110 protein-coding genes, 1 other RNA gene, 3 pseudogenes and 1 riboswitch (2 of these 115 only partly in view) are annotated in these 110,912 nt (G+C 63.1%); of the genes and pseudogenes, 64 read left to right on the forward strand and 50 right to left on the reverse strand.

Translation table 11 applies throughout. The features are described 5' to 3' along the window. Window positions 1-444, forward strand: the end of a protein-coding gene (locus NKI15_RS18100; protein WP_352886482.1) for a D-amino acid dehydrogenase. Its footprint begins 813 nt before the window's first position; only the last 444 of its 1,257 coding nucleotides appear in the window; its start codon lies off the left edge, out of view; it ends in the stop codon at window positions 442-444. 103 nt (window positions 445-547) lie between these two features. Here the strand turns inward: NKI15_RS18100 and NKI15_RS18105 are convergent, their stop codons facing one another. The 3 genes from NKI15_RS18105 to NKI15_RS18115 form a co-directional block, all read right to left on the reverse strand. Continuing rightward, on the reverse strand, window positions 548-2,698 hold the full coding sequence (locus NKI15_RS18105; protein WP_352886485.1) for a phospholipase D-like domain-containing protein: 2,151 nt from the start codon (window positions 2,696-2,698) through the stop codon (window positions 548-550). Next, window positions 2,695-3,135 carry a phospholipase A2 family protein gene (locus NKI15_RS18110; protein WP_352886520.1) on the reverse strand — a complete coding sequence of 147 codons (441 nt, stop codon included), beginning with the start codon at window positions 3,133-3,135 and terminating at the stop codon, window positions 2,695-2,697. The genes NKI15_RS18105 and NKI15_RS18110 overlap by 4 nt, the downstream gene beginning before the upstream one ends. 123 nt (window positions 3,136-3,258) lie before the next feature. Beyond that, a complete protein-coding gene (locus tag NKI15_RS18115) occupies window positions 3,259-4,140 on the reverse strand; it encodes a LysR family transcriptional regulator (protein WP_352839689.1) in 882 nt (293 codons plus the stop codon). Between the two features lie 365 nt (window positions 4,141-4,505). On the opposite strand from NKI15_RS18115, the gene NKI15_RS18120 reads away from it, so the two are divergent. Together NKI15_RS18120 and NKI15_RS18125 are read left to right on the forward strand one after the other, a co-directional pair. Continuing rightward, complete coding sequence (locus tag NKI15_RS18120) at window positions 4,506-6,002, forward strand: CoA-acylating methylmalonate-semialdehyde dehydrogenase (RefSeq protein ID WP_023684131.1); 1,497 nt, start codon at window positions 4,506-4,508, stop codon at window positions 6,000-6,002. A gap of 203 nt (window positions 6,003-6,205) precedes the next feature. Then, entirely contained in the window at window positions 6,206-6,505 is a 300-nt protein-coding gene (locus tag NKI15_RS18125; RefSeq protein WP_023693151.1) for a hypothetical protein, read from the forward strand. Between the two features lie 37 nt (window positions 6,506-6,542). On the opposite strand, the gene NKI15_RS18130 is transcribed toward NKI15_RS18125, so the two are convergent. Next, window positions 6,543-7,232, reverse strand: a complete 690-nt coding sequence (locus tag NKI15_RS18130) for a GntR family transcriptional regulator (RefSeq protein ID WP_373420159.1) — start codon at window positions 7,230-7,232, stop codon at window positions 6,543-6,545. 69 nt (window positions 7,233-7,301) lie between these two features. On the opposite strand from NKI15_RS18130, the gene NKI15_RS18135 reads away from it, so the two are divergent. From NKI15_RS18135 to NKI15_RS18195, 13 genes and pseudogenes are all read left to right on the forward strand, one after another. Continuing rightward, window positions 7,302-8,195: a dihydrodipicolinate synthase family protein gene (locus NKI15_RS18135; RefSeq protein WP_352886490.1), complete on the forward strand. Its 894-nt coding sequence runs from the start codon at window positions 7,302-7,304 to the stop codon at window positions 8,193-8,195. A gap of 51 nt (window positions 8,196-8,246) precedes the next feature. Continuing rightward, the gene (locus tag NKI15_RS18140; protein ID WP_280800232.1) at window positions 8,247-9,665 is read left to right on the forward strand and encodes an NAD(P)/FAD-dependent oxidoreductase; all 1,419 of its coding nucleotides are present in this window, start codon (window positions 8,247-8,249) and stop codon (window positions 9,663-9,665) included. Between the two features lie 13 nt (window positions 9,666-9,678). Further along, window positions 9,679-10,680 carry a 4-hydroxyproline epimerase gene (locus tag NKI15_RS18145; RefSeq protein ID WP_352886492.1) on the forward strand — a complete coding sequence of 334 codons (1,002 nt, stop codon included), beginning with the start codon at window positions 9,679-9,681 and terminating at the stop codon, window positions 10,678-10,680. A gap of 459 nt (window positions 10,681-11,139) precedes the next feature. Next, on the forward strand, window positions 11,140-12,042 hold the full coding sequence (locus NKI15_RS18150) for a branched-chain amino acid ABC transporter permease (RefSeq protein ID WP_023668715.1): 903 nt from the start codon (window positions 11,140-11,142) through the stop codon (window positions 12,040-12,042). 4 nt (window positions 12,043-12,046) lie between these two features. Beyond that, entirely contained in the window at window positions 12,047-13,642 is a 1,596-nt protein-coding gene (gene livM, locus NKI15_RS18155; RefSeq protein WP_023668716.1) for a high-affinity branched-chain amino acid ABC transporter permease LivM, read from the forward strand. Then, window positions 13,642-14,751: pseudogene (locus NKI15_RS18160) on the forward strand (ABC transporter ATP-binding protein); the annotation flags it as partial. The gene livM and the pseudogene NKI15_RS18160, both read left to right, overlap by 1 nt. Before the next feature lie 17 nt (window positions 14,752-14,768). Beyond that, window positions 14,769-15,497, forward strand: a complete 729-nt coding sequence (locus NKI15_RS18165) for an ABC transporter ATP-binding protein (protein ID WP_023668718.1) — start codon at window positions 14,769-14,771, stop codon at window positions 15,495-15,497. 112 nt (window positions 15,498-15,609) lie between these two features. Further along, the gene (locus NKI15_RS18170) at window positions 15,610-15,957 is read left to right on the forward strand and encodes a DUF6867 family protein (protein ID WP_023806580.1); all 348 of its coding nucleotides are present in this window, start codon (window positions 15,610-15,612) and stop codon (window positions 15,955-15,957) included. A 137-nt stretch (window positions 15,958-16,094) separates the two neighbouring features. Beyond that, a complete protein-coding gene (locus tag NKI15_RS18175; RefSeq protein WP_023668720.1) occupies window positions 16,095-17,216 on the forward strand; it encodes a branched-chain amino acid ABC transporter substrate-binding protein in 1,122 nt (373 codons plus the stop codon). Between the two features lie 276 nt (window positions 17,217-17,492). Continuing rightward, on the forward strand, window positions 17,493-20,951 hold the full coding sequence (gene pyc / locus NKI15_RS18180) for a pyruvate carboxylase (RefSeq protein ID WP_352886494.1): 3,459 nt from the start codon (window positions 17,493-17,495) through the stop codon (window positions 20,949-20,951). Window positions 20,952-21,101: 150 nt separating this feature from the next. Next, entirely contained in the window at window positions 21,102-21,362 is a 261-nt protein-coding gene (locus NKI15_RS18185) for a DUF2312 domain-containing protein (protein ID WP_023668722.1), read from the forward strand. Between the two features lie 93 nt (window positions 21,363-21,455). Beyond that, complete coding sequence (locus NKI15_RS18190) at window positions 21,456-21,896, forward strand: hypothetical protein (RefSeq protein WP_023694568.1); 441 nt, start codon at window positions 21,456-21,458, stop codon at window positions 21,894-21,896. Window positions 21,897-21,903: 7 nt separating this feature from the next. Further along, window positions 21,904-22,215, forward strand: coding sequence for a hypothetical protein (locus NKI15_RS18195; RefSeq protein WP_031196451.1), 312 nt, complete (start codon window positions 21,904-21,906; stop codon window positions 22,213-22,215). A gap of 62 nt (window positions 22,216-22,277) precedes the next feature. Here the strand turns inward: NKI15_RS18195 and msrB are convergent, their stop codons facing one another. The 6 genes from msrB to NKI15_RS18225 all read right to left on the reverse strand — a co-directional run bounded on the left by msrB (window position 22,278) and on the right by NKI15_RS18225 (window position 26,460). Further along, entirely contained in the window at window positions 22,278-22,682 is a 405-nt protein-coding gene (msrB, locus tag NKI15_RS18200) for a peptide-methionine (R)-S-oxide reductase MsrB (protein ID WP_013529102.1), read from the reverse strand. A 100-nt stretch (window positions 22,683-22,782) separates the two neighbouring features. Next, window positions 22,783-23,580, reverse strand: a complete 798-nt coding sequence (locus tag NKI15_RS18205) for an MBL fold metallo-hydrolase (protein ID WP_023704917.1) — start codon at window positions 23,578-23,580, stop codon at window positions 22,783-22,785. A gap of 16 nt (window positions 23,581-23,596) precedes the next feature. Then, on the reverse strand, window positions 23,597-24,787 hold the full coding sequence (locus NKI15_RS18210) for a vWA domain-containing protein (RefSeq protein ID WP_023704916.1): 1,191 nt from the start codon (window positions 24,785-24,787) through the stop codon (window positions 23,597-23,599). A gap of 9 nt (window positions 24,788-24,796) precedes the next feature. Next, window positions 24,797-25,057: a type II toxin-antitoxin system HicB family antitoxin gene (locus NKI15_RS18215; RefSeq protein WP_050485875.1), complete on the reverse strand. Its 261-nt coding sequence runs from the start codon at window positions 25,055-25,057 to the stop codon at window positions 24,797-24,799. 35 nt (window positions 25,058-25,092) lie between these two features. After that, entirely contained in the window at window positions 25,093-25,539 is a 447-nt protein-coding gene (locus tag NKI15_RS18220; RefSeq protein ID WP_023668728.1) for a GNAT family N-acetyltransferase, read from the reverse strand. A 57-nt stretch (window positions 25,540-25,596) separates the two neighbouring features. After that, window positions 25,597-26,460: a LysR family transcriptional regulator gene (locus NKI15_RS18225; RefSeq protein WP_023704914.1), complete on the reverse strand. Its 864-nt coding sequence runs from the start codon at window positions 26,458-26,460 to the stop codon at window positions 25,597-25,599. A gap of 142 nt (window positions 26,461-26,602) precedes the next feature. On the opposite strand from NKI15_RS18225, the gene NKI15_RS18230 reads away from it, so the two are divergent. Next, complete coding sequence (locus NKI15_RS18230) at window positions 26,603-28,141, forward strand: MFS transporter (protein ID WP_023704913.1); 1,539 nt, start codon at window positions 26,603-26,605, stop codon at window positions 28,139-28,141. 42 nt (window positions 28,142-28,183) lie between these two features. Here the strand turns inward: NKI15_RS18230 and NKI15_RS18235 are convergent, their stop codons facing one another. Then, window positions 28,184-29,023 carry an AAA family ATPase gene (locus tag NKI15_RS18235; RefSeq protein WP_023704912.1) on the reverse strand — a complete coding sequence of 280 codons (840 nt, stop codon included), beginning with the start codon at window positions 29,021-29,023 and terminating at the stop codon, window positions 28,184-28,186. Between the two features lie 149 nt (window positions 29,024-29,172). On the opposite strand from NKI15_RS18235, the gene ssrS reads away from it, so the two are divergent. The 5 genes from ssrS to NKI15_RS18260 all read left to right on the forward strand — a co-directional run bounded on the left by ssrS (window position 29,173) and on the right by NKI15_RS18260 (window position 32,328). After that, window positions 29,173-29,328: non-coding RNA, 6S RNA (gene ssrS / locus NKI15_RS18240), on the forward strand. 92 nt (window positions 29,329-29,420) lie between these two features. Further along, complete coding sequence (locus tag NKI15_RS18245; RefSeq protein WP_023704911.1) at window positions 29,421-30,005, forward strand: 5-formyltetrahydrofolate cyclo-ligase; 585 nt, start codon at window positions 29,421-29,423, stop codon at window positions 30,003-30,005. An 82-nt stretch (window positions 30,006-30,087) separates the two neighbouring features. Beyond that, window positions 30,088-30,615, forward strand: a complete 528-nt coding sequence (locus NKI15_RS18250; RefSeq protein WP_198020355.1) for a DUF3592 domain-containing protein — start codon at window positions 30,088-30,090, stop codon at window positions 30,613-30,615. A 56-nt stretch (window positions 30,616-30,671) separates the two neighbouring features. Beyond that, complete coding sequence (locus NKI15_RS18255; RefSeq protein ID WP_023704909.1) at window positions 30,672-31,496, forward strand: TIGR00282 family metallophosphoesterase; 825 nt, start codon at window positions 30,672-30,674, stop codon at window positions 31,494-31,496. 70 nt (window positions 31,497-31,566) lie between these two features. After that, the gene (locus NKI15_RS18260; protein WP_023704908.1) at window positions 31,567-32,328 is read left to right on the forward strand and encodes a TerC family protein; all 762 of its coding nucleotides are present in this window, start codon (window positions 31,567-31,569) and stop codon (window positions 32,326-32,328) included. A 21-nt stretch (window positions 32,329-32,349) separates the two neighbouring features. Here NKI15_RS18260 and NKI15_RS18265 read toward each other — a convergent pair whose 3' ends face one another. The 3 genes from NKI15_RS18265 to NKI15_RS18275 are packed head-to-tail and all read right to left on the reverse strand — an operon-like array spanning window position 32,350 to window position 33,727. Further along, window positions 32,350-32,832, reverse strand: coding sequence for an SRPBCC family protein (locus NKI15_RS18265; protein WP_023704907.1), 483 nt, complete (start codon window positions 32,830-32,832; stop codon window positions 32,350-32,352). Between the two features lie 29 nt (window positions 32,833-32,861). After that, window positions 32,862-33,224, reverse strand: coding sequence for a VOC family protein (locus NKI15_RS18270; protein WP_023704906.1), 363 nt, complete (start codon window positions 33,222-33,224; stop codon window positions 32,862-32,864). Between the two features lie 20 nt (window positions 33,225-33,244). Then, window positions 33,245-33,727 carry an SRPBCC domain-containing protein gene (locus NKI15_RS18275; protein WP_023704905.1) on the reverse strand — a complete coding sequence of 161 codons (483 nt, stop codon included), beginning with the start codon at window positions 33,725-33,727 and terminating at the stop codon, window positions 33,245-33,247. Between the two features lie 51 nt (window positions 33,728-33,778). Between NKI15_RS18275 and NKI15_RS18280 the strand changes: the two genes are divergently transcribed. The 3 genes from NKI15_RS18280 (at window position 33,779) to NKI15_RS18290 (ending at window position 35,369) form a co-directional block, all read left to right on the forward strand. Continuing rightward, window positions 33,779-34,102, forward strand: coding sequence for an ArsR/SmtB family transcription factor (locus tag NKI15_RS18280; RefSeq protein ID WP_023668739.1), 324 nt, complete (start codon window positions 33,779-33,781; stop codon window positions 34,100-34,102). Between the two features lie 179 nt (window positions 34,103-34,281). After that, window positions 34,282-35,031: a YebC/PmpR family DNA-binding transcriptional regulator gene (locus NKI15_RS18285; RefSeq protein WP_023668740.1), complete on the forward strand. Its 750-nt coding sequence runs from the start codon at window positions 34,282-34,284 to the stop codon at window positions 35,029-35,031. Window positions 35,032-35,063: 32 nt separating this feature from the next. Further along, entirely contained in the window at window positions 35,064-35,369 is a 306-nt protein-coding gene (locus tag NKI15_RS18290; protein ID WP_031196453.1) for an Rdx family protein, read from the forward strand. 33 nt (window positions 35,370-35,402) lie between these two features. Here NKI15_RS18290 and NKI15_RS18295 read toward each other — a convergent pair whose 3' ends face one another. Together NKI15_RS18295 and NKI15_RS18300 are read right to left on the reverse strand one after the other, a co-directional pair. Continuing rightward, a complete protein-coding gene (locus NKI15_RS18295; protein ID WP_023747300.1) occupies window positions 35,403-35,879 on the reverse strand; it encodes an anthrone oxygenase family protein in 477 nt (158 codons plus the stop codon). Between the two features lies 1 nt (window position 35,880). Then, window positions 35,881-36,708 carry an NAD(P)H-binding protein gene (locus tag NKI15_RS18300; protein WP_352886498.1) on the reverse strand — a complete coding sequence of 276 codons (828 nt, stop codon included), beginning with the start codon at window positions 36,706-36,708 and terminating at the stop codon, window positions 35,881-35,883. 118 nt (window positions 36,709-36,826) lie between these two features. Between NKI15_RS18300 and NKI15_RS18305 the strand changes: the two genes are divergently transcribed. Next, window positions 36,827-37,468, forward strand: a complete 642-nt coding sequence (locus NKI15_RS18305) for a TetR/AcrR family transcriptional regulator (protein WP_023704901.1) — start codon at window positions 36,827-36,829, stop codon at window positions 37,466-37,468. Here the strand turns inward: NKI15_RS18305 and NKI15_RS18310 are convergent. Together NKI15_RS18310 and rpmE are read right to left on the reverse strand one after the other, a co-directional pair. Continuing rightward, entirely contained in the window at window positions 37,429-37,965 is a 537-nt protein-coding gene (locus NKI15_RS18310) for a helix-turn-helix domain-containing protein (protein ID WP_023704900.1), read from the reverse strand. The two genes, NKI15_RS18305 and NKI15_RS18310, sit on opposite strands and share 40 nt — an antisense overlap. Before the next feature lie 85 nt (window positions 37,966-38,050). Further along, window positions 38,051-38,272, reverse strand: a complete 222-nt coding sequence (rpmE, locus tag NKI15_RS18315; protein ID WP_023668748.1) for a 50S ribosomal protein L31 — start codon at window positions 38,270-38,272, stop codon at window positions 38,051-38,053. A gap of 204 nt (window positions 38,273-38,476) precedes the next feature. Between rpmE and NKI15_RS18320 the strand changes: the two genes are divergently transcribed. Next, the gene (locus NKI15_RS18320) at window positions 38,477-40,279 is read left to right on the forward strand and encodes an ABC transporter transmembrane domain-containing protein (protein ID WP_023747298.1); all 1,803 of its coding nucleotides are present in this window, start codon (window positions 38,477-38,479) and stop codon (window positions 40,277-40,279) included. Window positions 40,280-40,289: 10 nt separating this feature from the next. Here the strand turns inward: NKI15_RS18320 and NKI15_RS18325 are convergent. After that, window positions 40,290-41,776 (reverse strand): annotated as a pseudogene (locus tag NKI15_RS18325) (carboxypeptidase M32). 146 nt (window positions 41,777-41,922) lie between these two features. On the opposite strand from NKI15_RS18325, the gene NKI15_RS18330 reads away from it, so the two are divergent. Beyond that, complete coding sequence (locus tag NKI15_RS18330) at window positions 41,923-42,276, forward strand: DUF1304 domain-containing protein (RefSeq protein ID WP_023728634.1); 354 nt, start codon at window positions 41,923-41,925, stop codon at window positions 42,274-42,276. A gap of 78 nt (window positions 42,277-42,354) precedes the next feature. On the opposite strand, the gene NKI15_RS18335 is transcribed toward NKI15_RS18330, so the two are convergent. The 7 genes from NKI15_RS18335 to NKI15_RS18365 form a co-directional block, all read right to left on the reverse strand. Continuing rightward, window positions 42,355-42,780: a hypothetical protein gene (locus tag NKI15_RS18335; RefSeq protein ID WP_023747296.1), complete on the reverse strand. Its 426-nt coding sequence runs from the start codon at window positions 42,778-42,780 to the stop codon at window positions 42,355-42,357. A gap of 239 nt (window positions 42,781-43,019) precedes the next feature. After that, complete coding sequence (locus NKI15_RS18340; protein WP_352514823.1) at window positions 43,020-44,051, reverse strand: peptidoglycan -binding protein; 1,032 nt, start codon at window positions 44,049-44,051, stop codon at window positions 43,020-43,022. Between the two features lies 1 nt (window position 44,052). Then, window positions 44,053-45,078, reverse strand: coding sequence for a MotA/TolQ/ExbB proton channel family protein (locus tag NKI15_RS18345; protein WP_023668754.1), 1,026 nt, complete (start codon window positions 45,076-45,078; stop codon window positions 44,053-44,055). Window positions 45,079-45,257: 179 nt separating this feature from the next. Continuing rightward, window positions 45,258-45,878, reverse strand: a complete 621-nt coding sequence (trhA, locus tag NKI15_RS18350; protein ID WP_023694587.1) for a PAQR family membrane homeostasis protein TrhA — start codon at window positions 45,876-45,878, stop codon at window positions 45,258-45,260. A gap of 206 nt (window positions 45,879-46,084) precedes the next feature. After that, window positions 46,085-46,885, reverse strand: a complete 801-nt coding sequence (locus tag NKI15_RS18355) for an inositol monophosphatase family protein (RefSeq protein WP_352514822.1) — start codon at window positions 46,883-46,885, stop codon at window positions 46,085-46,087. A 22-nt stretch (window positions 46,886-46,907) separates the two neighbouring features. Then, entirely contained in the window at window positions 46,908-47,474 is a 567-nt protein-coding gene (gene efp, locus NKI15_RS18360) for an elongation factor P (RefSeq protein ID WP_023668757.1), read from the reverse strand. A gap of 141 nt (window positions 47,475-47,615) precedes the next feature. Beyond that, window positions 47,616-48,500, reverse strand: a complete 885-nt coding sequence (locus tag NKI15_RS18365) for a LysR family transcriptional regulator (protein ID WP_023747294.1) — start codon at window positions 48,498-48,500, stop codon at window positions 47,616-47,618. Window positions 48,501-48,580: 80 nt separating this feature from the next. Here NKI15_RS18365 and NKI15_RS18370 point away from each other — a divergent pair, with 80 nt between their 5' ends. Beyond that, complete coding sequence (locus NKI15_RS18370; protein WP_023742241.1) at window positions 48,581-49,597, forward strand: zinc-dependent alcohol dehydrogenase family protein; 1,017 nt, start codon at window positions 48,581-48,583, stop codon at window positions 49,595-49,597. Window positions 49,598-49,606: 9 nt separating this feature from the next. On the opposite strand, the gene NKI15_RS18375 is transcribed toward NKI15_RS18370, so the two are convergent. From NKI15_RS18375 to NKI15_RS18385, 3 genes are all read right to left on the reverse strand, one after another. Continuing rightward, window positions 49,607-50,671, reverse strand: coding sequence for a tetratricopeptide repeat protein (locus tag NKI15_RS18375; protein WP_352886504.1), 1,065 nt, complete (start codon window positions 50,669-50,671; stop codon window positions 49,607-49,609). Window positions 50,672-50,717: 46 nt separating this feature from the next. Further along, window positions 50,718-51,365 carry a thiamine phosphate synthase gene (locus NKI15_RS18380; RefSeq protein ID WP_023747292.1) on the reverse strand — a complete coding sequence of 216 codons (648 nt, stop codon included), beginning with the start codon at window positions 51,363-51,365 and terminating at the stop codon, window positions 50,718-50,720. A 142-nt stretch (window positions 51,366-51,507) separates the two neighbouring features. Next, entirely contained in the window at window positions 51,508-52,425 is a 918-nt protein-coding gene (locus tag NKI15_RS18385; RefSeq protein ID WP_023684172.1) for a DMT family transporter, read from the reverse strand. Window positions 52,426-52,554: 129 nt separating this feature from the next. On the opposite strand from NKI15_RS18385, the gene NKI15_RS18390 reads away from it, so the two are divergent. Continuing rightward, window positions 52,555-52,992 (forward strand): Lrp/AsnC family transcriptional regulator, encoded by a 438-nt coding sequence (locus NKI15_RS18390; RefSeq protein WP_023747291.1) that lies wholly within the window; start codon window positions 52,555-52,557, stop codon window positions 52,990-52,992. Here NKI15_RS18390 and NKI15_RS18395 read toward each other — a convergent pair. Next, complete coding sequence (locus NKI15_RS18395) at window positions 52,989-53,447, reverse strand: GNAT family N-acetyltransferase (RefSeq protein WP_352514820.1); 459 nt, start codon at window positions 53,445-53,447, stop codon at window positions 52,989-52,991. The genes NKI15_RS18390 and NKI15_RS18395 overlap by 4 nt on opposite strands. Window positions 53,448-53,690: 243 nt before the next feature. Between NKI15_RS18395 and NKI15_RS18400 the strand changes: the two genes are divergently transcribed. Next, entirely contained in the window at window positions 53,691-54,461 is a 771-nt protein-coding gene (locus NKI15_RS18400) for a sulfite exporter TauE/SafE family protein (RefSeq protein ID WP_023668765.1), read from the forward strand. A gap of 7 nt (window positions 54,462-54,468) precedes the next feature. Here NKI15_RS18400 and NKI15_RS18405 read toward each other — a convergent pair whose 3' ends face one another. After that, a complete protein-coding gene (locus NKI15_RS18405; protein WP_352514819.1) occupies window positions 54,469-55,020 on the reverse strand; it encodes a DUF2269 family protein in 552 nt (183 codons plus the stop codon). 310 nt (window positions 55,021-55,330) lie between these two features. Here NKI15_RS18405 and NKI15_RS18410 point away from each other — a divergent pair. The 6 genes and pseudogenes from NKI15_RS18410 to NKI15_RS18435 all read left to right on the forward strand — a co-directional run bounded on the left by NKI15_RS18410 (window position 55,331) and on the right by NKI15_RS18435 (window position 59,952). Continuing rightward, a pseudogene (locus NKI15_RS18410) lies at window positions 55,331-55,712 on the forward strand (hypothetical protein). A gap of 386 nt (window positions 55,713-56,098) precedes the next feature. Next, entirely contained in the window at window positions 56,099-56,629 is a 531-nt protein-coding gene (rcdA, locus tag NKI15_RS18415; RefSeq protein WP_023688956.1) for a protease adaptor protein RcdA, read from the forward strand. Window positions 56,630-56,696: 67 nt separating this feature from the next. Then, on the forward strand, window positions 56,697-57,203 hold the full coding sequence (gene ruvC, locus NKI15_RS18420; protein ID WP_023668769.1) for a crossover junction endodeoxyribonuclease RuvC: 507 nt from the start codon (window positions 56,697-56,699) through the stop codon (window positions 57,201-57,203). A gap of 10 nt (window positions 57,204-57,213) precedes the next feature. Continuing rightward, window positions 57,214-57,834 (forward strand): Holliday junction branch migration protein RuvA, encoded by a 621-nt coding sequence (gene ruvA, locus NKI15_RS18425; RefSeq protein WP_352514818.1) that lies wholly within the window; start codon window positions 57,214-57,216, stop codon window positions 57,832-57,834. 43 nt (window positions 57,835-57,877) lie between these two features. Beyond that, window positions 57,878-58,915, forward strand: coding sequence for a Holliday junction branch migration DNA helicase RuvB (gene ruvB, locus NKI15_RS18430; RefSeq protein WP_023688958.1), 1,038 nt, complete (start codon window positions 57,878-57,880; stop codon window positions 58,913-58,915). A 134-nt stretch (window positions 58,916-59,049) separates the two neighbouring features. Further along, window positions 59,050-59,952 (forward strand): metallophosphoesterase, encoded by a 903-nt coding sequence (locus NKI15_RS18435; protein ID WP_352514817.1) that lies wholly within the window; start codon window positions 59,050-59,052, stop codon window positions 59,950-59,952. A gap of 144 nt (window positions 59,953-60,096) precedes the next feature. On the opposite strand, the gene NKI15_RS18440 is transcribed toward NKI15_RS18435, so the two are convergent. Then, window positions 60,097-61,347, reverse strand: coding sequence for a glycoside hydrolase family 5 protein (locus tag NKI15_RS18440; protein ID WP_352514816.1), 1,251 nt, complete (start codon window positions 61,345-61,347; stop codon window positions 60,097-60,099). Between the two features lie 65 nt (window positions 61,348-61,412). Between NKI15_RS18440 and ybgC the strand changes: the two genes are divergently transcribed. The 9 genes from ybgC (at window position 61,413) to ftsH (ending at window position 71,437) form a co-directional block, all read left to right on the forward strand. Next, complete coding sequence (gene ybgC / locus NKI15_RS18445; RefSeq protein ID WP_023673845.1) at window positions 61,413-61,883, forward strand: tol-pal system-associated acyl-CoA thioesterase; 471 nt, start codon at window positions 61,413-61,415, stop codon at window positions 61,881-61,883. Window positions 61,884-62,195: 312 nt separating this feature from the next. Beyond that, the gene (gene tolQ / locus NKI15_RS18450) at window positions 62,196-62,906 is read left to right on the forward strand and encodes a protein TolQ (RefSeq protein ID WP_023673844.1); all 711 of its coding nucleotides are present in this window, start codon (window positions 62,196-62,198) and stop codon (window positions 62,904-62,906) included. Between the two features lie 9 nt (window positions 62,907-62,915). Then, entirely contained in the window at window positions 62,916-63,368 is a 453-nt protein-coding gene (gene tolR / locus NKI15_RS18455) for a protein TolR (RefSeq protein ID WP_023673843.1), read from the forward strand. Between the two features lie 7 nt (window positions 63,369-63,375). Then, the gene (gene tolA, locus NKI15_RS18460) at window positions 63,376-64,533 is read left to right on the forward strand and encodes a cell envelope integrity protein TolA (protein ID WP_023700291.1); all 1,158 of its coding nucleotides are present in this window, start codon (window positions 63,376-63,378) and stop codon (window positions 64,531-64,533) included. A 38-nt stretch (window positions 64,534-64,571) separates the two neighbouring features. After that, on the forward strand, window positions 64,572-65,876 hold the full coding sequence (gene tolB, locus NKI15_RS18465) for a Tol-Pal system beta propeller repeat protein TolB (protein WP_023673841.1): 1,305 nt from the start codon (window positions 64,572-64,574) through the stop codon (window positions 65,874-65,876). A gap of 273 nt (window positions 65,877-66,149) precedes the next feature. After that, window positions 66,150-66,656 (forward strand): peptidoglycan-associated lipoprotein Pal, encoded by a 507-nt coding sequence (gene pal, locus NKI15_RS18470; protein WP_023684182.1) that lies wholly within the window; start codon window positions 66,150-66,152, stop codon window positions 66,654-66,656. Window positions 66,657-66,867: 211 nt separating this feature from the next. Further along, entirely contained in the window at window positions 66,868-67,950 is a 1,083-nt protein-coding gene (gene ybgF, locus NKI15_RS18475) for a tol-pal system protein YbgF (protein WP_023726183.1), read from the forward strand. A 51-nt stretch (window positions 67,951-68,001) separates the two neighbouring features. Next, complete coding sequence (gene tilS / locus NKI15_RS18480) at window positions 68,002-69,408, forward strand: tRNA lysidine(34) synthetase TilS (RefSeq protein WP_352514814.1); 1,407 nt, start codon at window positions 68,002-68,004, stop codon at window positions 69,406-69,408. Window positions 69,409-69,511: 103 nt separating this feature from the next. After that, complete coding sequence (gene ftsH, locus NKI15_RS18485; RefSeq protein WP_352514813.1) at window positions 69,512-71,437, forward strand: ATP-dependent zinc metalloprotease FtsH; 1,926 nt, start codon at window positions 69,512-69,514, stop codon at window positions 71,435-71,437. Window positions 71,438-71,503: 66 nt separating this feature from the next. On the opposite strand, the gene NKI15_RS18490 is transcribed toward ftsH, so the two are convergent. Then, window positions 71,504-71,842 (reverse strand): winged helix-turn-helix transcriptional regulator, encoded by a 339-nt coding sequence (locus tag NKI15_RS18490; RefSeq protein ID WP_023673597.1) that lies wholly within the window; start codon window positions 71,840-71,842, stop codon window positions 71,504-71,506. Between the two features lie 215 nt (window positions 71,843-72,057). Between NKI15_RS18490 and NKI15_RS18495 the strand changes: the two genes are divergently transcribed. Both NKI15_RS18495 and NKI15_RS18500 read left to right on the forward strand, forming a co-directional pair. Then, window positions 72,058-72,822, forward strand: coding sequence for an SDR family oxidoreductase (locus NKI15_RS18495; RefSeq protein WP_023747283.1), 765 nt, complete (start codon window positions 72,058-72,060; stop codon window positions 72,820-72,822). Between the two features lie 28 nt (window positions 72,823-72,850). After that, entirely contained in the window at window positions 72,851-73,720 is an 870-nt protein-coding gene (locus NKI15_RS18500; RefSeq protein ID WP_023747282.1) for an NAD(P)-dependent oxidoreductase, read from the forward strand. Between the two features lie 74 nt (window positions 73,721-73,794). Here the strand turns inward: NKI15_RS18500 and NKI15_RS18505 are convergent, their stop codons facing one another. Together NKI15_RS18505 and NKI15_RS18510 are read right to left on the reverse strand one after the other, a co-directional pair. After that, entirely contained in the window at window positions 73,795-74,247 is a 453-nt protein-coding gene (locus tag NKI15_RS18505) for a hypothetical protein (protein WP_023747281.1), read from the reverse strand. Window positions 74,248-74,487: 240 nt separating this feature from the next. Then, the gene (locus tag NKI15_RS18510) at window positions 74,488-75,489 is read right to left on the reverse strand and encodes a hypothetical protein (RefSeq protein WP_023747280.1); all 1,002 of its coding nucleotides are present in this window, start codon (window positions 75,487-75,489) and stop codon (window positions 74,488-74,490) included. A gap of 347 nt (window positions 75,490-75,836) precedes the next feature. Here NKI15_RS18510 and glmM point away from each other — a divergent pair, with 347 nt between their 5' ends. The 5 genes from glmM (at window position 75,837) to serA (ending at window position 82,293) form a co-directional block, all read left to right on the forward strand. Then, window positions 75,837-77,189: a phosphoglucosamine mutase gene (gene glmM / locus NKI15_RS18515; RefSeq protein ID WP_023673591.1), complete on the forward strand. Its 1,353-nt coding sequence runs from the start codon at window positions 75,837-75,839 to the stop codon at window positions 77,187-77,189. A 251-nt stretch (window positions 77,190-77,440) separates the two neighbouring features. Continuing rightward, window positions 77,441-78,256: an outer membrane protein gene (locus NKI15_RS18520; RefSeq protein ID WP_023684191.1), complete on the forward strand. Its 816-nt coding sequence runs from the start codon at window positions 77,441-77,443 to the stop codon at window positions 78,254-78,256. A 229-nt stretch (window positions 78,257-78,485) separates the two neighbouring features. Then, a complete protein-coding gene (locus tag NKI15_RS18525; RefSeq protein ID WP_023684192.1) occupies window positions 78,486-79,256 on the forward strand; it encodes an outer membrane protein in 771 nt (256 codons plus the stop codon). A 201-nt stretch (window positions 79,257-79,457) separates the two neighbouring features. Beyond that, on the forward strand, window positions 79,458-80,633 hold the full coding sequence (locus NKI15_RS18530) for a phosphoserine transaminase (RefSeq protein ID WP_352514812.1): 1,176 nt from the start codon (window positions 79,458-79,460) through the stop codon (window positions 80,631-80,633). Window positions 80,634-80,691: 58 nt separating this feature from the next. Continuing rightward, window positions 80,692-82,293: a phosphoglycerate dehydrogenase gene (gene serA, locus NKI15_RS18535; protein ID WP_023726192.1), complete on the forward strand. Its 1,602-nt coding sequence runs from the start codon at window positions 80,692-80,694 to the stop codon at window positions 82,291-82,293. Between the two features lie 63 nt (window positions 82,294-82,356). On the opposite strand, the gene NKI15_RS18540 is transcribed toward serA, so the two are convergent. Then, window positions 82,357-82,821, reverse strand: coding sequence for a DUF2231 domain-containing protein (locus NKI15_RS18540; RefSeq protein WP_352514829.1), 465 nt, complete (start codon window positions 82,819-82,821; stop codon window positions 82,357-82,359). A 105-nt stretch (window positions 82,822-82,926) separates the two neighbouring features. Next, complete coding sequence (locus NKI15_RS18545; protein WP_352514811.1) at window positions 82,927-83,832, reverse strand: DMT family transporter; 906 nt, start codon at window positions 83,830-83,832, stop codon at window positions 82,927-82,929. Window positions 83,833-84,041: 209 nt separating this feature from the next. Between NKI15_RS18545 and NKI15_RS18550 the strand changes: the two genes are divergently transcribed. Further along, window positions 84,042-85,340: an adenylosuccinate synthase gene (locus tag NKI15_RS18550; RefSeq protein WP_023684197.1), complete on the forward strand. Its 1,299-nt coding sequence runs from the start codon at window positions 84,042-84,044 to the stop codon at window positions 85,338-85,340. A 76-nt stretch (window positions 85,341-85,416) separates the two neighbouring features. Beyond that, on the forward strand, window positions 85,417-87,078 hold the full coding sequence (locus tag NKI15_RS18555) for a hypothetical protein (protein ID WP_352514810.1): 1,662 nt from the start codon (window positions 85,417-85,419) through the stop codon (window positions 87,076-87,078). A 26-nt stretch (window positions 87,079-87,104) separates the two neighbouring features. Here NKI15_RS18555 and NKI15_RS18560 read toward each other — a convergent pair whose 3' ends face one another. Genes NKI15_RS18560 through NKI15_RS18575 form a run of 4 tightly spaced genes read right to left on the reverse strand, consistent with a single transcriptional unit; the run spans window position 87,105 to window position 90,184 of the window. Beyond that, window positions 87,105-87,404 carry a CcdB family protein gene (locus NKI15_RS18560; RefSeq protein ID WP_023673676.1) on the reverse strand — a complete coding sequence of 100 codons (300 nt, stop codon included), beginning with the start codon at window positions 87,402-87,404 and terminating at the stop codon, window positions 87,105-87,107. Next, window positions 87,404-87,646 carry a type II toxin-antitoxin system CcdA family antitoxin gene (locus NKI15_RS18565; RefSeq protein ID WP_023693600.1) on the reverse strand — a complete coding sequence of 81 codons (243 nt, stop codon included), beginning with the start codon at window positions 87,644-87,646 and terminating at the stop codon, window positions 87,404-87,406. Before NKI15_RS18565 ends, NKI15_RS18560 begins: the two co-directional genes overlap by 1 nt. Window positions 87,647-87,701: 55 nt before the next feature. Beyond that, a complete protein-coding gene (locus NKI15_RS18570) occupies window positions 87,702-89,522 on the reverse strand; it encodes an ABC-F family ATP-binding cassette domain-containing protein (protein ID WP_352514809.1) in 1,821 nt (606 codons plus the stop codon). 8 nt (window positions 89,523-89,530) lie between these two features. After that, a complete protein-coding gene (locus NKI15_RS18575) occupies window positions 89,531-90,184 on the reverse strand; it encodes a thiamine diphosphokinase (RefSeq protein ID WP_352514808.1) in 654 nt (217 codons plus the stop codon). A 162-nt stretch (window positions 90,185-90,346) separates the two neighbouring features. Continuing rightward, window positions 90,347-90,461, forward strand: a riboswitch (TPP riboswitch). A gap of 43 nt (window positions 90,462-90,504) precedes the next feature. On the opposite strand from NKI15_RS18575, the gene thiB reads away from it, so the two are divergent. From thiB to NKI15_RS18595, 4 genes are all read left to right on the forward strand, one after another. After that, window positions 90,505-91,512 carry a thiamine ABC transporter substrate binding subunit gene (gene thiB / locus NKI15_RS18580; protein ID WP_352514807.1) on the forward strand — a complete coding sequence of 336 codons (1,008 nt, stop codon included), beginning with the start codon at window positions 90,505-90,507 and terminating at the stop codon, window positions 91,510-91,512. Window positions 91,513-91,732: 220 nt separating this feature from the next. After that, a complete protein-coding gene (gene thiP, locus NKI15_RS18585) occupies window positions 91,733-93,331 on the forward strand; it encodes a thiamine/thiamine pyrophosphate ABC transporter permease (protein ID WP_023737346.1) in 1,599 nt (532 codons plus the stop codon). Then, window positions 93,328-94,092 carry a thiamine ABC transporter ATP-binding protein gene (gene thiQ / locus NKI15_RS18590; RefSeq protein ID WP_023835385.1) on the forward strand — a complete coding sequence of 255 codons (765 nt, stop codon included), beginning with the start codon at window positions 93,328-93,330 and terminating at the stop codon, window positions 94,090-94,092. Before thiP ends, thiQ begins: the two co-directional genes overlap by 4 nt. 331 nt (window positions 94,093-94,423) lie before the next feature. Continuing rightward, window positions 94,424-95,830, forward strand: a complete 1,407-nt coding sequence (locus NKI15_RS18595; RefSeq protein WP_245260366.1) for a M48 family metalloprotease — start codon at window positions 94,424-94,426, stop codon at window positions 95,828-95,830. Between the two features lie 96 nt (window positions 95,831-95,926). Here NKI15_RS18595 and NKI15_RS18600 read toward each other — a convergent pair whose 3' ends face one another. Then, window positions 95,927-96,784 (reverse strand): RNA polymerase factor sigma-32, encoded by an 858-nt coding sequence (locus tag NKI15_RS18600; RefSeq protein WP_023693606.1) that lies wholly within the window; start codon window positions 96,782-96,784, stop codon window positions 95,927-95,929. A gap of 397 nt (window positions 96,785-97,181) precedes the next feature. Here NKI15_RS18600 and NKI15_RS18605 point away from each other — a divergent pair, with 397 nt between their 5' ends. The 3 genes from NKI15_RS18605 to NKI15_RS18615 all read left to right on the forward strand — a co-directional run bounded on the left by NKI15_RS18605 (window position 97,182) and on the right by NKI15_RS18615 (window position 99,537). Next, the gene (locus NKI15_RS18605) at window positions 97,182-97,955 is read left to right on the forward strand and encodes an amino acid ABC transporter substrate-binding protein (protein ID WP_352514806.1); all 774 of its coding nucleotides are present in this window, start codon (window positions 97,182-97,184) and stop codon (window positions 97,953-97,955) included. Between the two features lie 137 nt (window positions 97,956-98,092). Continuing rightward, on the forward strand, window positions 98,093-98,773 hold the full coding sequence (locus NKI15_RS18610) for an amino acid ABC transporter permease (RefSeq protein WP_023693608.1): 681 nt from the start codon (window positions 98,093-98,095) through the stop codon (window positions 98,771-98,773). Continuing rightward, window positions 98,770-99,537, forward strand: coding sequence for an amino acid ABC transporter ATP-binding protein (locus tag NKI15_RS18615; RefSeq protein ID WP_023748300.1), 768 nt, complete (start codon window positions 98,770-98,772; stop codon window positions 99,535-99,537). Before NKI15_RS18610 ends, NKI15_RS18615 begins: the two co-directional genes overlap by 4 nt. Before the next feature lie 199 nt (window positions 99,538-99,736). Here NKI15_RS18615 and NKI15_RS18620 read toward each other — a convergent pair whose 3' ends face one another. The 6 genes from NKI15_RS18620 to NKI15_RS18645 all read right to left on the reverse strand — a co-directional run bounded on the left by NKI15_RS18620 (window position 99,737) and on the right by NKI15_RS18645 (window position 108,038). Then, complete coding sequence (locus NKI15_RS18620) at window positions 99,737-100,318, reverse strand: CarD family transcriptional regulator (protein ID WP_023673664.1); 582 nt, start codon at window positions 100,316-100,318, stop codon at window positions 99,737-99,739. Window positions 100,319-100,744: 426 nt separating this feature from the next. Then, window positions 100,745-101,083, reverse strand: coding sequence for a ferredoxin FdxA (fdxA, locus tag NKI15_RS18625; protein WP_013529180.1), 339 nt, complete (start codon window positions 101,081-101,083; stop codon window positions 100,745-100,747). Between the two features lie 253 nt (window positions 101,084-101,336). Continuing rightward, entirely contained in the window at window positions 101,337-101,723 is a 387-nt protein-coding gene (locus tag NKI15_RS18630; RefSeq protein WP_023673663.1) for an RNA-binding S4 domain-containing protein, read from the reverse strand. Window positions 101,724-101,798: 75 nt separating this feature from the next. Next, entirely contained in the window at window positions 101,799-105,305 is a 3,507-nt protein-coding gene (locus NKI15_RS18635) for a helicase-related protein (RefSeq protein ID WP_352886523.1), read from the reverse strand. 693 nt (window positions 105,306-105,998) lie between these two features. After that, on the reverse strand, window positions 105,999-106,724 hold the full coding sequence (gene phbB, locus NKI15_RS18640) for an acetoacetyl-CoA reductase (RefSeq protein WP_023673831.1): 726 nt from the start codon (window positions 106,722-106,724) through the stop codon (window positions 105,999-106,001). Between the two features lie 129 nt (window positions 106,725-106,853). Next, window positions 106,854-108,038, reverse strand: a complete 1,185-nt coding sequence (locus tag NKI15_RS18645; RefSeq protein WP_023673832.1) for an acetyl-CoA C-acetyltransferase — start codon at window positions 108,036-108,038, stop codon at window positions 106,854-106,856. A gap of 302 nt (window positions 108,039-108,340) precedes the next feature. Here NKI15_RS18645 and phaR point away from each other — a divergent pair, with 302 nt between their 5' ends. Continuing rightward, window positions 108,341-108,955, forward strand: coding sequence for a polyhydroxyalkanoate synthesis repressor PhaR (gene phaR / locus NKI15_RS18650; protein ID WP_023685813.1), 615 nt, complete (start codon window positions 108,341-108,343; stop codon window positions 108,953-108,955). A gap of 45 nt (window positions 108,956-109,000) precedes the next feature. Here phaR and NKI15_RS18655 read toward each other — a convergent pair whose 3' ends face one another. Then, window positions 109,001-109,456, reverse strand: a complete 456-nt coding sequence (locus NKI15_RS18655; protein WP_031194243.1) for a GNAT family N-acetyltransferase — start codon at window positions 109,454-109,456, stop codon at window positions 109,001-109,003. A 50-nt stretch (window positions 109,457-109,506) separates the two neighbouring features. Continuing rightward, window positions 109,507-109,926: a rhodanese-like domain-containing protein gene (locus NKI15_RS18660; RefSeq protein ID WP_352886515.1), complete on the reverse strand. Its 420-nt coding sequence runs from the start codon at window positions 109,924-109,926 to the stop codon at window positions 109,507-109,509. An 89-nt stretch (window positions 109,927-110,015) separates the two neighbouring features. On the opposite strand from NKI15_RS18660, the gene ftrA reads away from it, so the two are divergent. Beyond that, a protein-coding gene (ftrA, locus tag NKI15_RS18665) for a transcriptional regulator FtrA (RefSeq protein WP_023715058.1) crosses the window boundary here: on the forward strand, window positions 110,016-110,912 show its 5' portion. 96 nt of this gene lie beyond the right edge of the window; the window shows 897 of its 993 coding nt (coding positions 1-897); it begins with the start codon at window positions 110,016-110,018; the stop codon falls past the right edge of the window.

The following is a 110,912-nucleotide window of genomic DNA, read 5'->3' on the forward strand; positions in this document are numbered from 1 at the left end:
CCGGTCAAGGGCTATTCGATCACCGTTCCGATCAAGGACGCGGTCGCCGCCCCGGTGTCGACGGTAATGGACGAAACCTACAAGGTGGCGATCACCAGGCTCGGCGACCGCATCCGCGTCGGCGGCACGGCGGAGATTTCCGGCTTCGATCTCAGGCTGCATGAATCGCGCCGGCGCACCCTCGAACATTCGGTCGGCGATCTGTTCCCGGATGGCGGCGACCTCAAGGCGGCGTCCTTCTGGTGCGGGCTGCGGCCGATGACGCCGGACGGGCCGCCGCTGGTCGGCCGCACCGAGTTCTCCAACCTCTATCTCAACACCGGGCACGGCACGCTTGGCTGGACCATGGCCTGCGGCTCGGCCAAGGTGCTGTCCGACATCATCTCCAGCAAGGTGCCTGATATCGATGTGCGGGAGCTGGGGCCGGAGCGGTATTTGAGGTAGGGGTGCTTTTTAAAGCTGGCGGGCCAGCACCCCCTCTGTCCTACCGGACAGAGGGGTGTAAAGGATCGCTACAGAACGGCATTCCTTCAGCCTCGCCAGCCCCTCAAAACGCCTCCTTCACCCAACCCTTCGAGAACAGCCATCGGTAGGCCCACGGTATCGTCACCTTGGTCGATACCGGGTTCGAATGGGCGACATAGTCGTCATAGACCGGCTGCATCCTGGCGTAGAAGGCAGGGTCGAGCACCGTCATGCCGTTCTCCAGATCGTGGAAGAAACTGCGGTTGTTGAGATTGACCGACGAGATCGTCACCAGCCTTTCGTCGATCATCATGATCTTGGAGTGCAGCACGACATCGGGCGCCTTGAATTCGCGGATGTTGATGCGGTCGCCATATTTCTCGACGAACAGCTTGTTGAGCGCGGTCAGCAGCTTGCCGCCAATATCGCCCTTGAGGTCGATGCGGCCGACAATGTCGATCCTGACGCCGCGCGCCAGCGCCCGCTCGATGGCCAGGCTGAGCTTCGGCGTCAGATTAAGGTAGGGATTGACGATCTCGATATGGTGCCGGGCAGTGTCGATCAGCTCGACGAAATAGGTCTCGAGCGCATGGTTGTCCTCGTAGGGCACGGAAATGAAATGGCGCACCGTGCCCGGCGGGCGCCGGCTGTCGGAGCGCACCGGAATGGAGAAGGGTCTTGCGATGTTGGTGTCGGCGTCGCGCAGCCACAATGTCGAGAGATGCGCGGCCAGCGTCTCGACCGTGGCCGGGTCGGCAAACTCGATGTCGAAATCGCTCCAGTTCGAATAGTAGTTGAGCGAGAGGCCGTCGGTCTTGCCGTATTGCTCGAGGTTCGGATAGCGCGACAGGTCGATCGGCTTGTGGAACAGGAAGCCGTCATGAATGTTGCGGCCGCCGATGATGACGCGCGAGCGGGCGGGATCCTCGGCAAGTGTCGCCAGCATCTTGACGTGATGGGTCTTGTGCAGCTGTGACAGTTGCTCGTCGACCGGCGCGCCGTGGTCGGCCCGCCAACGATATTCCTGCAACTCGACATTGGGATAATCGGCCGCCAGCCGGTGCAGCAGGGCATCGTCCTTGTCGCGCTCCAGCACGTCTGTGACCATGATGCGCACTTTGGTGCCGAGGGCTGCGTGATGGCGGATCAGCCGCTCGATGACGCGGCCGGAAAAATCGGCCTTGAACTCCAGCGAGGACAGATAGACCAGCTTGAGTTTCGGTGCGCGCGAGAAATCGAGCGGCAGTTCGGGGTCGGCCTTGTCGAAGGCGCTGTCGGGTAAAGGCGCGCCGAGCAGCGCTTCGACCTTGGCGTTGAAGCCGTCGCGCGACTTGCGCAACAGGCGCGGTAACCCGAGCGGCAGCGAACAGGTCTGCGACAGCCAGCGGCCGGCATAGAAGATGCGGGCGAGTTCATCCAGGCCGGATGGACCGGGCACTGGACAACGCTCGTAGCGGCTGTCGAGCGCGGCTATCGCCGGATAGGCAACCTCTTCGCGCAGGATGGTGAGCGGGGCGCCTGTCGGTGCCAGGCTGGAGCTGAGCTTGAGACTGCAGCGGTTCAGGCCATCGCTGGGGAACAGGCTGGCGGTTTGCCCGGCCGACAGGCGGAGCCGGAAGGCGGCGCCGCTCGTTAAGCCATGCGAGCCACCGCCGGCGCGAAACGCCAGCGCACCGTCGCAGACGCCCGATATCTCAACCGGCTGCTTTCCCGCCCGGCGCATCACGATCTCGACCGAGCGCGCCTGCAGGCCGGAAAAGCTGAACGTCTTTGGCGCGGAGGGCCGCGCGGCGGCGTTGACATAGAGCGTCTGCCGCGACACGCGCCAACGGCCGTTGAAATGGCCTTCGCCGGTGCCCCTACCTGCCGGCATCTGTTCGGCGCTAACCGGCTTCGCCAGCTGTTCCAGCGTCCGGTAGGTGGCCTGGAAATCGCGGTTGGCGATGGCGTGGCGGTCATGGCCGAACGGACCGGTGCCGTTCGCCCTGTCGATGGCGCCGATCTGGTTGTGGGCGAGCAGCGCCAGAAACTGCCTTTCATAGTCGCTGGCACCGGCATCGCCGAAAAACGCTGGTGCTGCAGTCTGCGGTCCGGGCGTGCCGGCCGATACCGACGGCCGGCCGCAATCCTTCGCATCGGGGAAGAAATCGCAGCTGTGCCGGATCGAGGCGGCGCAAGCGGCAAGGGCCGCCAGCCCCAGCCCGGCCAGAGCCAGGCAGATGGCGCGGTTCATCCCATGGCCCCGTTCATCGTCTTCAGCTCAGCCGGGTCGCGCGGCGGCATAAAGCCTTGCGGAAAGACCTTGCAGACGGGAAGTGCGAAAGTGGCGATCAAAAGCTCGGCCTCGCCGCGCTCCTTTTTCGGCGCTGTCTTGTCATCACGGATCGCCTTTGCCGAGGCGACGAGCGCGCCGTCGCAGTCGCAATGATTATGGCGCGCAATGTAGCAGGCGTCATGGATTTGGCAGGCGCTGTCGAGGCGATTGACAGGGCGAGCCGAGAGGTCGCCGGTGCGGGTGCCGGGACCGCAGTAATTGCCGAAGACGAAAGGCGACGGGCGGGCCATTGCGATACGGACCGGCTTGGGCAGTTCGGCTTCCGGAACTACGGTCCATGGATTGGCGCAGGCGGAAAGCGCGACAAGCGGCAAGATGGCGAGCACCGCTCGCATTTTGATCCGCACCAGCTTTGCAAAAAAGTGTCCCACCCGGCGCAGCCAATCCTTAATGATAGGCGACATCGCGCTTGTTGCCACACTGGCCGATTTTGTGGCGAGGGCAAGGCGGCGCGGCCATCAGACAAACAGCCCGCGCTCTCTCTCGACCGCCTTGGTGATGAAGTTGGCGACGATCTGCACGCGGCGCAGCGGTCGGACCGATTCATGATAGACCAGCCAGTAGGCGCGGCGGATCGGCGTCACGATGTCGACGGGGATCAGCTCCGGCATCGAGCGGGCGACAAAGGTGTGCAAGATGCCGATGCCAGCGCCCGAGCGCACCGCTTCGGCCTGGCCCAGCGCTGAGGAGATGGCGAAGCTGGTGCGCCAGTCCGGGCTGAACTCCGCCGCATAGTCGAGCGACGGGCTGACGATCAGGTCTGGGACATAGCCGATCAGCGTATGCTGGCCGAGTTCGGCAGCGGTCTCGGGTAAGCCGTGCGCCTGCGCATAGTCGCGCGAGGCAAACAGGCCGAGGGTGTAGTCGACCAGTTTTCCCGCCACCAGCCTGCCTTCGCTCGGCCGCTCGACGGTGATGGCGATGTCGGCCTCGCGCCGCGACAGCGAGAAGGAACGCGGCACCGGCACCAGCTGGATGGTGAGTTCGCGGTGCAGCGCGGTCAGCGCGCCAAGACGCGTGGCGAGGAATGCAACGCCAAACCCGTCGGGCGCGCCGATGCGCACCGTGCCTGAGATATCGTCGCCTTCGCCCGACACGGCGGAGCGCGCGGCGATCATGTCGGCTTCCATGCGCTCGGCAATGTCGAGAAAGCGCTGGCCGGCCGGCGTCAGCTCGCTGCCGGTGGTAAGCCGGCGAAACAGTTTTGTCCGTAACGCATCCTCAAACGCTGCGATGCGGCGCGAGACGGTGGCGTGATTGAGTTCCAGCCGCTTGGCGGCGCCAAGGATCTGCCCGGCGCGGGCCACGGCGAGGAAGATGCGGACGTCATCCCAGTTCATTGGGGTGGTCCGGGCTAGCGGCGAACGCGGCGTTCCCGCCCACCCCCCTCTGGCCTGCCGGCCATCTCCCCCGCAAGTAGGGAGATTGGCAGCTCCGCCACCTGCGTCTCTTTTGGTGCGTTGAAGATTTGCGAAGGCGGCAGCCACATCTGATCTCCGCCCTTGCGGGGGAGATGTCCGGCAGGACAGAGGGGGGTGTGACGGAGCGCAACCTTCGGGCCTTTCAGCAATCTGTAATTTGCGGCAATTAATGCACACTCGTCCTTGGTTGTCTATTTCTTGCACAACGGTTGCGTTTCCCCTCGCGTTGCCTTCGCGCCTGCAAAGGGGTTGAATGCGCCATCACAAACTCAGGGAGAGAAACCATGATCGAATACGGTCATTTCATCGGCGGCAAGCATGTCGCCGGGACCAGCGGGCGCAAGCAGGACGTCATGCAGCCCATGGACGGCTCGGTGCGCGGCACGGTGGCGCTGGCTTCGCCGGCGGAACTGCGTGCGGCTGTCCTGAATGCCAAGGAAGCACAGATCAAATGGGCTGCGACCAACCCGCAGCGGCGTGTGCGCGTGCTGATGAAGTTTCTTGAACTGGTTGCCCGCGACTATGACGAACTGGCCGATCTCCTGGCGCGCGAGCACGGCAAGACCATCGCCGACGCCAAGGGCGACATCCAGCGCGGCCTCGAAGTGGTCGAAGTCTGCATCGGTGCGCCTCACATGATGAAGGGCGAGTTCACCGACGGCGCCGGCCCCGGCATCGATGTCTATTCGATGCGCCAGCCGCTTGGCGTCGTTGCCGGCATCACCCCGTTCAATTTCCCGGCGATGATCCCGTTGTGGAAGATTGCCCCGGCGCTGGCCTGCGGCAACGCCTTTATCCTGAAGCCTTCCGAGCGTGACCCTGGCGTGCCGATGCGCATCGCCGAACTGTTCCTCGAGGCTGGCCTGCCGGCTGGCGTTCTCAACGTCGTCAATGGCGACAAGGATGTCGTCGACGCCATCCTCGACGATCCTGATATCAAGGCTATCGGCTTTGTCGGCTCGACGCCGATCGCGCATTACATCTACTCGCGCGGCACGGCCGCGGGAAAACGCGTGCAGTGCTTCGGCGGCGCCAAGAACCACATGATCATCATGCCCGATGCCGACATGGACCAGACCGTCGACGCGCTGATCGGCGCGGGCTACGGCTCGGCCGGCGAGCGCTGCATGGCGATCTCGGTTGCCGTTCCCGTCGGCAACGACACCGCCAACCGGCTGATGGAAAAGCTGATCCCGCGTGTCGAAAGCCTCAAGGTCGGCCCGTCGACGGATTCGTCCGCCGATTTCGGCCCGCTGGTGACGGCGCAGGCATTGGAACGCGTCAAGGGTTATGTCGACACCGGCGTCAAGGAAGGCGCCAAGCTGGTCGTCGATGGCCGCGGCTTCTCCATGCAGGGCTACGAGGATGGCTACTATATGGGCGGCTGCCTGTTCGACAATGTGACCGCTGACATGCGCATCTACAAGGAAGAGATTTTTGGCCCGGTGCTGTCGGTGGTGCGTGCGCCGACCTATGAGAGCGCCATCAAGCTCGCCAACGATCATGAGATGGGCAATGGCGTCGCCATCTTCACCCGTGACGGGGATGCTGCTCGTGATTTTGCTTCGCGCGTCCAGGTCGGCATGGTCGGCATCAACGTGCCGATCCCGGTTCCGATCGCTTACTACACGTTCGGCGGCTGGAAGGCGTCGTCCTTCGGCGACCTCAACCAGCACGGCCCGGACGCGTTCCGCTTCTACACCAAGACCAAGACGGTGACCTCGCGCTGGCCCTCCGGCGTCAAGGACGGTGCCGAGTTCGTCATCCCGACGATGAACTGACCGGACGATTTCGAAGATCGGCAAGAAGGCCCGGGTTCAACGTCCCGGGCCTTTCTTTGTACGAAACCGACATTGGCCATCACGTTAAAGCGATGGAACCAAGAGCCTGTCATCTGCCTTAAATTGCATTCCTGCCGTGGTGCAGGCCATCAAAATAGCGCCGGTTGCAGCCGGGGTTCTCGTCTGGCGCAAGGAGGTGTCAGATGACACGACGTCTTGTGGCGGCGATATTCTTTGCGGTGTTCGCGATGTCCGGCATCGCCGAGGCCAAAGCCGATCAATGCGCGGCGCGGACCGACCTGGTCAAGGCGCTCGGCGAGAAGTTCCACGAAAGCCAAGCCGCACGTGGCCTGGTGAACCCAAATGTGGTGCTTGAGATATTCGTCTCCGACCAGGGCACCTGGACCATCCTGGCCACCGACACACACGGCCAAAGCTGCATCATCACGGCTGGCGAAGGCTGGGACGGGGCGGCTATGGCAGCAGTCTTGCCGGGCACCTGATAAAAGACCGGTCGGAAGTCTGGAGCAAAGACGGAGTTCAGCGTGTGGCGGCCACTTCGGCATGGCCGCGCAGCAGTGCCATAAGGCGTTTGGCGTCCTTGGCGGCAGCCTCTTCGTCACCAGCCAGGATCGAGCGGATTAGCGCGACGTGGTGCTCAGCCGATTCGGCCAGTCCTGTGTCGGCCTTGTAGCGGAACCAGAAGCGGCGGCTGTGGGTCTGCAGGGGCGCGGCCAGACGGGCCGCAAACGGGTTGTCGGCGGCCATCGCCAAGGCCTCGTCGAGCGCCTTGTCGGCCTGGATGAAGGCCAGCACATTGCCCGAGATGACGGCCTTCTGCATGGCAAGGGCTGCCTCATGAAACAGGTCGGCGGCCTCGCGGGTGACGAAGCGGGCGGCCGAGCGCGCCAGCACCACCTCGACGCCGCGCCTGGCATCCAGCACGCGCAGCCAGTCGCCGGGATGAAGCGGGGCAATGGCGATGCCGGCGCGTGGCCTGACATCCAGCAGTCCTTCCCAGGCGAGGCGCTGGATCGCTTCGCGCACCGGCGTGCGTCCTAGCGCCAGCTTCTCGATGAGGGCGCCTTCGGTGACAAAGCTCGCCGGCGCCAGTTCCAACGTCACGATCATATGCTCGAGTACATGGTAGGCCTTGGCGGCGGCCGGCTCGGGGTATGCTGTCTCACTGGATATCAAAGGTGGGCTCCTGATATATCTTCCATATATCACAGCGGATTCCGCATTGACAGCCGGTTTTCCGACAGATATACGGCTGATATATCAGATGGAGAGACGATCATGTGGGCCGGAGTTTTCCCCGCCGTCACGACCAAATTCACCGAAGACGACCGCCTCGACCATGCCGAGATGGAGCGCTGCTTTGCGTTGCAGATGGATGCCGGTTGCGACGGCATCATCGTCTGTGGTTCGCTCGGCGAAGGCCCGATGCTGTCGCATGACGAAAAAATCGAGGTGCTGAAGACTGCCCAGAAAGTTGCCGGCAGCAAGCCGGTTCTGCTGACCGTCAACGAGGCAGGCACCCGCGAGGCGGCGAACATCGCAAAGCGCGCGAGCCGGGAAGGCGCCAACGGGCTGATGGTGGTACCGAGCCCGATCTATCACACCAACCCGGAAGAGACGGTCGCCGCCTTGCGCGCCGTCGCTCAGGCCGGCGACCTGCCGGTGATGATCTACTCCAACCGCCTCGCCTACCGCGTCGACGTCACCGTCGACCAGATGGAGGAACTGGCCGCCGACAAGCGCTTCGTCGCCATCAAGGAGTCCTCCGACGACATCCGCCGCTCGACAGAGATCATCAACCGCTTCGGCGACCGCTACGATCTGTTCACCGGCGTCGACAATCTCGCCTTCGAGGCGCTGTCGGTGGGCGCCATCGGCTGGGTGGCGGGTCTGGTCGTCGCCTTCCCGCGCGAGACCGTCGCCATCTACCAGCTGATGAAGCAGGGCCGCCGCGAGGAGGCGCTTTCGATCTACCGCTGGTTCCGGCCGCTGCTCGATCTCGATGTCTCGACCTATCTGGTCCAAAACATCAAGCTTGCCGAAGTGCTCGCGATCGACACAAATGACCGCGTGCGCATGCCGCGCCAGCCGCTGTCGGGCGAGCGCCGCAAAGCGGTCGAGAAGATCGTCAAGGACGCGCTGGCGGTACGGCCGAAGCTGCCGCAGTTCTGAAGGCTTTCTTCTCCCCGTGCACGTGCACGGGGAGAAGATGGCGGCAGCCAGATGAGGGGCAGCGCCGACGTGCAAGGAAATTCCAGGGACACAGAGGAGGGCCGCCGCCCCTCATCCGCCCTTCGGGCCCCGCAGCCCTTCGCTGGCGCTCCGGGCGTTCGTCGTTCGGAAAGCCAAGCAGTCGGCTTTTCCACCGCTTCGCGGACCACTCCTCACCCCCGTGAACGGGGAGAAGGGGTAGATATCGCCATTGTCGGTGGCGGCATTGTCGGCATCTGCGCGGCGGCCATGCTGGCCGAGGCCGGGCGCAGCGTCACGGTCTTCGACCGCACCGGCATCTGCGAGGAGACGAGCTCCGGCAATGCCGCCGCCTTCGCCTTCTCCGACGTGCTGCCGCTGGCGCATAAGGGCATGATGCGGCACTTGCCGAAATGGCTTGCCGATCCGCTCGGGCCACTCAGCATCCCGCCGGCCTACTTGCCGAAGCTGTTGCCTTGGCTGTTGCGCTTCTGGCGCGCTGGCGCACCAGAAAAATATGAGGCGAGCCTTGCTGCTCAGGCAGGCATGATGAAGCTCGCCGAGGCTGAATGGATGGGCCTGCTCGACCGTTCCGGCACGCGGCTGATGCTGCGCGAGGACGGCTCGCTGGAGCTTTATGAAAGCGAGGCCGAATTTCAGGCCGGGCTGCCGGGCTGGGCGGCGCGCGAGCGCTTCGGCATCGGCTTTCGCCATGTCGAAGGCGACGAACTGGCGCGGCTGCAGCCGGGACTGTCGCCGCGCTTCATCAAGGGCACCTTCGTGCCGGGCTGGAAGACCGTCGCCGATCCGAAACTGCTCGGCAAGGGGGTGTGGGCCTATGCCGAAGGGTTGGGCGCGCGTTTCGAAAAGGCGCGCATAGAGCGCGTCGCCGCCAATCCTGATGGCGCGACGCTGGCGCTGACCGACGGCACGACCAGGCAGGCAAGACATCTTGTCGTGGCCGCCGGGGCATGGTCGCATCGGCTGGCGAAGGCGCTTGGCGACACCATCCCGCTCGAAACCGAGCGCGGCTACAACACCACACTGCCGAAGACCGCTTTCGACGTGCAGCGGATGCTGATCTTTTCCGGCCATGGCTTCGTCATCACGCCACTCGACACGGGCTTGCGCGTCGGCGGCGCCGTCGAGTTGGGCGGTCTCGACCGGCCGCCGAATTTTGCGCGCTCGAAGGCCATGCTGGAAAAAGCCAGACAGTTCCTTCCGGGGCTGGACGCGTCAGGTGGCCGCGAATGGATGGGCTATCGCCCGTCGCTGCCGGATTCGCTGCCGGTGATCGGCACGGCGCGAACCGCGCCCAACGTTGTCTACGCCTTCGGCCATGGCCATCTCGGCCTGACCCAGGCGGCGGCCACCGGCCGCTTGATCCGCGATCTTGTTCTCGGGCAGACTTCGCCGATCGATCTTGCTCCCTTCAGCCCGCAACGGTTTTGAGTTCGAGGAAATCATGGCCAAAAAATCCTTCTTTTGCATCGACGGCCATACCTGCGGCAATCCGGTGCGGCTGGTCGCCGGCGGCGGTCCCTTGCTCGAGGGGTCGACGATGATGGAGCGGCGGGCGCATTTCCTGGCGGAGTATGACTGGATCCGCACCGGGCTGATGTTCGAGCCGCGCGGCCACGATGTCATGTCGGGCTCGATCCTCTATCCGCCGACGCGCGAGGATTGCGACATAGCCATCCTGTTCATCGAGACGTCGGGCTGCCTGCCGATGTGCGGCCACGGCACGATCGGCACGGTGACGATGGCCATTGAACATGGGCTGATCAAGCCGAAGACACCCGGCGTGCTCCGGCTCGACACACCGGCCGGGCTGGTTATCGCCGAATACAAGCAAGTCGGCGACTATGTCGAGGAGGTGCGCATCACCAATGTACCGTCCTTCCTTTATGCCGAGGGACTGACGGTCGACTGCCCGCAGCTTGGCGAGATCACCGTCGATGTCGCCTATGGCGGCAATTTCTACGCAATCGTCGAGCCGCAGGCGAATTTTCGCGACATGGCTGATTATTCCGCCGGCGATTTCGTCGCCTGGAGCCCTGTGGTGCGGCAGCGGCTCAACGAGAAGTACTCGTTCGTGCATCCGGAAAACCCCGGCATCAACCGGCTGTCCCACATGCTGTGGACCGGCGAGCCGACAGTGGCGGGCGCGGATACGCGCAACGCGGTCTTCTATGGCGACAAGGCGATCGACCGCTCACCTTGCGGCACCGGCACCTCGGCGCGCATGGCGCAGCTCCATGCCAAGGGCAAGCTCAAGGCCGGCGACAGTTTTGTCCACGAATCGATCATCGGCTCGCTGTTCAAGGGCAAGGTCGAGAGGGACGTCACTGTTGCCGGCAAGCCGGCCATCATTCCCTCGATCGGCGGCTGGGCGCGGATGACCGGCCTGAACACCATCTTCATCGACGACCGCGATCCGTTCGCGCACGGTTTTGTGGTTAAGTGATACGGTAGGCTGCCGATCATCCACCGAGACCAGGACTTGGACCCAGGGCGGGACCTCTTGGCGAAACCAGTCAGCGAAAGGTTAGCGCGTTGGGCGAGGCATCCACCGCCATAGTCGGAAGTAACCCATGTTGCAGCTGGTCAGTACGGAATGTGGCTAAAAAACGAAGCCCGCCAACAACGCAAAGATTCGTCTCATCACCTAATTTTGACCGGGATTTCTTCGAAATGAGGTCGCTGGTCCGGCTGAATCGTCAAAGACATTGCGTTATGCCAATGATAGGGTCCGCGATAGTCCAGGGGTCGGGAGCAAAAAAACGGGCAATCGGAAGGCGTGCCGGCAAAACACGCTCGACGTTTGAAAAATCACGTTGCAATCCGGGCTCGAAACTTTACGACTAGGGGAAATACGAAAAGGAATGCGTCTGCATGGGCGACATTCCAGGGGAGCCATGTACACATGCAGTACTTTGTCCAGCAGCTTATCAATGGGCTGACGCTGGGATCGATCTATGGGCTGATCGCAATCGGCTACACGATGGTCTACGGCATCATCGGCATGATCAACTTCGCCCACGGCGACATTTTCATGGTCGGGGCATTCGCCGCCCTCGTTGTCTTCCTCATCCTCGGCTCCTTGTTCTATTCGGTCCCGGTCGTCCTGGCGCTGCTGATCATGATGATCGTGGCGATGCTGCTCACCAGCCTCTACAACTGGACGATCGAGAAGGTGGCCTACCGGCCGCTGCGCGGTTCGTTCCGGCTGGCGCCGCTGATCACCGCGATCGGCATGTCGATCGCGCTGTCGAACTTCATCCAGGTGACGCAGGGTCCGCGCAACAAGCCGATCCCGCCGATGGTCAGCCAAGTCTACAACATCAACGGCATCAGCGTGTCGCTGAAGCAGATCATCATCGTCGTCGTCACCGCCCTGCTGCTGGCGCTGTTCTGGTACCTGGTCAACAGGACTTCCCTCGGCCGGGCGCAAAGGGCGTGCGAGCAGGACCGCAAGATGGCGGCGCTGCTCGGCGTCGATGTCGACCGTACGATCTCGATCACCTTCATCATGGGTGCAGCGCTTGCGGCCGTCGCGGGCACGTTATTCCTGATGTATTACGGCGTCATCGCCTTTTCCGACGGCTTTGTGCCGGGGGTCAAGGCCTTCACTGCGGCCGTTCTCGGCGGCATCGGGTCTCTGCCGGGCGCGGTGCTTGGCGGGCTTTTGATCGGCTTCATCGAGAGCATGTGGTCGGCGTATTTCTCGATCGACTACAAGGACGTCGCGGCGTTCTCGATCCTGGCGATCGTGCTGATCTTCCTGCCTTCCGGCATTTTGGGCCGGCCAGAAGTCGAAAAGGTCTGAGACAATGGCGGTTTCCGTATCCTCGGAGCGCGACACCGTCGCCTCCCCCGTGCAGCGTGCATTGCGCGAAGCGTTCTATGCCGGCGCCATCTCGCTGGGGTTGTTCATTCTCTTCATCGGCCTGAAGACCGACCAGAACATCAGCAACCAGTTGATCCTGGTGCAGCGCTGGTTGCTGCTCATCACCGTGGTCGTGCTGACCATGCTTGGCCGCTTCTTCTACATTGCATATGGCCAGCCGTTCATGGCCAATCAGAAGATCACCAATGTCGCCACCGGCCTGTTGCCGGCGAGCGTCGCGTCGCGCTTCTTCCTGCTTCCGGCCTTCATCGTCGCCGTCGTGCTGGCGGTTGTCCTGGTTGCGTTCGGCAGCGCCCTGCCGGTGTTGGTGGGACCCGATCTGGCCGGCTACCTTCAGTTCCTGCGCGCATTGGCCGTCATTTACGCGCTCGCTTGCGTGATCTTCTATTTCCGCTCCTTCATCCACGCCAATTTCACCAAGCTCGGGATTGCGGCGCTGGTGCTATACCCGATCCTCGTCGTCGTGGTGCTGTCGATCTACGCGTGGTCGATAACCGGCGGCCTGCAGGGCTCGTTGAAGTGGGTCGACAATTTCGGCATCCAGATCCTGATCTATGTGATGCTGGCCTGGGGGCTGAACATCGTCGTCGGCCTCGCCGGCCTGCTCGATCTCGGCTACGTCGCCTTTTACGCGGTCGGCGCCTATGCCTATGCGTTGCTCGGTTCGCAATACGGCCTGTCGTTCTGGATCCTGCTGCCCGCCGCCGGCGCCATGGCCGCCTTCTGGGGCGTTATGCTCGGCTTTCCGGTGCTCAGGCTTCGTGGCGATTACCTGGCGATCGTGACGCTGGCCTTCGGCGAGATCATCCGCCTGGTGCTGATCAACTGGCGTGAAGTCACCAACGGCTCGGCCGGCATCTCCGGCATCCCGAAGGTCACCTTCTTCGGCCTGATGACGTTTAATTCGACCGACCCGAACTATATCGGCAAGGTGCTGCACATTGCCCAGTCGAGCGCCTACTACAAGATCTTCCTCTACTATCTGATTCTCGGGCTGGCGCTGCTGACCGCCTTCGTCACCATCAGGCTCAGGCGCATGCCTGTCGGCCGCGCCTGGGAGGCGCTGCGCGAGGACGAGATTGCCTGCCGCTCGCTTGGCATCAACACCACCACCACCAAGCTCACCGCCTTTGCCACCGGCGCCATGTTCGGCGGTTTTGCCGGCGCCTTCTTCGCCGCACGGCAAGGCTTCGTCAGCCCTGAATCCTTCGTCTTCCTGGAATCGGCGATCATCCTGGCCATAGTGGTGCTCGGCGGCATGGGCTCGCTGGTCGGCATCGCGGTCGCCGCGCTGGTGATGATCGGCGGCACCGAGGCACTGCGCGAACTCGATTTCCTGAAAAGTGTCTTCGGAAAAGATTTCACCCCGGAGCTTTACCGCATGCTTTTGTTCGGCATGGCGATGGTCATCGTCATGCTGTGGAAGCCGCGCGGCTTTGTCGGCAGCCGTGAACCGACGGCCTTCCTCAGTGAACGAAAAGCGGTCTCCTCCTCCTTCACCAAGGAAGGGCACGGCTGATGAGCGCGACCTCCATTCAGAAGACCAATCCGGGTATGAAAGACGCCATCCTCCAGGTCGAGCATCTTTCGATGAAGTTCGGCGGCCTGATCGCCATCGGCGACCTGTCGTTCCAGGCCAAGCGCGGCGAGATCACCGCTCTGATCGGACCCAATGGCGCCGGCAAGACCACCGTCTTCAATTGCATCACCGGCTTCTACAAGCCGTCGGAAGGCATGATTACGCTCAACCGGGCCGACGGCTCGAGCTTCCTGCTCGAACGGCTGCCCAATCATGAGATCCCTGCGCGCGCCAAGGTGGCGCGCACCTTCCAGAACATCCGCCTGTTCTCGGGCATGACGCTGCTGGAGAATCTGCTGGTTGCCCAGCACAACAAGCTGATGAAGGCATCCGGCTACACGATCCTGGGCCTGTTCGGGATCGGCGGCTACCGCAGAGCCTCGGCTGAATCGGTGGAGCTTGCCAAGCACTGGCTGGAGAAGGCCGACCTTGTCGATCGCGCCGACGATCCGGCCGGCGACCTGCCCTATGGCGCGCAGCGGCGCCTCGAGATTGCGCGCGCCATGTGCACAGGGCCCGAACTTCTGTGCCTCGACGAGCCTGCGGCCGGTCTCAATCCGAAGGAGTCGGCTGCGCTGAATTCGCTGCTGATGGACATCAAGAGCAGTACCTCGATCCTGCTGATCGAACATGACATGTCGGTGGTCATGCAGATTTCCGACCATGTCGTGGTGCTTGAATATGGCCGCAAGATTTCCGACGGCAGCCCGCAATCGGTGCGTACCGACCCGCGCGTCATCGCCGCCTATCTCGGCGTCGACGACGAGGAGGTCGAGACGGTGCTGACCGAGGTCGGCGATGAAGACGTCATCGAGCAGCTGGACATCGGGCCGGATTCGGCTCACGGACCAGGCACATCGTCTTCCTATCTCGCCGGCCCGGTAAGCGACACGATCGGCCACAGCCAGGGCGAGCGGGTCACAGTGTCGAAGGGAGCTTCAAAGGCCACCCAATACGATACAAGAGCCAACTCCGCGCCAAGAGCACCGTCCGAGCGTCTAACGGCCAAGTCCAAGCCGGCGGCCACCAGATCCCCGACAGGCAAGCCGCGCGGAGGGCGTAAGTGATGGCCGAGACAACGCTCCTCGACATCAAGGGCGTCGAGACCTACTACGGCAACATCAAGGCGCTGAACGGCGTCGATGTCCACGTCAACCAGGGCGAGATCGTCGCGCTGATTGGTGCGAACGGTGCCGGCAAGTCGACGCTGATGATGACCATCTTCGGTGCGCCGCGCGCCCGTGCCGGCTCAATCACTTTCGCCGGCACCGACATCACCCAGATGCCGACGCACGAGATCGCCCGCATGCGCATTGCGCAGTCGCCGGAAGGCAGGCGCATTTTCCCGCGCATGACGGTGATGGAAAACCTGCAGATGGGCGCCGGTCTCGACAATCTCAAGCACTATGACGAAGATGCTGAGAAGGTGTTCGCGCTGTTCCCGCGCCTCAAGGAGCGCATTGCCCAGCGCGGCGGCACGCTGTCGGGCGGCGAGCAGCAGATGCTGTCGATCGGACGTGCGCTGATGGCGCGGCCGAAGCTGCTGCTGCTCGACGAGCCGTCGCTGGGTCTGGCGCCGCTGATCGTCAAGCAGATCTTCGATGCCATCCGCGAACTGAACCGCACGCAAGGGCTGACCGTGTTCCTGGTCGAGCAGAACGCCTTCGGCGCGCTCAAACTCGCCACGCGCGGCTATGTCATGGTCAACGGCAACGTGACCATGAGCGGCACAGGCAAGGAATTGCTCGCCAATCCGGAAGTGCGGGCGGCCTATCTCGAAGGCGGCCATCACTGATTTTGGAGCGGAATGTATGCATACGGTATTCCGCTCCAACTTGTTTGTTTGTCGCATGACCTTTGTCCGAAAAGTCTGCAACTTTTCGGGATCATGCTAGGGAGTCTTCATCATGCAAGGCATTCTTCACGAGGAACCTTCCATCTGGCAGTTCTTCTTCGTCACCTGTCTGCTCGGCGGCTGGGCGGCATGGATGACCGGCAAGGCCAGCGCCCAGACATGGCGCAGCCTGCCGGCGCTGTTCGCCTATCTGCTGGGTCTCGGCATAGGCATCAGGTTCATCCATCATGCCTTGTTCGGCGGCACGATGTTTTCGCTGCAATACTATGTCGTGGACACAATCGTGCTCATGATATTGGGATTTGTCGGCTTTCAATACACGCGTACGAACCAGATGGTGACGCAGTATAATTGGCTTTACGAACGGGCTTCGATCTTAAGCTGGAAACCGAAAGGTTGACGTTCATCATTAACGCCGTTCCGGGGATGAATCGGCGTGACAAGGGCCTGAAAATCGGCAAAGTACGCTTTCTGCGATAAGGGTGGGCATCGCATGAAAGTTTCATCCACGCCCACCTCGTAAATGGGAGCGTTTAAATGAAGAAATCACTTTTGTCCGCCGTTGCCCTGACCGCGCTTGTCGCGTTCGGTGGCAATGCATGGGCTGACGTTATCGTCGGCGTCGCAGGTCCGATCACCGGTCCGAATGCGGCCTTCGGTGCGCAGTTGCAGAAGGGTGCGGAAGCGGCCGTTGCCGACATCAACGCCGCAGGCGGCATGAACGGCGAGCAGATCAAGCTCGAAGTCGGCGACGACGTCTCCGATCCGAAGCAGGGCATTTCGGTCGGCAACAAGTTCGTCGGCGACGGCGTGAAGTTCGTGATCGGCCACTTCAACTCGGGCGTCTCGATCCCGGTTTCGCAGGAAGTCTACGTCGACAACAACATCGTCGAAGTGACGCCTGCGGCGACCAACCCGAAATTCACCGAGCGCGGCCTGTGGAACGTGTTCCGCACCTGCGGACGCGATGACCAGCAGGGCGGCATCGCCGGCGGCTATATCGCGACCAACTTCAAGGACGCCAAGGTTGCCGTCATCCACGACAAGACCCCCTATGGTCAGGGCCTTGCCGACGAGACCAAGAAGGCGATGAACGCAGCCGGTCTGACCGAAGTCATGTATGAAGGCGTCAATGTCGGCGACAAGGACTTCTCGGCGCTGATCGCCAAGATGAAGGACGCTGGCGTCACCTTGATCTATTGGGGCGGCCTGCACACCGAAGCCGGCCTGATCATCCGCCAGTCGGCGGACCAGGGCCTCAAGGCTACCCTGATGTCAGGCGACGGCATCGTGACCGACGAGCTGGCTGCGATCGCCGGCGATGCGGTTATCGGTACGCTCAACACCTTCGGTCCGGATCCGCGGCTGATCCCCGAGAACAAGGCACTGGTCGAGAAGTTCCGCGCTCAGGGCTTCGAGCCGGAAGCGTACACTCTCTACTCCTACGCCGCCATGCAGGTGATCGCCGAGGCTGCTGCCGTGGCCAAGTCGAACGACCCCGTGGAAGTGGCCAAGGCGCTGCACGAGAAGGGCCCGTTCAAGACCGTTCTGGGCGATCTCGCCTATGACGCGAAGGGCGATCCGAAGCTCCCGGGCTACATCATGTACGAATGGAAGAAGGGTCCGGACGGCAAGATCTCCTGGTTCCCGAAGTCGTAATTCGGAACACAGCTCTATGGAATGCCCGGCGCTCGCGCCGGGCATTTTTCTTTGGTGACAGGGCGCAGCGAGGGTGGCTGGACAAGCCGCTAGCCGGGTCGAATTTGTGCGGGCACGACAATTAGCGTCACCTCGCGACGCCAATCGCACGTATCTTTTCGATCGGTGGTGCTAGAATCGCATTTAAATCGGTTTAACCTCTCCCCGATTTTGGTTGCACTGCAGCATTTTCGCGTTAATCATGCCTCTGCCCCACCCTGTCCGGAGCCTGCTTCCTTGGCCATCACGAAGATCCTCGTCGCCAACCGGTCCGAAATTGCCATCCGCGTCTTTCGCGCGGCCAACGAGCTCGGCCTCAAAACCGTGGCGATCTGGGCCGAGGAGGACAAATATTCGCTTCATCGGTTCAAGGCCGATGAAAGCTACCAGGTCGGGCGCGGGCCGCATCTGGCCAGGGACATGGGGCCGATCGAAAGCTATCTGTCGATCGAGGAAGTGATCCGGGTCGCCAGACTGTCCGGCGCCGACGCCATCCACCCGGGCTATGGCCTCCTGTCGGAAAGCCCTGAATTCGCAGATGCCTGCGCCGAGGCCGGCATCACTTTCATAGGGCCGAAGCCCGACACGATGCGCCGGCTCGGCAACAAGGTCGCCGCGCGCAATCTGGCCATTGAGGTCGGCGTGCCGGTGGTGCCGGCAACCGAACCGCTGCCGGACGACATGGAAGCAGTCAAGCAGCTCGCCAAGACAGTCGGCTATCCGGTGATGCTCAAGGCATCATGGGGCGGCGGCGGGCGCGGCATGCGCGCCATCCGCGCGGAAGCCGACCTCGCCCGCGAGGTGATGGAAGGCAAGCGCGAGGCCAAGGCCGCCTTCGGCAAGGACGAGGTCTATCTCGAAAAGCTGATCGAGCGCGCTCGCCATGTCGAGGTCCAGGTGCTCGGCGACACGCATGGCAACGCTGTACATCTGTTCGAGCGCGACTGCTCGATCCAGCGCCGCAACCAGAAGGTCGTCGAACGGGCGCCGGCGCCCTATCTCAGCGAGGCATTGCGCCAGGAGCTTTGCGGCTATGCGCTCAAGATCGCGCGCGAGACCAGCTATATCGGCGCCGGTACGGTGGAATTTCTGCAGGACGCCGACACCGGCAAATTCTACTTCATCGAGGTCAATCCGCGCATCCAGGTCGAGCACACCGTCACCGAGCAGGTGACCGGCATCGACATCGTCAAGGCGCAGATCCACATACTGGACGGCTTTGCCATCGGCACGAAAGAGTCGGGCGTGCCGGCGCAGGCCGACATCAGGCTGAACGGTCACGCGCTGCAGTGCCGCATTACGACCGAGGATCCGGAGAATAGTTTCATTCCGGACTACGGCCGCATCACCGCTTATCGCGAAGCCGCCGGTTTCGGCATCCGCCTCGACGGCGGCACCGCCTATTCGGGCGCGGTCATCACCCGCTTCTACGATCCGCTGCTGGAGAAGGTGACTGCCTGGGCCCCGACACCGGCCGAGGCGATCGCCCGCATGAACCGGGCCCTGCGCGAGTTCCGCATCCGCGGCGTGGCCACCAACCTCACCTTCCTCGAGGCAATCATCAACCACCCGCGCTTCGCCGACAATTCCTACACGACCAGGTTCATCGACACGACGCCGGAGCTGTTCGCGCAGGTGAAGCGGCAGGACCGCGCCACCAAGCTGCTCAACTATCTGGCCGACGTCAGCGTCAACGGCCATCCCGAAACCCGCGGCCGACCGATGCCCAAGACCGATGCGGCAGCGCCTGTCGTGCCCTATCTCAACGGCAATGTGCCTGATGGCAGCAAGCAGAAGCTAGACGCGTTGGGGCCGGAGAAATTCGCTGCCTGGATGCGTGAGCAAAAAGAGGTGCTTGTCACCGACACGACGATGCGCGACGGTCACCAGTCGCTGCTCGCCACCCGCATGCGCACGCATGACATTGCCGGCATTGCCGGTACCTATGCGCGCGCGCTGCCGCGGCTGCTGTCGCTGGAATGCTGGGGCGGCGCCACTTTCGACGTCGCCATGCGCTTCCTCACCGAGGATCCGTGGGAGCGGTTGAGCAAAGTGCGCGAAGCGGCCCCCAACCTTTTGCTGCAGATGCTTCTGCGCGGCGCCAATGGCGTCGGCTACACCAACTATCCCGACAATGTCGTGCAACATTTCGTCAGCCAGGCAGCGGCCGGCGGGGTCGACCTGTTCCGCGTCTTCGACTGCCTGAACTGGGTCGAGAATATGCGCGTCGCCATGGACGCGGTGGGCGCGGAGGGCAAGCTGGTCGAAGCGGCGATCTGCTACACCGGCGACATCCTCGATCCGGCGCGCGCCAAATACGACCTTAAATACTATGTCGGGTTGGCGAAAGAATTGCAGGCAGCCGGCGCCCATATCATCGCCGTCAAGGACATGGCCGGGCTTTTGAAGCCTGCCGCCGCCCGCGTGCTGTTCAAGGCGCTGCGCGAAGCCACCGACCTGCCGATCCATTTCCACACCCACGACACGTCAGGCCTGTCGGCGGCGACGGTGCTGGCGGGCGTGGAAAGTGGCGTCGACGCCATCGACGCGGCGATGGATTCCTTCTCCGGCAACACCTCGCAGCCTTGCCTGGGCTCGATCGTCGAGGCGCTGAAGGGAACCGAGCGCGATCCCGGCCTCGATCCGCAATGGATCCGCAACATCTCCTTCTACTGGGAAGCGGTGCGCAACCAGTATGCGGCCTTCGAAAGCGATCTCAAGGGGCCAGCCTCGGAAGTCTATCTGCACGAAATGCCGGGCGGCCAGTTCACCAATCTCAAGGAGCAGGCGCGTTCGCTCGGGCTGGAAACGCGTTGGCACGAGGTGGCACAAGCCTATCACGACGTCAATTTGATGTTCGGTGACATCGTCAAGGTGACGCCGTCGTCCAAGGTGGTCGGCGACATGGCGCTGATGATGGTGAGCCAGGATCTAACGGTTGCCGACGTCGAAAACCCGGCCAAGGACATCGCCTTCCCGGACTCGGTCGTCTCGATGCTGCGCGGCGATCTCGGCCAGTCGCCCGGCGGCTGGCCTGCGAAGCTGCAGAAGAAGGCACTGAAGGAAAGCAAGCCGATCACCGAGCGCCCGGGCTCGCTGCTCAAGCCAGCCGACCTCAAGGCCAGCCGCAAGGAGATCGAGCAGAAGCTGGAGCGCAAGCTCTCGGAGTACGAATTCGCCTCCTGGCTGATGTATCCGAAGGTGTTCACCGACTTCGCCGCCGCGCAGGAAACCTACGGGCCGGTCAGTGTGCTGCCGACGCCTACCTATTTCTACGGCATGAAGTCGGAAGACGAGATCTTCCTGGACATCGAGAAAGGCAAGACGCTTGTGGTGCGCTGCCTTGCGATCGGCGACGTCGATGAGAAGGGCATGGTCACCGTGTTCTTCGAGCTCAACGGCCAGCCGCGCCGTGTCCGGGTGCCGGACAGGGCGCATGGCGCCTCGGCGGCCAAGGCTCGGCGCAAGGCCGAGCCCGGCAACGAGGCGCATGTCGGCGCGCCGATGCCGGGCGTGGTCTCCGCCCTTTCGGTTGCCGCCGGCCAAGCGGTCAAGGCCGGCGACGTGCTGTTGTCGATCGAAGCCATGAAGATGGAGACGGCCCTGCATGCCGAGCGCGACGGCACAGTGGCCGAAGTGCTGGTCAAGGCCGGCGATCAGATCGATGCGAAGGATCTGTTGATCGCGTTTGGCTGACGCGCGGATCCATCACACTGGGGACGGCTGGCAGCAGCCGTTGATGGAGCATCGATAATGGCTTGACCCGCCGCGCCTGCTCGGGCATCGAACCCGCTCCCAATTTACCGCGCCAGAATCGCGGTGCTTAAAAAGTAGCGGAGAAAAAACATGGCCGACGACATCACAGATACCAGCCAGACTGTTGCCGCCGGCCAGTTGCGCGCCTTCATCGAGCGCATCGAGCGGCTCGAGGAAGAAAAGAAGACCATCGCCGACGACATCAAGGAAGTGTTCGCCGAGGCCAAGGGCACCGGCTTCGACACCAAGGCGATGCGGTCGATCATCCGGCTGCGCAAGAAGGACCAGGCCGAGCGCCAGGAAGAGGAAACCATCCTCGATCTCTACAAGGCCGCGCTCGGCATGGTGTAAGGCTGTCTGGAAATTCTACTCCGGCTGATATCGCCAGAGCGAATTTCGAAACAGTCTCGGGCCAAGGAATGATGCTGGAACGGGCATCGAACCATGAGCGAATTCGACTTCGGCGCCCGCCGCGCCTCTGAATTCCGCCAACGCAGCTTCTGGGCGCTGTTCGCCGAACGGCATCCGGAGGAACGCGCTTCCATGGCGCGGCGCGGACCCTGGTTCTGGCAGCGCGGGCTGCCCGACTTCGCTCTGGTCCTGTCCATGTATGTCGCGCCGGCGCAAAGCCAAGTTGGCGTCTTTTTCGGCCGTAACGAGAAGTTCGGCGCGACCGGGGTCTGGTCGCGGCTGAAGCCGTTCCAACCGGCAATCGAAGACAGGCTGAAGCTCAGGCCGGAGCAGAGCTGCGAGGCCCTCGGCATCAATTCGATGTGGCGGGTGAACTGCTATGCCGAGGACAACTGGCCGGCCATGGCCGACTGGCTGGTGACGGAATGCTCGCGCTTCGAGCGCGCCGTCACCGACGTGCTGAGAGAGGGATAGCTATTAGGTGTTGGTGCAAAGCATCGGATCCTTCTTCGGCTCGCGCTGGCAAGGCGCGGTTCCGGTCGAGCGGTTGTTCTGGCGCGATCTAGTCCTTGTCGGCACGGCGATCAACATCACCTCGTCGGTGGCCGCGCTCATTCTGCTCGGCTTGAAGCTGCCGCTCGCCGTCGTCCTGGCGGTGCATTTCGCGCCCGTGCCCTACAACATCTTTCTGACCTTTGCCGTCTGGCGAACCACGGAAAAATCCAGTGGCGCCAAGGCTTCGTTGATGACGCTCGGGGCTACGCTTTGGCTGATCCTGGTGGTGGTTGTCTGAGAAGATTCACACGAAAAAGGGCGGCCGAAGCCGCCCTTTGAAGATGGTGGTCAAGCCGCGGCTTAAGCCGCCGGCTCGAATTTCAGCGCCACGCCGTTGATGCAATAGCGCAGGCCGGTCGGCGGCGGGCCGTCCTCGAAGACATGGCCGAGATGGCTGCCGCAGCGGGCGCAGTGGCATTCGGTGCGGACCATGCCGTAGCTGCGGTCGACGGTGTTTTCGACCGAACCGGGCACCGGATCATTGAAGCTCGGCCAGCCGGTGCCGCTCTCGAACTTGAGCTTGGATTCGAACAGCGGCTGGTCGCAGCCGACACAGGAAAAGGTGCCGGCGCGCTTTTCGTAGAGCAGCGCGCAGCTTCCGGGCCGTTCGGTGCCATGGCCGCGCATGACCGCATATTGCTCGGGCGTCAGGCGGGCGCGCCATTCGGCGTCGGTGCGCGTGACAGGGTAGGTGTGGGTGTCCATTTGATCTCCTCAGCCTTGGCGGCTTGTTGTTGGTTGCAAGCTATATTCGCTTAGAGATAGGCGTTTGTTACGTGTTTTGCTCGCATTTTCAGCCGAGCTCCTACCCAATCGCCTGAAGATAGCGGGCGATCGACGCATGAAATGCCGTTCTTGCGTCGCCGATGATGTTCTGCTGCCACCACGCGCCGTAGATGTCGTCGAATTCGAAAGGCTCAAGTGCCGCCGCGATGCGTCGCACGGCCGGCGCATTGAGCGGAATGTAGTTCGGATAGCTGTACATGAAGCTGACATGGCGACGCGTCGGCGTCACCTGCAATATGTCGCCGGACAGCAGGGCGTTACCGTCATCGCGTTTCCAATGCAGCACCTGGCCGCCGGCAAAATGGCCACCGCAACGCACGAGTGTCAGCGACGGGTTTATGGCCAGCGTCTCGCCCGCCCAGCTGACGATGGCGTTGTGCGGCCGCATAATCCACTGGCGGTCGTCGGCATGGAGATAGATCGGCACGCCGCCAAACGCCTCGCTCCACTCGACCATCACCGAATAATAGTGGCAGTGCGAAATGGCGATCGCGGCCAGGCCGCCGCGACGGTTGATTTCGGCTACCGCCTCGTCGCTCACCATCGAGATGCAATCCCACAGCACATTGCCGTGCGGCGTCTGCGCCAGCAGCGCCCGCTGGCCGATAGCAAAGCGCGGCTCGATGCCGAAAGCGAGAACGCCGGCATCGTCCTTCATCACAAGCCTATGCCCGGCAGAGAGTTCTTCCCCAGTGATCCAGGCCTGGCCTTCCCAGCGCACATATTGCCGCTCGTCCTCGCAGATCGGGCAATTTTCTGGAGGGGTCTGCGTTGCCGCGAACTGGACGCCGCATTGCGGGCAAAGAAAGCAGGTCATCGGTTTTCCTCTCATATCAATGCTTGCGTGAAAGCTGCTTGGTCGCGGCTTCCAGCCCGCCCATCGTCAGCGGGAACATGCGGCCGCCGAAGAGATCGCGGATCATCGCGATCGAATGGGTGAAGCCCCAGTTTTTCTGGTTTTCGGGGTTCAGCCAGACCGCATTCGGCCATTGCTGGATGAGGCGGCCAAGCCAGACGCTGCCGGCTTCCGGGTTCCAATGCTCGACCGAACCGCCGGGATGCGCGATCTCGTAAGGGCTCATCGAGGCATCGCCGACGACGATCACCTTGTAGTCGGGGCCGTATTTGTGAAGCAGATCGAAGGTCGGGATGGCCTCGGCATGCCTGCGCCGGTTGTCCTTCCAGACGCCCTCGTAAAGGCAGTTGTGGAAGTAAAAATATTCGAGCCGGCGGAATTCGGCGCGGGCGGCCGAAAACAGCTCCTCGACGCTTTTGATGTGGTCGTCCATCGAGCCGCCAACATCGAAGAACATCAAGAGCTTCACGGCGTTGCGCCGTTCGGGTCGCGTCTGCACATCGAGATAGCCGTGCTCGGCGGTGGCATGGATGGTGCCGGGCAGGTCGAACTCTTCCTCCGCACCCTCGCGCACCCAGCGGCGCAGGCGCTTCAGCGCCACCTTGATGTTGCGGGTGCCGAGCTCGACGGCGTCGTCGAAATTTTTGAACTCGCGCTTGTCCCAGACTTTCACCGCACGGCGATTGCGGCTTTCATGCTGGCCGATGCGCACGCCTTCGGGATTGTAGCCATAGGCGCCGAAAGGCGAGGTGCCGCCGGTACCAATCCATTTCGAGCCGCCCTGGTGGCGGCCTTTCTGCTCCTCCAGCCGCTGCTTCAGTGTCTCCATCAGCTTGTCGAAACCGCCGAGCGCCTCGATCAGTTTCTTCTCTTCCTCGGTCAGGTGCTTTTCGGCGAGCCGGCGCAGCCATTCCTCAGGGATGTTGGCGACATCGACGGCATCCGGTCCGGCGAGCGCCTCGATCCCATTGAAGACATGCGCAAACACCTGGTCGAAGCGGTCGATATGGCGTTCGTCCTTCACAAGCGCGGCGCGGGCGAGGTAATAAAAACCCTGGACGTCATAGTCGACCAGCCCGGCCTCCAGCCCTTCCAGCAGCGACAGATATTCCCTGAGCGAAACGGGAACCCGCGCGGCCTTTAGTTCGAGAAAGAAGGGGAGGAACATGGTTGGCCGTTATCTATGCCGAACGGTCACGGCGGAGTCGCCACGGGCACTGTCGATTTCGCCGGATTGCAGAAGATTTGCCACAGTACGTGGGTTGGGCATGGGCAAGTGCTTTGCGATGCGGGCTTCCGCCCATTCGCGCATAGCCGACGCGGCATCGGCTATCGCTTCAGCCGGGTTTGCGCCGGCCCCGTGGCAGCCGGCGAGATCGGGCATCCGCACTCCCCAAACGCCGTCACTGCCATCCAGGATTCCGACATAGCGGATCATTCGGCTCCTTCCGCGTTATTTCGATCGCGCTCGCATCATAGCAGATCATACTCGATAAACCCTGTCCGCCGCGCGACATGGTCGTAGAGCTTGCGCGCTGTGGCGTTGGTTTCGTGGGTCATCCAATAGACGTTCTTGACGCCGATCTTGCCGGCTTCCTGCTTGACCGCTTCAATGAGGGCCGCACCGATGCCCTTGCCGCGCACATCAGGGTCGGCGAACAGGTCCTGCAGGTAGCAGTTGTTTTTCTCCGACCAGCCGGAGCGGTGATAGAGATAATGGGTCAGGCCGACCGCCTTGCCGTCAAGCGTGGCGATAAACCCCTTCGGTTCGAATTCACCTTCCGTGAACAGTCGTTTCCAGGTGATGTCGTAGACCTCGTCCGGCAGCTTGGTCTCGTAGAAGGTGAGGTAGGCAGTCCACAGCCGCCGCCAGTCGGCATGGTCGGCCAGCGCCAGCGGGCGGACGGTGATCTCGGTCATTTCGGTTCCTCCAAAGCATGACCCGTTCCGGCGGAATCAGATCAGGTGCAGCTTCGCCTATACCACCGGCGAACTGTACTCGCGAAATGCGGTCGCCAGCATCTGCAGCGCGTCGCGCGCGCGCGGCGCCAGATTGTGCGAATGCAGCACCACTTCGGAAGGGTCAAGCGATGGAAGACCAAGTTTGCGGCCAACCTCGATCAGGCCGGGCGGAGCGACGCAGTGAGCCAGCGCCGAAACGGCAAAGCCCGCCGATATCGCAATGTTGACGGCCGCGCCGCCGCCGCCGACGAAGGCCTCCTCCCAGGCGATGCCTGCTTTGTCCAGCGCCTCGACCGCCCGCACGCGGTCCGGACAGTTGCACACGGTGCTTAAGAGCGCGAGGCGCAACGGCGTTCCGCGCTGCCACTCGAAGGAAGGTGCTGCGAACCAGCCATAGTGGTTGCGCGACAAGGTCCGGCCAGGACGGCTGTCGCCTTCGCGGTGCACGATGACTGCATCGAGCTCGCCGTGATCGAAAGCTTCCTTGAGCACCGTGCTGGTGTCGATCCTCAAACTGAGCGTCAGCGATGGATCGTGCGCATGGAGCTGGGCAATCAGAATGGACAGCGCCGGACCGGCGGCATGATCGACAAAGCCGAGCGCAAGCCGGCATGGTGCTGACGCAAACTCCGCCATGGCGCGCTCGTGCGCGGCAAGGAAGTCGCGCGCGGCGGGGAGGAAGACGGCGCCTCGTGCCGACAGGCTGACGCGGCGCGGCGTTCTTTCGATCAATCGCGCGCCGAGCTTCTCCTCGAGACGGCGCAGCTTGACGCTGATCGTCGCCTGCGTGCTGCCCAGCGCCAATGCCGCCTGGGTGAAGCTCTGCAGATCGGCCACCATCACGAAGGTTCGTACGGCGTCCACATCAAGACTGGTCATCGCAGCACTCCATTGGGCCAATCATTCCGTTTTGTCATTTCTGATATAGCCGAGCATAGTCTTTTTTCATGGTCAAGTCTCCTCTATGTCAAACTGGTCGCGGTTTGAAGAGCGCCTCCTGCTCGGATGGAAAGAGATCGATATGCCAATTCAACGAAACACCATCGCGCTCACCGGCGTGTGCTTGGCGTCGCTCTTGTTCGGGCTCGAAATCTCCAGCGTGCCGGTGATCCTGCCGAAACTGGAAAGCGTGCTCGCCGCCAATTTTAGGGATTTGCAGTGGATCATGAATGCCTACACCATCGCCTGCACGACGGTGCTTATGGCGACGGGGACATTGGCCGACCGTTTCGGCCGCAAGAGCGTGATGGTGATCACCACCGTCGCCTTCGGCCTCGCCTCGCTGCTGTGCGGCCTAGCGCCGAGTGCGGCGCTGCTGATCGCCGCCCGCTTCCTGCAAGGTCTCGCCGGCGGCGCGATGCTGACCTGCAGCGTCGCCGTGCTGTCGCATCAGTTCCAGGACGGCCGCGAACGCGGCAAGGCTTTCGTCGCCTGGAGCGTCGTCTCAGGCATCGGGCTCGGTTTCGGGCCCGCCATCGGTGGCTTGATCGTGGCGCTGTCGAACTGGCAATGGGTGTTCCTCATCCACGTGCCGCTGGCGATCCTGGCGCTCGCCTTTATCGGCGCCGGCGTCACGCAATCGCGCGATCACAATGCCCAGAAACTCGACTGGGCCGGCATGCTGACGCTGTCGGCTTCTGTCTTCGGCTTCTCCTATCTGATCACGCAGGGTGCGGATCTCGGGACCAGCGCCCGCATCGGCGTGATATCAGCCTCCGTGGCTGCGTTCATCGCTTTCCTTGTCGCCGAGAGGGTCAATCCCTATCCGATGTTCGATTTCTCCGTGTTCCGCATCCGCCAGTTTTCCGGCGCGATCATGGGCGCCATCGGCATGAATTTCAGCTACTGGCCATTCATCATCTATCTGCCGATCTATTATTCGGGCGTGCTTGGCTATGACAGCACGACGACCGGCCTGCTGCTGCTCGTCTACACGCTGCCCTTCATGGTGATGCCGCCGATCGCCGAGCGGCTGCGCGCGCGCTATCAAGCGCGGACTGCCATCCCGCTCGGCCTTTTGACATTGGGGATCGGGTTCATCGCCATGTGGATCGGCTCCGGGCTCGAGGGCGCCACCTGGCTGACCATGCTGCCCGGCACGCTGATTGCCGGCATCGGCATCGGTCTCACCAATTCGCCGACCACCAACACCACGACCGGCGCGGTGTCGCCGGATCGCGCCGGCATGGCGTCCGGCATCGATATCAGCGCACGCCTGATCACGCTCGCCATCAACATTGCGGTGCTCGGCCTGTTGCTGACGCAGGGGATCGTTTCCCACCTGCGGACCACACTCGGCGCGGCTTTGGAGCCGAACGAGTTGCGGGCGCTGGCGGAAAGGATCGCCACCGGCAATCTGGAGGGCCTTGCGCAGAGGACACCGAAGCTCGCAACCCTCGACCCATCCGGCGCCATCGTGCATGCCGCCCTGGTCAATGGCTTCGGCTGGGTCATGCTCTATTGCGGGATCGGCGTTCTTGCCCTGTCGGTCATCGGTTTCGTCATCTTCGGACCGAAACGCGTCGCGCCGCAGGAGAGAGGGTTTGCTCCCGCCGAGTAAGCTGCGGAAGCGTGCTCATAGCTGTTAGCTAACCGCCGATCCTCACCCCTGCCTTCGCGCCATGAACGCCAGGCGCTCGAACAGATGCACATCCTGCTCGTTCTTCAACAGCGCGCCATGCAGCTTGGGCAGCGCGTTCTTCGGATCGGCGCGCAAATCCTCGGGTGCGATGTCGTCGGCGACCAGCAGGCGGATCCAGTCGAGCGCCTCGGAGGTCGACGGCTTCTTCTTCAGCCCCGGCACATCGCGGATCTCGTAGAACTGGGTGAGGGCTGCCCGTACCAAATTCTGCTTTATGCCGGGATAGTGCACGTCGACGATTTTGTGCAGCGTCTCGACATCGGGAAAGCGGATGTAGTGGAAGAAGCAGCGGCGCAGGAAGGCGTCGGGCAGTTCCTTCTCATTGTTGGAGGTTATGATGACGATGGGGCGCACAGCGGCGCGGATCGTCTCGCCGGTTTCGTAGACGAAGAACTCCATTCGATCGAGTTCCTGCAGCAGGTCGTTGGGGAATTCAATATCGGCCTTGTCGATCTCGTCGATCAACAGCACGACCTTCTTGCCAGCCGCGAAGGCGTCCCAGAGCTTGCCGCGCTTGATGTAGTTTTTGATGTCGTTGAACCTGGCATCGCCGAGCTGGCTGTCGCGCAGCCGCGAGACAGCATCATATTCATACAGTCCCTGCTGCGCACGGGTGGTCGACTTGACGTGCCATTCGATCAGGTCGAGGCCGAGCGCCGATGCCACCTGGCGGGCAAGCTCGGTCTTGCCGGTGCCCGGCTCGCCCTTGACCAGCAATGGCCGCTCCAGCGCGATCGCGGCGTTCACCGCCACCATCAGATCCTTGTCGGCGACATAGGCCGCCGTGCCTTCGAAACGCATACTTGCTCCTCGGTTGGTGAGCGCGACCGTAAGGACGCTGCTTGACCTGTGCAAGGGCGAGCCGGCTGCGACGCAAGCGTGTGAGATCGAAATGGAAACATCGGCTCATGTCACTAGCGCTTGACCGACCAGCCGCCTATATTGGGCTTGGCGGTCTGCGCTTCCCGGCAGGAGAACATTTTCCCCGGGGCCTTAACGATCCTTAGGGAGCTGTCCCTGGGAAGACCCGTGGGTTTTCTCATACGGCGCCCACCTACTTTGTAGGTTCCCGGGATCGCTCTCTCCACCGGTTGTGTGGATCGTCACTTACCTGTATCCGCCCAGTTTGGCGGATGATGTGGTAGAAAACGTCGCTCATGAAACGTCACCCAGATCCGACCTTTTCTATCGTCCGCGCATGACATCTCCCAAAGCCCTGAAAAAGCAGCTGCGCCTCGAGGCACTCGGCCGCCGCGATGCGCTCGATCCGCTGTGGCGGGTGGAGATCGCGCTTGAGATGGCCGAGACGGCGCGCGACCACCTCGCCATCGAGCCGGGTCAGATCGTTTCAGCTTTCTGGCCGATGCGATCGGAAGTCGACATCAGGCCGCTGATGTTCGCCTTGCGCGAGAAGGGGGCCAGGCTTTGCCTGCCGGCCATCCTCGACAAGACCACCATCGTCTTTCGCGAACTGGTGCGCGGCGCGCCGATGGTCGAGATGGGTTTTGGCACGGTCGGTCCGCATGCGGAGGCCGAGGTTCTCGATCCCGCGGTGATGCTGGTGCCGCTCGCGGCCTTCGACAGCCGCGGTCATCGCATCGGGTATGGCGCCGGCTATTACGACCGCGCCATCGCCAAGCTGATCGACAAGGGCCAGCCGCCACGACTGATCGGCATCGCCTTCGATTGCCAGGAGGTGGGTCTGGTGCCGGATGAGGCGCACGACGTCATCATCCCGGAAATACTGACCGAGAGCGGTTTGCGCCGCTTCGATATCGCTTAAAAGACCGCGATCCCGCTTAACGCGTTTCCAAGACGTGCCGGATAGTATTCCGGCAACACAGTCCGAGCCGATGGCGGCCATCATGTTTGTCTTCGCACGCTTCCTGCTGATGCCGTTCGTCCTCATAGCGGTGACGCTGTTCGCGATGGCATTGCACATTTCCGGAACGGCCCTGCACCACCAGTTCGCCTGGCATCAGACGGTTGCCACAGTGACGGATGTCAGTTCCTACAGCGAAGCCCAGGGTAATGGCCTCACCACGAAAGGCATCAACGTCGCTGTCACCTATGTCGCGAACGATGCACCGATGACGTGGTCCGGCAAGGGAAAGGACATCGGCCTCTACACGGCGTCGAAAGGCGACGCGGTGGAGTTGTATTACAACCCTGCCAATCCATCGATCCTCGATACCGCGGCGATGAAGGGCTGGCGCGGCGGGCTGTTGCTCCTGGCCGCTACTGGTGGGTTCACTGTTTTCTACGTGTGGTTCTTCTGGCTGCGCGGACGCACCGCACCGCCGGCGTCACCGATGATACCTTCGGCAGTTCGCGTCGCGGGCGCGAGCGCAAAGCCGTCTCAACAGCAGCGTGGTACTTTCGGCCGGCGTTAGCGCCAATCGCCCGGGTAGCGCTTGCCTAGCGTCCGTGCCTCTGGATAGAAGTGGGCATGAGACTTCTTTTCCTGGGCGACATGGTGGGCAAATCGGGACGTACGGCGGTGCGGGAACAACTGCCCAGCCTGATCTCGGATTTCAAACTCGACTTCGTCATCGTCAATGGCGAGAACGCCGCCGGCGGCTTCGGCATCACCGAAGACATTTTTCGCGACACCATCGCCGCCGGTGCCGATGTCGTCACCACCGGCAACCATGTCTGGGACCAGCGCGACGCACTGATCTTCGCGCCGCGCGAGGAGCGCTTTTTGCGCCCGTCCAACTTCCCCAAGGGAACGCCGGGGCGCGGCTCCGGCGTCTATATCGCCAAAAACGGTGCGCGCGTGCTGGTCGCCAACATCATGGGCCGGGTGTTCATGCATCCCGAGCTCGACGATCCGTTCCAGGCTGGCGAGCGCGAGCTGGCCGCCTGTCCGCTGGGCGAGCAGGCCGATGCCGTGGTCATCGACTTCCATGCCGAAGCGACCTCGGAGAAAATGTGCTTCGCGCATTTCGTCGACGGCCGCGCCAGCCTCGTCATCGGCACCCATACGCACCAGCCGACGGCCGACCACCAGATCCTCAATGGCGGCACCGGCTACATGTCCGATGCCGGCATGTGCGGAGACTATGATTCCTCGCTCGGCATGGACAAGGAAGAGCCGCTCAACCGCTTCCTGTCGAAAGTTCCGAAAGGCCGCTTCGAGGCGGCCACCGGACCGGCGACATTGTGCGGCGTCGGCGTCGACATTTCCGACCGGACGGGCCTGGCCGAAAAGATCGCGCCGTTTCGCCGCGGGCCTCGGCTTGAAGAAACCGCGCCATCCTTCTGGTCGTGACATTGATATGGTGGAATATAGTACCTAACTGGCGACGAAACTGCTCTAGATCGTAGAGGGGACGACCTCCATGCAGCTCGTTGAATTCCTGGCGCCGCATTTTCAATTTGTTTCCGATCCAACCGCGTGGGTCGCGTTGCTGACGCTGATCGTGCTCGAGGTCGTGCTCGGCATCGATAATCTGATCTTCATCTCGATCCTGACCAACAAATTGCCGGAAGCGCAGCGCGCCCGCGCCCGGCGTCTCGGCATCTCGGCGGCGCTGATCATGCGGCTGGTGCTGCTCGCAACCATCTCCATCATCGTGCAGCTGACGACGCCGGTGTTCACAGCGTTCGGCCATGGCTTTTCCTGGCGCGACCTGATCCTGATCGCCGGCGGCCTGTTCCTGGTCTGGAAGGCGACCAAGGAAATCCACCACACCGTCGATCCCGACGACCACAAGGATACGATGATGGGCGAGACGCTGCAGATCTCGCTTGCCGGCGCCATCTTCCAGATCCTGCTGCTCGATCTCGTCTTTTCGATCGATTCGATCATCACCGCCGTCGGCATGACCGACGAGATTGCCATCATGTACATCGCCGTGATCGTGGCGGTGAGCGTGATGATGCTGGCGGCCGGGCCGCTGGCCAATTTCATCGCCAAGAACCCGAGCATCGTCATGCTGGCGCTGGGCTTCCTGCTGATGATCGGCATGACGCTGATCGCCGACGGCATGGGCTATCATGTGCCGAAGGGCTACATCTACGCCGCGATGGGCTTTTCCGCCCTGGTCGAGGGCCTCAACATGCTGGCGCGGCGAAGGAAGAAATCCAGCGGTGGGCATTGAGGCTGGGCGATCGGGGCGATCCTAGCGCCCCGGCACGCCCTTCGGATAACGGTCGCCGATCAGGCCAAGCGACAGGCCTTGTTCCAGCCATGCCTTTGCGCCGGCAAGAACCAGTGCGAAGCCGTCGGTCGAGCCGACCGCCTGCTTGACCTGCTCGTCGGCGGTGCCGGCGAAGCCGAAATTGCTGACCTCAAGAAAGGTCGCACCGTCAGGCGTTTCGGCGCCGGGCATCTCCGTGAATGTCCAGACCACAGTGGTCGGCGGATCGCTCCATTGCATGACGATCTTCTTGTTCTCGACGATCTCGCTGACATTGACCATCGCCGAGGCCCCGTACATGCGCCACTCCCAGTGAACCTCTTTGCGGCTATCCAGCCGGCCGCTACTGTGGGTAAACCAGAATTTCGTGGTGATGGCCGGGTCGACGATCGCCTCGAAGACCTCGGCGACCGGCCGCCTGATCAGCATGCCGGCTTCGGCAGTCGGCGTTTTGTGAATTTCCATCGATGCTCCTTTCCTTGTCCGGTTTGCGCTCACCAGGCGTCAGGCTCGCGCACCATGTCAACGATGCTGGCCGGGTTGGCGATCCAGAAGCCGCGAAAGCCTTCGCCCAGGGGCTCGACCGCGTCGCAACGGACGACGCCGGCCTTGGCGAGATGATCCGCAATGGCTGCAGAATTGTCGGTGAAAAGCTCAAGCCAGACTTCGGCCTGGCTCAGCATCGGCGCCTCGTCGATCCACAGACGGTTTGGGCCAAGCTCGAAGCCGATGGCCGGCGTCTTGGCGGTGAATGGATTCAAGCCGACGACGTCGCGATAGAAGGCGATCGTCGCCTCGTACTGATGTGACGGGACTTTCATGGCGATGTTGATTCCACCTGTCATTTTCGCGGTCATTGCGGGCTCCGTTGCGCGGTTCATCTGTTTGTCTCGTTGGCCGGCTCGCCCCTCATCTCGCCGCGGTAGTAGCCGTCGCGCAGGTTGATGCCGTATTCGACATAGGCCTTCATGCAAGCCAGCATCTGCGACCAGCCCTCGCAATTGAGGTAGGATTTCTGCAGGCCGACCACGCCTTCCGGCCAGCCGGATTCAGCAATGGTCACAAGGGTGCCGCCATCGTCCAGCGGCTCGAAGTTCATCTCGATGCGTGTCTTGTAGGCCGGCCTGTCCTCGGCATCTGTGGCATCCCAGCGCAACACGATGCGGCTGTCCTTGACCACTTCATCGACCTCGACCGGCACTTTTCCCCACCAGACGACACCGATGCCGGCTTCCAGCGGGCCGCTGGCGCCGCCGATGGTGGTGAAATAGCCGCTGAGCTTCTCCGGATTGACGACTGCGTCGAAGACTTCTGCGACCGGTTTGCCGATGCGTCCGGAAACTCTGAATCCAAGAGACATATCCACAGCTCCTTCCTTGATTGGCTCGACGATATGTTATAGAAACATAACATGTCAAGCCAAACCGCGGACGATCACGTTTTCAAGGCGTTGGCGCATCCGCGCCGTCGCGAATTGCTGGATCGGCTGAAGGATGCGCCGCAGACGACCGGCATGTTGTGCGAGGCGTTTCCCGACATCGATCGCTGCACCGTCATGCTGCATCTCAAGGTGCTGGAAGAAGCCGAACTGGTGGTGGCAAAGCGCCAAGGGCGAGAGCGCTGGAACCATCTCAACGCCCTGCCGATCAAGCACATCCACGACCGCTGGATCAGCCAGTATGCCGGCCATGCGCTCAGCATTATCGACCGGCTGAAATCCGATCTGGAGGGCTGAACCGGCGCGGCTGGACGAATTGAGCCGATTTATCTATAAGCCGGCCATTCCGACAGAGAACGCCGTGCATCCATCGCGTTGCACCTTAGACGGCTCTGAAATTTGAATTCGAGTACCCGGGAAGACGAGGTGAGACCACCTCGCTTCGGGATGCTCTAGCCGAAGACGACAGGGGTGCCATGGCTGGCCATTCACAGTTCAAGAACATCATGCACCGCAAGGGCCGCCAGGATGCGGTGCGGTCGAAAATGTTTTCCAAGCTGGCGCGCGAAATCACCGTCGCCGCCAAGAGCGGGACGCCCGACCCATCGATGAACCCGCGTTTGCGCCTGGCCATCCAGAACGCCAAGGCGGTGTCGATGCCGAAGGACAACATCCAGCGCGCCATCAACAAGGCGTCGATGGGCGATGCCGAGAATTACGAAGCGGTGCGCTATGAAGGCTATGGGCCAGGCGGCGTGGCGCTGATCGTCGAGGCGCTGACTGACAACCGCAACCGCTCGGCCTCCAACGTGCGCGCCGCCTTCACCAAAGCCGGCGGTGCGCTTGGTGAAACCGGCTCGGTGTCGTTCATGTGGAACCGCGCCGGCGAGATTTACTATCCGGCCTCCGCCGGCAGCGCCGACAAGGTGATGGACGCGGCGATCGAGGCCGGCGCCGATGACGTCGAGTCCGACGAGGAAGGCCACACCATCTACTGCGCGTTCGAGAGTATGGGCGAAGTGTCTAAGGCGCTGGAAGCCTCGCTTGGCGAGGCCGAATCGGTGAAGCCGATCTGGCAGCCGCAGAACAATGTCCCGGTCGACGAAGAGCGGGCGCAATCGCTGATGAAACTGGTGGCAACGCTCGAGGACGATGACGACGTGCAGAGCGTCTACGCCAATTTCGAGGTTGACGACGAGACCATGGCCAAGCTCAGCGCGGCATGATCGACCAGGACATTGGCGGAACTCAATCCGACATGAGCGAGCTGCACATCATCCGCATCACCTATTGCACGCAGTGCCAGTGGCTGCTGCGGGCCGGCTGGATGGCGCAGGAGCTGCTCTCCACCTTCGGCACGGATCTCGGTGAAGTGACGCTGGTGCCGGGCACAGGCGGCATCTTCACCGTTTCCTGCAACGATGTGCTGATCTGGGACCGCAAGCGCGACGGCGGCTTTCCCGATGCCGCCAGGCTCAAGCAGCTGGTGCGCGACGTCATCGATCCGGACCGGGATCTAGGCCATTCCGACCACAAGGGTCACACGCAAAACGACCCCGCTTGAGGCGAGGTCTTCTGCATTTCGGAGTGCCATTCTTCAGAGTAATGCGAAGATGAAGCTGGCCATCGACACGATGGCGGTGATGGTGCGGACGTGGTTCCACATCACCCATTGATTCAGATGGTTCGCCCACACGGCTGCGCCATCGGCGCTGGCCGGGTCGACGGCGGCGAGCGCATCGTTGAGCGGCACATTGAAGACCATGGTCACGATCGGGTTGCCGATCAAATAGATCACGGCGCCGGCAAGCAGCCAGTATGAGCCGGACTGGCTCCACCCCATGAGAACGGCGGCGATAAGCACCAGACAGAGCAGGCCGGTGCCGAACAGCGCCGTCATGAAGGTGGGCGTGATCACCGTGATGTTGATCGAATTCATCGCTGCGATGCCTTGGGGGACCGGCAGCCGGGCAAGCGCCGCCATGATAAAGTTGGAAAAGGCGAAGAACACGCCGCCGACGACGCCCGAGCCGATTGCAGCGATGATGGTGAGGGTGGGAAAAAGCTTGATCATCTCAGTTGCTCCAGATGCCGGTTGCAGCGGTTTCATTTGCGTAGGCGGAAAAGTCTTTCGGCGCGCGGCCGAGCACACGCTGGAGGCCGTCGGTCAGCGTCTCGTTGCGGCCGTCAAGCACTTCGGTGAACAGCTCGTTGAGAAGCCAGGCGATTTCGGGCGGCAGTTCGTATGCCGCCGTCGCGGCGGTGAATTCGTCATGCGAGCTCTTGATATAGCCGATGTCGCGGCCGGTCGCCTTGGCGATCTCGGCAACCGCGTCGGCGAAGCTTAGCAGCCGCGGCCCGGTCAGCTCATAGAGCTGGCCGACATGACCCGGTTCGGTCAGCGCAACGAAGGCAGCATCGGCGATGTCGTCGACATCGACGAAGGGCTCGCCAACAGGGCCGACAGGCAAAGCCACTTCGCCTTGCCGCAAGGACTCGACGAGAAAACCTTCGCTGAAATTCTGCGAAAACCAAGCGCAACGCAGGATCGTCCAGTCAGCGCCCGAGGCTTTGACCATCTCTTCGGCGCGCTGGGCTTCGGTCTCGCCGCGGCCGGAGAGCAGCACTATGCGGGTGACGCCATTTGCCACCGCAAGCCTGGCGAAGGCGCCGACGGTCTCGGCGGCGCCCGGCACGGCGATGTCGGGATAGTAACTGATGTACACGGCGCCCAAGCCCTGCATGGCAGGCTCCCAGGTCGCCGGAACCTCCCAGTCGAAGCGGGGGCTGCCGGAACGCGAGCCGATGCGCACGGGAATGCCCTGTGAGGTCAGCCGCTCGGCGAGGCGACGGCCGGTCTTGCCAGTGCCACCGAGGATCAGGACTGGTTTGGTGTCGGTCATTGTGGGTTTCCTTTGTTTACAAACATGAGTAATCCTCACATTTGCAAAACGTGATAAACCCTCGTATTTTGGGAGTCAAGCCGTTTGTTGGCAGATTTTGTCGAGGCCGGAGGCCGTCATGGAAGACACAGCAACGCCCGCATCTGCCCAGGAGCAGGTCGCATCGCCGCGACGGGCGCCCACCCAGCAGCGCAGCCGCGAGCGGGTCGAGCGCATGCTGGCCGCAGCCTCGGCGCTGATTGCCGAGCAAGGCAGCGACGCCATGCGCATGGGCGAGGTGGCGGAACGGGCCGCGGTGTCGATCGGCTCGCTCTACCAGTTCTTTCCCGACAAGCGGGCGATCGTCTGGGCGCTGGCCGAGCGCTACACCGCCGAAAGCCAGGCCTGCATCTCCTCGGCGCTCAAGGATGTCGTCGACGCCGAGGGCCTGCGGCAGGCGTTTTCGGAGCTGGTCGATATCTACTACCAGCTGTTCCTGGCCGAGCCGGTGATGCGCGACATCTGGTCGGGCACCCAGGCTGACAAGGCGCTGCGCCAGCTCGAACTTGCCGACAGCCGGGCGAATGCCGAATTCCTGACCACGGTGCTGAAGCGGCTGCATCCCGGTGCCGATCCGGTGGCGCTGGAGACGACGGCCTTCCTTGTCTGGCAGATGGGCGAGGCTGCCGTGCGGCTGGCGATCTCGGTCGACCGGCAGGAGGGCGACAGGCTGGTCGCCGCCTACAAGCGCATGGCGCTGCGGGAATTAGTCGGCGCCTGACCGGTGTCGCCCGCCTTCATTTTGTCTCGCCTGGCAACGGCATGGCCGCGAGATTTCGCTTCGACGGCCCGATGCTCCAGCCGCCAAGCCTTCGGGCTCAAGCCTGTCACGCGCAGGAACTCGCGGTTGACGTTCGATTTGCTGAGAAACCCGGCGTCGAACATGATGCGGGTGATGGGTTCGTCGCTGGCCGCCAGCAGGCGGCAGGCTTCGCCGATGCGCTGGTCGTTGACATATTGCGACACGCTCGATCCGTGGATGCGGTTGACCGTCGACGACACTTGCCGCGCCGGCAGGCCGAGGCGCCTGGCGATACGGCCGAGGTTGAGGTCAACGTCCCTGTAGAGTTCTTTTGACCGCATCAGCGCGTCGACCGCCGCCGCGACCGCGGAATCCTCGCTCGTCGCCCGTGGCGTAGCTTGCTCGGTGACCGCGTCGGCGTCCTTCGTCGACAGTTCGCTTGCCAACACTGCCGGTGCCAAACCCTCGATCGTCATCAAAGGCGATTTCGTCCGCGCCACGATCCGCTGAACAAAAAACCCGCCACAAGGGCGGGTTCCTGATCTGCGAAAGCCGATAGGCTTAAAGGCCGAACCCTTCGAAGCGCTTCTTGAACTTCGACAGGCGACCGCCGCGGTCGAGCAGGGTCTGCTGGCCGCCGGTCCAGGCCGGGTGCGTGGTCGGGTCGATATCGAGGTTCATCGTATCGCCTTCCTTGCCCCAGGTCGAACGGGTCGAGTATTCGGTGCCATCGGTCATGACGACCTTGATGGTGTGGTAGTCGGGATGGATATCGGCCTTCATTGTCGTGCTTCCTGGCTTGCGGCGCTACAGACGGGCCCGCGGCCTGCGTCGATGCGCCCCTTTTTAAAACTCGAAGCCGCAGCTATTGAAAAGCCACGGCTTCTAAAACGGTCGGCGAGCCTATACATCAGCCGGAATTGAATCACAAGGCCACGGCAGGCGCATATTGAACGCGCCCACCTGGAGCGGCCAGAGGAAACGGTCATGGCGGACATCAGCGGCGAGCAAGACGGGCGCAGGCGCTCGCTCGGGCCGCTCAGGCGCCTATATCCCTACATATTCCGCTACCGCAAACTGGTCATAGGCGCCCTCATTTCGCTCGCCATCGCCGCGGCGACGACGCTGGCGCTGCCGCTGGCCGTGCGGCGCATGATCGATCACGGTTTCAGTGCTTCCGGCACCGTCTTCATCGCCGAGTATTTCGCCGCTTTGGTTGCGATGGCAGCCATTCTGGCGGCGGCGTCGGCCGGACGCTACTACTTCGTCATCACGCTCGGCGAGCGGGTCGTTGCCGACATCCGCAGCGACGTGTTTTCGCATGTCACGACGCTTTCGCCGTCCTTCTTCGACACCGCCCAGTCGGGCGAGATCGTCTCGCGGCTTGCCGCCGACACCACGCAGGTGAAATCCGCCGTCGGCGCCACCGCCTCCGTGGCGTTGCGCAACGTCATCCTCGGCCTTGGCGCTGTGGCGATGATGGTCGTCACCAGCCCGAAACTGTCGGGCCTGGTGATCGCGGCCATTCCGCTCATCGTGCTGCCGCTGGTCGCGTTCGGCCGTTCGGTGAGGCGCCGGTCACGGCAGGCGCAGGATACGCTGGCGCAAGCGACCGCCTATGCCAGCGAGCAGATCGGCGCGGTGCGCACGCTGCAGGCGTTCACCAACGAGACGCTGGTCACCGGGCGGTTCTCGGCCGCGGTGGAAGCCGCCTTCCAGGCGGCGCGCTCGTCGATCTTCTCCCGCTCGCTGCTCACCTTCTTTGCCATCTTCATGATCTTTTCCTCGGTCGTGGCGGTGTTGTGGTTCGGCTCGCGTGACGTGCTTGCCGGCACGATGTCGCCCGGCACGCTCGGCCAGTTCCTGCTTTACTCCGTGTTTGCCGCAGGCGCGCTGGGCGCACTGTCGGAAGTCTGGGGCGAGCTTGCCCAGGCGGCGGGTGCGGCCGAAAGGCTGACCGAGATACTCGACGAGACGCCGGCGATTCAACCGCCGGCCAATCCGCTGCCGCTGCCCGCCAAGGCGACAGGCGCGATCAGTTTCGACGACGTCTCCTTCTCCTACCCGGCAAGGCCGGACCGTGCCGCCGTCCACGGCTTGAGTTTTCAGGTCAAGCCCGGCGAGACGGTGGCGATCGTCGGCCCGTCGGGCGCCGGAAAGAGCACCGTCTTTTCGCTGATCCTGCGCTTCTACGATCCCGAAACCGGCCGCATCGCCATTGACGGTGTCGACGTGCGCAAAGCCGATCCGGCTGAAGTGCGGGAGCGCATTGCCATCGTGCCGCAGGATGTCACCATCTTTGCGGCAAGCGCGCGCGACAATATCGGCTTTGGCCGGCCGGGCGCGACGAATGCCGAGATCGAGGCCGCCGCCAGGGCAGCGCTGGCCGACGAATTCATCCTCAGGCTCGACAAGGGCTACGATAGCCAGGTCGGCGAGCGCGGCGTCACCTTGTCCGGCGGCCAACGCCAGCGCGTGGCGATCGCCCGCGCCATCCTGCGCGACGCGCCGATCCTGCTGCTCGACGAAGCCACGTCGGCGCTCGACGCCGAAAGCGAAACGCTGGTGCAGACCGCGCTGGAACGGCTGATGCAGGGCCGCACCACCATCGTCATCGCCCACCGGCTGGCGACCGTGCTGAAGGCCGACCGCATCCTGGTCATGGATGGCGGCCGCATCGTCGAGGAAGGCACGCACCAGAGCCTGGTCGCCAAGGGCGGAATCTATGCAAGGCTGGCCAAGCTGCAGTTCGAAACCGGAGCAAGCGCCTTCAGGGGTGCCGCGGAGTAGCAACCCGCAATCAGGCGGGACCATACCGCTTGCGGACATGCTCGGTGAAATACGCGGCGTTGAGCTTTTCGCCGGTGGCGCGCTCAAGCAGTTCGGGCGTCGACCAGCGCGAACCCTGCGACCAGATCTTGTCGCGGCGCCAGTCATTGATGGCGGCGAAATTGCCCTTGGCGAGATCGCTGTCGGCTGAAGGATGGTCGCGCGTCAGCGCAGCCCATTGCTGCGCCGCCATCATGGCGCCCAGCGTATAGGACGGGAAATAGCCGAAGGCGGCGCCCGGCCAATGCACGTCCTGCATCGGTCCGTCGGCTGGATTGTCGATGGTCGAAAGGCCAAGATACTCCCGCATCTTGGCGTCCCAGGCTTCGGGCAGGTCGGCCGCCTGCAGCCGCCCCGAGACCAGCTCCTGCTCCAACTCGTAGCGCAGGATGACATGCAGCGGGTAGGTTACCTCGTCGGCGTCGACGCGGATCAGGCCGCGCTCGACCCGGTGCACATGCAGCAGGATGTCGTCCAGCGACCAGGCCTCGCCGAGATGCTTTTCCACCACCGGCAGCGCCCAGCGCCAGAATTCGGGGTTGCGGCCGATCTGCTTTTCGACGAACAGGCTCTGGCTTTCATGCACCGCCATGCCGCGCGCCTTGCCCAGCGGCCAGTGCGCCCAGGCCTTCGGCAGGTTCTGCTCGTAGAGCGCGTGGCCGGTCTCGTGCAGCACGCCCATCAAAGCCGACAGGAAATCGGACGTTTTGTAGCGGGTGGTGATGCGCACGTCGCTCGGCACGCCGCCGCAGAAGGGATGGTGCGATACGGACAGAGAACCGTGGGTGAGGTCGAAGCCGACCGAAGCCATCATGGCGAGACCAAGCTCGCGCTGCCGGTCGATCGCATAGCTGCCGGAGAGCGGCTTCACGGGATGCCTGGCCAGGCGCGCTTCCTGCGCGGCCAGGGCTTCCGGCACGAAGCCCTTCAGGAATGTCTTCAGCTCGGTGAAGACCGGCGTGATGTCGGCGGCGCGGTTGCCAGGATCGTATTGCTCCATCAGCGCGTCGTAGGGATCGAGGCCGAGCGCGTCGGCGCGCAGGGCGGCTTCCTCGCGCACCAGCGCGATGACACTTTCGAGCGCCGGCAGGAATCCGGCCCAGTCGTTCTTGGCGCGCAGGTCGCGCCAGAGTTGCTCCGAGCGCATGCGCGCTACCGTCTGGCGCTCGACGAATTCGACCGGCAGGCAGGTCAGGTTGGTGTATTGCCGGCGCAACTCCCGAACCGCCGCTTGCTGCTCCTCGTTGAGCGCTTCAGCTTCTGCAGCGGCGAGCCAGTCGGCGATCTCCGGCGCGGTAGCCCTGATATGCAGCATGCCGGCAAGCGAAGACATCGCTTCGGCGCGCTTTCGCCGCCGCCGACGGCCATGTGGGTCGCCTCGTCGGCGCCGAGGATAGCGAGCGCATGTTCCAGCGCTTCGAGCTTGTGGCCGAGATCATCGAGCTTCTGAAAAGACATGACAGGTTCCGCGTTTTGGACCGCGGGAAAAGATACCAACGCGCCAGGATTGGCAACCCTCAAAGGTGGCTATGCAGCTTGCGCCGGTGAGCTGGTGCGTGGAATGCTGGCTGACGGTGGAACACCGCCATGGAGGGGAGACTAAGATGATCGGCAATATCCTGGTCGGGCTGGTGGCCCTGATCCACCTCTTTATCGTCTATCTGGAGATGGTGGCGTGGGACACACCGCGCGGGCACAGGGCGTTCAACCTCAAGCCGGACTTCGCCAGCGCATCGAAGGTGCTCGCCGCCAATCAGGGGCTCTACAACGGCTTCCTTGCTGCGGGGCTGATCTGGGGCCTCTATCTCGGCGCGGCGGGATTCCAGATCAAGGTGTTCTTCCTGCTTTGCATCGCCGTCGCCGGCCTCTATGGCGCGGCGACTGCCAGCCGGAAGATCCTCTATATTCAGACCGTGCCGGCGGTGCTGGGCCTCGCTGCGCTGTGGCTGGGCTGGTGACAAAAAAGACGCCCTCGGAGCCAGATCCGGGGGCGTCAGACAGTCCCTTCCTCATTCCTGGAGATATCAGAGCGGATCTCAGCCGTTCGGATAATTCCCGCCGTCGGAGCCATCACCGATCATGAAGCCGCTGCCGGTGTCGGACATCAGCCTCTGATCGACATTGTCGAGGCGGCGCAGCAGATCGTGATATTGCGCGGCCGGGATCCGGCCATGGTCCGAAGCGGCGACCCGTTCGGCGGCCTGGCCGATATGCGCCGCACGCAGATGCAGCCACCGCGCTTCCGAGGTCGAGATGCCCTTCGTTTCGCGCGCATCCGTGATGCCCTGTTCGACGCCCCGCACCTGCTCGATCAGGCCGGTCACGCGCGGACTGGTCATGTCGGTCGGGTCGCTGGCGTCGAGGGCGCCCTTGTGATGTCCGGCGGCATGGGCGCCGGCGAGTGGAACAGTGATCAGAAGTGTCGTGAGGGTTGCGGTCCTGAGAGTCTTCAAAGAGCGCATGATGTGCGTCTCCTCCTGCTGTGGAAGGGGCAAGCGCTTTCGCTCCACCTTCCGGAAGCGGGCCGTCCGGTTCCGTCGCGTCGCGATGGGAGGCATCGCCGGCGGTTCTCGGCCCTGCGCGTCAAAGTAGGAGCCCGGAAACGCGAAGTGTAGTTAAAGAAAGATAATGTTTTCAGGCCTTGCCGGCTTGGCGTTGCGCCCTAGAGTTGAGCCGGCAAACAATTTCGCGTGACTGAAAATCACCGTTCGGTGAGCTTCAGTTCAATGCGTCGGTTCTTGTTGCGGGCGTCTTCGGTGTCGGCGGGGTCGAGTGGCTGGAATTCGCCGAAGCCGGCCGCAACCAGCCGGTTGGCGGGCACGCCGTTCTCGATCAGGTATTTGACCACCGAGGTCGAACGCGCCGTCGACAATTCCCAATTGTCGCGATAGCGGCCGGCGCCGGACAGCGGCTTGTTGTCGGTGTGGCCGTCGACGCGCAGCACCCAGTTGATCTCGGGCGGGATTTCCTTTTGCAACTCGATGATGGCATCGGCGAGCTTCTTCATCTCGACCTTGCCGGCATCGTTGATCACTTCCGACCCGGTCGGGAACAGAACTTCCGACTGGAAGACGAAGCGGTCGCCGACGATGCGGATGTTCTCGCGATCGACGAGGATTTCGCGCAGGCGGCCGAAGAAGTCGGAGCGGTACCGGTTCAGTTCCTGCACGCGCTGCGCCAGCGCGACGTTGAGCCGACGGCCGAGATCGGCGATCTTGGTGTTGGAATCGCGGTCGCGCGTTTCGGACACGTTGAGGGCGTCCTCGAGCGCGCCGATCTGCTTGCGCAGTGCCGCGATCTGCTGGTTCAGGATCTCGACCTGGCTCAGCGCCTGCTGGCTGATTTGGCGCTGGCTGTCGAGTTCGCCGCCGAGCTCCGCGGCGCGCTGGTTGGCGGCGTCGCCGGCGCCGGCGCCTTGCGCCAGCAACTGCTCGAGCCGGCTCCTTTCTGCTTCCGCCGCCGACAGCGACGCCTGCAGATTGGCCAGCGAATCGTCCTTGTCCTGCGCGGTCGAACGCTCCAGCGCCAGCAGCTGCGTCAGTTCGTTGATCTGCGAGTTGAGGCGCGTGAGCGCCGTATCCTTGCCGGAGAGTTCGCGGCCGAGCAGGAACTGCGCCAGCACGAAAACGGTAAGCAGGAACATGATGGCGAGCAGCAGCGTCGACAGCGCGTCGACGAAGCCCGGCCAATAGTCGATCCGGCGATCGGTGCGCCGGCCCCTGGCGAGAGCCATGCTAGTGGACCCCGGGTTTCTTCAGCGCGTCGGCGATCTTTTCCAGCGTGTTGCGCATCGCCTTCTGCTCGTCCGACTGGGCCTCGACCCAGTCGCGCATGATCTGCTGCTCGGAGCGCATGTTCTTGACCAGGCCGGAAATGCCGTCGGCGAGATTGGCCATGGCGGTGGCGACGCGCGGATTGGAGCCGCCGCCGCTTTCCTGCATGCTGCGCAGCCGTTCCGACAGGACCCGGATCTCGTCGGAGGATTCAGTCTTGGCCGGGTCGGCGACGGCGATGTCGGAGGAGAGATCGGTGACCGAGGACAGCCAGTTTTCAAGCTCGGTATAGAATCGGGTCTGGGCGCGGCCGGCCTGCAGGTCGAGGAAGCCTAGCACCAGCGACCCGGAAAGACCGAACAGCGAGGACGAAAAGGCCGTGCCCATGCCGGCCAGCGGCGCCGACAGCCCCTGCTTCAGCGAATCGAGCACGGCGGCGGCGTCGCCGGTGCCGGGATCGAGCGATTCGATGGTTTCGCGGATCGAGCCGATGGTGTTGAGCAGGCCCCAGAAGGTGCCGAGCAGACCGAGGAACACCAGCAACCCGACGAGATAGCGCGAGGTGTCGCGGCTTTCGTCGAGGCGGGTGGCGATCGAATCCAGCATGGTGCGCATCGAAGACGTCGAGAAGGCGACCGTCGAGGAGCGGCCGATCATTGCCTTCATCGGCGCCAGCAGCACCGGCTCGGTGGTTTCGGAACCGGCGCGGAAGGAATTGACCCAGCGCACTTCGCGAAACAGTCGTCCGACCTGGGCGAAGGCGAGCAGGATGCCGACCACAAGGACGCCGACGATGAGGCCATTGAGGCCGGGATTGCTCCCGAAAGCGGTCGAGATCTGGCGGGTGAGGATGGCGGCGATGAAGGCGACGATGACCAGGAAGATGACCATGGTCAGGAGGAAGACCTGCGGGCTCGACAGTTTGTGCGGATCGTACATCAGGACATCAGAACGCCTGCCCACGCCGAAGGATCTGAGAAAAGCCATCCGTGCCCCGTTTCCGATGCTCTATTTGCCTTGACGCAATTCCGAACGGGAAGCCGCTCATACTTCCCTGGAACTGCTCCAGTGCCGCCGATCACGTAATTCGCGACTCTAAACGGAATTGTGACCAAATTGAATGGCGCTTGGCAATATTGCCCGACTGTCGGGCCGCACCACGCCGTTCAGAGGCGGTTGACGACCAGGCAGTCGACCATGGCGGCAAGATGCAGCCCGGCGCCGGTGACGACAAAGCCGTGCCAGAGGGCATTGTGAAAGCGCAGGCGTTTCCAGGCGAAGAAGATGACGCCGCAGGAGTACACGATGCCGCCGGCGACAATCAGCGCGATCGAAGTCGTCGGCAACGTCGCCACCAGCGGCTTGACCAGGACGACGCCGCTCCAGCCGATGGCGAGATAGAAGACAATGGCCAGACGGTCGAAGCGGCCGGGCAGGAACACTTTCATGGCAATGCCGGTCAAAGCAGCGGTCCAGACAAGGACAATCATCGGCAGCGCCAGCGGCGAGCCGTCGAGCTGGGCCAGAAAGGGCGTGTAGGTCGCGGCGATCAGGAGGTAGATCGCCGCATGATCGAAGCGCCGCAAGATCCACTTCGCCGGCGACGTCACCGGCCACAGATTGTAGGTCAGCGAAATCGACAGCACAGTCAGCAGCGACACCACAAAGAAGGCGGCGGCGATGTATTCGCCGGGACCGGCATGGAAGGCGGCCAGTGCCAGCAAGGCCGAGCCGGCTGCTATCGCCAGCACGATGCCGACCGCATGGACGATGCCATCGGCGATCATCTCCGCACGCGAGTAGTGCCAACGCCCGACATAAGGGATTTCAACTGGCTGGTCTGGCTGCGCTTCTCGCGAGGATAGTGAAGGTATGCTCGTCATAAAAAATCCTGCGTCACCCTTATCTGGGCGGCCGCCGGGCAGTATTTCAAGCTTTGATTGCGGTTTTGCGACCGCGGCGCTTCAGCACGCCGCGCCGGCATGCCAAGTGATCAGCGCGCCGAAAACGGCTTCTTCACCGCCTTGAGCAGCGCGCGCTGGATGACCTCGTTGCCGGCGACGAGCGAACCCGCCTCGAGCATATCCTGGCCTCCATCCATGTCGGAGACGAAGCCACCGGCCTCGCGGATCAGCAGCAGGCCGGCGGCAATGTCCCAGGCCGACAGGCCGGTTTCCCAAAAGCCGTCCATGCGGCCGGCCGCGACATAAGCGAGATCGAGCGCCGCGGAACCCAGGCGGCGCACGCCCGAGACCTCGGCCATCACATTGCGCAACTCGACGAGGAAATTGCCGTGCTGGCCGCGGCCGAGATGCGGCACGCCGCAGCCGATGACGCAGTCGGTGAGCTTGCTGCGGCCGGCAACGCGCAGCCGGCGATCGTTCATGAATGCGCCGCCGCCGCGCTCGGCGGTGTAGAGCTCATCCATTGCCGGATTGTAGATGACGGCGGCGACCAACTGGCCCTGTCGCTCCAGCGCGATCGAGATGGAAAAGATCGGAATGCCGTGCAGGAAATTGGTGGTGCCGTCGAGCGGGTCGACGATCCAACGGTGCTGGTCGTCGTCCCCTGCGATCATGCCGCGCTCTTCCATCAGGAAGGCATAGCCCGGCCGCGCCTTCGACAGTTCGGCAAACAGGATGTCCTCGGCCTTGCGGTCGGCTTGGCTGACATAGTCGCCCGGTCCCTTCATCGACACCTGCAGGTTCTGCACCTCGCCGAAGTCGCGCGACAGCGAGCGGCCGGCCTTCATGGCGGCCTGGACCATGACATTGAGAAGTGCGGAGCGTGCCATCGTATCTGTTCCTGCCTACGCGTCAGTCTGCGCGGCGCATGTAGGTGAGTTCGTTGGTGTCGACGACGATGCGTTCGCCGGCGCCGATGAATGGCGGCACCAGCACGCGGATGCCGTTTTCCAGCACCGCCGGCTTGTACGAGGACGCGGCCGTCTGGCCCTTCACCACCGGGTCGGCCTCGGTGATGGTCAGCGTCACCTGGTCGGGCAGCGAAATGCCGATCGGCCTGTCCTCATAGAGCTGGACCGTCACCATCATGCCGTCCTGCAGGAAGGCGGCGCGGTCGCCGACGAAATCCTTCGCCAGCTCGAGCTGCTCGTAGCTCTGCGTGTCCATGAACACCAGCGCGTCGTCCTGGGCGTAGAGGAAGGAAAAATCCTTCAGATCGAGCCGGATCTGCTCGACGGTCTCCGCTGAGCGGAAGCGCTCGTTGAGCTTGGTGCCGTTGATCAGGTTCTTAAGTTCGACCTGGTTGTAGGCGCCGCCTTTGCCGGGCTTGACGGTGTTGGTCCTGACCGCCACCCAAAGGCCGCCATCGTGCTCGATGACATAGCCGGGACGGATTTCGTTGCCATTGATCTTGGCCATGATGAGATTGATCCGGGATGCTAGCAACGGCTTGGCCGTTGATATGAGGATGGTCGCTGGATAAGCGATTTCGGGCTCCCAAGACCACAAATCGGCAGGAGAGGCAAGGGATGCCAGATCGCCCGACAAGGGCTGGTAGCCTCAAACCTGGGCCGCAATGACTTTGCCGACGGCCTCGACGATGGCGTCCGCAGCCTCAGTCTGCCGGTTGAGATGAGGCGAACGAAGTGCGGCGACCTGCAAGGAAAGGTCGACATCTTCCGTGTTGACCAGCATGAGGCCGTCGGGAAGTCCGCGCCTTGCAAGACGCAACGGCACTAGCCCAAGGCCGTGCCCCCGACGGACCCATTCCATCTGCAAGGCCGGATCCTGTATCTCCGCCGCGATCTCGAAATAACGCCTTCCGCCGACCAGAACGGACGTGAGCTTCTGGCGCGCGTCGCAAGGTGCCGGACTAAGCACCCACGGCATGGGTGTCCGGCCACCGTCTTCCGGATCGGCGACGGTGGACGCAGCTATGACGCCAAGACGTTCAGTGCCAAGCGCTTCCGGACCTGGCTTGTCCGACGATCGCAGAACAATCGTCACATCGAGCTCGCCGCGTTCGAATTGATCGATCAGTTCGGCGCTCCAGCCGGTCTTGAGCCGTAGCGACACTTTCGGGAACGCCGCCGCGGCGTTGGCGATGGCCCCGGCGATGTCGCGGTCCGAGAGGCCATGAGCGAGGCCAAGGCGGAACAGACCTTCCGGCTCGGTCTTTCCGGCGAAGGATTTCAGCGCTTCTACGGAAGCGATGATATCGCGTCCGCGCGCCAGCACTCCCAGCCCCGTCGGCGTCAGTCGCGGCGGCTTTTGCCGGCGGTCGAGCAGCGTCGTGCCAAGCATGTCCTCCAGCCGCTGGATTTGCCGGGTCACAGCCGGCTGCGTCAGCGGCAGGCGCCGGGCGACCTTCTGGATCGAGCCCTCCTCGGCAAACAGGGCGAGCGTGCGCAATTCCTCAAGCATAGTCAGAACGATGTTTTGCAAGCATAATCATTCTGAACATTATGAATTTGAAATCCACCGCCTGGCAAGCGATTTTCCTTTCAAACGGAAGGACAATGACAATGAAGGCAATCGAACTGCAGAGCCCAGGCGGCATCGACAATCTCATGATGGTCGAACGGCCAACGCCGGAACCCGGCCGTCAGGAGATGATCGTCCGCGTCAAGGCGACGGCGCTCAACTACCGCGATGTCGAGATCGCGCGCGGCAGCTATCACACGACATTCCCCTTGCCGCTGGTGCCGCTTTCCGACGGCGTCGGCGAGGTCGTTGCGGTTGGCTCCGAGGTCAGCCGCTTCAAGGTCGGCGACCGGGTCTGCGGCACGTTCTGGCAGCGATGGGTCGGCGGCAGCTTCGCCATGGCCGAACCCTCATACCAGCGCGGTGGCCCCATCGATGGGCTGCTAAGCGAATTCGCCCGGCTGGACGAACAGGCGGCGGTCATCGCCCCGGCGCAGCTCAGCGATGTCGAGGCGGCGACGTTGCCTTGCGCCGCGGTCACTGCCTGGCATGCGTTGTTCACCGAGGGCAAGCTCAAGCCAGGCGAAACCGTGCTCAGCCTCGGCACCGGCGGCGTGTCGCTGTTTGCCGTGCAGTTGGCAAGGGCGGCCGGCGCGCGCGTCATTGTTACGTCGAGCAGCGATGAGAAGCTTGCCCGGGCGAAGGGGCTTGGCGCGCATCACGGCATCAACTACCGCGACAATCCGGACTGGTCGTCGGCCGTGCTGGCGCTGACCGATGGCCGCGGCGCGGACCACATCATCGAAGTCGGTGGTCCCCAGAGTTTCGCGCAGTCGCTCAAGGCGTCGGCGCGCGGCGCCCAGATCAACGTCATCGGCTATCTCGGCGGCAGCGAAGGGGTGATCAATCCGCTCGACATCTTCCGACGCCAGGTGAAAGCACGCGGCATACCGGTCGGCTCGCGCGAGTCCTTCGAAGCGATGAACCGGGCGCTCGCCGTCAATCGGCTGCGGCCGGTGATCGACCGGGTCTTCCCATGGGCAGAGGCAGCGCAGGCCTTTCGCCATCTCGAACACGGCTCTCCCTTCGGCAAGGTCGTGCTGGATCATACACAGTGACGTTGCGTGTCAGGGCAGGCGGTTGGCCTTCTGCAAGGCTTGCTTTGTCTGATCGTCGGTCAGCCCTTGCAGGAAATCGTCCATCTCCGGATCGATAAGGCCGGCGCGGCGGGCGACCACATACCAGGCCCCGGCCAGGATCAGGTCGGGGTCGGTTCCGATGCCGCCCATATAGAGCTTTGCCAACCGGTTCTGGGCAGCGACATTGCCGCCTTCAGCTGCCTGCTTCATCCAGTTGAAGCCGGATTTCAGGTCGCGAACACCGCCCCGGCCCTCGATCATCCAGGCGGCAAGATCGATCTGCGCGGTGTCGTAGTTCTGCCTGGCAGCCTGTGCCAGCAAGCTGCGGGCCTTTGCATCGTCGCGGGTTTTGCCGCCGACGCCATTGGCATAAACCTGCGCCATCGCATACTGGGCGTCGGCAAGCCCTGTCGCCGCGGCACGCTCATAATAAGGCACAGCCCTGGGGGGGGCGGCCGCGCCCGGATCCTGCTGCACGAGCAATTGCGCGAAGTTGAACTGCGCCAGCCGGTTGCCGGCCTCGGCGGCGGCCTGCATCAACGCATAAGCTCCCTTCTCGTCCTTCTTGACGTAGCGGCCGTCGAGCAGCATCAGCGCATACTGGAACTGCGATTCAGGAATCCCCTGCTCGGCGGCCTGCGCATACCATTTGGCGGCTTCCGCTGGGTTGAGCGGCACGCCCAACCCGCGCGACAGGATCTCGGCCACCAGCGTTTGCGCCGCCGGGTCGCCATTCTTGGCCCGCACCAGCGCCAGATTGTAGGCGGTCTTGTAAAGACCGCGCTGGAAAGCGCCATAGGCGGGGTCCGCCGGCTTGGCGCCGAAACGCTCTGGGTTGATCGCGTCGGCCGACGGCAGCGGCGCGGTTGTCGCGGGCTGCGGCAGCGGGGTGTCGATCGGCTTTTCGATATGGACGCCGGAATCCGTGGCACCGGCTTTCGGGGCACCCGTATCGGGGGCGACCGCATCCGGCACGCTGAGGGCGGGCGCGCTGGTGTCCGGCCTCGGCTGCGGCAGCGGAACGGTTTCCGCCGCGATCGCTGCCCCGCTCATCAAGGCCGCAACGAGAACCGCGAGAGGAAGTCCAGGTCGGCGCACGTCAGCCCTCGAAGCGCGGCGCGGTTTGGTCGAGCAGCGCATTGGCGGCGGCAATCGCCGCCTTCGGATCGGCGCCTTCGGCCAAGACGGCGCTGGACAGCGCCACGAACTCGGCGCCAGTGGCGGCCACCGCTTCTACCGAAGCGATGGCGGAACCGGCCATGACGACGCAAGGGATCTCAATCACGTCCGCCCACCATTGCCCGAGCGACAGGTTGCGCGGATGCGGTTCCGGCTTGTTGTCGTAGCCGAAGCGGCCGAAGAAGATGTAGTCGGGCCTGGTTTCGCCGAGTTCCAGCGCGTCGTCGCGCGTCTTGGCGCCGCCGGCGCCGACCATCATCTTGCCCTGGAAGTGTTCGATGGTCTCGGCGAGCGCGTCCTTGGAAACCTCGACATGAATGCCGTCGGCCTGGACACGGCCGGCAATGCGGGTATCGCCGGCGATGACGACGGCGATGCCGGCCGCTTGCGCGGCCGGTACGATCTGTTCTGCGAAGGCCTGGAAGGCAGCCTCGTCCATGCCGTTCTCAGGCAGGATCAGGGAAGCGATATCACCGCCGTCGAAGGCAGCCGCAATGCGCTGCGCCGGAGCGTCCTTGGGTGCGATCAGCACGATGCGGCAGCGGTTGGGGGGTGTTGCGTCGTTCATGGCTTTCGATCCCGGGTTTCGCCTATGCCGGGCGAAGATGGTTGCATTGCGGCATAGAACAAAGCGCCCGCCTTGAACAGGCGGGCGGGGATCGATGAGATGGCTTTGGTTTACGATAGCCCGCAAGAAGACGCTCTGCCGCTCATTTGACGGCTTGCGGGCTTTCGACCGTTGGTTTGGCTTTCCACAAAGTCCAGCCGAGGTTCATGCCGGCGGCGGCGACCAGGATCGCGGCGGCGCCGACGAGCTGGGCCGGATGCAGCCGGTGGCCGAAAGCCATGACATCGACCAGGATCGCCACGACAGGATAGATGAAGGACAGCGACCCCTGCAGATGCGTCGGCAGTTTCTGGATGGCGGCGTACATCAATATGTACACCAGGCCCGTGTGAACGACGCCAAGCGTGGCCAGCATGGCCCAGCTCCAGGCATCTGCGGGCAAATGCGAGAGGTTGGCGAAGGGCGCCAGCATGACGACGCCGACGCAGACCTGGATCAGCGCGATCAGATGCGGCGGGGTGCCCTTGAGCTTCTTGGCGACGATTGCCGCGACAGCCCAGAAGAAGGCCGCTCCGAGCGCCATGACGATGCCGATGACATAATCTGTGCCGGTTATGCCGGAACCGACACCCGCATCGGGCCCTGTCTGCACGATCAGCAGCATGCCGGCGAAGGCGATGCCGAGCCAGGTCAGCTTGGCCAGGGTCAGCCGCTCGCCGAAGAACAGCGCGCCGAAGCCGACCAGCATGAAGGGCTGCGTGTTGTAGACCGCCGTGGCAATCGAGATCGAGGCGCGGGAGAAGGCGCTGAACAGCAACAGCCAGTTGATGACAATGGCCGCGCCGCCAAGAGCGGCGATGGCAACAATGCGCAGCGTCAGCCTGCCGCGCAGCAGCCCGAGTGCCGCGCAGGTGATCAGCAGCGCCACCGCTCCGAAAGCGCAGCGCCAGAACACCACGTCCATGACGGGCTGGCCCGACATGACGACAAACCAGCCGATCGTGCCGACGATCGTCATCGCCGCCGTCATCTCGATCGTGCCGCGTACCGTGTTGTCCATGACAATACCTCTATCTGTTGAGGCCATAATCTCATGCCGCCTTGAGGGTTTATATGCCTTATGAAAGGTGATAAGCGCACAACACCTTATTTAATAAGGCGCGCGCTGCCCTTTTGCTAGGAGATGAAAATGCTGGACGAGTTGGACAGAAAGCTTCTCGACATCCTGATCCTGGATTCGCGGACTTCGTTGAAGGATCTGGCGCAGCAGGTCGGGCTGTCGTCGCCGAGCGTCTCGGAACGGCTGCGGCGGCTCGAGGAACGCGGCGTCATCCGCGCCTTCACCATCGAGATCGAGCCGGAGGCGCTGGGGTTTCCGCTGCAGGCGATCGTGCGGGTGCGGCCACTGCCGGGCAAGCTGCACATCGTGCAGAAGCTGATCGAGGAGATCCCGGAATTCGGCGAATGCGACAAGGTCACCGGCGACGACTGTTTCGTGGCCCGGCTCTACGTGCGCTCCATCGGCGAGCTCGACAAGCTTCTCGACCGCATCGCCGACAAGGCGGAGACCAGCACCGCCATCATCAAGGCGCAGCCGATCCGGCGCCGTCCGCCGCCACTGAACTAAAGCTCCAATTTGTAACCGATGTGGCTGGCCTTGAAGCCGAGCCGGTCATAGAAGCGATGCGCGTCCTGGCGGCTCTTGTTGGTGGTCAGCTGGATAATCTTGCAGCCGCGTTCACGGCACTGTTCGATCGCCCATTCCAGCAGACGCTGTCCCAGCCGTTCGCCGCGGCGGTCTGCGACGACGCGCACAGCCTCGATCTGGCCGCGCAAGGCGCCCTGCAGCGACAGCCCGGCGAGATAGCTGATCTGCAACGTGCCGATGACGCGGCCGCTATCCGTCATCACGGCAAGAAACTGGTTGGGGTCGGCGTCGATGGCGGCAAAGGCGTCGCGATAGGCCTTGGCGAGTGGCTCGGTCGCATCCTCGCGGCTGAGGCCAAGCGGATCGTCGGCGAGCATGGCTACGATGGCAGGCAGGTCGGCCGCTTCGGCGCGGCGGATGTGGGGTTCGCTCATTGTCAAAAACCTGGGGTCAAAAACCTGGGGTCAAAAACCTGGGGTCAAAACCTGGGGCCAAAACCTGGGGTCAAAACCTGATGCATCGGACGGCGCCTTTATGCATCGGCGGCGATCTTGCCGTAAATCCGGAACCGTCGCTTTACGCACAGTTGATCGACACGGCCGGCATTTTCCCGGTCGCGGCGCAAGGGTTTCTGGGCTATTGCAGGGCAATCGTCTTCCCTCCAGCATTTCCAGTTCATGTCAGGTCTGCTCGCCGATCCGTGGTTTTATGCCGCCGCCATTCCGGCGGTGATACTTGTCGGGCTGTCGAAAGGCGGCTTCGGCGGCGCTGTCGGCTTCGTTGGCGTGCCTTTGATGGCGCTGGCCATGCCGCCGGTGCAGGCGGCGGCCATCCTGCTGCCGATCCTGTGCCTGATGGACATCGTTTCGGTGTGGACGTGGTGGGGCGTCTACGACAGAAAGATGCTGGTCGACATGATGCCGGGCGCGGTGATCGGCATTGGGCTCGGCTGGCTGACGGCAGCGCTCGTAACCGAAGAGATGGTGCGGCTGATCGTCGGCGCTGTCGCGCTGATCTTCGTGCTGCGCTGGCTCTATCTCCAGTTCCGCCACGGTTCCGACCATGCGGCGGCGCCCAACCGCATCGCCGCCGCCTTCTGGGGCACCGTCGCCGGCTTCACAAGCTTCGTCGCCCATGTCGGCGGGCCCCCCTTCCAGGTCTATGCGCTGCCGATCCGGCTCGATCCGAAGGTGCTGTCGGGGACATCGGCGATCTTCTTTGCCGCCACCAACGCGCTGAAGCTGATCCCCTACTTCGCGCTTGGCCAGTTCGACACCGCCAACCTGACGGCGTCGGCCGTGCTGATGCCGCTGGCGCCGCTGGCCACCATCGCCGGCGCCTGGCTGGTGCGGCGCATGCGGCCGGAGATTTTTTATCCCTTCACCTACGCGACCGTGGCCGTGGTCGCGGTCAAGCTGCTTTGGGACGGGATCGCCGGCCTGCTCTAAATCCCGCTCAGGCGGCTGCCGGTTTGGTTCGCGGGGCGCTCGCAAAGGTCAGCGATGCACCACCCATGACCACGACCGCCATTGCGCCGAGAGTGGCGATGTCGTGCGCGGTCGGCTTCAGCACCATGTCGGCGACGACGACGATCATGATGACGAAATCGAACTTGACGATCCGTATCATGCGGCGCCCAAACGCTATGGCAGCCGGGGTCATGCCGTCCGCGGCAAGCATTGTGGCAAGCTTTTCGAACGAAGGCTTCAGCACGAGGATACCGGTCAGAAACGCGGCGGCGTAGCCGCAAAGGCCGATGACGACCCAAAGGTCGGAGAAGCCGGTCCATAGCGAAGTCAGCACCAGGCCAGAAGCCAGGGTCGCGACGGACGCCGGCACGAACAGACGCAAGCCGAGTTTGTCCGTCGTTCTCAGCATGACCATCAGCGTCTCGTCGTCGCCGGCGCGATCGGCGAGTATCGAAACCAGCAGCATGGCGAAACCGCCGCCGAGCCAGAGGATCGCTGCCATGACATGCAGGAATTTGAAGAGAGAATACGAGTCCATTGCCGCTCCTTGTGCATCGTTCCGGGGGTAAACGCTGCTTTCGCGCGTCTGCTTCCGAAGGAGGGCGGATTATCTCCGTACATGTATCCAGAAGATGCCGCGTGGGTGCCGGCTTGTTGCGGTGGCGCCGTCGCCGGATTTTACCGCAGCCCGCACAATACCCGGCATTTGCCGGATGGACGCCGTGTCGGCATTGGCTGGTTTCGCGGCATGATCCTGAAACCTGCGGGGACTAAGCCGCTCGCGACCGACGCTCCATTTTGGCCGCGCGCGGTCGGACCAAGTCTGCAGCAACCAACGAGGGTATCCCATGCAAGGCGTAGCACGAAATTTCTTCACCCCTGGCCGTCATCTATTCCCTGTGCGGCATGGCGCTCGGCCTGCATATGGCGATCTCCAATGACCATGGGCAGATGCCGACCCACGCGCACACCATGGTGGCGGGCTGGCTGATGTCGGCGGTGTTTGCTTTCTTCTACCACCTGTTTCCAGCGGTCGGGCAAAAGACGATTGCGGTCGTGCATTTCTGGCTGACGGCAATCTGCGGCATCGCACTGATGATCGGGCTTTACCTTGAACTTGCCGGCCATCCGGAGATCGAGCCGGTGCTGGCTTCCTCCTCGATGGGCTTTTATGCGGCAATGCTGCTGTTCGCCTTCATTTCCTTGCCGGCTGTGTGGAAGAAGGCATGAACAAGCCGACGATCAGGCTTAGGGGGCCGTTGTGCTGATACGGCACAGAAGGGCAGCGGTCGATCAAGAAATGTCCGCGCCGTTAAGGGTTCATTAAGCTTTACAGGTGTTTACTATGTCCATCCAGTGATCTGGATTCTTACCGAGTGGTTGGAGCCACTTCGTTTGACGCCTCCCTGTTAAACTCCTGAGAGCCGCCTTATCCGCGGCTCTTTTTTTGTCTGCTTCTGGTCCGCTTGGCGCCCCTGCGCAGGCGTTAACCGTTTGTTAAACATGTGCTTGCCTTCACCGGCGGCGAAGCGCATTTTCAAGCTTCAGTCATCTAGGGTGCCGGCGTTACGGCGATGAAGCCGAATCAGCCGACGGGGCAGTGCAGGGGCGTATCGATGAACGAGCCTTCGAAGGGCAGCGCGAAAACCATCAAGCTGGCGGAACGCCGGGTTTTCTCCCAATCCTTCAAACCGCTCTACCAGGAAGGAATGGGCCTGGTTGAGCAAGCAGCGGAATATCTCGACGGCAAGGGCCGGGCCGAGGCCAAGAAGCTGTCCAGACTGGCGGCGACGCTCTATGCGGCCGAATCGATGCGGCTGACCACAAGGCTGATGCAGGTCGCCTCCTGGCTGCTTTTGCAGCGGGCGGCAAATTCCGGCGAGATGACCCGCGACCAGGTCGCCTCGGAAAAATCCAAGGTGCGTCTCGACACCGCCTCGGCGCATGACGAAGCGGTCGGCTGGGGCGAACTGCCGAAGGATTTCCTCGACCTCGTCACCCGCTCGCTGCGCCTGCAGGCGCTGGTGCGCCGCATGGACGAAGAGATCTATGGCGGCGCGTTTGCCGAGACGCCGGTAACAGGCCGCCGCGCCAATCCGGTTTCCGACCAGATCACGCTGCTGAATACGGCTTTCGCTCGAGGTTAAACGCTTCCCGTTTCCGGTTTGTTCACATTTCCCTGACATCGCTGTGCGCCGGAGGTAGACTTCGCGCATGAGGGAAGCGATTCGCATTATCGGTATCGATCCGGGGCTGAGGCGCACCGGATGGGGCATCGTCGAGAGCCTCGGCAACTCGCTGCGCTTTATCAGTTCCGGCACTGTACGCTCCGACGACAAGGCGGCGCTGGCGACACGGCTCTGCCAATTGCATGACGGGCTGGCCGAGATCCTGCATGCGGCCATGCCGCAGGAGGCGGCCGTCGAGCAAACCTTCGTCAACAAGGATGCGGTGGCGACACTGAAGCTCGGCCAGGCGCGCGGCATAGCCATGCTGGTGCCGGCGCGTGCCGGCCTTGTCGTCGCCGAATATGCCCCCAATGCCGTCAAAAAGGCGGTGATCGGCGTTGGCCATGGCGACAAGAAGCAAATCCACATGATGGTAAAGGTGCTGTTGCCGAAAGCCGTTTTCGACACCGAACATGCCGCCGACGCGCTAGCTATCGCCATCTGCCACGCGCATCACCGGCAAAGCGTCGCCTACAGGATGGCGCTGGCATGAGGGATCACGCATGATCGGCAAATTGAAAGGCACGCTGGACGAGATCGACGAGGATTTCTGCCTCATCGATGTGCACGGCGTCGGTTATGTCGCCTATTGCTCGGCGCGCACGCTGGCCGCGCTGCCTTCGCCCGGCGAGGCGGTGGTGCTGTTCATCGAGACCTATGTGCGCGAGGACATGATCCGGCTCTACGGTTTCCAATCGGTGCTTGAGCGCGAATGGTTCCGGCTCTTGATGAGCAATGTGCAAGGCGTCGGCGCCAAGGTGGCGCTGGCCATCCTGTCGACGCTGGCGCCGGTCGACCTCGCCAATGCGATCGCGCTGCGCGACATCGCCATGGTCAGCCGCGCGCCCGGCGTCGGCAAGAAGGTGGCCGAGCGCATCGTCACCGAATTGAAGAACAAGGCGCCGGCCTATGCCGGAACCGCCTCCGGCGCCATCGGCCTTAAGCAGGAACTCGGGGAAGGCGTGGCGCCGGCGCCGATCACCGACGCCGTCTCGGCGCTGGTCAATCTCGGCTATTCGCGCGACACCGCAGCCAATGCTGTCGCGGCGGCGCTGAAGACGGCCGGCGAGGACGCCGATGCCTCGAAGCTCATTCGTTTCGGGCTGAAGGAACTGGCGCGGTGAGTGATTGCTTGTCCGGTCCTTTGCCCTGTGCGAGGAAGGCCGCATGAGCCTTTCACCCCGCCTCATTGCCCCGGAAAAGCGCGGCGAGGATGCTGAGCAGACCTTGCGGCCGCAGACGCTCGCCGATTTCGTCGGCCAGGCCGCGGTGCGGGCCAACCTCAAGGTCTTCATCGAGGCCGCCAAGGGCCGCAGCGAGGCGCTTGACCATGTGCTGTTCGTCGGGCCGCCGGGGCTTGGCAAGACAACGCTGGCGCAGATCATGGCGCGCGAGCTCGGCGTCAATTTCCGCTCGACCTCCGGTCCGGTGATCGCCAAGGCCGGCGATCTCGCCGCACTTCTCACCAATCTGGAAGACCGCGATGTGCTGTTCATCGACGAGATCCACCGGCTCAATCCGGCAGTCGAGGAAATCCTCTATCCGGCGATGGAGGATTTCCAGCTCGACCTGATCATCGGCGAAGGTCCGGCGGCACGCTCGGTCAAGATCGATCTTGCCCGCTTCACGCTCGTCGCCGCCACCACCAGGCTCGGCCTTTTGACCAACCCGCTGCGCGACCGTTTCGGCATTCCGGTGCGGCTCAATTTCTATTCTGTCGAGGAACTGGAGCAGATCGTGCGGCGCGGCGCCCGTATCCTGCAAATGCCGCTCGGCGACGACGGCGCGCTGGAGATCGCACGCCGCGCCCGCGGCACGCCGCGCATCGCGGGCCGGCTGCTGCGCCGGGTGCGCGACTTCGCCTCCGTTGCCGGCGACGGTCACGTCGACAAGCAGGTTGCCGACGAAGCCCTGACGCGGCTGGAGGTCGACGCGCTCGGCCTCGACGCGCTCGACCGCCGCTATCTCTCGATGATCGCGCGCAATTTCGGTGGTGGGCCGGTCGGCATCGAAACCATCGCCGCCGGCCTGTCCGAGCCGCGCGACGCCATCGAGGACATTATCGAGCCCTATCTGATCCAGCAGGGTTTCATCCAACGCACGCCACGCGGCCGCGTGCTGACCGCCAATGCCTGGCGCCATCTCGGCCTCGACGCGCCAAAGGATCTGGCACAGCAGCAGATCAACCTGTTCCAGGAAGAGTAACGGACATTTGTTCTTCGGAACGGATTTCTGTGCAGAATCTCCTCAAACCTGCCAGCGTGAAGGCGCATTCCTCGATTGTATCGGGCGTCGCAATGTCGGCGCGAACTGCTCCGATCAAGGTCGGAGCCAGAAAAGTGATCACCAGACGCGGGTTCCTGAAATTCGCCGGAGGTTCGTTCCTCTCGCTGGCTTCGCTCAGTGCCTATGCGGTCGGCATCGAGCCGATGCTGTTGACGCATGTGAAGCGCTACCAGCTGACGCCGCCGCATTGGCCTGCAGATCTCAAGCTGCGCGTCGTAGCACTTGCCGATATTCACGCCTGCCGTCCCTGGATGACGCCTGAGCGGATCGCTTCGCTCGTCGAAGATGCGAACGTGCTGAAGCCCGATCTGATCGTACTGCTCGGCGACTATTTCTCAGGCATGTCCCTGGTGACGAACCGGGTGGAGGCCCATGAATGGGCGCCGGCCTTGTCAGGACTGAAGGCGCCGCTTGGTGTCCTGTCGATCCTCGGCAATCACGACTGGTGGCACGATCCTTTCGCGCAGCAGGCCGGAGCGGGGCCGACTGTGGCGCGCAAGGCATTGGAGGAAGCCGGCATCTCGGTTCTGGAGAACGACGCTGTGCGTCTGGAAAAGAATGGATACGGCTTCTGGATCGCCGGACTCGCCGACCAGCTGGCCCTGTTACCGAACAAGGCCGCAGGCCGCGACAAATTTGAAGGCCTCGACGATCTCGACGGCACGCTGGCCAAGATCACCGACCAGGCACCGATCATCCTGCTTGCGCATGAGCCTGACATTTTCCCGAAAGTGCCGTGGCGGGTTTCGCTGACGCTGTCGGGCCACACACATGGCGGGCAGGTCAGGCTGTTCGGCTATTCACCGGTGGTGCCGTCCCGCTTCGGCAACCGCTTTGCCTATGGCCATGTCGTCGAGAATGACCGCAATTTGATCGTGTCAGGCGGACTCGGCTTCAGCATCGCGCCGGTGCGCTTTGGCATGCGGCCGGAGATCCTACAGATCGACCTCGGTTAGGGCATGCCGGTATTCAGGTGATGCCGGCCTGCAAATGAGGTGTTCCTGCGCTTCCGGTAGTCACGGACCAAAGTCCGCTCCGTTCCGGTTCTCGGACCCCTCATTTCCGACTCGGCCTGATCTGGATCTCGACATGCCCTAGGGCTAATGGAGCGAGCGGATCGCATCCATCACGGCGGGTTCGGCCTTTTCGCCGTTGAAAGCGTCGACGATGCCGAAGGCGCCGCCAAAACTCCACACCGACCATGAGAAGCCATGCGCCTCGGCGCGCGCGATCATGTCCTTGACATAGGCCGCGCGGTATTTGGGCGGCATCACATAGGGATTGCCATATTCCTGGCGGATCATGCCGAACTCGCCCAGCGTGATGTTTTCCGGCTTGATGGCGTTGGCCTTCGCCCAGGCCTCGACCTTTTCGAACGGCGCATCCATGACGCCGAGCAGCTTTTCGTCCGTGTCCATGCTGGCGACTTGTTCATCGAGATAGGCGAGCAGGCCGTTCCGTCTGGTCCGTGGCGCCTCGGCTTTTATCTTGGCGCGGATCGCATCCAGCGTCGCATCGAGCTCGGCGCGCGGCACCGCGGTCAGCGGATAGGGCAGGCCGGTAACATAGAGAATGAAATCGCCGGCCCAGGTCGCGCCCTGATGCGTCAGCAGGAACGGGTCGTAGGAGTGGAAGGTCCAGATGATGTTGTCGTCGGGGATCGACTTTGGGTCGATCCTGACCAGCGAAGCCGCACTGGAATAACAGGCGCCGGTCAGGATCAGCGTCAGCCTGGTGTCCGAGGCGCGCGCGGCCGCGAACAGCTTTTGCTGACGCTCCGGCCACAGGCTGGTGCCCTCGCTGTCGCAGTCGACGATAGGCTCGTTCATCGGCTCGAAAGCGACCTGCGCCGGGTCCTCAGTGGCAAGCGTGCGCGCCATTTTGCGGACGACCTCGACATAGGCCTCGAAGGTTGCGGGATCGTCCATCACCTGGCCCATGCCGATCTCGCGGCCGCCGCCGGCCGGGATCAGGTGCATGTCGACGATCACTTTCAGACCGGCCCGGTTGATCATGCGCGCCGAGTCTCGCACGCTGGCATAGAGGTCGTCGCGCAGCGCCAGCGTCTGGTCCGACATAAACGGCGAGGGGTCGACCGGCATGCGCAGAAAGTCGAAACCGGCGGCCTTCAGCGCCTTGAGGTCACCCTCGTCGAGGAACTTGCGCCATTCCGGATAGGGCAGGATGGCTTGTTGGTCGTTCCATTTGTCTTCCCCGACCCAGGTCGTCCACTGGTCGAGGTTGAGGCCGCGCTTCATCGAAAAGGTCGCGGCCTGACCGGGAAGCGCAGACGCCGCCAGCACCAGCAGCGCTGCCATCAAGGTCTTGATCATCGCCGTCAACAGTGCCATCCGGTTTGCTGCGCTGGTGATTTTGGCAAGACAGGTGCCCCGCCGGGGGCAAAAAGGAAAGCGCGATGGACGATCATGGTGAATCGGCGGCGCTTGCCGGCGGGCTTTCCGGAGCCTTGACGGAATTCGGCCATCGGCTGATGGCGCGAGTCTATTATGCCGACACCGATTTTTCCGGCGTCGTCTACCATGCGCGCTATCTCGAATTCTTCGAGCGCGGGCGCTCGGACTATCTCAGGCTGGCGGGCGTCCACCACACAGAACTTCACGAAGGCAAGCACGGCGAACGGATCGTCTGGGTGGTGCGGCGCATGGAGATCGACTTCCGCTCGCCTGCCCGCATGGACGACATCCTGACCATCGACACATCAACGCAGGATATTTCCGGCGCCCGCATCGTCATGGCGCAGCAATTGAAACGCGGGACAGAGGTTCTGGTCGAAGCAAAGGTCGAGGCGGCGATCATCGGCGAGAACGGCCGGCCGAAGCGCTTTCCGAAAGAATGGATCGCGGCCTTTCTACCAGGAGCAAGCTGATATCCAGGCCTGCCGGCCGGCAACGGGCGGCCAATCGGCAGCGCATTCGATTGTGGATGGATGGTCCGCGTCGTCCCTTGGCGCGGCAATGCGCCGCGCCATATTTCCTAACCCATCCTTAACCATAACGGTTCATGAAGAGATCGGTGAAGATTGGAAGAATCCGCGCGCCTTCCTTTCACCAATATTTGCCCTGAAAAGGCCGCCAACGGTGCATTTTGGGGTTAATCCGGAAGCCAAGCGCGAACGGACCACAAGGGATGCCCATGGGCCAGCCGCCAGCGATGCCCGGAAAATCTTAAGGACTGAAGCATGGAAACTACCGCACTCGCCGATCCGGCAGCGCAATTGTCGATTTGGGCGCTGTTCACACAGGCCAGCTGGGTGGTCAAGCTGGTCATGATCGGTCTGCTCTGCGCCTCGGTCTGGACCTGGGCGATCATCGTCGACAAGCTGGTCAGCTATGCCCGCATGCGTCTGTCGCTCAATCGCTTCGAACAGGTGTTCTGGTCGGGGCAGTCGCTGGAAGAGCTCTATCGCACGCTTGCCGACCGCAAGACCACGGGCATGGGTGCGATCTTCGTCGCCGCCATGCGCGAATGGAAGAAGAGCTTCGAGAAGGGGGCCAAATCGCCGCTCGGCCTGCAGACCCGCATCGACAAGGCGATGGACCTGGCGTTGACGCGCGAGATGGAGAAGCTGGAGGGCCGTCTCGGCTTTCTCGCCACCACTGGTTCGGCCGCACCCTTCATCGGCCTGTTCGGCACCGTCATCGGCATAATGACCTCGTTCCAGGCGATTGCCGGTTCGAAGAACACCAGTCTCGCGGTTGTCGCACCCGGCATTGCCGAAGCGCTGCTGGCGACGGCCATCGGTCTGCTCGCCGCCATTCCGGCGGTTATCGCCTACAACAAGCTGTCATCCGACGCGAACAAGATCGCGGTGCGGATGGAAGGGTTCTCGGATGAGTTCTCCGCCATACTCTCGCGCCAAATCGATGAAAAAGTAGCGCCTAAGGGCTGAGGTAAGAAGATGGGTATGTCGGTTGGCATGGCAGGACGCGGCGGGCGCGGACACAGGCGGCGCGGCCGCCACCATGCATTGATGTCGGAAATCAACGTCACGCCGATGGTCGATGTGATGCTGGTGCTCTTGATCATCTTCATGGTCGCCGCACCTATGTTGACGGTCGGCGTGCCGGTCGACCTGCCGGAGACTAAGGCCAAGGCTATGAACGCCGACACCCAGCCGATCACCGTTTCGATCGACGCGGCCGGCAAGATTTTCCTGCAGGAGACCGAAATCCCAAGGGAAGAGCTGGTCGCCAAGCTGCAGGCGATTTCCAAGACCGGCTACGAAGAGCGCATCTTCATCCGAGGCGACAAGGCGACCAACTATGGCGCCGCGATGGAGGTCATGGCCCTCATCCAGGCCGCCGGCTACAAGAATATCGGCCTGATTTCACTGCAGCAACAGGATCAGTAGACGCACGATGAAGACCGGCCTCACCACATCGGTGATACTGCATACGGTGGCACTGGCTTTCGGCCTGTTCACCCTGTCGGCGCCGGCCGCGCTGCCGTCCACGGATGTCGAGTCGATAGCGGTCGACATCGTTCCCATGGAAGCCATTGCGCAGACGCTGCAGGGCGACAAGAAGGCGGTAATGCACGAAAAGCCGGCGCCGATGCCGACCAAGCGTCCCGACATCGTGCCAGATGCACAGAAAATCGGCGAGAACAGCGTTGATACCGACAAGCCGGTGACGGACGATCCCAAGCCGAAGCCGGTGGAGAAAACAGCGACGGCTGCTCCGGCGCCGACGCCGACCGAAAAGCCGAAGACCGAGGACACGCCGAAGCCAAAGGAAGCGCCGAAGCCGACACCTGCGACGGAGGTGGCGCCGGAGCCGCAGCCGAAGGAAGAGGTCAAGCCCGAGCCGGTGAAGCAGGTTGAACCGAAGCCGACCCCGGTGAAGGAGCCTGCACCAACACCGCAGCCGGACACGACCGCCGCCATAGAGCCGAAGCCACGCGTGAAGCCCGATGCGGTCGCCGAAGCCATATCGGATCAGCAGCCTCTGGAAGAAGCGCAGCTTCCGACTTCCGCTCCTGCTCCCGAAGCACGGCCGAAGCCGCAGCCGGCGCAGGCCGAAAGCGCGAAGGCTCCGGACCGCAAGGACACCGACAAGCCGGTCAAGGAAGCCTCGTCGAAGCCGAAGTCGGATGACAAGCAGTTCAATGAGGCTGACATCAAGGCTTTGCTCGACAAGCAGAAGCCATCCGGCGGCGGCGCCAAGCGCTCGACCCAGCAGGCATCGCTAGGCGGCGACAAGGATCAAGGCCAGAAGCTGTCGAAGTCCGAGCAAGGGGCATTGGAAGAACAGCTCGGTGGCTGCTGGACCCTCCCGGTTGGGCTTGAGGGTTCTGAGGATTTCACCGTGGTGATCCGTTTCAGCCTGGATGCCTCCGGCAAGCTGGAGGGCCGTCCGACCGTCGAGAAGTCCAGCGGCAACCCCCAATTCGACAGCAGCGCGGTTCGCGCTGTGCAGAAATGCGATGTCGCCGGCCTGCAGGTGCCCGCCGGAAAGCATGACATTTGGTCCGACGTTCGCGTCAACTTCGATCCCAGAGCGATGCTTGGCCTGTAGCCTGAGCACCCAGAAATCAGCAAGAGAAGCGAGAAGACATGAAATCCATCCTCAAGCCGCTCCTGATGGTCGCCGCGATGGCGATGGGCATGAACGCCGTCGTCACCTTGCCTGCTCGAGCAACCCTCGAGCTCAACGTCAACAAAGGCAATGTCGAACCGATGCCGATCGCCATCCCAGATTTCCAGGGAGGGCTCGGCGCGCAGATTTCCGAGATCGTCACCGCCGACCTGAAGCGCTCCGGTCTCTTCGCACCGATAGACAAGAACGCCTTCATCGAGAAGATCGCCAATCCGGATGCGCAGCCCCGTTTCGACGACTGGAAGGTGATCAATGCGCAGGCGCTGGTCACCGGCAGCGTGAGCAAGGAGGCGGACGGCCGAATCCGCGCCCAGTACCGACTATGGGATATTTTTGGCAACCAGCAGATAGCCGGGGAGCAGTTTTTCGCCAACGACGCAAATCAACGCCGTGTCGCCCACATCATCGCCGATGCGATCTATGAGAAGCTCACCGGCGAGAAGGGCTATTTCGACACACGCGTCGTCTTCATCGACGAATCCGGCGCCAAGAATGCGCGCAAGAAGCGGCTCGCCATCATGGACCAGGACGGCGCCAATGTGCGCTATCTCTCCGATGGCCGCTCGATCGTGCTAACGCCGCGTTTCTCGCCCAACCGGCAGGAAATCACTTACATGTCGTACGAAAGCGGCCAGCCGCGGGTCTATCTGCTGCAGATCGAGACCGGGCAGCGCGAACTGGTCGGCAATTTTCCCGGCATGACCTTTGCGCCGCGCTTTTCGCCCGACGGCCAGAAGGTGATCATGAGCCTGCTGCGCGATGACGGCAATTCCAACATCTTTGCCATGGATCTGCGCAGCCGCTCGACCACCCGGCTGACCAACTCGACCGCCATCGACACCTCGCCCTCTTATTCGCCCGACGGCAGCAAGGTGGTGTTCACTTCCGACCGTGGCGGCCGCGCGCAGATCTATGTGATGGGCGCCGACGGCTCGGGCCAGACCCGCATTTCGTTCGGCGACGGCGTCTATTCGACGCCGGTGTGGTCGCCGCGCGGCGACCTCGTCGCCTTCACCAAGCAGACCGGCGGCGAATTCCAGATCGGCGTCATGAAGACCGACGGTTCGGGCGAGCGCATCCTCTCCTCGGGCTTCCAGCAGGAGGGACCGACCTGGGCGCCCAACGGCCGCGTGCTGATGTTCTTCCGCGACTCCGCCGGCGGCCCAAAACTGGTTTCCGTCGATCTCACCGGCCGCAACGAACAGTCGATCCCGACCGCGAATTTTGCTTCCGACCCGGCGTGGTCGCCGCTGCTGGAGTAACTAAGTTTCGGCCTGGCCCGCTCGCTTCGTTGCAACTCGGCAACACTACCTTAAAAGCCCCGTTTTGGGGCTTTTTTCACGCCAAAGTCGCGTTTTGGCCGCATTTCCGCCTACGGTCCGCGACCATTGTGGCATCAGGTCATTTTGGCCGGGACGGCGGCTGAAACCAAATTTTAACCGTGTTTCTTGAATGCCGGTTAACCCAAACGTGGTTACTGGGTGATCAACGAAATCACTCGAAATACGATCACTCGAATACGAAGGAGAGGCGGCATGGGCCGTATCGCAGCACTTACCAGAAACCCGGCGATGATCGCCCTGATCGCAATGCTCGCCATCACCGGTTGCGCCTCGAAGAAAACCCCGAACAACGCTGCCGATCTCGGTCTCAATGGCGCGGGTGCCGCAACGCCGGGCTCGGCGCAGGACTTCACCGTCAACATTGGCGACCGCATCTTCTTCGACACGGACTCGACCGCGATCCGCGCCGATGCGCAGACGACGCTGTCGCGCCAGGCACAGTGGCTCAACCAGTACAAGCAGTACGCCATCGTCGTCGAAGGCCATGCCGACGAACGCGGCACGCGTGAATACAATTTGGCTCTCGGCGCCCGCCGCGCCGCCGCCACCCGCGACTTCCTGGTCGCCAGGGGCGTTTCGGCGAGCCGCCTGAAGACCATTTCCTACGGCAAGGAACGTCCGGTCGCGGTCTGCGACGACATCTCCTGCTGGTCGCAGAATCGCCGCGCCGTCACCACGCTCTCCGGCGCCGGCTCCTGATGAGTAAGACGGCGGCCTTAGTCGCATAATTGCAACACCTCCATGCGAAAGGCGGCCTTGTGGCCGCCTTTTTCAGTTTCGGCCCCGGAAACAAACCCGGAAACAAAATTTGGCCGAAGTCTCGCCTCCTGCTAAGAGCCGAGGGCGTCGTGCCGGTCCCACTGTGATCGGAAGGCGCGAACAGGCTCACGATATTCACGGCGAGAGGCACATGCATTTCAGATCGGTCTTGAGCGGCACGCTTGCGCTGCTGCTCGTATCAGGCTTCGCGGCTTCTGCGAGCGGCACCGGACAACCCGCGGATAGCGGCTTTTCCTTCCATCTGCCGACGCTCGGCATTTTCGGCAAGAAGGAGAAGCCGGAGCAGCAACAGATCGCGCAGCAGCAGGACGGCACCGCCGCCGCGGGGCTGGAAGATCAGCTCCGGCAGATGAACGGCAAGCTCGAGGAACTCAACTTCCAGATCCTGCAGATGCAGGAGCAGATGCGCAAGCAGCAGGAAGACAACGAGTTCCGCTTCCAGCAGTTGGAAGGCGGCTCCAGCGGGCAGCCGCCGGCCCAGAAGAAATCGGAGGCCGCGCCGCAGGACGGTGGCGCGGGCACCGGCGTCGCCGAGGCCCCGGCAGACCAGGCGCCGGCCGGTGCCGGCGCGCAGTCGGATGGCGGCCAGAGCGTCGGCGAGGTCATCGTCGAATCGCAGACCGGCGATCCCGGCAAGGTGATCAACGGCACGCCGCCCAAGACCTTCGGCACCATTACCGTCGACAAGAACGGCAATGTAATCGACGCCGGCGGCAACACGCAGGCAGCGGCGCCGGCGGAAGGTGCGGCTCCCGCCGCCGAGGCGCCGGCTGCCGGGGCTAAGACCGGCAAGTCGGACGGCACGGTGGTGGCGGCGCTGCCTGCCACCAACAACCCGGAAGAGATCTACCGCAACTCCTACCAGTTCATCCTGTCGGGCGACTACAGCACCGCCGAGCAGGGTTTTCGCGACCACATCGCCCGGTTCCCGAAGGACGCCAAGGCGGCGGACGCGCATTACTGGCTTGGCGAATCGCTGCTTGGCCAGCAGAAGTATCATGACGCTGCCGAGGTTTTCCTCTCCGCCAGCAAGGACTATCCGAAGGCCAAGAAGGCGCCTGACATGCTCCTGAAGCTTGGCGTGTCGCTGGTCGGCCTCAAGCAGAAGGATGTCGCCTGCGCCACCTTCGGCGAGATCGGCAAGCGCTATCCCGATATTTCGGCCGCGCTCAAGGAACGCGTCAAGCAGGAGAGGGCGCTGGCGGCGTGCTAGTCTTTGCCGTGTTGTCCCAGAACCGGGACCACTTTTGCGCGACATGCATTGATGCTCGATACCGAGCCTGACCTTTCGAATTTTTCGCAGATCGACTTTACCAACGGCGCGCTTGCGGCCGTGTCTGGCGGCAGCGACTCGACCGCCCTCCTTCTTCTCCTCAAGGCTCACCTCGACCGCAGCGCCCCGACAGCCCGGCTGCTGGCGGTGACGATCGACCACGGCCTGCGTCCGGAAGCAGCAGTCGAAGCGCGCAGCATGGCAAAGCTCTGTGCGGAGCGCGGCATTGCGCACCGGACGCTCAACTGGTCCGGCGCCAAGCCGTCGACCGGCCTGCCCGCGGCGGCGCGCGAGGCGCGCTACCGGTTGCTGGCCGAGGCAGCGCAGGCGCAAGGCATTGGTGTGATCGTGACCGGCCACACCGCCGACGACCAGGCCGAGACCGTCCTGATGCGAGCCGCGCGGAATGACGGGCGAGAGCTTGCAGGCCGAGGTCTCGCCGGCATGGCGCCGGCCACCCTCTATGACTGGCGGATCTGGATCGCGCGGCCGCTGCTCGGCGCTCGGCGCGCGGCGTTGCGCGCCTTCCTGCAGCGCGAACATGTCGGCTGGGCGGAGGATCCGACCAACATCGACACGAATTTCGAACGCCCGCGCATCCGGGCCGTGCTCGGCGAAGACCGGAGCGGGCAGCGTTTTGCCGAAGCGATCGGCCTGGCCAGGCGGGCCGCCGGCGAGCGCGAACAACTCGGTCGCCGCGCGGCCGCCCTGATCGGTGAATTTGCCAGCCGGCCGGCGAGGGGTCTCATCCGTCTCGATCCCGGTCTTGCCGAAGCTGACGACACGCGAGCCGCGGTCTATGCGCTGCGTGTCCTGCTGGCGGCGACGGGCGGCACCGCCTTGTTGCCGGACCAGGCGCGCGGCGAAGCGCTGTTCGAGCAAATGCGGGCCGGTCGGCTTTGCGCCACATTGTCGCGGGCGGTCGTCGATATCAGGCGAAACGGCATCTTCCTGCGCCGTGAATCGCGCGACCTGCCGCGTTCCGCGCCGATAGCTGGCACTCTGCTTTGGGACGGTCGCCGGCGGATCACGCCAGACATCGAAGCCGGGGCGATCACATTGGGCGACAGTTCGGGTGCATGGTTGATCGCGCCGCTTGGCGCTGCTGCCGCCGCCAAAACGCCGATTGCCGGGGATGGCGCGCCGCCAAGCCTTGTGCGCGCCGCCCTGGCTGCGGAACCGGCGCTATGGCGCGGCGGCGAATGCCTTGGTTTTGCAGGGGATGTAGCGGCGGCGGCGGCAATCGCCGTCAGTCCCGCCGTTGCGCCCTTTGCCCGTTTTCTGCCGTGCTTCGATCTGGTGTTGGCGCAGGCCGTGGCCGAGTTGATCGGCGCACCGCCTGTCTCGGCTTGCCCTTTGGCCGCCACAGTGCCGGTTGATCATGGCGCGAAAGCTTAACCCAGACGTGCTGTTATGCTTGGCAAGGGGGGGCGCTCTCCCTATGTTAGGCGCAAGTTTCCTCTCATGACGCGTGTCCCAGCGGGCACCAACGGGACAATTGATGAATCCGAATTATCGCAATCTCGCGCTCTGGGCGATCATAGCGGTCCTGCTCATTGCTCTCTTCAATCTGTTCCAGACGCCGCAGACTCGCGGGGCCTCGACCGACGTTCCCTATTCGCAGTTCCTGCAAGAGGTCGCGGCCGGCCGGGTCAAGACGGTGGTCATCGCCGGCGCCCGCATCACGGGCACCTACGCCGACAACGCCAATGGCTTCCAGACCTATTCGCCTGGCGATCCGCAGCTGGTCTCGCGGCTGCAGGACAAGAACGTCACCATCAATGCGCGGCCTGAGTCGGACGGTTCCAACTCGCTGTTCAGCTATCTGATCTCCTACCTGCCGATGATCCTGATCCTTGGCGTGTGGATATTCTTCATGCGCCAGATGCAGTCCGGCTCCGGCCGCGCCATGGGTTTCGGCAAGTCGAAGGCCAAGCTTCTCACTGAGGCGCATGGCCGCGTCACCTTCCAGGATGTCGCCGGCGTCGACGAGGCCAAGGAAGATCTGGAAGAGATCGTCGAGTTCCTGCGCGATCCGCAGAAGTTCCAGCGCCTCGGCGGCAAGATCCCGCGCGGCGTGCTTCTGGTCGGACCTCCCGGCACCGGCAAGACGCTGCTCGCCCGCTCCGTCGCCGGCGAGGCCAATGTGCCGTTCTTTACCATTTCGGGTTCCGACTTCGTCGAGATGTTCGTCGGCGTCGGCGCAAGCCGTGTCCGCGACATGTTCGACCAGGCCAAGAAGAATGCTCCCTGCATCATCTTCATCGACGAAATCGACGCTGTCGGCCGCCATCGCGGCGCCGGCCTCGGCGGTGGCAATGATGAGCGCGAACAGACGCTGAACCAGCTGCTGGTCGAGATGGACGGCTTCGAGTCCAACGAGAGCATCATCCTGATCGCCGCCACCAACCGGCCCGACGTGCTCGACCCGGCGCTGCTGCGTCCGGGCCGTTTCGACCGCCAGGTGGTGGTGCCGAACCCCGACATCGTCGGCCGCGAGAAGATCCTCAAGGTGCATGTGCGCAACGTGCCGCTGGCGCCGAATGTCGACCTCAAGGTGATCGCACGCGGCACGCCGGGCTTCTCGGGCGCCGACCTGATGAACCTGGTCAATGAATCCGCTCTGATGGCGGCGCGCCGCAACAAGCGCCTTGTCACCATGGCGGAGTTCGAGGACGCCAAGGACAAGATCATGATGGGCGCCGAGCGCCGCTCGTCGGCCATGACCCAGGCCGAAAAGGAACTCACGGCCTATCACGAGGCCGGCCACGCCATCATGGCGCTCAACGTGCCGTCGGCCGATCCGCTGCACAAGGCGACCATCATCCCGCGCGGTCGCGCGCTCGGCATGGTCATGCAACTGCCGGAAGGCGACCGCTATTCGATGAGCTACAAATACATGATCTCGCGGCTTGCCATCATGATGGGCGGCCGCGTCGCAGAGGAGTTCAAGTTCGGCAAGGAGAACATCACCTCCGGCGCGTCCTCGGACATCGAGCAGGCGACAAAGCTGGCGCGCGCCATGGTCACGCGCTGGGGCTTCTCCGACAAGCTCGGCCATGTCGCCTATGGCGACAACCAGGAAGAGGTTTTCCTCGGCCATTCGGTGGCGCGCACGCAGAACGTCTCGGAAGAGACCGCGCAGATCATCGACGCCGAAGTGCGCCGGCTGATCGACGAGGCCTATGTCACGGCCAAGTCCATTCTGACCAAGAAGAAGAAGGAATGGATCGCTCTGGCGCAGGGCCTGCTCGAATACGAGACGCTTTCGGGCGAAGAGATCAAGCAGCTGATCGCCGGGCAGAAGCCCGCGCGAGATTTGGGGGATGACACCCCCACAAGCCGCGGCTCGGCTGTGCCGAAGTCCGGCCGCCGCAAGAAGGGTCCCGAGCCCGAAGGCGGCATGGAGCCTCAGCCGTCGAGCTGAGCTGACATCACTTGATGCAAGAAAACGCCGCGGCTCAATCCGCGGCGTTTTGCTATTCAGGGTCTCTCAAAGAGCATGCGGGACGGATGCATTTGCTTTGCCGGGGCGCACACCGTCAGTCCGGCCAGCATGTTGCTTGCCCCATCTGGCCAGCGGGATCAGGGCATTGTCCAGCTCGATGCCGAATTCGGTAATCGAGTATTCGACCCTCGGCGGCACCTCGGGAAAGATTTCGCGATGGACGATGCCGTCGGCCTCCATTTCGCGCAGCTGTTGGATCAGCATCTTTTCGCTGATGTCAGGCACCAGCCGCTTCAGCTCACCGAATCGTGCCGGCGCCTTGTGAATCTGCCAGAGCAGTAGCGCCTTCCATTTGCCGCTGATGACCTCCAGCGCCGGCCCCAATCCGCAACTATCTGGCTGTTTCTTTCCCATGTTTCATCCAATTCTGAGCAATCGGTGGGTAGCTTACATTTTTGTCGGTACTTGAGAAAAACCAAGCCGGTCCATAGCTTCAAACCAGCTCGCCGGCATCGGCGAACACCACAACATCATATCGGTACCTCGCTTCGACCTGCAAAGGCCGTCGGCGGCCGGATTTTGTCAAAAACGGATGGATCTTGACACGATACGCAAACAAGAAGGCCGTTGTCATCGGCGGGACGCACGGCATGGGGCTCGCCGTTGCCGAAGCCCTGATCGAAAGCGGCGCCGAGGTCCTGGTCACCGGCCGCGACCAGCGCAACATCGAGGCCGCGCGAGCCAAGCTGCTTTCGCGAGCTCATGTCGTGCGGTCCGATATCTCAGACATGGCCGATATCGTCACGCTCGGTGCCGAAGTGGGGCAGAAGCTTGGCCAGATCGACTTTCTTCACGTCAATGCCGGGGTGGCCAATCTCGAACCCGTGGAGCGGGTCACCGAGGACAGTTACGATCGCACCTTCGACATCAACACCAAAGGCGCTTTCTTTACCGCGCAGCGCCTGCTGCCCCACATCAGGGATGGTGGCGCCATAGTCTTCACCTCGTCGATCGCCGACGAATCCGGCACCGGCGGCATGAGCGTCTATTCCGGATCGAAGGCGGCACTGCGCGCCTTCGCCAAGGTCCTGGCCGCCGAGCTTCTGCCGCGCCGCATCCGCGTGAATGTGGTCAGCCCTGGTTTCATCGATACGCCGACGATGGGTGTGGCCGACGCCTCGGCCGAGGAGCGGGCCGCCTTCATGGCGATCGGCGACGCGGTCACGCCGATGAAGCGCCACGGCACGATGGAGGAGGTGGCGCGCGCAGTGCTGTTCCTGGCGTTCGACGCGACCTTCACCACGGGCGCGCGGCTGACCGTGGACGGTGGCCTTGGCCAGGACCTGAGCCCGACACCGGCGTAACCGCGCAACCAAACCAAGGAGAAGCAGAATGAGCGACATAACAGTAATCGGTCTCGGCGCCATGGGCACGGCGCTTGCCGAAGCCTTTCTGAACCAGGGACATGCGGTGACGGTGTGGAACCGTTCTCCGGCAAAGGCTGAGGCTTTGGCAGCCAAGGGCGCCATTGTGGCCAAGAGTGTCGAGGAAGCCGTCAGATGGAGTCCACTGATCGTGGCGTGCCTGCTTGTCTATGACACCGTTCGTGAGGTGCTCGGCCCAAGCCGAGACGCGCTGTCGGGCCGCACATTGGTCAATCTCACCAACGGCACGCCCGAGCAGGCGCGGGCGATGTCGGGCTGGGCGGTGAGCCAGGGCGCCAGCTATATCGACGGCGGCATCATGGCGGTGCCGCCGATGATCGGCGGGCCGCACGCCTTGATTCTCTACAGCGGTTCGCGCCAGGCGTTCGATGCCTGTTCGGGGCAGCTCGGAGCGCTCGGCACCAGCAAATTCCTCGGTGAGGATGCTGGCCTCGCGCCGCTCTATGATATCTCGCTTCTGACCGGCATGTACGGCATGTTCGCGGGCGTTCTGCAGGCGTTGGCATTAACGGGCGCAGCAGGAATCCCGGCCGGCGAGTTCATGCCGCTGCTGGCCTCCTGGCTTCAGTCGATGCAAGGCCTGCTGCCGAAGTGGGCGGAACAGATCGACAGTGGCGATCACACCAGCAATGTCGTTTCCAACCTGGGCATGCAGGCTGATGCCTACGTCAATCTCATCGATGCCAGCAGGTCGGCTGATGTCAGCACCGAACTCGTCCTGCCGATGCAAAGCCTCATGAAGCGCGGGGTGGCTGCCGGCCAGGCCAATGCCGATCTTACAAGCCTGGTCGCACTGCTCTCGAAACAAGGCGCTTGACGGGGCAAGACCCAAGAGAAGGCCCGCCAACCTTGCGGTTGGGGGGCCTTCGATCTTCAAACGCTGCTGGTCGATCAGCTCTTCAGCTTGGCGTTGCAGAGGCTGTAATAGCCGCCGCCCTTCTGGATCCAGCGAAGGCCGTTCAACGTACCCGCGTCCTTGTTGCCGTGGTAGCCCTGCAGGCAGGTCTTCATCCGCGCCTTCGAGGGCTTCTCGGTCTTGAATTCGGCGGCGAGGCTGGTCGGGAATGTCACGCCCGTCGGCGCTACAGCGGGGGCGACCGCCGCGCTGGTTTCCTTCTGCGGCTGCGGCTCGGTTTTGACCGCATCCGCATTGGCACTCTCCGCAGCTGACGTCGCACACTTCTCTGTGCGGAAAGCGGTCCAATCCATGCCGTTCAGAGTGCCGCCTTCCTTGGCTGTGCGATAGGCCTCGCCGCATTCCTTCATCGTCAGTGCGCTTGCAGGGGCGACGCTCCAAGCAATCCATGCCGTCACAGCCAATGCCGCCAATTTCAATCTGGACATAAGACCCTCCTGGTTGACAAAAGTTCGATGTCTTTTTGTATACCATTTGTTCTGCATATGTTCAATTAGAATCTTTGCGAACCAACCATAAGTCTGCGGTGGGCAGTGTGGGCGAATAGATGATGCCGACAGCTTCCGCGATATGTAAACGCGAGCAACGCCAGGTGTCTTCGAGCGCAACAAAAAGGCCCGCGCATGCTGCGATGCGCGGGCCTTTGTCTGGAGAATATGGCTACGCGATCAGCTCTTCAGCTTGGCGTTGCAGAGACTGTAGAAGCCGCCGCCCTTCTGGATCCAGCGCAGGCCATTGAGCGTGTTGGCGTCCTTGTTGGCATAATACACCTCGAGGCAGGTATGCATGCGGCCCTTGGCCGGCGTCTCGCCGGCGTATTTCTTTGAGATCGCGGCCGGGAACTTGACACCTTTGGGAGCGCTGACCGAGGGCTTCTCGGGCTCGCTGGTATAGGTCGCCTCGCTAGGAGCGGGCACGGTGTCGTCGTCATCTGCGCCTGCGCCGCATTCGGCCTTGCGGAAGTCGTTCCACTTCTTGCCGCCCAGCGTATTGGCAGACTTGGCAGCCTGGTACTTGGCGCTGCAATCGGCCATGCTCAGGCCCTTGCCGCTGCTGTCGGCAGTTGCCTTGGTGGTTGCCTTGGCGGGCGCTGCCGCGGCCGAGGCCCCGGCGGCGCATTCGGTCTTGCGGAAGTCGTTCCACTTCACGCCGTTCAGTGTGCCGGCGGCCTTTGCCGCCTGGTATTTGGCGCTGCATTCCTTGGCCGTCAGGCCCTTGGCGCCATCGTCGGTTGTGGCTGCGGCCTTGGTCGTGTCCTTGGCCGGTTCTGCCGCGGCGGATGCGCCGGCGGCGCATTCGGTCTTGCGGAAGTCGTTCCACTTTGCGCCATTGAGCGTACCGGCGGCCTTGGCAGCCTGGTACTTAGCGCTGCATTCCTTGGCCGTCAGACCCTTGGCGCCATCATCAGCAGCGGCGGCCTTGGTCGTGTCCGTCTTGGCCGCAGCGGCCTTCTTGGCCGCCGGCTTTGCGGTCTCGGTGGTGGCCGCCGCGTCGGTGCCGCACTCGGCCTTCCGATACTGATTCCAGGTCTGCCCGTTCAGCGTGCCGGCGTCCTTGGCGGCATTATACTTGGTACTACACTGGGCCATGGTCAGCGCGCTGGCGGGCGCCGCCATGAACAAGGTTGCGACGGCAAGACCCGTCAAAGTTGCAAGTCGGTGGATGAGCATGCGTTTCTCCCGTTGCTGCGCCCATAGGTTGTACCTGTGTAAATCAATAGCTCTCAACGCTAGGCTGCGCCAGATGCTAAACGGCGTTCTCCCGATAAGGTGATGGATCCATTGCGATCTGCCCCCTCCAACAGTCCGGCTTACCGGCCCAATCTGCGCGGTGTGGCCCAGTGTGAATGCTATATTGCGGCAACACCGTGTCATGGTACGTTGCCCAACGCTCCGAACAGCCTGCTACAATGATTTTCTAAGAATTGGTAATATACAATCACACAATGTGATAGTCGGGCTCGGACCAATTGTGGCATTACGAGCCGGCTGAAAAACCGACGGGGATTCTGGCAAGCATGGCAGGACGTTATTTTGGCACCGACGGCATTCGCGGGCGCGCCAACAAGTTTCCGATGACGGCTGAGATCGCGATGCGGGTCGGCATGGCCGCCGGCCTCTCGTTCCAGCGCGGCAGCCATCGCCACCGCGTCGTGCTCGGCAAGGATACCAGGCTGTCCGGCTACATGATCGAAAACGCCATGGTGTCCGGCCTGTGCGCGGCCGGCATGGATGTGTTCCTGCTCGGCCCGATCCCGACACCGGCGGTCGCCATGCTGGTACGCTCGCTGCGTGCCGATATCGGCGTCATGATCTCGGCCTCGCACAATCCCTATTACGACAACGGCATCAAGCTGTTCGGTCCCGACGGGTACAAGCTCTCCGACGAGATCGAGGAGCGCATCGAGAGCATGCTCGACAAGGATATCGAACTGGCGCTCGCCGATTCCGACGGACTTGGCCGCGCCAAGCGCGTCGACGGCGTGCATGACCGCTACATCGAATTCGCCAAGCGCACGCTGCCGCGCTCAATGTCGCTGTCGGGTCTCAGGATCGTCGTCGATTGCGCCAACGGCGCGGCCTACAAGGTGGCGCCAGCAGCACTTTGGGAACTGGGCGCCGAGGTCATTGCCATCAATGTCGATCCGAACGGTTTTAACATCAACAAGGAATGCGGCTCGACCCATCCGGCCGGCCTGCAGAAGAAGGTGCATGAAGTGCGCGCCGATATCGGCATCGCACTCGACGGCGATGCCGACCGTGTCGTCATCGTCGACGAGAACGGCACCATCGTCGACGGTGACCAGATCATGGCGCTGATCGCCGAGTCCTGGCACCAGAGCGGGCGACTGGCCGGCGGCGGCGTCGTCTCGACGGTGATGTCCAATCTCGGCCTCGAACGCTTCCTTGGCGACATGAAGCTGCAGCTGCATCGCACCAAGGTCGGCGACCGCTATGTCGTGGAACATATGCGCGCGCACGGGTTGAATGTCGGCGGCGAGCAGTCGGGCCACATTGTGCTGTCCGATTTCTCGACCACTGGCGACGGGCTGGTCTCGGCTCTGCAGGTGCTGGCCTGCATCAAGCGGCAGAACCGGCCGGTCAGCGAATTGTCGAAGAAATTCGAGCCGGTGCCGCAGCTGTTGAAGAATGTCCGCATCGCCGGCGGCAAGCCGCTTGAGGAAGCCACGGTCAAGGCGGTGATCGAAGACGCGCGCAACCGTCTTGGCAAGGCCGGCCGCCTGGTCATACGGCCCTCCGGCACCGAGCCGCTGATCCGCGTCATGGCCGAGGGCGACGACCCGCAGCTGGTCGAGGCCGTGGTCAACGACATCGTCGACATCATTTCGGAAACGCGCAGCGCCGCCTGATTGCGCTGCCTCCAACGGCAGGGGCGAACTGCCGGCTCAAGACTTCAAGCCCGCCTGCAGGCGGGCTTTTTGTTTCGGCCAGGGTTGGTCCCAGCGTTATGCCGGCGGAGACTGTTTGCTAAAATGTCGAGAATTCGTGGTTAATCGACAGGGTTAAACGCCTTTTAACTTTTCCAATTCATTATCCACAACTGAGGTCAATCACATTCGGGCAAGTTGGACTTTCCCGACGGTTCTCAGGGGTGACAAACATGTTCAATACAGCAAAAAAGGCCCTCCTTGCCGCGCTGTTCGCAGGTGTGGCCGGGCCAGTATTCGCCGCCGATCTGGCGGAGCCGCCGGTGGTCGAAGAGGCGCCGGCGCCGATCGCCTACGAGCAGCCGGCCGATTTCGGCGGCTGGTACATCCGCGGCGACATCGACTATCATAAATCGGATTTGCGCGGCATCGACTATATCACCTACGGGCCGCCTCCCGGCAGCAATGTTTTCGATTCCGGCGAGCTTAAGGGCGGCTTCTCACTCGGCGCCGGCATTGGCTACAAGATCAACGATCATTTCCGTACCGACCTGACAGCCGACTATTGGTTCGCTTCGGACTTCAACGGATCAACCAACGATGGCGTTACGACATCGGTCGAAGTGTCGAAAATGAGCGCATTGCTGCTCTTGGCCAACGCCTATTACGATATCGGCACCTGGCACGGCATCACGCCTTATGTTGGCGCTGGCATCGGCGGCGCGCACGTCAAATGGGATACCGTCCACGACCCGAACACAACCGAGACCAACCCCGGGTCGAAGAATTGGCGCTTTGCCTACGCGCTCATGGCCGGCGCGTCCTATTGCCTTACCGACAGGGTGATCCTGGATGCCGGCTATCGCTACTCTCACATTGAGGGGGGCCGCATGTTCGACTTCGACGTGAGCAGTTCCGGGCCCGGCTTCGACCATGGCATCAACACACATGAGGTACGAGGCGGTCTGCGCTATCAGTTCGGCGGCAATAATGGTTGCACATCGCCGGAGCCCTACGTTCCAGAGCCGGAGCCGATCTACACCAAGTAGTCGCTTCGAAATCCAGGAATTCGCGAACCGCCCGGTCTTGCCGGGCGGTTTTCGTTTGCCGATGCTTGCGCGTTTTCAACCGGCCGCGTGTGCCGAAGAAACCCAATTGAAATCAATTCGGTACGCCGCGTTATCCTTAACCCGCACTTAACCACTATGGTTAACAATGCCTACTGAAACGGCGCTTGCGATCAAAATGACGGGCGCCAATTTCAGGAGCCGGGGACCCATGAATTTCAAATCGCTGACAGCGCCGGCGCTCGCCGCACTCGTCCTTGTGCCGCTGACGCCGGCGCAGGCCGCGGACTACGATCCGCCGATCTATGTCGATCAGGCGCCGGACTATCAACCGGTCGAGGTCGGCTCGGGCTGGTATCTGCGCGGCGACGTCTCTTATCTGGCGCAGAAGAGCTACGAGGATCAGGATTTCACCTTCGCCCCCGCGAGCTTCAGCGAGAAGCAGGATCCGGCCTTTGCCAGCATCGGCTTCGGCTACCACTTCAACGACTATCTGCGCGGCGACGTCAATCTTGGCTATCTGCCCGGCAACAAGATCGGCGTCGGCTTTGACGATTCGGCGACGCCGCCGCCGGGTGGTGCGACCATCGCGTCGGCATCGCTGCAAAATTATTCCCTGTCGGGCATGGTCAATGGCTATGTCGATCTCGGCACTTATGTCGGGATCACGCCCTACCTCGGCGCCGGCATTGGGCTGGTCCGGAGCAAATACAAGCTGTCGGCGAGTTACTTCACCGACAATGTCGACCCTACGGATGATTTCGTCCGGAACGACAACAAGACCCAGTATTCCCTCGCCTACACGCTGGATGCGGGCCTGGCCTATCAGGTGACCAAGAATGTTTCTGTAGATCTCGGCTACCAGTACTTCTCCGCGCCGGATGCCGAATATGTCACGGCCGAGAGCCTGACCTCCTATCCGATCCGCAAGGGCATCAGCAATCATCAGGTCAAGCTCGGCCTGCGCTACGACCTCTGGTAGGAAGCTTGCTGTTCGGAAGCCCAACGGCGGATCTCTTCGATCCGCTGTTTGCGTTTTAGCCCACGACATGCTGATCCCGTATCGCCGGTATGCCGCCAGCGACAAAAACTTTCCTCTTGACGCCTGAGGGCTGAACGCATATCGCCGTCCGTGGGCCACCCCTCCCCAACGAGGGGCCACTATCTGGAAGGATAGACCACGATGACGACGCATACGAAGCCCGGACTCCGTCCGGCAAACCCCAATTTCTCCTCAGGTCCCTGCGCAAAACGCCCCGGCTGGTCGGTCGAGGCACTGAAGAATGCTGCGCTCGGCCGTTCCCACCGCGCCAAGATCGGCAAGACCAAGCTCGAACAGGCGATCGAGCTGACGCGCGAGATTCTCCAGGTTCCGGCGGATTACCGTATCGGCATCGTGCCGGCGTCGGACACGGGTGCTGTCGAGATGGCGCTGTGGTCGCTGCTCGGCGAACGCGGTGTCGACATGGTGGCATGGGAAAGCTTTGGCTCCGGCTGGGTGACCGATGTGGTCAAGCAGCTGAAGCTCGCCGATGTCAGAAAGATCGAGGCAGGCTATGGCGAGCTGCCGGATCTCACCAAAATCGATTTCGACCGCGATGTGGTCTTCACATGGAACGGCACGACCTCGGGCGTGCGTGTGCCGAATGGTGATTTCATTCCAGCCGACCGCAAAGGCCTGGCCATCTGCGACGCGACCTCGGCCGCATTCGCTCAGAGGCTCGATTTCCAGAAACTCGATGTCGTCACCTTCTCCTGGCAGAAAGTGCTGGGCGGCGAGGGCTCACACGGCATGCTGATCCTGTCGCCTCGCGCCGTCGAGCGACTGGAAACCTACAAGCCGGCGTGGCCGCTGCCGAAAATCTTCCGCCTGACCTCGGGCGGCAAGCTGATCGAAGGCGTCTTCAAGGGCGAGACCATCAACACGCCGTCGATGCTGTGCGTCGAGGACTATCTCGATGCGCTTCATTGGGCGAAGTCGATCGGCGGTCTCGATGCGTTGATTGCCAGAGCCGATGCCAATGCCGCCGTGCTCGATGGCTTTGTCGACAAGTCGTCCTGGCTCGGCCATCTCGCGGTCGATGCGGCGACACGGTCCAACACGTCCGTATGTCTGTCCTTCACCGACGCCGATGTCGCGGCGCTCGACGCCGACGGGCAGGCGGCCTTCGCCAAGGCGATCGTCTCTGTGCTCGACAAGGAAGGCGTCGCCTACGACATCGGCTCCTATCGTGACGCACCTTCCGGTCTGCGCATCTGGTGCGGCGCCACCGTCGAGACCTCCGATCTCGAGGCGCTGCTGCCCTGGCTCGACTGGGCCTTCGCCACGCAGAAGGCTTCGGTGAAGGCAGCAGCCTGAGAATTCGTGGCGGCCTGCGGGCCGCCATTTCCCGACAATCCAGTTCAAGGAGGCCGCCATGGCGCCCCGCGTTCTCGTCTCTGACAAACTCTCCACCACCGCCGTCCAGATATTCAAGGACCGCGGCATCGAGGTCGACTATTTGCCCGATCTCGGCAAGGACAAGGAAAAGCTGCTCGAAGTCATCGACCAGTATGATGGTCTTGCCATCCGCTCGGCGACCAAGGTCACGGAAAAACTGATCAACGCAGCGACAAGACTCAAGGTCGTCGGCCGCGCCGGCATCGGTGTCGACAATGTCGACATCCCCGCGGCGAGCCGCAAGGGCATCATCGTGATGAACACGCCTTTCGGCAATTCGATCACCACGGCCGAACATGCGGTGGCGATGATCTTTGCACTCGCACGGCAGATCCCGGAGGCCAATGCCTCGACCCATGCCGGCAAATGGGAAAAGAACCGTTTCATGGGCGTCGAGATCACCGGCAAGACGCTGGGTGTCATCGGCTGCGGCAATATCGGCTCGATCGTCGCCACGCGCGGCGTCGGCCTGAAGATGCATGTCGTTGCCTTCGACCCGTTCCTGTCGGACAAGCGCGCCGAGGAACTCGGCGTCGACAAGGTCGAGCTGGACGAGCTTTTCGCCCGCGCCGATTTCATCACGCTGCACACGCCGCTGACCGACAAGACGCGCAACATCATCGACGCGGCGGCGATCGCCAAGATGAAGAACGGCGTGCGCATCATCAATTGCGCGCGTGGCGGGCTCATCGTCGAAGCCGACCTGGTCGCGGCGCTGAAGAGCGGCAAGGTGGCGGGCGCCGGCGTCGATGTGTTCGAGGTCGAACCGGCGGAAAACAACGCGCTGTTCGGCATGGAGAATGTGGTGGCAACGCCGCATCTCGGCGCCTCGACAGCGGAAGCGCAGGAAAATGTCGCGCTCCAGGTGGCCGAGCAGATGGCCGACTATCTGATCAAGGGCGCGGTTTCGAATGCCATCAACATGCCCTCGATCACGGCCGAGGAAGCACCGCGGCTAAAGCCGTTCGTCAAGCTCGCCGAAGTGCTCGGCGCCTTTGTCGGCCAGGTCACCGAGGACCCGATCAACGAGGTCGAGATCCTGTTCGACGGCTCGACCGCGACGATGAACACGCGTGCCTTGATCAGTGCCACGCTTGCCGGACTGATCCGGCCGCAGGTCGCCGACGTCAATATGGTGTCGGCGCCGATCATGGTGAAGGAGCGCGGCATCATCGTCGCCGAGGTCAAGCGCGACAAGTCGGGCGTGTTCGACGGCTACATCAAGCTGACGGTGAAGACCGAGCACATGACGCGCTCGATCGCCGGCACCTGCTTCTCCGACGGCAAGCCGCGCTTCATCCAGATCAAGGGCATCAATCTCGACGCCGAGGTCGGCCAGCACATGCTCTACACAACCAATGCCGATGCGCCCGGCATTATCGGCCTGCTCGGCACGGTGTGCGGCGAGAACGGCGTCAACATCGCCAACTTCCAGCTCGGCCGCAACCGGCCGGGCGGCGACGCGATCGCGCTGCTCTATCTCGACGCGCCGTTCCCGGAGAAAGTGCTGGAACAGGTCAAGGCGCACAAGTCCATCGACTCGGCCAAGCGGCTGCAGTTCGACGTCAACGCAATGTAGTTGACGGCGTGGCGGATGCGGCGGTCCTCCCCCCATCATTGGGCGGCCGTCGCAGAGGCCGGTTCAGGTCAATTCGTCTGAGCCGTCGGAGACGCCCACGCGATGCCGATAGACCAGTTCCCAGCCCTTCCACCCTGTAAACAGCAGGATCAGAACCACGATCAGCGATAAGATAAAGCCGGTCGGGATCACAGCCGCCGCTCCACCGACATAACGAGAGTACCAGTTATAAAGCTCGATCAGCACGACGAGCACGTTGCCGCCGGCATGGAGCCATGCCGTCGTGAGATTGCGGATCTGAACATCGCCGAGAACATCCGTCAGGCCGGTAAGAGCGGCCAAGGCGCCCATGATCAGGCCGGCGCCGAGAAGCCAAAGCGATCCGGTGACCCACCTGGGATCGGCTGTCTGCCAGAAAATCAGATCGCAAACGAAGGTACCGACAAAGAAGGCGATCGGAAACGGAATCAGCATTGGATGAATGGGGTGACCGGCAATGCTTGCTGTGCTGCGAGGGTTATGGCTCATCTTGTTGCCTCCCACGCAAGCAAACTCCGCCAGAGGTAAAATGTTCCAGGTCGGCGCGCGGCAGCAGTTATCGCGACGGCGGCGCAGCGCGGCAGCGGCCAAATGTTATCCGCAGCGGTTCGGTGCCGACATCTTGCGCCCGCTGTATTCGGCGAGCGAAATGCCGCCCAGCACCAGGGCAAGCGCCAGCGCCTGGTAGAGCTGGAATGTCTCGCCGACGATCAGCACTGACAGCAGCGTGCCGAAGATCGGCACCAGATTGATGAACAGCCCGGCACGGTTGGCGCCGATCAGTTCGTTGCCCCTGATGTAAGTGATCTGCGAAATGACCGAAGCGCCGATCGCGGTATAGACGATGACCACCCAGCCGCTGATATCGGGGACGATAACCTTGCCGGCGGCGACCTCCCACAGGAAGAACGGCAGCGAGGTGATGAGGGCAGCGATCGCCAGGGACAACATCAGGCTCTGCCAGCGCATCACCGGCTTCAGCCGCAGCCCGACCGAATAACCGCTGTAGAGGACGACCGCGACCAGCATGATGGCGTCGCCGAAATTGAGTTCCAATGTGAGCAGCCGGCGCGGATCGCCGTGGCAGGCAGTCAAGATGACGCCGAAGATGGTCAGCACCACGCCCGCAATCTGAGCCCAGCTCACGCGCAGGCGGAAGAAGAAGAAATTGGCAATGATGATCAAGACCGGCATCGCCGCCTGTTCGATCGAGACATTGATCGCCGTCGTGTAGTTGAGCGCGGTGTAAAAAATGGTGTTGAACAGAGTGAAGCCGCTGGCGCCAAGTGCAGCCTGGACGAACCAGTGTTTGCGCACCACCGGCCAGTCCTCCCTGATCGTGCGCCAGCCGATCGGCAGCAGGATCGCGACGGCCAGCACCCAGCGCAGGAAGACCAGCGTCATCGGCGAGACGTGATCGACCGCCAGCTTGCCGGCGACGGAATTGCCGCCCCACAACAAGGTGGTCAGCAGCAGGAACAGGTAGGCGCGTCGATGCATTGCGGGATTCCGGCCGCCTGGGGAGTTGTGTTTGCCGGCCTATTGCCCCCGCCGACGCAAGTAAATGATGTCAAAGCCGAAAATTGTTGTGCCTCAGGGCATTTTCGGCGGCAAAGAAAGGTCGCGCTTGCGAGGTCTTGACGCTATAGAGGCCTGTCGTTTCGAACCATATCCAGGCCGCCAGGGCGGCATCTCAAGGGAAAAGAAACATGGCCAATGTGGTGGTCGTCGGCTCGCAATGGGGCGACGAAGGCAAGGGCAAGATCGTCGACTGGTTGTCGGAGCGCGCCGACGTGGTCGTGCGCTTCCAGGGCGGCCACAATGCCGGCCATACGCTGGTCGTCGACGGCAAGGTCTACAAACTGTCGCTGCTGCCGTCGGGCGTGGTGCGGCAAGGCAAGCTGTCGATCATCGGCAATGGCGTCGTCTTCGACCCGCACGCCTTTGTCGCGGAAGTGGCAAAACTCAAGGCGCAAGGCGTCGAGGTCACGCCGGACCGCCTGAAAATAGCCGAAAACACGGCGCTTATCCTGTCGCTGCACCGGGAGCTGGACGGATTCCGCGAGGACGCCGCCTCCAATTCCGGGACGAAAATTGGCACGACGCGTCGTGGCATCGGCCCAGCCTATGAAGACAAGGTGGGCCGGCGCGCGGTTCGGGTGATGGATCTGGCGGATTTGGAAACGCTGCCTCTCAAGGTCGACAGGCTGCTGACGCATCACAATGCGCTGCGTCGCGGGCTTGGCCATGGCGAAGTCACGCATGAGGCGATCATGACCGAGCTGACCTCGGTCGCCGATGAGATCCTGCCCTATATGGACCGCGTCTGGAAAATCCTCGACGACAAGCGCCGCGCCGGCGAACGCATCCTGTTCGAGGGCGCGCAAGGCACGCTGCTCGACATCGACCACGGCACCTATCCGTTCGTCACCTCGTCCAACACCGTTGCCGGCCAGGCAGCCGCCGGCTCGGGGGTGGGCCCCGGCGCCATCGGCTATGTCCTGGGCATCACCAAGGCCTATACGACGCGTGTCGGCGAAGGCCCGTTCCCGACCGAGCAGAAGAACGAGATCGGCGAATTTCTCGGTACGCGTGGCCACGAATTCGGCGTCGTCACCGGGCGCAAACGCCGTTGCGGCTGGTTCGACGCCGTGCTGGTGCGCCAGGCCGTCGCCGTCAACGGCATCAAGGGCATCGCCCTGACCAAACTCGACGTGCTCGACGGGCTGGATGAGATCAAGGTCTGCACCGGCTACCGTCTCGATGGCGAAACGATCGACTATCTGCCGGCCAGCCAGGGCGCGCAGGCGCGTGTCGAGCCGGTCTACGAGACGCTCGAAGGCTGGAAAGGCACCACAGCCGGCGCACGCAGCTGGAACGACCTTCCGGCGCAGGCCGTCAAATATGTCCGTTACATCGAGGAGCTGATCGGGGCACCCGTCGCGCTCCTTTCCACCAGCCCGGAACGGGACGACACGATACTTGTGACCGATCCGTTTCAAGACTAGTTTTCTGAAGCCTTTCCGGGCATCGCGGCCGATTTGCGGGGGCCGGCGCGGAAACACAATACAGGTCGACTGAAGCATGGCAGATTTCGTTGCTATTCTGAAAAAGGCGCTCGACAAGCACGGCGACGAAACGCCCGAAAAGCGTACGCGGATCTATGAAAGCGTTCGTACCATGCTGGCGAAGAAGCTTGCGGAGTATTCGCCGCCGCTCGCCGCCGAAGCCATAAGCACGCAGAAGCGATCCCTGGAAGATGCCATCTCGAGCGTCGAGCGCGACTATGCCAGGGCACTGCCGGCATCCGACCCACTGGCGGAGCTGGAGCACATCTTCTCCTCCATCGACCGCAACAAGAACCAGTCCAGTCATGTAAAGCCTTCCGCCACGCCTGCGCCGGCCTGGCAGCCGGCGAAACCCGTGCAGCCGGCGCCGACCACCAGGACAGAGCCGAGCTGGCAGAGGCCCGCTCCGACACCGCCTCCGCCTGTGGCGCGTGCAGAAACCATCGACAAGCAAGCCGCGGAGCTGGACGCCGACGACGATAGCGCCGATGTCTTTGCCAATGACGAGCAGCCGGCGGCGGACACGTTCCAACGCCTGCGCCCCGCCGAGCGCAGGCGCAGCTATGGCGGGTTGATCGCGGCTGTCGTCGCGCTTCTGGTGGTCGCCGGCGGCGGCTATGGCATCTGGCTGAACAAGGATGCCTTTGGCTCGATGCTGGGCCTTGGCGGCGACACCAAGACGGTCTCGACCGAACCGCTGGTAAAGCCGGCGCCGGCCAAGCCCGCGGCCGATGCACCCGCACCGGCTCCTGCCGGCGAGGGAACGAAGTTCACCCAGCGCCTGTCGCCCGAAGGCGGTGAGACCGACCCCGGTCCCGCGGCCGGTCAAAGCGGCATCGGCGAGGGCGAGTCCGTCGCCGCGCTGACCACACCGCCACCCCCGGCTCCAGCACCGCCTGCGGCGGCGCCAGCGCCTGCGACCCCGCCGGCCGGCGACGCCGCAGCCACGGGCGCGCCCACCACGCCGGCGCCCGACGCTTCCGCCACGCCACCGGCAACGCCGCCCGCCGATGGCGCCGCTCCGCCGGCCAATGGGGCAGCACCGGCTGATGCCGCCGCCACGCCGCCCGCGGCCGGCACGCCGCCCGCTGCGCCGGCGGCCGCCGCTCCCGCGCCGACCGTTGCGGTCGGCCAGAAGGCGATCTTCTACGAGGAACGCACCTCGACCGCGCAAGGTTCGGCCGAACCCGGCAGCATCGTCTGGTCGCTGGTGCAGGAATCGCCCGGCGGCGACCTGCCGCCCGAGCCGGCGATCCGCGCCGAGGCGACCATTCCCGGCAAGGACATCCAGCTGCGCATGACCATCCGCCGCAATACCGACCAGACGCTGCCGGCCAGCCACATCATCGAGATGATCTTCCTGACGCCCGAGGGCTTTGACGGCGGTGGCGTCGACAACATCCTGCGCGTCGCCATGAAGAGTTCGGAACAGGATGCCGGCAGCCCGCTGATCGGCATTCCGGCCAAGATCGCCGACGGCTTCTTCCTGGTGGCGCTCAACGACACCAAGGCCGACGAGGACGCCAATATGACCTTGCTTCGAGGCCAGGACTGGATCGACGTGCCGGTGGTCTACAAGACCGGACGCCGGGCGCTGCTGACCATGGAAAAGGGCATTCCGGGCGAGAAGGTGTTCGACGAGGCGCTGAAGGCCTGGCAGGCCAAGACGGCAGGTTGACGGGCGGCAGTAGCGGCTGCCTTCGCTCAGAAGCCCTGGAACAGCATGTCGAGGGCGGCGACGATGTCGTCGTGATGTCTAGAAAGGTTTCCCTCTGGCATCCGCAATTCGGACGCGCTGAAGGCCGACACAAACTGTGTGACCATCACAAGATCTTTGCCGTTTATAGCGAAGGTCGGGTTCAGGCGGCGGCCAGGAAGCGGGGCAATCTCGGGCGGCATCAAAGGAACGACCACCCTCGTGCTCAGCCCTTCAAGCATATCTGACTGCACGTCGAGAAGATAACCGTCGCTCTCGGTACTCCGATAGAAATCGTAACGCGCCATCAGAACGGCCGGTGTTTAGCCAATGGCAGTCCGTTCTTTCGGACATATTCGTTGGAGCTTTCGATGGCTTCCCTGTTTTCTTCTTGCCATCGACGCGTTTTCTCCGCCGCAATCGCTTTCGCGATCCCTGCTTCGGCAGCGCGGGAGATGTTGATGCCCAACGCTTTGGCGTCCTTGATCAACTGAGAGTCAATGGACGTGTTGACAGAGGTCCGCTGAGTTTTTGGCGTCGATTGAAGCACGGAGATGCCTCCTTTCATGCGCACAATATACGCGCATAAAAGACCGCAGGCAATGCTACCCCTCCATCTCCTCACGCAGCATTTCCAGTTCCAGCCACTCTTCCTCGAGTGCGGCCAGCGTGGCGCGTTCCTTGTCGAGGGCGGCGATGGTCTTTTGGAACGAGGCCGGGTCGCGCTCGTAATAGGCGGGATCGGCGATGTTGTTTTCCAAACGCGAGATCGAGGCCATTACCGCCTCGATTTTCTTGGGCAGCGATTCCAGGGCGAATTTCTGCTTGAACGACAGTTTCTTCGACGGCCCTTTCGGCGCTGCCGGCTCGCTCTTGCCCGGCGCCGGCGCATCGCTGGCTTCGGCCTTGGCGCCCGTCTTGCGGTCGTCGAGCCGGGTGCCGCCGCGCTGCGCCAGCATGTCGGAATAGCCACCGGCATATTCGATCCAGCGGCCGCCTCCGTCCGGGGCGATGATGCTGGTGACGGTGCGGTCGAGGAAGTCGCGGTCGTGGCTGACCAGGATGACCGTGCCGGCAAAGCCGGCGACAAGTTCCTGCAGCAGTTCCAGCGTCTCCATGTCGAGATCGTTGGTCGGCTCGTCGAGCACCAGAAGGTTGGCCGGCCGCGCCAGAACACGCGCCAGGAGCAGCCGCGCCCGTTCGCCGCCGGACAGCTCGCGCACCGGGGTGCGCGCCTGTTCCGGCTTGAACAGGAAATCCTTCATGTAGGACACGACATGGCGCTGCTCGCCATTGATGACGAGGTTTTCGCCGCGCCCGTCCGTGAGATACTGCGCCAGGGTCTCGGCCGGATCGACCGCCTCGCGCTTCTGGTCGAGCGTGGCGATTTCCAGATTGGTGCCGAGCCGCACCGAGCCGGCGTCGGGCTTCATCTCGCCGGTGAGCATCTTCAACAGCGTCGTCTTGCCGGCGCCGTTCGGCCCGACAAGGCCGACGCGATCGCCGCGCTGGATGCGGGTCGAGAAGCCCTTGACCACGGTGAGGTCGCCAAAGCTCTTTTCGATGTTTTTGGTCTCGATCACCAGCTTGCCGGATTCGGCGGCGTCGCTGGCCACCATGGTGGCCGAGCCCTCGGCGCCGCGATGGCCGCGAAAACGCTGGCGCATGGTCTGCAGTTCGCCGAGCCGGCGCATGTTGCGTTTGCGGCGAGCCGTCACGCCATAGCGCAGCCAATGCTCCTCGCGCACGATCTGGCGGCCCAGCTTGTGCTGTTCGCGCTCTTCCTCTTCCAGCACAAGGTCGCGCCATTCCTCGAAATGGCCAAAGCCCTTGTCGAGGCGGCGGGTCTGGCCACGGTCGAGCCAGACAGTGGCGCGCGAGACGCGTTCGAGGAAGCGACGGTCGTGCGAGATGACGATCAGCGCCGAAGATGTCCGGACAAGCTCTTCTTCCAGCCATTCGATGACCGACAAATCGAGATGGTTCGTCGGCTCATCAAGCAGCAGAATATCGGGTTCGGGCGCCATGACGCGGGCAAGTGCTGCGCGGCGCGCCTCGCCGCCGGAGAGATCGTTGGGGTTCTCCGTGCCGGCGAGGCCGAGATGCTCCATCAGATATGTGGCGCGGTAGGGATCGTCGGCAGGCCCAAGCCCGGCCTCGACATAGGCGCGCACATTGGCAAAGCCGTCCATGTCGGGCATTTGCGGGAGATAGCGCACCGTTGCCGAAGGCTGGCGGAAGACCTCGCCGTCTTGCGGCTCGATCAGACCAGCAGCAATCTTCAGGAGCGTCGACTTGCCGGAGCCGTTGCGGCCGACGAGCGCGATCTTGTCACCGGCGGACGCCGTCAATTCGGCGCCATCGAGCAGCGGCGTGCCGCCAAAGGTCAGTCTTATGCCGTCGAGGTTGAGAAGGGGCGGGGCCATGTCAGCTTTCAGGCAAGGGGTAGGGGGTGGACGAGCAGCAGCGCGCGGCCATGGCCGAGCGCGATTTCGAGGCCGCCCCCGGTCGTGTTGGACTTGACCTCGTTCGAGATGGTCAGCGACGAGCCGAACACGACCTCGACATGGTCGAGCGGCCACTTCGCGCCGGACACGGTGAGGCCCGAAAGATCGGAAAAGCCGAGCACCGAAAACAGCGTTCCGTCGGCATAGTCGAAGCCGGCCTTGCCAGGCAGCAGAGGGGCGCCTTCCTGCGCTCCGCTGGTCAATAGCACTTTTGTCCCGGCCTCGGCCAGCCGCAGGCTGAGCGCCAGATGGAGGAAGGCGTGGTCGGCGCGCTTGCCGCCGAAAGCGCCGGCCAGCACCAGGCTGGTGGCGCCGCGTTCCAATGCCGCCGCGATCGCCAGTTCGCCATCGGTCTTGTCCTTTTCGGGAGGAAACACCTCCCGCGGCACGGCGGCGAGATCGGCAGGCAGGTCCGCCGGCACCGAATCGAAATCGCCGACCCACAGCTCCGGCATCACGCCGAGCAGGCGGGCATGACCGATGCCGGCGTCGGCGGCGATGACGCGCGTGCCCGCGACCTGGCGGTCGAGCCGCGGCGTGCGGACGAGATCGCCGCCAAGCAGGATGGTGAATGTGCTCATATCCGCTGGCCCTTACCAGCCCCGCCGACGAAACGGAAGGCCGAGCGGCACCGTCACTCTTTGTTGGAGCATGATCTTTTTCCGGAAACGGATTCCACTTTCCGGGATCACGCTCGGGCAAACTTCCACTTGCGTGGCACCTTGGCCGGGCCTATGTGTCGAAACGCTCTAACGGGGTGCCGGACGCGATCTTCGCGGACCGGCTGAGAGGCAGTCTCGCCAACCCGCTGAACCTGATCCGGTTTGTACCGGCGGAGGGATTAGACGCTTCGGACAGCCCGACGCCTCAATTCCTTTCAACACGAATGAAGGAGGCGCCGATGCGCATTTTTTTGTCCCGTCTTGTCCCAGCGCTTGGGCTTGCTGTTTCGCTACTGGCAAGCCCTGCGTGCGCGCAGGAAAAACTCACGATCTATACCTATGAGAGTTTCACTGCCGACTGGGGTCCAGGCCCCCAGGTGAAGAAGGAATTCGAGGCCGAGTGTGGCTGCAGCGTCGACTTCGTCTCGGTGGCCGACGGCGTCGCGCTGCTCAATCGCGTCAAGCTCGAAGGTGCGTCGACCAAAGCCGATATCGTGCTTGGCCTCGACACCAACCTCACCGCGGAAGCCAAGGCTTCCGGCCTGTTTGTCCCACATGGCGCGGTGGCTGAAAACAACGTGCCGGGCGGCTGGAGCGACGACACTTTCGTGCCCTACGATTATGGCTATTTCGCCGTCGTCTACGACACCGAGAAGCTGAAGAACCCACCGAAGAGCCTGAAGGAATTGGTCGAGGGCGATGCCGCCGACAAGATCGTCATCCAGGATCCGAGGACGTCGACGCCGGGCCTTGGCCTGCTGCTGTGGGTTAAGTCGGTCTATGGCGACAAGGCGCCGGAAGCCTGGGCGAAACTCAAGGGCAAAGTGCTGACGGTGACGCCGGGCTGGAGCGAGGCCTACGGCCTGTTCACCAAGGGCGAGGCGCCGATGGTGCTTTCCTATACGACGTCGCCGGCCTACCACATGGTGGCGGAGAACACCAGGCGCTACCAGGCGGCCTCGTTCGAGGAAGGCGAGTATCTGCAGATCGAGGTCGCCGGCATCACCACCACGGGCGCGAAGAATCCGCTGGCGGCGAAGTTCCTGGCCTTCATGACCGGGCCGAAATTCCAGGATGTCATTCCGGAGACCAACTGGATGTTCCCGGCCGGGAAAACCGACAAGCCGCTCAATCCGGCTTTTGATAGGCTGGTCAAGCCGGCGAAGACCTTGCTGTTCAGCCCGGAAGAGGTCGCGGCAAATCGCAAGGCCTGGGTGGATGAATGGCTGGCGGTGATGAGCAAGTAGATTTGGCTGTATAGTCAAAAGATGAGTGCTCTACGGCGCCCCCCTCTGTCCTGCCGGACATCTCCCCCACGAGGGGGGAGATTGGCTATCGTCGGCGATTTCGCCAGTCGCCAAGGTTGCAGGAATAAGCGGGGCGCGGAAATAGCTGATCTCCCCCCTTGTGGGGGAGATGTCCGGCAGGACAGAGGGGGGCGCGAAGGAACGCGAGGCCCGGTAAAGAGTGCAACGCTCTGACCCCCGCATCACGGCCGGCATTGTCGCGCTTGCGGCAATCGCGCTGCTGATCGGTGGCGCCTTCGCCGGCCTTATCCGCGAAGGCGCGCACGACCTTTCCGGCGCCGCGTCCGCCTTTGACCTCTATCTCCTGCGCGTTGTCCGCTTCACGCTCTGGCAGGCTGCGCTCTCGACTCTGCTTTCCGCCGTACCGGCGCTCTTCGTCGCCCGGGCGCTGTCGCGGCATCCGCGCTTCTTCGGACGCGGCTTCATCCTGCAGCTATTCACTGTGCCCCTTGCCTTGCCGGCAATTGTCGGAGCGCTGGGAATACTGGCGCTCTATGGCCGCGCCGGTTATTTCGCCGCGATCGGTGGCCAGAGCTGGCCCGACATCTATGGGCTGTCGGGCATCCTCGTCGCCCACGTCTTCTTCAACCTGCCGCTGGCCACCCGGCTGTTCCTCGAAGCGCTGGGAACGGTGCCGGCCGATCAATGGCGGCTGGCGAGCCAGCTCGGCATGGGGGCGAGGCCAGCCTTCCGGCTGATCGAGTGGCCGGTGCTGCGCGCCGCGCTGCCGGGCGTCGCCGGGCTTGTCTTCATGCTTTGCATCACCTCCTTCACCATCGTCCTGATCCTCGGCGGCGGGCCGGCGGCGACGACGCTGGAAGTCGCCATCTATCAGGCGCTGCGTTTCGACTTCGATCCGGCGCGAGCGGTGACGCTGACGGTGCTACAGATCGCGCTGACTTTCGCCGTCATGCTGGCGCTGACGCGGCTCGGCGCCAATGTGACCGGCGACGCCAATTTGCCTGTCGCGCCGCGCCGCTATCACTTGGCCGGCAAAGCAGAAACAGCGTTCAACGCCGTCCTGATCGTGCTCGCCTTGCTGTTCGTCGCCGGACCAATGGCGGCCACCGTCGCGTCCGGCCTCGGCGCCGATCTCGGCCGGCTGGCGGGCGAGAGTGCCGTGCGTCAGGCGACCCTGACCAGCGCCGGTCTCGCCCTCTCGGCGGCGCTACTTTCGGTGGCGCTGTCGCTGTCGCTGATCATGGCTCGGCGGGCACTGTCGCTGCGCCGCCGGTCCAGTGCCCGTTCATTGCTCGAACATGCCACCGACACCGGCGCCGGCTTCGTCCTCGTCGTGCCGCCCATTGTCATCGGCGCCGGCTGGTTTCTCCTGCTGCGCACGGTCAGCGATGTCTTTGCCATCGCGCCGGTCATGGTCGTCATCGTCAATGCGGTGATGGCGATGCCCTTTGCCATCCGCGCGATGCGCCCGGCCTATGATGCGGCGAGCGAGCGCCACGAAAAGCTGTGCGCGCAGCTCGGCATTGCGGGCTGGAACCGGCTGCTTCTGGTCGACTGGCCATCGCTCCGGCGGCCGCTGGCCACCGGCTTTGCCTTCGCCATGGCACTGTCGCTCGGCGATCTCGGCGTCATCGCGCTGTTCGGCAGCGATTCGGTACAGACCTTGCCCTATCTCCTGCTGGCGCGCATGGGCAGCTATCGCACGGCCGATGCTGCCGGGCTGGCTTTGCTGCTCGGGGCGGTCTGCCTTGCATTGGTGGTCGCGGCAGACTGGCTGGGACGGGGAGAGAGATCGTGACGTCCGCTGTGGAGAAAGGCACGACTGTCCGGCTGGACAAGGTCTCGTTCAGCTATGGCGAAACGTCATTCCTGTTCGATGTCGAATTCCATACATCTAAGATCACCGCCATCATGGGGGCAAGTGGTTCGGGCAAATCGACCTTGCTCAATCTGGTGGCTGGTTTCGAGACGCCGGAGTCCGGTCGTGTGCTGATCGGCGGCGCCGATGTCGGCGCCGAGCCGCCTTCGGCGCGGCCGGTGTCGATGGTATTCCAGGAAAACAATCTGTTTGCTCATCTCTCGGTGGAGAAGAATGTCGGGCTCGGCCGCTCGCCATCGCTCAACCTGACCGACGCCGATCGCGCCGCAATCGCCGAGGCGCTTGACCGCGTCGGCCTGGCCGGCAAGGAGATGCGCCTGCCGCGCGAACTCTCCGGCGGCGAAAGGCAGCGCGTAGCGCTCGCCCGCGTTCTGGTGCGCGACCGGCCAGTGCTGCTGCTCGACGAGCCGTTCGCTTCGCTCGGGCCAGCACTGCGCGACGACATGCTCGACCTGGTGGCCGGCGTTCATGCCGAGCGGGCGATGACGGTGCTGTTCGTCACGCATCAGCCGGAAGACGCTCGCCGTATCGGCGAGCAGATGGTTTTTCTGGACAATGGCAGGGTTGCCGCGACGGGACCTGCCGCCGATTTTTTCGACGGCACTGGCCCTGAAGCGTTTCGGCGCTATATCGGCGCAAGTTCGGGCGGATCACGCGATATTGCCCGGAAGCGGACATAATTTACGACCAAACCGGCTACAGGTGATGTGGCGCTTGCTTGCCATGGTCCAGCTGATGTGGCTAGGTCCGCTTAGTACTGGTCCGGCACGAGCCGTGATTTGCCCCCTACAGCGCCGCATCCGGCCGGATGCGTAAACGCTGTAGGTTTTTTGATGTGTGCAGGATTGCCAACGAAAACCGATTTTTCGCTGGCGCGGACCCCGGTCCAAATCATGCGCCGAGAGCTGAAGGAACGCCGTGCTGCCGACCGGCACTGACACTTTGAAACGCAGACCGCTGGTGCGCTTCCTCGCGCTGGCCGGCCTTGCCGTGGCGCTGGCCAGCTGCCAGATGTTCACGCCTCCCGAAGTGCAGGAATCTGGCTTCCAGCCTTCCGACAAGCCGATCACGGTCGACAATGTCGCCGCCAACAGCAAGCTTGCCGAACTGGCGAAGGCACAGCATCCGCGCATCCTTGCCACCTATGGCGGCGAATATTCCGATCCCAAGCTCGAGCGCATGGTGGCCAAGGTTGTCGGCAGCCTGACCGTGGTGTCGGCCAATCCGACCCAGACCTATCGCATCACCATCCTCAATTCGCCAAACGTCAACGCTTTCGCGCTGCCGGGCGGCTATCTCTACGTCACCCGCGGCCTGCTGGCGCTGGCCAATGATTCGGCCGAACTCGCCGCCGTCATCGCGCATGAGATGGGCCACGTCACCGCCAATCACGGTCTGCAGCGACAGCAGCTCGAGGCCGAGGAAGGCCTGGCGACCAAGGTGGTCTCCGATGTGCTGGGCGACAGTCCGACCGCCAAGCAGGCATTGATCCGCGGCAAGCTGAGGCTGGCGCAGTTCTCGCGCAACCAGGAGCTGGAGGCAGACGCGATCGGCATCAAATCGATCGGCGAGGCGGGTTACGATCCCTATGCCGCCGGGCGTTTCCTGCAGTCGATGTCGGCCTATACCGATTTCCGCTCGATCAGCGGCGCCACCGACGCCAGCCTCGACTTCCTGGCTACGCACCCCAACACGCCGCAGCGAATTGATCTGGCGCAGCGCCACGCCCGCCAGTTCGGCGCGCCGGGCATCGGCACCCGCGACCGCGATTCCTTCCTGGCCGGGATAGACGGCCTGCTCTATGGCGACACGCCGGAAGAGGGCTATGTGCGCGGCCAGACCTTCCTGCATCCGGGCCTCGGCGTTTCGTTCACGGTGCCCGACGGCTTCATCATCGACAATTCGGCGGCGGCGGTGACGGCGACCGGTCCCGGCGACATGGCGATCCGCTTCGACGGTGTGTCGATCGACAAGGATCGTGCGCTGACCGACTACATCAGAAGCGGCTGGGTGGCCGGTCTCGACGAGACCAGTGTGCGCCAGGAGACGATCGACGGCAACGAGGCGGCGACAGCGCACGCCGGCGCCGATGGCTGGCAGTTCGACATTGCAGTGATCCGCGCCGGCGGCCAGGTCTATCGGCTTTTGACAGCGGCCCCCTCGGCCAGCACGACACTCGATCCGGTGGCACGCTCGGTCAGCGGTTCGTTCCGCGTGCTCAGCCCCGCCGAGAAAGCGGCACTGAAGCCGCTGCATATCCGCGTCGTCACGGTACAGGCCGGGCAGACGATGGGCACACTTTCGGCGCAGATGGTCGGCGTCGACCGCAAGCTCGATCTGTTCCGCGTGCTCAACGCGATGTCGCCGGGCGCCTCGGTTTCGGCCGGCGACAAGGTCAAGATCGTCACGGACAGATAGCGCCGGTCTTCGTCAGAAACCCCAGCCTTCGTAGTGCTTTTTTCTGAGATAACTTTTCTGAGATAACTCGGGGCGGTACCCCTGTTCCTGGCAATCTCACGCTGCCATGAATTCGGGGTTCTGCTTCACCAGCGCGAGCTTGAGCTTTTCCATGGCGCGGGCCTCGATCTGCCGGACACGCTCCTTGGAAATGCCGAGCGTCTCGCCGAGCGCCTCAAGCGTCGCACCTTCGTCGGTCAGCCGACGCTCCTCGATGATCCTGAGTTCGCGGGCATTGAGCGCGCGGAGCGCCGTCTTCAGCCACATCAGGCGCCGTTCGACGTCGATGGTGTCGCCGGCGACCTCGTCAGGCAATGGATCGTCCGAAATCAGGAAGTCCATCCGCTCGGTGGTACCGGCCTCATCGGCGAGCGGTGCGTTGAGCGAAGAGTCAGGTGCTGAAAGCCTGGAATCCATCTTCTCGACATCGGCCTCGGAGACGCCGAGGGCTACCGAGACTTCGCGGTAGAGCGTGGCGTTGGAGATCGGCTCGGCGCCATTGGCAAGACGGGCGCGCAGGCGCCGCAGGTTGAAGAACAGCGCCTTTTGCGCCGAAGAGGTGCCGCCGCGAACGATCGACCAGTTGCGCAGGATGTAGTCCTGCATCGAAGCGCGGATCCACCATGTCGCATAGGTCGAGAAGCGCACCTCGCGCTCCGGCTCGAAACGCGCGGCTGCTTCCAGCAGCCCGACATGGCCCTCCTGGACCAGATCGCCGAGCGGCAGGCCGTAATGTCGGAATTTCGAAGCCATGGAGATGACCAGCCGCATATGGGCGACGGTAATCTGATGCAGCGCCTGCTGATCCTGGTCTTCCTTCCAGCGCAAGGCGAGAACATGTTCCTCATCGCGCTCGAGGTAAGGGGCTTTCATTGCCGTGCGGACCATGGTCCGTCCTGCCGTGTCTTCGATCATGCCGCGCTCCTGCTCCCGGACATTTTCGGACGGCCTGGCGGCCGTTATCTCTGTTTGACGCAATTCCGAGGGAAACCGCTTTCCCACTTTCCTGGAATTGCTTCGGGCCTAGCGCAGCCAAGGGTTCTTGAAATGGAAACGCGGCGCCCTACAACAAGCCATGAACGTGCCACACCGGGGATTGGTTCCGCCGCCGATGGCGGTTGTTTTGTGCGGTCCGACAGGGCGCATCGACACCGCAGATCGGGACTATTGGCACCGATCCGAGCTGCTTTGAGAATCTGATTTCTGGATCGTCGTTTTTTTGAAATCCGGTTCCTTATTTTGCTGCGCTGTATCTGTCAGTTTCCGGCTCTCACAAGCGCCGGACACCGGCCAAGGACGGGATCACACAGAAATGAAATGGCTCAATTCGCTCATCGTCGCCGGAACGCTTCAGGTTCTGGCTGTTACATCAGGCCATGCCGGCGCCAATCTCGACCAGATCAAGCAGGCCGGCACCCTCAAAGTCGGCACCGAAGGCACCTATGCGCCCTTCACCTATCATGATGCTTCCGGCGCGCTGGTCGGCTTCGACGTCGAGATCGCCAAGGCGATCGGCGACAAGCTCGGCGTCAAGGTCGAGTTCCTCGAAGGCAAATGGGACGGGCTGATCGCCGGCCTCGACGCCAACCGCTACGACGCCGTGATCAACGAGGTCGGCATCACCGACGCGCGCAAGGCCAAGTACGATTTCTCCGATCCTTACATCGCCTCCAAGGCCGTGCTGATCGTGCGCGGCGACAACACCGACATCAAGACCTTCGCCGACCTCAAGGGCAAGAAGTCGGCACAGTCGTTGACATCGAATTTCGGCAAGCTCGCCGAGACCAACGGCGCCGAACTCGTCGGCACCGACGGCTTCGACCAGTCGATCCAGCTGCTGCTCACCGGCCGCGCCGACGCCACCATCAATGACAGCCTGTCTTTCCTCGACTTCAAGAAGCACAAGCCGGACGCCAATGTGAAGATAGCCGCGCAGGAAGAGAACGCCGACTATTCCGGCGTCATCATGCGCAAGGGTGATCCGGAGCTGGTCGCGGCGATCAACAAGGCGCTGGCCGACATCAAGGCCGACGGCACCTACAAGAGGATCGCCGATACCTATTTCGGCCAGGATGTCTCGCAGTAAAGACCATCTCCCGGCGGTTTGCCGGCAATGACCAATAGCGGCGGGCCGTCTTTGACGGCTCGCCGTTTTTCGCATGATATGAGAAGCACACAATCGCACTGCCGTCACCGCGGCGGTCTGTGAAGGAGGAGCCGCTCGTGCCGCACTGGCTACACCTGATGCTGGACTCGTTGCCGACACTGCTGTGGGCGGCGTTGATCTTCACCGTACCGCTGACATTGCTATCGTTCGCACTCGGCCTGTTCGTCGGCCTGGTTGTCGCCCTGGTGCGGCTGTTCGGTCCCAAGCCTCTGGTTGCCGTGGTCCGCTTCTATGTCTGGATCTTTCGCGGCACGCCGCTTCTGGTGCAGCTGTTCCTGATCTTTTACGGCCTGCCTTCGGTCGGCATATTGCTGGACGCTTTTCCGGCGGCGCTGATTGGCTTCACCCTCAACATAGGCGCCTACAGTTCGGAAATTATCCGCGCCGTGATCGGCTCGGTGCCGAAGGGCCAGTGGGAGGCGGCCTATTCGATCGGCATGACCTGGAGCCAGGCGATGCGGCGCACCATCCTGCCGCAAGCCGGCCGCGTCGCCGTGCCGCCGCTGTCCAACACCTTCATCTCGCTGGTCAAGGATACGTCGCTGGCCGCCGCCATCACTGTGCCGGAGATGTTCCAGGCGGCGCAGCGCATCGTCGCCACCACCTATGAACCGCTGATCCTCTATGTCGAGGCGGCGATCCTTTATCTGGCGATGAGCTCGGTGCTTTCGGCCTTGCAGACGCGGCTGGAGGAGCGGCTCAACCGCTATGGCGGCTTCCTGGAGGCGCGCTCATGATCGGCCTCACCGACATCGAAAAGCGCTTCGGCGACAATCTGGTGCTGAAGGGCGTGACTGTCACCATTGCCGAAGGCAGCGTCACCGCGCTCGTCGGCCCCTCCGGCGGCGGCAAGAGCACACTGCTGCGCTGCATCAACCTGTTGGAGATCCCGACCTCGGGCATGGTGCGCATCGGCGACGAGACGCTGGAATTCCGTCCCGGCGTCAAGATCCCCAGCCGCGACATCCAGCGCCTGCGGCTGCAGACCGGCATGGTGTTCCAGAACTTCCAGCTGTTCCCGCATCGCACCGCGATCGAGAACGTCATGGAAGGCCTGGTGACGGTGCTGAAATGGCCGACGGCAAAGGCGCGCGAGCGGGCACTGGCGCTGCTCGAGAAGGTCGGCATGGCGCACAAGGCGGACGATTGGCCGGCAACGCTGTCGGGCGGCCAGCAGCAGCGTGTGGCGATCGCCCGCGCCCTGGCGCCGTCGCCGAAAGTGCTGCTCTGCGACGAGCCGACCTCGGCGCTCGATCCGGAACTGGCGCAGGAAGTGGTCGACGTGCTGGGAAAGCTCGCTAGCGAAGGCACCACCATGGTGATGGCCACGCACGACCTTCGCCTTGCCTCCAAGATCGCGCAGGAGGTGGTGTTCCTCGACGCCGGCGTCATCGTCGAGAAGGGGCCGTCCACCGTGGTGTTCAGCAATCCGGAGCGGGAACGGACCAAGCGTTTTATTGCGACGCTGAAGCAGGAGGCGGAGAAGGAAGCCGGCGGCTGAGCCTTCTACCTCCCCCTTGTGGGTCCCTTGTGGGGAGGTCGGACGGAAGGTCCGGGGCGGGTCGTCCCCATCCTCGCTGCTTCGCAGCGACCTGCCTGGGCGAGCCACGGGTCTCGCCCGTCCTTGGAACCCCACAAGGGGGTAAAAACAAAAACCCGGCACAAGGCCGGGTTTTTCATGATTTCGACGGTGAAAGCGATCAGGCAGCTTCTTCCTGCTCGGCTTCCTCATTGTCGGCCTTGGCGCCGCGCTTCGGGCCCTTGTTGAGGTTGACCTCGATCAGGCGCACGGCTTCGGTTTCCGACATGCGGTTGACTGCCGCGATCTCGCGCGCCATGCGGTCGAGTGCCGCCTCATAGAGCTGACGCTCGGAATAGGACTGTTCCGGCTGGTTGTCGGCACGGTAGAGGTCGCGCACGACTTCCGAGATCGAGATCAGGTCGCCCGAATTGATCTTGGCATCATATTCCTGCGCACGGCGCGACCACATGGTGCGCTTGACGCGGGCGCGGCCCTGCACGACCTTCAGCGCGCGCTCGACATAATCCTCTTCCGACAGCTTGCGCATGCCGATGGAGGTCGCCTTGGCGACCGGAACCTTCAGGCGCATCTTGTCCTTCTGGAAGTCGATGACGAACAGTTCCAGCTTGTGGCCCGCAACTTCCTGCTCGTCGATCGAGACGATCTGGCCGACGCCGTGTGCCGGATATACGATGTACTCGCCGGTCTTGAAACCGTGGCGTGCCGAGGTGGACTTCTTCTGCGGGGTGATCGTTGCCATTACGCCCTGAACTCCTTGTTGTGGCACCGGCGGCCTGCCGGTCCGAACGCATGCGACCGGGGACACCGATCGTTAGCCGCACAACAGATGAACCCATCGGAAAAAGCCGGGACCGGCAAACCGCATACATAGCGACTGCCTGGCCCAGATCGCTCTGGTCCGATTGGGGATTTCACCTTTCAGTGATTTGGGGCGCTTGCGCCATAAATCGACGTTGTGTCACCGGCATGTTTCAACTGGTGTAGCACAAAAAGTCGGAAGAATCAAGGTTTTGCTGCAAACGCGAAGGTCGAGCGCCATCGCCGCCTGTCAAGGCAGTTAATGTATGATGCGCGTTACGCAGCGTTATGACGATCCAATAGGCCGCACTTTTTTGCTTTGCGCATCATCCTTTCCGAAATCGATTCCGATTCCAGCGTCATGTGCTCAGTCGCCTTCGCCGGGCTCGGCGGAGAAATATTTCTCGAACTTGCCGGCTTCGCCGTCGAAGCTCTTGGCATCTGCCGGAGGCTCCTTCTTGGCGGTGATGTTGGGCCATTTCTCGGCGTATTCGGTGTTGACCTGCAGCCATTTGTCGAGGCCCGGCTCGGTGTCGGGCTTGATTGCATCGGCCGGGCATTCCGGTTCGCAGACGCCGCAGTCGATGCACTCGTCGGGATGTATGACAAGCATGTTCTCGCCCTCGTAGAAGCAGTCGACCGGACAGACCTCGATGCAGTCCATGTACTTGCATTTGATGCAGTTGTCGGTCACGACATAGGTCATTGGTCGGCTCCGGGACGTCCCGTTCTTGCTAGAGCGACGTGCGTCCAATTGGACGCACAAAGTACGCTCTGACACTTTGAATCTGCGCATCGTGCCTTCCGAAAAATCGATTTCCGATTTTCGGGCCGATGCGGCGGCTTTTTTGGTGAGGTAACGCCTTTGCCTGCCGCTTGCAAGGGCAGCCATTGCAGGCGGGGCCCGCGTGTCCGGAATGAAATTCCAGACCGCCGGCATGGCGCAGACGGCCAAGGCTTCAGTCTTCGCCGAACAGCCGGTCGGTTTGCCTGCGCTCTTTCTTGGTCGGCCGGCCGCTGCCGGCGTCGCGCAGCGCCGGAATGGCATCGGCAACAGCCTCGCCTTTCGGCGCCGGCGGCGGGGACATGTCCTCGTAGAGCGTGCGCGCTTCCTCGGCCGGACCGCGCCGCACGCCGGTGCCAAGCACCTTCCAAATGAAAATGCGGCGCTCGTGCGTAATGGTCAAAACGTCGCCAGGCTTGACCAGATCGGAGGCCTGCGCTGCTTTGTCGCTGTTGATGCGGACGCGTCCGGCGACAACCAGCTTGGCCGCCAGCGAGCGCGATTTTATCGCGCGCGAAAAGAACAGCCACTTGTCGATGCGCTGACGACCTTCAGCAACCATCGCAGCGAGTTATTTCTTGTTGGAGCATGATCTTGTCCGAAAACCGGTTCCACTTTTCGGGATCATGCTCAGAGCTTACTTCTTCAGCTGGTCGCGCAAGGCGGCGAGCTTGGCGAAGGGCGAGTCCGGATCGAAGCGCGCAGGGCGTTCCTCGCGTGGCTTGGCTTGGAAAGCCGGCTTGGCGCCTTGCGGTCCGCCTTTGCCTTCCGGCCTGCCGCCTTTCCAGTCAGGCCGGCCCTCGCGCGGACGCTCGCCTTGCGGCTTGCCGTCGCGGCGCTGTTCGCCCTCGGCCTGCGGCTTGGGCTTGAACTTCGAACGGTCGAAGCGTGGCTTGGCGGCACCGTCGCGCTGGTCGCGCCGGCCCTGATAGGCCGGCCGTTCGCCCGGTGCCGGCTGTCCGCCGGCAGCGTCGGCCGGCGCATCGGCGCGGCCAGCCTGGCCGTTACGCGGGCGATTGTCCCGGCCTTGACGATGGCGCGGGCGCTGCTCGAAACGACCCTGCCGCCACAGCAAGATGGGCTTTGGCGCTTCGGCCTCGGGGACAGGCTCAGCGCTTCCACCCTCCCCCTCGTGGGGAGGGTCGGCGCGCAGCGCCGGGGTGGGGGCAGCGCCGGCGTCGGCGGTTGCGCCTGCATCGGCTACGCGGTCTGCACTATCGGTTTCGTCAGCGCTGTCACCCCCACCCGCGTCGCTTCGCGCCGCGACCTCCCCCATCGAGGGGGAGGTAAAAGCGTCGGCGCTTTCGGTGACAGTGTCGTCAGCCTCTGCAACGGCCGGAGCGTGTTCTTGCGCTGCAGGCTCTGCAGTTGTTTCGTCGATGGCTGGGACCTCGGCGGTAGCTTCAACGGCCGCAGCTGGGTCCGAACCCTCGGCAGGCGCTTCCGGCTGAGCGTCTGCAACAGCCTCCGATGCGACTTCGGCAACGGGCTCCTCAGCCGCAACCTCAGTGGCGGAAGCCGCATCCGGCTCCGAACTGTCGGTCGGCGCTTCAGCGACAGCTTCGCCTGCAGCGGCTTCCGCCGTCTGGGCCTGCTCGGCCTTCGCTGCCGCTTCCGCCAGCTTTGCCGCCGCGGCTTCCCGCGCCGCGTTGTCCTGTGCTTCCAGCCGCGCCTTGACCTCTGCCGGCGGCTTCGGCTCGGCGCGATAGCCGAGACCTTTCAGGATCTCTTCCATGTCGTCGGCGGTGGCGCCGAGGATGGACATCATCGGCGGCGTCACCATGAAGGACTGGCCGTCATAGGCGCCGTCCGGGCGCTGTCCCAGACCGGGCCTCCAGTTGGTCGCAGGCCGGATCAGGTCGGCCAGCCGTTCCAGAATGTCGATGCGCACGGCGCGGCGGCCGAGATTACGGTAGCCGGCGAGCTTGTAGAAGCTCTTGTCGAAAGCCGGATCGATGACCACCGAGGTGCGGCCGGAGGCCAGCGCGTGCACGACGTCGCCAAAGCCGGGCTTGTCCTTGCCGTCGTTCTTCAGCGCCCACAAAAGCGTGATCAGTCCGGCGGGCGCCGGCTTGATCAGCGCCGGCACGAAGACGTGGTAGGCGCCGAAGCGCACACCGAGCCGGCGCAAGGCGGCGCGACCCTCCTGGTCGAGCGACTTCATTTCCTCGGCGATGTCGCGGCGGTTGATGAGGCCGAAATGCTCGACGAGCTGGAAGGCGATGCCACGGCCGATGCCGGCGATCTGCTCGGCATTCTTCAAGTCGACCAGCGGCTTCAGCAAGGATTCGATCTGGAAATTGACGAAGCGCTCGGCGCGCGCGGCGACCTTGTCGCGGGCGGGACCGGTCAACTGCTCGTCGGCCAAAAGCACCAGGCGCGGCTTCAGCGCGTCCTCGCCGGCAACCAGCGTGCCGATCGGCGCGCCGATCCAGCGCAGCGTGCCGTCGGAGCCAAGCGCAAGGTCGCCATTGGCGCAGGCGCCGAAGCGTTCGGCACGTGCCTCGAACTCGGCGGCCAGCGCTTTTTGCGCTGCCGTGCGCACGGCCTTGGCGTCTTCGCCGCCGGCGCTCTGGTCGGCGGTGAAACGGAACCCTTGCAACTCGCCGACATGATGGCCTTCGACAAGGACGGTTCCGGTAGGACTGATTTCGGCTTCAGGCATTGTATTTTCTCTAAGGCGCCGCATGAGGACGGAAGTCCTGCGGTCTACAAACCGTTTCGTCAACCGCTCATGCAGCGCATCCGACAATCTGTCTTCGATTTCGCGCGTCTTTTCCCGCCAGTGTGCCTGATCGGCCAGCCAGCCCGGCCGGTTGGACACGAATGTCCAGGTGCGGATCTGCGCAATGCGGTGCGACAGCGTGTCGATGTCCCCCTCGGTCGTATCGGCGCGGCGCACCTGCTCGGCCATGTAGTTCTCGTCGACATGGCCGTGTTTGGCGAGGTCGGTGTAGATAGAAGCGATCAGGTCGGAGTGCTGGGCCGGCGCGATCTTGCGGTAGTCCGGCAACGCGCAGGCTTCCCACAGCAGCGCGACGCGCTTGGCATTGGTAGCCAGCGCGCGGATGTCCTCGTCGCGGGAGAGATGTTCGAGCGCCTGCGCATCGACCGCCGGCAGCGCGCGCGTCAGGCCTTCGACCGGCGCGTTGGCCTCGATCGAGCGCTTCAGCGCGTCGAGGCTGGCGAAGTCGAAATGCGCGGTGCGCCATTGCAGCACCTTCACCGGATCGAACTCGTGCCCCTCGATGCGCTTGACCAGTTCCTCGTCCAGCGGATCGACCTGGCCGGTGACGCCGAAGGTGCCGTCGCGCAGATGCCGGCCGGCGCGGCCGGCGATCTGGCCGAGCTCGGCCGCCGTCAGGTTGCGGTACTGGTAGCCGTCGAATTTGCGGTTCTGGGCGAAGGCGACATGATCGAGATCAAGGTTGAGCCCCATGCCGATGGCGTCGGTGGCGACGAGATAGTCGACGTCCCCTGCCTGGAACATTGCCACCTGGGCATTGCGGGTGCGGGGCGACAGCGCGCCTAGCACGACCGCCGCTCCTCCTTGCTGGCGGCGGATCAGCTCAGCGATGGCATAGACCTCGTCGGCGGAGAAAGCGACGATCGCCGTACGCCGCGGCAGGCGGGTCAATTTCTTCGAACCGGCATAGGCCAGGTGCGACAGGCGAGGGCGCGTCACCACCGAGACGCCTCTCAGCAGCTTTTGCAGGATGCCATGCATGGTGGCCGCGCCGAGCAGCAGCGTTTCCTGGCGCCCGCGCAGGTGCAGGATTCGGTCGGTGAAGATATGGCCGCGCTCGAGGTCGCCGGCGAGCTGCACCTCGTCGATGGCGACGAAGGCAACGTCGGTCTCGCGCGGCATGGCTTCGACGGTGCAGACCGAATATTTCGCGCCGGGCGGCTGGATTTTTTCCTCGCCGGTGATGAGCGCCACCTTGTGGGCGCCGACCTTTTCGCAGACGCGGGCATAGACCTCGCGCGCCAGAAGGCGGAGCGGCAGGCCGATAATGCCGCTCTCATGCGCCACCATGCGCTCGATGGCGAGATGGGTCTTGCCGGTGTTGGTCGGACCCAGCACGGCAGTCACGTCGCGGCCCGACAGGATCAGCGGCTCGGTGTGTTTCGGCTGGATGTTCATCGGCCTGGAGATGAGGCTTTCTGCATCGTGTTGTCGGGAGCGCGCCTCGCGTGGCGCGTATGACAGGCGACACATAGGGATTTCAGGCGCGAAGCGAAAGCGGAATGTTCCGGCCGGCAATCCCACGGTCGTCTTTGAGGTCTCAATTAACAGTTGGAACGAGTCTGGAACGAATCGGCGACGAATCAGTGACTCCGGCAGATTCAGCTTTTGTTCACGGCTACATGTGGATTTTGCGAGCCTGAGTCTCACCATATGCTGAATCGCGGAAACTGGCCCGATTCCTGCAAGGCGACCATTGGCGTTAACCTTTGCCGGCGGGGCATCGTCGTGATCCGATACGCCTCGGCCAAGATTATGAAATTGTTGAATTTTCTTAATCGGCCTTAACCATTTGCCGGTGATTTTCGGCCTTGGTCGCTAACGTTGCGCTAAAAGCCGGAACGAATCGGCGATGAATCAGCGATGGCGGGATTTTCCTGGTTTGTTCACCCCAACATGTTGTGTTATCCACAGCTTGTCCACCGAGAATTCACAGCTTGCGAACCGGGTTTTGCACAGGGCGCCTGGAAATCGTTAATCTTTGCGTGCCGGAACGGGTCAATGTCTAGCGCGCAGCCCGGGAACATCGCCGGCCGGCGATGAAAGAACGGGCCATAAGCCGGCCCGTCCTACCGGGCGAAATGCTGTCGTTCAGGCGAAATACTGGCCGCCATTGGCTGTGATGGTCGAACCGGTGATGAAGCCGGCGTCTTCGGAAGCGAGGAAGACGACGCAACGCGCGATCTCTTCCGGTTCGCCGAGGCGGCCGACCGGAATCTGCGGGATGATGCGTTCATTCAGCACCTTCTGGTCGATCGCCTTGACCATCTCGGTGGCGATGTAGCCGGGGCAGATGACATTGACTGTGATGCCCGCGCGGGCGCCCTCCTGCGCCAGCGCCTTCGAGAAGCCGATGTCGCCGGCCTTTGCGGCGGAATAGTTGACCTGGCCGGCCTGGCCTTTCTGGCCGTTGATGGAGGAAATGGTGATGACGCGGCCGAATTTGCGGTCGCGCATGCCGCCCCACAGCGGATGCGTCATGTTGAAGACCCCAGACAGATTGGTGTCGATGACTTCCTTCCACTGCTCGCGCGTCAGCTTGTGGAACATGGCGTCGCGGGTAATGCCGGCATTGTTGACCAGCACCGAGACCGGGCCGAGATCGGCCTCGACCTGTTTGATTCCGGCGGCACAGGCGTCGTAGTCGGCGACCGACCATTTGTAGGCCTTGATGCCGGTTTGTGCGCTGAACTTCCCCGCTGCCTCGTCATTGCCGGCATAGTTGGCGGCAACGGTGTAACCGGCATTCTTCAGGCCGATCGATATGGCGGCGCCGATGCCGCGCGATCCACCGGTGACGAGCGCTACTTTGGTCATTGAAAGTTCTTCCTCCCTTTGGTCGGAAGAAGGGAATAGGGAGTAGGGAATAGCGAGTAGGGATCGATATCCCGCCGCGCTGCTCCTTCTTCCCTATTCACTACTCCCTATTCACTACTCACTTCTTGTTCACAGCGCTTCCACGCACAGAGCGACGCCCATGCCGCCGCCGATGCACAGCGTGGCAAGGCCCTTCTTGGCGCCGCGGCGGCGCATCTCGAAAACCAGCGTGTTGAAGACGCGGGCGCCCGACGCGCCGATCGGATGGCCGATGGCGATGGCGCCGCCATTGACGTTGACGATCGACGTATCCCAGCCCATGCCCTTGTTGACGGCGCAGGCCTGCGCGGCGAAGGCTTCATTGGCCTCGACAAGGTCGAGGTCCTTGACCGACCAGCCGGCCTTCTCGAGCGCCCGCTTCGAGGCGGGAATAGGTCCGGTTCCCATGATCGCCGGATCGACGCCGGCCGTCGCCCAGGATGCGATGCGCACCAGCGGGGTGATGCCGCGCCTTGTGGCTTCAGCCTCGCTCATCAGCAGCGCGCCGGCGGCGCCGTCATTGATGCCCGACGCGTTCGCGGCGGTCACGGTGCCGTCCTTGTCGAAAGCCGGCTTCAGCTTGGACATGGCGTCGATGGTGGCGCCGTGGCGGATGTACTCGTCCTGGTCGACGACAGTGTCGCCCTTCCTGCCCTTGATCGTGAAGGCGACGATCTCGTCCTTGAACTTGCCGGCCTTCTGCGCGGCCTCGGCCTTGTTTTGCGAGGCCAGCGCAAACTGGTCCTGGTCGTCGCGGGTGATCTGGAACTGGCGGGCGACGTTCTCGGCGGTGTTGCCCATGTGGTAGCCATTGAAGGCGTCCCACAACCCGTCCTTGATCATGGTATCGATCATCTTGTAGTCGCCCATCTTGACGCCGGCGCGCAGGTGCTCGGCATGCGGCGACAGCGACATCGATTCCTGGCCGCCGGCGATGATCACCGTGGCGTCGCCGGCGGCGATCTGCTGCATGCCGAGCGCGATGGCGCGCAGGCCAGAGCCGCAAACCTGGTTGAGCCCCCAGGCGGTGGTCTCCTTGGGCAGGCCGGCATTGATCGACGCCTGGCGGGCGGGGTTCTGGCCCTGCGCGGCGGTCAGCACCTGGCCGAGAATGACCTCGTCGACTTCACCCGGCTCGACGCCGGCGCGCGCCAAAAGCTCCCTGATGACGACGGCGCCAAGTTCATGCGCCGGGGTGGCGGCGAAGGCGCCGTTGAAAGAGCCGACAGCCGTGCGTGCGGCGCTGGCAACGACGATTGAATTGGAAGCGGACATTTTTCTCTCCAGACTTCGAGGTGTCGTGTTCTTGGGGGCTTGTTGGGACTTTTCTTGCTCGTTCCACACCCCAAGTCAAACCGGAAATGGGCATGCCGGCCAAGCGCCGCAAGCAGGGCGTGAGCGGCCGGCGGGATCGCCCAACCTTTGCTGCGCAGCATAATTGGCCGGCCATGCAGCAATAAATGATGCCGCACTGCACAAAGCGCTTGGAATTATAGAGCTTTTGCGCATATCCTTAAAAATGGCGCAATCGTTACCGGCGGCTTACTCAGGCGCGCCGGTGTCCCGGGAGGATGCTGATGGCCGCGAAAGACGACCCTATCATTATCAAGAAATATGCCAATCGCCGGCTCTACAATACCGGCACCAGCACCTATGTGACGCTCGAGGATCTGGCCGAGATGGTCAAGAAGGGCGAGGAGTTCACCGTCCAGGACGCCAAGACCGGTGACGACATTACCCATCCGGTGCTGACGCAGATCATCTTCGAACTGGAGAACAAGGATGGGCAGAACATGCTGCCGATCCCGTTCCTGCGCCAGTTGATCGCTTTCTATGGCGACCAGATGCAGCAGATCGTGCCGAGCTTCCTCGAACAGTCGATGATGGCCTTCTCCAAGGAACAGGAGCGGTTCCGCGAGCAGATGAAGGGCGCGATCGGCAAGTCGCCGCTGGATGTAATGAAGATCGCCACTCCGATCAAGGCGCTGGAAGAGCAGACACGCCGCAACATGGAAATGTTCCAGAACGCGATGCGCCTGTTCACGCCCTTCCCGACCGCCGCCACAAATGCTGCGGCCGCGGCTGCACCCGAGCCGGCCCGCAAGGATGTCCCGGAAAAGAGCGGCGACGACCTTCAGGAACTGAAGCAACAGATCGCCGCCATGCAGCGCAAGCTTGACACCATGTCGTAAGCGACCGCCGCATGGTCGACCGCCCTCAGTTGGTCGAGGCGGCTGTCACGGGTCGATTTTCAGCTGCCACGGTTCCCAGATATCGTCGGGCTGGCCGTCGAGCGAGCGGTAGAAGGCTTTGGCCGGCGAGTTGGATTTCAGCACCGTCCATTTGATGGCGGAGGCGCCAATGCTCAAAGCGTGTTGGCGAAGCTGTTCAACAAGCGCATGGCCGACCCCCATGCCGCGCGTCGCTTCAGTGACGTAGAGTTCCTTCAGCCAGACAACCGGCTTCAGGTCGTAGGTCCAGGGGATGAGGTAGTGGACGGCGATGCCGACGATCACGCCCTCTCGCTCCGCCACCAACACGCCGAACCGGGGCGATGGCCCCAGCCCGTGCTCGATGAGGTTCGCTTCGGTGACGCGAAGCTTGTCGTCATAACCCTCGAAGACGGCTAGCGCCCGCATGAGGGCGAGCACCGCACCGACATCCTGGCGCTCGAATGGACGAATTCTAACCATCGCCTTCTGCATGCTTGCTCAGTCTTCAAGGCCGACCATATCGCGTGGCCTCACGCGTGCAAGACACCGGGCTCCTTGCCTGAAGCGAAAGGAAGGTCCTCGTCCTGCCAACCGGTTATGCCGCCGATCATGATCTTCACGGGACGACCGAGGCTGGCCAGCTTGAAGGCCGCCTGATCCGCGCCATTGCAATGCGGTCCCGCGCAATAGACGACGAACAGCGTCCTTTCGGGCCATTGCACCATCCGCCCGGCCGATATTTCGCGGTGGGGCAGATGCAGCGCGCCCGGCACATGGCGGCGTCCATAGGCTTCCGGCGAACCGACCACATGCAGGAGAACAAAGTCCGGCTCCCCGGCACGCAGTGCGGCGGCGACGTCGGAACAGTCGGTCTCGACGGAAAGCCGGCGCAGAAAATGGTCGCGGGCGATATCCGGCGATGCCGCCGGAATGTCTGTCACGTAGCTCATCCTCGTATCTCCATTGCTGATGCGACGGAGAGATAAGACAGGAAGCAGGGCGATTGCAGCTGGCAGCTTTGCCATATATCGTCAAGATCATGCCATCCTCTGCCAATCCGCGCCCTGCCAACCCTCTTGTCGTTGCCGTTGCCTATGACGGCCTGTGCACGTTCGAGTTTGGCGTGGCGGTTGAGATCTTCGCCTTGCCCCGGCCGGAAATGGGTGAGGATTGGTACCGTTTTGCAGTTGCCGGTATTGATACCGGTGAAATGCGCGCGCTGGGCGGCGTGCGTATTGTTGCCGACGGCGGGATCGATCTGATCGGCCAGGCCGGCACGGTGATCGTACCGGGATGGCGCGGAACGGAGGCTCCGGTGCCGCCGGCGCTGATCGAGGCGCTTCGAAAGGCACACGAGCGCGGCTCTCGCATTCTTTCGATCTGTTCGGGCGTGTTCGTGCTTGCCGCCGCCGGCCTGCTTGCGGGCAAAAGAGCGACCACGCATTGGCGCTACAGCGAGAAGCTGACGGAGATGTACCCCGACATCACCGTGATTCCGGACGTTTTGTACATCGATGAGGGCAATGTGCTGACATCGGCAGGCAGTGCCGCGGGCATCGACCTCTGCCTGCATCTGGTTCGGCGCGACTTCGGCACCAAGGCTGCAAACATGGTGGCGCGCCGTCTGGTCGTGCCGCCGCATCGCGACGGCGGCCAGGCGCAGTATGTCGAGAGCTCCGTTCCCGAGCCACATGAGCGCAGCCGGCTTGGACCGTTGATCGACAGGATGCGCGCCAATATTTCCGCCGACTATCCCGTCGCCATCTTGGCCGAGCTTGCCGGGATGAGCGAGCGGACGTTTCTGCGCCGCTTTGCGGCCGCAACCGGCGTCACGCCGGCGCGCTGGCTGCTGTCGGAACGGCTTTCGCGGGCGCGCACGCTGCTGGAAGACACCGCCATGCCGATCGAACGGATTGCCGAGACCGCCGGCTTTGGC

It is taken from the genome of Mesorhizobium sp. M0862, assembly GCF_040319795.1.
Taxonomy (GTDB): Bacteria; Pseudomonadota; Alphaproteobacteria; order Rhizobiales; family Rhizobiaceae; genus Mesorhizobium.

Bases quoted from the DNA above. Each gene is read 5' to 3' on its own strand.
- NKI15_RS18105 (WP_352886485.1), bottom strand. From the start codon at position 2,698: ATGAACCGCGCCATCTGCCTGGCTCTGGCCGGGCTGGGGCTGGCGGCC.
- NKI15_RS18110 (WP_352886520.1), bottom strand. From the start codon at position 3,135: ATGCGAGCGGTGCTCGCCATCTTGCCGCTTGTCGCGCTTTCCGCCTGC.
- NKI15_RS18115 (WP_352839689.1), bottom strand. From the start codon at position 4,140: ATGAACTGGGATGACGTCCGCATCTTCCTCGCCGTGGCCCGCGCCGGG.
- NKI15_RS18120 (WP_023684131.1), top strand. From the start codon at position 4,506: ATGATCGAATACGGTCATTTCATCGGCGGCAAGCATGTCGCCGGGACC.
- NKI15_RS18125 (WP_023693151.1), top strand. From the start codon at position 6,206: ATGACACGACGTCTTGTGGCGGCGATATTCTTTGCGGTGTTCGCGATG.
- NKI15_RS18135 (WP_352886490.1), top strand. From the start codon at position 7,302: ATGTGGGCCGGAGTTTTCCCCGCCGTCACGACCAAATTCACCGAAGAC.
- NKI15_RS18140 (WP_280800232.1), top strand. From the start codon at position 8,247: ATGAGGGGCAGCGCCGACGTGCAAGGAAATTCCAGGGACACAGAGGAG.
- NKI15_RS18145 (WP_352886492.1), top strand. From the start codon at position 9,679: ATGGCCAAAAAATCCTTCTTTTGCATCGACGGCCATACCTGCGGCAAT.
- NKI15_RS18150 (WP_023668715.1), top strand. From the start codon at position 11,140: ATGCAGTACTTTGTCCAGCAGCTTATCAATGGGCTGACGCTGGGATCG.
- livM (WP_023668716.1), top strand. From the start codon at position 12,047: ATGGCGGTTTCCGTATCCTCGGAGCGCGACACCGTCGCCTCCCCCGTG.
- NKI15_RS18165 (WP_023668718.1), top strand. From the start codon at position 14,769: ATGGCCGAGACAACGCTCCTCGACATCAAGGGCGTCGAGACCTACTAC.
- NKI15_RS18170 (WP_023806580.1), top strand. From the start codon at position 15,610: ATGCAAGGCATTCTTCACGAGGAACCTTCCATCTGGCAGTTCTTCTTC.
- NKI15_RS18175 (WP_023668720.1), top strand. From the start codon at position 16,095: ATGAAGAAATCACTTTTGTCCGCCGTTGCCCTGACCGCGCTTGTCGCG.
- NKI15_RS18185 (WP_023668722.1), top strand. From the start codon at position 21,102: ATGGCCGACGACATCACAGATACCAGCCAGACTGTTGCCGCCGGCCAG.
- NKI15_RS18190 (WP_023694568.1), top strand. From the start codon at position 21,456: ATGAGCGAATTCGACTTCGGCGCCCGCCGCGCCTCTGAATTCCGCCAA.
- msrB (WP_013529102.1), bottom strand. From the start codon at position 22,682: ATGGACACCCACACCTACCCTGTCACGCGCACCGACGCCGAATGGCGC.
- NKI15_RS18205 (WP_023704917.1), bottom strand. From the start codon at position 23,580: ATGACCTGCTTTCTTTGCCCGCAATGCGGCGTCCAGTTCGCGGCAACG.
- NKI15_RS18210 (WP_023704916.1), bottom strand. From the start codon at position 24,787: ATGTTCCTCCCCTTCTTTCTCGAACTAAAGGCCGCGCGGGTTCCCGTT.
- NKI15_RS18215 (WP_050485875.1), bottom strand. From the start codon at position 25,057: ATGATCCGCTATGTCGGAATCCTGGATGGCAGTGACGGCGTTTGGGGA.
- NKI15_RS18220 (WP_023668728.1), bottom strand. From the start codon at position 25,539: ATGACCGAGATCACCGTCCGCCCGCTGGCGCTGGCCGACCATGCCGAC.
- NKI15_RS18225 (WP_023704914.1), bottom strand. From the start codon at position 26,460: ATGACCAGTCTTGATGTGGACGCCGTACGAACCTTCGTGATGGTGGCC.
- NKI15_RS18230 (WP_023704913.1), top strand. From the start codon at position 26,603: ATGCCAATTCAACGAAACACCATCGCGCTCACCGGCGTGTGCTTGGCG.
- NKI15_RS18235 (WP_023704912.1), bottom strand. From the start codon at position 29,023: ATGCGTTTCGAAGGCACGGCGGCCTATGTCGCCGACAAGGATCTGATG.
- NKI15_RS18245 (WP_023704911.1), top strand. From the start codon at position 29,421: ATGACATCTCCCAAAGCCCTGAAAAAGCAGCTGCGCCTCGAGGCACTC.
- NKI15_RS18250 (WP_198020355.1), top strand. From the start codon at position 30,088: ATGTTTGTCTTCGCACGCTTCCTGCTGATGCCGTTCGTCCTCATAGCG.
- NKI15_RS18255 (WP_023704909.1), top strand. From the start codon at position 30,672: ATGAGACTTCTTTTCCTGGGCGACATGGTGGGCAAATCGGGACGTACG.
- NKI15_RS18260 (WP_023704908.1), top strand. From the start codon at position 31,567: ATGCAGCTCGTTGAATTCCTGGCGCCGCATTTTCAATTTGTTTCCGAT.
- NKI15_RS18265 (WP_023704907.1), bottom strand. From the start codon at position 32,832: ATGGAAATTCACAAAACGCCGACTGCCGAAGCCGGCATGCTGATCAGG.
- NKI15_RS18270 (WP_023704906.1), bottom strand. From the start codon at position 33,224: ATGACCGCGAAAATGACAGGTGGAATCAACATCGCCATGAAAGTCCCG.
- NKI15_RS18275 (WP_023704905.1), bottom strand. From the start codon at position 33,727: ATGTCTCTTGGATTCAGAGTTTCCGGACGCATCGGCAAACCGGTCGCA.
- NKI15_RS18280 (WP_023668739.1), top strand. From the start codon at position 33,779: ATGTCAAGCCAAACCGCGGACGATCACGTTTTCAAGGCGTTGGCGCAT.
- NKI15_RS18285 (WP_023668740.1), top strand. From the start codon at position 34,282: ATGGCTGGCCATTCACAGTTCAAGAACATCATGCACCGCAAGGGCCGC.
- NKI15_RS18290 (WP_031196453.1), top strand. From the start codon at position 35,064: ATGAGCGAGCTGCACATCATCCGCATCACCTATTGCACGCAGTGCCAG.
- NKI15_RS18295 (WP_023747300.1), bottom strand. From the start codon at position 35,879: ATGATCAAGCTTTTTCCCACCCTCACCATCATCGCTGCAATCGGCTCG.
- NKI15_RS18300 (WP_352886498.1), bottom strand. From the start codon at position 36,708: ATGACCGACACCAAACCAGTCCTGATCCTCGGTGGCACTGGCAAGACC.
- NKI15_RS18305 (WP_023704901.1), top strand. From the start codon at position 36,827: ATGGAAGACACAGCAACGCCCGCATCTGCCCAGGAGCAGGTCGCATCG.
- NKI15_RS18310 (WP_023704900.1), bottom strand. From the start codon at position 37,965: ATGACGATCGAGGGTTTGGCACCGGCAGTGTTGGCAAGCGAACTGTCG.
- rpmE (WP_023668748.1), bottom strand. From the start codon at position 38,272: ATGAAGGCCGATATCCATCCCGACTACCACACCATCAAGGTCGTCATG.
- NKI15_RS18320 (WP_023747298.1), top strand. From the start codon at position 38,477: ATGGCGGACATCAGCGGCGAGCAAGACGGGCGCAGGCGCTCGCTCGGG.
- NKI15_RS18330 (WP_023728634.1), top strand. From the start codon at position 41,923: ATGATCGGCAATATCCTGGTCGGGCTGGTGGCCCTGATCCACCTCTTT.
- NKI15_RS18335 (WP_023747296.1), bottom strand. From the start codon at position 42,780: ATGCGCTCTTTGAAGACTCTCAGGACCGCAACCCTCACGACACTTCTG.
- NKI15_RS18340 (WP_352514823.1), bottom strand. From the start codon at position 44,051: ATGGCTCTCGCCAGGGGCCGGCGCACCGATCGCCGGATCGACTATTGG.
- NKI15_RS18345 (WP_023668754.1), bottom strand. From the start codon at position 45,078: ATGGCTTTTCTCAGATCCTTCGGCGTGGGCAGGCGTTCTGATGTCCTG.
- trhA (WP_023694587.1), bottom strand. From the start codon at position 45,878: ATGATCGCCGATGGCATCGTCCATGCGGTCGGCATCGTGCTGGCGATA.
- NKI15_RS18355 (WP_352514822.1), bottom strand. From the start codon at position 46,885: ATGGCACGCTCCGCACTTCTCAATGTCATGGTCCAGGCCGCCATGAAG.
- efp (WP_023668757.1), bottom strand. From the start codon at position 47,474: ATGGCCAAGATCAATGGCAACGAAATCCGTCCCGGCTATGTCATCGAG.
- NKI15_RS18370 (WP_023742241.1), top strand. From the start codon at position 48,581: ATGAAGGCAATCGAACTGCAGAGCCCAGGCGGCATCGACAATCTCATG.
- NKI15_RS18375 (WP_352886504.1), bottom strand. From the start codon at position 50,671: ATGAGCGGGGCAGCGATCGCGGCGGAAACCGTTCCGCTGCCGCAGCCG.
- NKI15_RS18380 (WP_023747292.1), bottom strand. From the start codon at position 51,365: ATGAACGACGCAACACCCCCCAACCGCTGCCGCATCGTGCTGATCGCA.
- NKI15_RS18385 (WP_023684172.1), bottom strand. From the start codon at position 52,425: ATGGACAACACGGTACGCGGCACGATCGAGATGACGGCGGCGATGACG.
- NKI15_RS18390 (WP_023747291.1), top strand. From the start codon at position 52,555: ATGCTGGACGAGTTGGACAGAAAGCTTCTCGACATCCTGATCCTGGAT.
- NKI15_RS18395 (WP_352514820.1), bottom strand. From the start codon at position 53,447: ATGAGCGAACCCCACATCCGCCGCGCCGAAGCGGCCGACCTGCCTGCC.
- NKI15_RS18400 (WP_023668765.1), top strand. From the start codon at position 53,691: ATGTCAGGTCTGCTCGCCGATCCGTGGTTTTATGCCGCCGCCATTCCG.
- NKI15_RS18405 (WP_352514819.1), bottom strand. From the start codon at position 55,020: ATGGACTCGTATTCTCTCTTCAAATTCCTGCATGTCATGGCAGCGATC.
- rcdA (WP_023688956.1), top strand. From the start codon at position 56,099: ATGAACGAGCCTTCGAAGGGCAGCGCGAAAACCATCAAGCTGGCGGAA.
- ruvC (WP_023668769.1), top strand. From the start codon at position 56,697: ATGAGGGAAGCGATTCGCATTATCGGTATCGATCCGGGGCTGAGGCGC.
- ruvA (WP_352514818.1), top strand. From the start codon at position 57,214: ATGATCGGCAAATTGAAAGGCACGCTGGACGAGATCGACGAGGATTTC.
- ruvB (WP_023688958.1), top strand. From the start codon at position 57,878: ATGAGCCTTTCACCCCGCCTCATTGCCCCGGAAAAGCGCGGCGAGGAT.
- NKI15_RS18440 (WP_352514816.1), bottom strand. From the start codon at position 61,347: ATGGCACTGTTGACGGCGATGATCAAGACCTTGATGGCAGCGCTGCTG.
- ybgC (WP_023673845.1), top strand. From the start codon at position 61,413: ATGGACGATCATGGTGAATCGGCGGCGCTTGCCGGCGGGCTTTCCGGA.
- tolQ (WP_023673844.1), top strand. From the start codon at position 62,196: ATGGAAACTACCGCACTCGCCGATCCGGCAGCGCAATTGTCGATTTGG.
- tolR (WP_023673843.1), top strand. From the start codon at position 62,916: ATGGGTATGTCGGTTGGCATGGCAGGACGCGGCGGGCGCGGACACAGG.
- tolA (WP_023700291.1), top strand. From the start codon at position 63,376: ATGAAGACCGGCCTCACCACATCGGTGATACTGCATACGGTGGCACTG.
- tolB (WP_023673841.1), top strand. From the start codon at position 64,572: ATGAAATCCATCCTCAAGCCGCTCCTGATGGTCGCCGCGATGGCGATG.
- pal (WP_023684182.1), top strand. From the start codon at position 66,150: ATGGGCCGTATCGCAGCACTTACCAGAAACCCGGCGATGATCGCCCTG.
- ybgF (WP_023726183.1), top strand. From the start codon at position 66,868: ATGCATTTCAGATCGGTCTTGAGCGGCACGCTTGCGCTGCTGCTCGTA.
- tilS (WP_352514814.1), top strand. From the start codon at position 68,002: ATGCTCGATACCGAGCCTGACCTTTCGAATTTTTCGCAGATCGACTTT.
- ftsH (WP_352514813.1), top strand. From the start codon at position 69,512: ATGAATCCGAATTATCGCAATCTCGCGCTCTGGGCGATCATAGCGGTC.
- NKI15_RS18500 (WP_023747282.1), top strand. From the start codon at position 72,851: ATGAGCGACATAACAGTAATCGGTCTCGGCGCCATGGGCACGGCGCTT.
- NKI15_RS18505 (WP_023747281.1), bottom strand. From the start codon at position 74,247: ATGTCCAGATTGAAATTGGCGGCATTGGCTGTGACGGCATGGATTGCT.
- NKI15_RS18510 (WP_023747280.1), bottom strand. From the start codon at position 75,489: ATGCTCATCCACCGACTTGCAACTTTGACGGGTCTTGCCGTCGCAACC.
- glmM (WP_023673591.1), top strand. From the start codon at position 75,837: ATGGCAGGACGTTATTTTGGCACCGACGGCATTCGCGGGCGCGCCAAC.
- NKI15_RS18520 (WP_023684191.1), top strand. From the start codon at position 77,441: ATGTTCAATACAGCAAAAAAGGCCCTCCTTGCCGCGCTGTTCGCAGGT.
- NKI15_RS18525 (WP_023684192.1), top strand. From the start codon at position 78,486: ATGAATTTCAAATCGCTGACAGCGCCGGCGCTCGCCGCACTCGTCCTT.
- NKI15_RS18530 (WP_352514812.1), top strand. From the start codon at position 79,458: ATGACGACGCATACGAAGCCCGGACTCCGTCCGGCAAACCCCAATTTC.
- serA (WP_023726192.1), top strand. From the start codon at position 80,692: ATGGCGCCCCGCGTTCTCGTCTCTGACAAACTCTCCACCACCGCCGTC.
- NKI15_RS18540 (WP_352514829.1), bottom strand. From the start codon at position 82,821: ATGAGCCATAACCCTCGCAGCACAGCAAGCATTGCCGGTCACCCCATT.
- NKI15_RS18545 (WP_352514811.1), bottom strand. From the start codon at position 83,832: ATGCATCGACGCGCCTACCTGTTCCTGCTGCTGACCACCTTGTTGTGG.
- NKI15_RS18550 (WP_023684197.1), top strand. From the start codon at position 84,042: ATGGCCAATGTGGTGGTCGTCGGCTCGCAATGGGGCGACGAAGGCAAG.
- NKI15_RS18555 (WP_352514810.1), top strand. From the start codon at position 85,417: ATGGCAGATTTCGTTGCTATTCTGAAAAAGGCGCTCGACAAGCACGGC.
- NKI15_RS18560 (WP_023673676.1), bottom strand. From the start codon at position 87,404: ATGGCGCGTTACGATTTCTATCGGAGTACCGAGAGCGACGGTTATCTT.
- NKI15_RS18570 (WP_352514809.1), bottom strand. From the start codon at position 89,522: ATGGCCCCGCCCCTTCTCAACCTCGACGGCATAAGACTGACCTTTGGC.
- NKI15_RS18575 (WP_352514808.1), bottom strand. From the start codon at position 90,184: ATGAGCACATTCACCATCCTGCTTGGCGGCGATCTCGTCCGCACGCCG.
- thiB (WP_352514807.1), top strand. From the start codon at position 90,505: ATGCGCATTTTTTTGTCCCGTCTTGTCCCAGCGCTTGGGCTTGCTGTT.
- NKI15_RS18595 (WP_245260366.1), top strand. From the start codon at position 94,424: ATGTTCACGCCTCCCGAAGTGCAGGAATCTGGCTTCCAGCCTTCCGAC.
- NKI15_RS18600 (WP_023693606.1), bottom strand. From the start codon at position 96,784: ATGATCGAAGACACGGCAGGACGGACCATGGTCCGCACGGCAATGAAA.
- NKI15_RS18605 (WP_352514806.1), top strand. From the start codon at position 97,182: ATGAAATGGCTCAATTCGCTCATCGTCGCCGGAACGCTTCAGGTTCTG.
- NKI15_RS18615 (WP_023748300.1), top strand. From the start codon at position 98,770: ATGATCGGCCTCACCGACATCGAAAAGCGCTTCGGCGACAATCTGGTG.
- NKI15_RS18620 (WP_023673664.1), bottom strand. From the start codon at position 100,318: ATGGCAACGATCACCCCGCAGAAGAAGTCCACCTCGGCACGCCACGGT.
- fdxA (WP_013529180.1), bottom strand. From the start codon at position 101,083: ATGACCTATGTCGTGACCGACAACTGCATCAAATGCAAGTACATGGAC.
- NKI15_RS18630 (WP_023673663.1), bottom strand. From the start codon at position 101,723: ATGGTTGCTGAAGGTCGTCAGCGCATCGACAAGTGGCTGTTCTTTTCG.
- NKI15_RS18635 (WP_352886523.1), bottom strand. From the start codon at position 105,305: ATGAACATCCAGCCGAAACACACCGAGCCGCTGATCCTGTCGGGCCGC.
- phbB (WP_023673831.1), bottom strand. From the start codon at position 106,724: ATGACCAAAGTAGCGCTCGTCACCGGTGGATCGCGCGGCATCGGCGCC.
- NKI15_RS18645 (WP_023673832.1), bottom strand. From the start codon at position 108,038: ATGTCCGCTTCCAATTCAATCGTCGTTGCCAGCGCCGCACGCACGGCT.
- phaR (WP_023685813.1), top strand. From the start codon at position 108,341: ATGGCCGCGAAAGACGACCCTATCATTATCAAGAAATATGCCAATCGC.
- NKI15_RS18655 (WP_031194243.1), bottom strand. From the start codon at position 109,456: ATGGTTAGAATTCGTCCATTCGAGCGCCAGGATGTCGGTGCGGTGCTC.
- NKI15_RS18660 (WP_352886515.1), bottom strand. From the start codon at position 109,926: ATGAGCTACGTGACAGACATTCCGGCGGCATCGCCGGATATCGCCCGC.